We start from the raw sequence: 114500 nt of genomic DNA on the forward strand, positions 1-114500 counted from the left end.
CAGCTTGGCGTAGCGCGGCTCGTTGAGGCGCAGGTCAGTGGTGACGATGGCCGGGAGTGTCAGCGCGACGGTTTGCAGGCCGCCGTCGATTTCACGCGTGACATTAACCTTGTCACCATCTACCACGACTTCTGAGGCGAAGGTGCCTTGCGGCAGATTGGTCAGCGCGGCGAGCATCTGGCCGGTCTGGTTGTTGTCGGTGTCGATGGCCTGCTTGCCGAGGATGACGAGGCCGGGCTGCTCTTCGTCCACCACTTTGGCCAGCAGTTTGGCCACCGCCAGCGATTCGGCGCGCTCGTCGGTTTCAATGTGGATAGCGCGGTCGGCCCCCAGCGCCAGTGCGGTGCGCAGCTGCTCTTGGGCGGCCTTGGGGCCCACGGTCACGGCCACGACTTCGGTGGCTACGCCCTTCTCTTTCAGGCGCACCGCCTCTTCCACGGCAATTTCGCAGAAGGGGTTCATGGCCATTTTGACGTTAGTAAGGTCCACATCAGAATGATCCGCTTTGACGCGGATTTTGACGTTGTAGTCGATGACGCGTTTCACCGCGACGAGTACTTTCATAGGTTCCTCGCTTGGCTCGTGATAGAAGCCGTTAACCTGACTAGGCGCCGCCACCTAGTGGCCGCGCTCAAAATTCATGCAAGCGTTTGATAGGCTAGTAAATGAAAAACCCTATCAATTTGCCACAGCCTACCCACCAGCAACAACTTTCTCTTCGTGCGGCCTTGGTCGTAGCTCGCTGGTATCGCTGCTCGCACCGACACTTATAAAGTGTGCTTTTGCCATCGTAGGGGTGACCTGACACGGGTATTATGCCTATCATGGGAGATAACCAGAAGCAAACGACCGTTTTAAATTAAGGCCATCTTTTCATAAGCTAGTGCCCATTCGCTAGCCCGATACAGATGGCGCTTATGAGAATAAGGAGAAACCGGGTGGAAAACGTTGAACGCGATGTAATGGACTTTGACGTTGTCATCGTCGGCGCAGGCCCATCAGGGCTTGCCGCCGCCTGCCGCTTAATGCAGCAAGCCAACGAGGCCGAGCAAGAACTCACCGTCTGTGTCGTGGAAAAAGGCTCAGAGGTCGGCGCCCACATTCTCTCTGGGGCCGTCTTTGAACCTCGCGCACTGGCGGAGCTGTTTCCCGACTGGGAAGAGCGTGGTGCGCCTCTCACGACCCCTGCCGTTCGCGACGATGTATACCTGCTCAAAGATGCCGACAAAGCGCAGAAGATTCCCAATGCGCTCGTGCCGAAAAGCATGCACAACACCGGCGGCGATTTGACGCGCTACGTGATCAGTGCGGGCAACCTGTGCCGCTGGCTTGCGGAGCAGGCAGAATCGTTGGGCGTCGAGATTTTCCCAGGGTTCGCCGCTCAGGAAGTGATCGTCGAAGAGGGTGTCGTTCGCGGTATCTTGATTGGCGACATGGGCGTCGGTGCCAATGGCACTCCTAAAGATGGCCACATGCCCGGTATGGAGCTGCGCGCCAAGTACACGCTATTTGCCGAGGGTGCGCGCGGCCACTTGGGCAAGCGGCTGATCAATGACTTCTCTTTGAATGCAGGCCGTGACCCACAGCACTACGGCATCGGCTTGAAAGAACTATGGGATGTGCCCGCCGACAAGCACGAGCCCGGCTTGGTCGTCCACGGCTCTGGTTGGCCGCTGGATAGCAATACCCACGGCGGCTGGTTCCTTTACCATGCAGAGAATCAGCAGGTCGTCGTTGGGCTGATCATGGATCTTGGCTACCAGAACCCGTGGCTATCACCGTTCGATGAATTTCAGCGCATGAAGCACCACCCGGTGCTAAGCCAATACCTGGAAGGTGGTAAACGCGTGGCCTATGGCGCGCGGGCCATTGCCAAAGGCGGGTACAACTGCCTGCCGAAAATGACGTTCCCTGGCGGCCTGCTCATTGGCTGTGATGCGGGTACGCTCAACTTTGCCAAGATCAAAGGCCTACATACCGCCATGAAATCAGGCATGGTCGCAGCCGAGAGCGTCTTCGAGGCCATCCAGGGGGGTGATGAAGGTGGGCAAGAGCTCGCCAGCTTCACCCGCAAATGGGAAGCCAGCTGGGCCTATCAGGAGCTCAAAGAGAGTGCGAGCTTCGGCCCGGCCATACATAAATACGGCACGGTCGGCGGCGGCGCCTACAACTTCGTGAACCAACTGCTCGGCAATAAACTCCCCAACGTTCATGACACCACCACTGACCATGGGGCACTAAAGCCAGCCGCCGAATTCGAGAAAATCGACTATCCGAAGCCGGACGGCAAGCTATCGTTCGATAAATCCACCTCGGTGTTTTTATCGAATACGAACCACGAAGAGGATCAGCCTTGCCACCTGCGCCTTGCAGACCCCGATCTACCGATTCGTGAGAACTTGCCCAAATACGCCGAGCCCGCACAGCGCTACTGCCCGGCCGGGGTGTATGAAGTCGTCGAAGATGATCAAGGCCAGCCGCGCTTTCAGATCAACTTCCAGAACTGCGTGCACTGCAAGACCTGCGATATCAAAGATCCAGCCCAGAACATTACCTGGGTAGCTCCTGAAGGGGGCGGTGGTCCCAACTACCCCAACATGTAACTGCGTCTCGCCGTTGGCAGCCCAAACGAGGGCAGCCAACGGTGCTCCCTTCTGCATTCGCGCCTTTAGCGCGACGGCTCTTCATGAAACGCGGTATTCTTTCCCGCCTGCTTGGCGCGATACATGGCGGAATCGGCACGCTTCATCAGCGTTTGCTCATCGGCTCCATCGTCTGGAAACAGCGCCACTCCAATACTGACCGAAATCAAACACGTCTGTCCCTGCAACGAGAAAGGCTCTTGAATCGCAGCCACCAACTGCTCGGTGACACGCGTCACGGGCTCCCGCTGGGTGATGTGTCTTAGCAGAATGACGAATTCATCGCCTCCCAGCCGGGCGACAACGTCGTGTTCACGCACGGAAGATAGCAGCCGTTTAGCCACCAGCTTGAGCAGCTTATCCCCCGCCTCATGGCCCAACGTATCATTGACGCTCTTGAAGCGATCTAAGTCCAAGAATAGAAGCGCAAAGCCTCCCTCCGTCCCCCGGTACCGCCCAATCGCGTGATCCACCAAATAGCTAAGATATGCCCGGTTCGGCAACTGGGTCAGCGTATCGTGAAACGCAAGATGTTCGATATAGTGCGCGTGACGCAGCCGCTCATCCGTTACCCGCTGACGCTCGCGGTGAAGCTGGTGGCTAAGCCGCGCCAGAAGCCCGAGGATCATCAGTGCCGCAAGACTCACGAAGAGCGCGCGCAGCCAGTAGCGACGTTCCATCGGGTAAGCGCGCGCCAACTGCTCCTCCACAGAGATACCGACCACGATGGACAAAGGGAAATGGAACAGTGGGCGTACCAGCGTTAGCCGCTCGACATCCTGCCAACGGGTAATGAAGGGCGTGTCGTCACTACTCATGATTTCATCATACGTCGGTAGCGCCATGGCGATGCTGGAGTACAGCCGAGTACCGCTTCGACCAATGCGGGTGACGTTACTCGCATCCACTAGCGCAAGTAGCCCCTGCTCTCCCAAGGCATTCTCGTTATAACCGCTAACGAAGTAGTCAGCGCCGACGGTTAGCGTCACCCACTCGGGCGCATCACGACCATGGCTCAGCATTCTGGCAAACAGCAGCTGCTGTCGCCCCGCCGACGAAAACGCCTCGACCAGCAGCCCGGGGGCCTCTGGCAGCGCAGGCACACTGTCACGCTGCGTGGCCGGCTCCCAAGCGCCCGTACGCTCTTTGACCCGTCCCTGTCCGTCTACGATGCTGACCGAAAAAATCACCTCAGGGGGCAACAGGTTACGCTCCGCCAGCGTTGCTAAAATGTCTGAGCGCTGCTGACTGGCGACGAAGTCGACGAGCTTCAACGTCGCATCGATCTCCCGCAGCGATCTCAACACCCTGGCTTCGTAGGTGTCCGCCATGTCACCAATCGAGAGTTCGATTTGGCGCTTGATCGCGGCCTGCTCACGGCTGACCAGATAGTGGGTGCTACTCAGAATGACCAGCACGATCAACACCCCGGCCGCGCCAAAGAGCGTCAGCGGCTCAGCTAGCCGATGTCGCCATGAGCGCGCGGCATGTTGCGCGTCCAGGCGCAGTACTGGACCTCGGATGTTATTCAACGGTGACCACCTTCAACCGCTCGTCCAAAAATCGAGCGTCAATGTAGCCGAGCGCGTTGGGATCGCGAACGAGCCGCTCTACCACCGCCTGACTATCCGCAAAGGTTTGTGGCGGTTGACCGCGTCCCGTAAAAATCAGCCTTGCCCAGTGAGCGCGCAACTGGGCCGGTGTTTTTCCAATGTAGCGACGATAAAACTCGCCGCGCTCCCGTGACCGCTCGGATTGGTCGATAGGCGTGACCACCGTTCGCCCCTGTCGCAGCGTTCGGCTCTCCAAATAGAGGTCCTTGAGCTCTTGCCGCTGAATCCGGGTCAATTCTGCCTCGGCGGATACCACCACGAGCAGATCCGCAACGCCTGTACAAGGAAGTAGAGCGAACAGTAAACAGCAGCACCATCGGGGTAATCGCTTAGCCATCGTCACTCTCCCTAAAACACAAAGTCGAGCGCAAGGCTGAACAAATTCATGTCGCCACCTGGCTGAAAGCTGGGCTGCTGATTGATCAGCCCACCAGGCGATCCAGAACGAAAATCGATATGGTCATACTGTACCGTCAACGCCATTCCGGGTCGAAAATCCCATCGCAAACCAAGAGTGCTGCTGTCCTGAGACAGACTGGACGACAAGAGCCCATTGAGCGTGCCATTGAGCAATACGGCCGCATCGGACAACGGAGGCGGATAAAGCGCCGAGGGCAGGCCCGGCTCGAACCGATTGCTGAGCACGCGGGCTCGGCCCACCCCTGCATAGGGGGTCCATTGCCCAATGCGGTATCCCGCCGTCATGTGGGCGCTTTCGATAGTACCCAACAACGTTGACGATGAGAGCCGCGCCCACTCCCCCTCTACGAACCATGAACCCGGGTCGTAGTTTACGCCAACGCTCAAAATACGCACCGGTTTGCCATCCACTTCGTAGCGGTCGGCCAGCGCCTCCCCAGGCGGTCCAAACAGTCGATACACATCAAAAAACTGGGTCAACTCCTGCGCTCTGACATTGACCTCGCCATAGCTGACAAAGAGCGTCGTATCGCCCCATCGGGTGTGCTGAGAGACTCCCCACGAGTCAGAAGACTCGATATCCCCCGTTTCATATTCAAGGCTACCGCCACCGTAGCTAAGACGCAGATCGTTAATCGACTCTCCCAGATAGTAGCGATAGCGTAGATCGACGCCATCGAAGTTGGCGACGGGAACCAGACGGTAAATTTCCGCAGGCGGTCTGACCCAAGGCGTCGCAAAACTCACTTTGCGGTATTCGGAGTTCATAAAGCTGCCTTGCACCATTCGCCCAGCACGGAGGCTGAGCGTCGGCGTGGCGTCATACTGCAGATACGCCCACTCGATGTCTGGGGAGAAAGAACCATCGAAGCGCTTTTCGCTGACGACCTGTACGGTCGCGGAGAGTGAAGAGGTGGCGGCCAGCGTCGTTTGAAGTCCCAACCGGCTATCGACTTCAGCACTCCACTCCCCGCTGTAGCCAGCGCCGGAGGACGCCAGTGGGTCGGCGACGAAATCGGCATTGGTCACATCGGAATGCACCACGCCCAGCGTGCCAAACCCATTCAGGGTAACGCTAGGCAGTGAGGTGTCGGCCATGGTAGCGCCGCTGTATACCGCGAGAGAGATGGCGCAAGACCAGACGAACTGCCTTCGCATGCCGATTACCTGTTGGGTAAATAGTTAACTGCAAAGCATTTAATCGGCCAGATTAGGTGAAGTCAAACACCATGTGCGCGCGGAGCGTCAACGTCAGCTCACGGCGCTGTTCGCAGGCTCCATGATTTCGATAGGCGCGCGGCGCGCTATCAAACGTCGCCGCCCCGCCTGGGCAAAACGTACGTCGATGACCGGGTCCGAGGGGTTTCCTTCGACGGCCGCGACTTCGCCCTCGCCAAAGACCGCATGCAGCAGTCGCTGGCCAGGGTAGAAGTGACTATTGGCTTGGTAGCCGGCAGCGGGTTCTTTCACCTGGGGTGCCGCCAAGGGAATGTCCTCACGCCCTACTTTTGTCAGATAGCGCCCCACCAGACTGGGAGAGTTCACCTCAATGGGCTCGCTAGGCGGCCGCGAGTGCGCGAGGCACTCGGCAATGCGCATACCGTCCTGCCAGGCGCTTTCCGCGATGAAGCGACTCGGCTTATGAGCTCCGCCATCGTGCAGCACGAGCAGTTGCTCCTTGGCACGAGTGATGGCGACATAGAATAGCCGCCGCTCCTCTTCTAGCCGCTCATCGCTGAGGGGATTGTCGCGGCTGTAGTGAGGAAAGTCTTCTTCATTGACGCCCGCCACCGCGACCAAGGGCCACTCCAATCCTTTGGCACCGTGCACCGTGCTGATCAGCACGCCACCTGCCTGATTCTCTACGGGACGCTCGAGCAGTTCGATAAACGCATCGGGATCTTGCACGCTCTGGGCCTGCTCGATCAGCACGTCCAGCAGGCGCACGTCCTCCTCCCCCTTATCGCGTCTCGCCGCGGCGCGCTTCAACGTCTTTTCCGCATCGATAGCTTCGACCACGTGGCTAAGCAGTTTTGCCGGTGGCCAAGCACTCAGCGTTGGCAACTCACACAGCAATTCCCAGCGTTTTTTGAGAGTGCGCCGCTGGAGCGGTTTCAATGAAGCCAGCACGGGTTCATGGCGCTCCGGCCACTGCTGAGTGCTCGCTAGCTGGTGGGCCAAGCGCTGCAAACGCTCTCTGGCAACGAACGGGGTCGGCTGGGCTAATAGCAGCAGCAGTTGTTCGGGATCGTGTAGCAGTTCAGAACGCCTGGAGAGCTTCAAATAGCCAGCCAGCGCTTGCACCAAAGGCAAGCGAAATACGAAGCGGTCTTCCCGCAATAGCCGAAAGGGAATGCCCGCCTGAAGCAGCGCGAGCTGGAACGGTACCGACAGTGCCCAACTACGCACGAGCAGGCTGGCATCGCTCAATGCCCGCCCCTGGGCCTGCCAATCCACGAGTGCATCCAACAGCAAGCGGCTGCCTTGGCCCACAAAGACACGGGTATTGGGATTTTGGGCGTCCGCCAAACAGAGCTGATCCGGCCGACGCTGATTGGCCATGATGGCGTGATTGGCCGTGAGCGCTAGCGCGTGACCATGACGAAAGGTCATCGACAGGGGATAGTCGGTGGCGTCGCCGAAGGTAGCGGTAAAGTTCTCCAGCATCGTATCGGGACGCGCCCCCCGCCACTCATAAATGCACTGATTGGCATCGCCAACCGCCATGACGTTCGCCGTGGGGCCAGCCAACACGGCAAGCAGCCGCTGCTGAACCGTATTGATGTCTTGATACTCATCGACGATCACATGATCCAAAAACCCTTCGACACGCTGGCGAAGTGAGGCATCGGCTTCCAGGGCCTGCAAGGGGCGGTAGAGCAGATCCGCATAGCTCATCACTCCCTCCGCCTCCAGAAGGCGTTCGGCCTCGACGAAGGCGGCAGGAAAGTAGTCCGTGTCTGGCTCGAACTGAAGCCGCTCGTAGAGCGTCTCAGCGGGCAACATTTCCGCCTTTACCAACCCGCAAAAATGCGCCAGCGCTTCCAACCGGTCGCCCTCTAGCGCAGCGTCGCGGCGCTCCACTTGGTCGGCCAGCACGTTCAAACTGGCCTGACGCAGCAAGCGCTCCATCTGCCACTCGGCGGAGAGTAACCGTCGAGGCGCCAGCGCCCCCCAACGACACAAGCTCTGCGTGAGACGATGTCCTAAAGAGTGAAACGTGCGCACATCAGGCAGCGGCTGCCCCGCAGGCGCCATACTGGCCAAGCGTCGCTGAAAATCCTCTTTTGCGGAGCGGTTGAACATCAGCACCAGCATCCGCTTGGGAGCAACGCCGCTCGACAGCAGATGCAGTACTCGCGCGGCCATGGTCGTGGTCTTACCCGCCCCTGCCACGGCGGCAACACGAGCATGCCCTTCGCCATGGTGAACCACCGCTTGCTGTTCGGCCGTTAGCTTCACGGCGCCTCACTTGGCATGCTATCGCTCCATTGGCCAAGCGGGTGCCAGTGTCCTGCACTGTAGAGCAGGCAAGCCGTGTGCCCTTCGGCGGTTTCGTCGACGCGGGCTTGCTCTACCAAGCGATAGAACACGTTACGATGCAGCCGAGCCGCCAAGCCAAAACGAATGGCACACTCGGGTGCTAACTCGCCGTCGGGTGTCATCGACAGCGATAGGGGGTGATCACCGTCAAGGCGCACCACATCCTCGAACTGGGTCGTCAGCCACCAGGCATCGTCGCGAAAATCGGCCTCGACGATCATTAAAGGGCGATCGTCAACGGTCACTCGCCAGCGCTCCGCAGGAGTCACTAGGCAATACCCGTCCGCATCCCGCCGTAAAAGGCTGGCAAGCAGTTTAGCAATCGCCGGGCGCGCGAAGGGCCTGCCTTCATGCAGCCAAGTGCCATCCGCCTGGATACGAATGTCTATATCGCCCGATAGCGCGGGCTGCCAAGTGTCGACAGGGGGAATGGTCGCCGAGCCGCCGGATTGCTGAAGTAGCCGATCAATGTTCATTGCCATACTCCCCAAAAGACCGCGCGTTACACTACCAGTCCAGATTGTGCCAGCGCCTCTTTTACATGGGCAGGCGCATCGGGCGCGGCAGCACGGAAAAGATGGTAGAAGTTCACCGTCGTCTGCATGGCGACTTCGTCGACGCTGATGCCTCGTTCACGGGCAATGCACTCAGCCACCTCGACGACCCACGCGGGTTCGTTGGGCTTACCGCGGTGGGGAACGGGTGCCAAGTAAGGGCTGTCGGTTTCGATGAGCAGCCGATCCAATGGAAGCTGGCGTGCCAGCGTGCGTAACGACGCGGCATTGCGAAAGGTGATAATACCGGAGAGCGAAATGTAAAACCCCAGTCGCACGGCTTCTCGGGCCATCTCCAGGTCTTCGGTGAAGCAGTGGATCACACCTCCCACCTGCGGATTGCTATGCTCCCGCAGTAGCGCCAACGTATCTTCTTTCGCCTCACGGGTATGAATGATCACCGGTAGCTCTAGCTCGCTCGCGGCCATCAGGTGCCGTTTGAAGCGCTCATGCTGGACGCTTAGCGGTACGCTCTCCTGGTAGTGATAATCCAGCCCGGTTTCGCCAATGGCCACCGCGCCATACTGCTCGGCAGCGTCGACGATCTCGTCGACGCTGGGTTCGTGCGCCGCCTGATACAGCGGATGCAGACCGGCGGAGATCGCAACGTCATGGTGCTCTCTGGCAATGGCGGCCAGCCCAGGCAGCTCCTCCAGCGTCGTCGAAATCGCGAGAAACTGGCTAACGTTCGCTTGACGCGCAGCGTCCAGGGTGGCCGCCACATCGCCACCGTGGGTATGTTCCGATAAACGGTCGAGATGACAGTGAGAGTCGACAAACATGCAGGGCTCTTTGGGTGTAAAGAAAAAAGTGCTGAATTAGAGCGTAAATGAAGGAGGCGCTTTATCGAGCTGGCCCGCCAGCAGCGTCTCGATACGATCGCGAACGGAGTAATCCTGCTGGCTGAAGTGCACGCCAATGCCCGGCATACGCCGACCGCTCACGCCTTCGGGAGATATCCAAATCACCTGCCCTGTCACCGAAAGACGCTCACTCTCCCCTGGCAGGGTCAGCAGCAGCATGACCGACTGCCCAAGGCCGTAGAGTGTTTTCGTCGGTACGAAAATACCTCCACGGTCCAAAAAGGGCATATAGGCGGAAAGCAGCGTCGGCACATTCGGTATCGTCAAAGAGAGCGCTTTTTGGGCAGCCATCACGACCTCGTTACAACAAGTGGTTAGGAGCGCAGCAGCGCAGACCAGCGAACTAGCCACGCTTCCAAAACGAGCTGGGGATTTGGGTTGGCACCTACGGCGAACAGGCGGCGCTGCTCTCGGGCGTAATCCAGCAGCCGGAACCAGTCTTGAACGCGGCCATTTTTGACCGCCTGTCGATAGAGCGGCACCAAATCGGGATTGTGCAACACGCTCTGCTCGCCGGAAAGCCCCAGACGAATCAAGTCCTCAAGCCATGCGATACCGTACCACAAGATGGCATCGATGGCTTGGCGATCCAGCCTCGCGGCTTCCGATACCGGCTCTGCACCGCGTACCAACTGCTCGAAACAGTCGTGAATTTGATGCCGTAGGGCACGCTCATCGGGGGCAGCAAGTTCCACTGCCAAGAGCGGTAACCCGCCGGAGACGCGCCACCAAAAGTGTGCCTCATCATCTCCCAGGTGCTGCGTCAGCCAGCCTTTACATGCCTCGAACGGTACGCTGGCCAGTGGCCACTGCTGACAGCGTGAGCGAATGGTCGGCAGCGTGCGAGACGGCACGTCCGATAGCAGGATAAAGAGCGTTTTGTCGCCAGGCTCTTCCAAGCTTTTCAACAGCGCATTGGCAGCGGCAACGTTCATCGCTTCCGCCGGGGAAATGACAATAACGCGATAACCGCCCTGCTGGGCCGTTTGCGACACGAACCGGTTCACATCGCGGATCGGGTCGATACGAATTTGACGCTTCCCCTCTTCCGGCGACACCCGCAACAAGTCAGGGTGATAGCCCGAGGCCAGCATGGCGCAGCTATGGCACTGTCCGCAGGCCTGATCACCTGGCGCTGCACACAGCATTCTGGCGATCAGCGCCTCCGCCAACTGCTGCTTGCCGACGCCATGGGCACCGCTGATCAGCAGCGCGTGGGGGAGTCGTCCGCTATCGGCCAGACGCACCAACTGCTGCCAGGTCGAATGGTGCCAGGGCAAAACGCCGGTTACCGCCATTGCGCAACCCGCTCTTCCAGCACACGACTCAGCGCTACTTGAACGTCTTGCAGCGGCTGGGCCGCGTCAATGAGTGCAAAACGCTCTGGCGCAGACGCGGCTCTTTCTAGATAAGCGCGGCGCACGGCCATGAAGAACTCCACACGTTCTTTCTCGAACCGATCACGCTGCGTATTGAGATCGCGCAAACGGCCCTCAAGGCGCTCCTTGGCAGCCTCTGGGGACATATCGAGCAGTAGCGTCACATCCGGGGCAAGCCCCCGCTGCACGAACTGCTCCAACTGTGCGATACGCTGTGCATCGATACCACGTCCACCGCCCTGGTAGGCAAAGGTCGCGTCGGTGAAGCGATCACACACCACCCACGCGCCCCGCGCCAGCGCGGGCAAAATTTTCTCCGTTAGGTGCTGCGCACGGGCGGCAAAGACGAGTAGCAGTTCAGCGTCCACGCTCAGTGGCTCATTGGGCGACGGGTCGAGCAGCAGCTCGCGGATGGCCTCTGCACGTGCCGTACCACCGGGCTCCCGTGTGCGCACCACCTCGATCCCCCGCTCCTTTAGCCACGCTTCGACAAACGCTACATTGGTCGACTTACCGACTCCCTCACCGCCTTCCAGAGTGATGAAGCGCCCACGCTTGCTCATTGCTGCCCCTTACTCAATTGAGACACCATCTATGGCCGATGGCGGCGATTTAACGATTACGAATATAGCGATTGACGGCATTATTATGCTCGCGCAAGGTACGCGAAAAGTGGTGCGTGCCATCGCCTCGGGAGACGAAATAGAGCGTGTCGCCAGGCAGAGGGTTCACCGCGGCCTCCAGCGCAGCACGCCCCGGCATGGCAATCGGGGTGGGCGGCATACCGTCGATCACGTACGTGTTGTAGGGCGTCGCTTCCCGCAGGTCTGCACGGGTGATTCGGCCATCATACCGCTCCCCCATCCCATAAATGACCGTTGGATCCGTCTGTAGGCGCATGCCACGCTCCATACGCCGCTTGAAAACACCGGCAATTTCGCGACGCTCTTCCGGCGCACCGGTTTCCCGTTCGATCAACGAGGCCATAATGAGCGCTTCGTAAGGGGAATCGATCGTGAGATCCTCATCCCGTTCTGCCCACACCTCCTCCAGAATACGCTCCATCCGCTCCAGCGACTGACGCAAGATGTCCACATCGCTCATGCCCAAGTGATAGCGATAGGTGTCGGGAAAGAACCAGCCTTCTGGATATGTACCATCACGGCCCAAGAGCGACATGATCTCTTCATCGCTCATGTCGGCCGTGCGGTGCTCAAGCTTGGGAGCCGTATCGAGCAGGGCGCGCATTTGGCGAAACGTCCAGCCCTCAGGCACAGTCAGCGAGTAGGTCACGACATTGTTACTGCCAAGTAGAGCAATGACCTCCAATCCGCTCATCCCAGGCATGAGACGATACTCACCCACTCGCAGCTGCGGCACTTGCTCTGGGTCGATGCGAGCCAGCAGCCGATACGCCCAGGCATCCTCTAGCACGCCTTGCGAAGCCAAATCACGTACGACCTGATGAAATCCAGCACCTGCAGGTACTTGGTAAAGGGTGGGCTCCTCAAGGGCAATGGGTGCCGCAAGGCGCTGCTGCCAATAGGCATAGCCACCCAGCACGGCGGCCATGGCCAGCACCACCAATACCCCTAAGACGGCAAATAACCGTTTCACGTTGATACCTCGATCATGTTATGGAAACACGCTTGGATAGCCCAGCAGCCGATGCGCTTCGGTTTGTAACGGGTCCACTGCAAAACGCGGCCAGGTTGCCAGCTCGCAACCGTGCGCCTCTCTCAATTCACGCACGGGCCAAACCCCTTGCACTGAATTGCCTACCCAGAGTCGCTCGACGCTGGGTAGGTCGTCGACGGCCAGCGGCGCCTCATGGATGATGCCAGCGTCAAGCAGAGCCGCGCGCAAGGTCCCCGCAACACCGCACTGATCGACGCGCGGGGTATACAGGCGTCCCCGTGACGACCAAAAGAGATTCATGCTGGTGGCTTCCACGACGTTACCTGCTTGGTCGACGAGAAGCCCTTCGGCGACATGGGGCTCGTGCCACTCCTGACGCGCCAGCACGTTCTCCAGACGATTGAGATGCTTGATGCCTGCGAGTAGCGGCTGGTGCCCCAACCGAAGGTGGCATAGACGCACACACACACCATGCTGCCAACGCGATTGATTGGCCGTAAAGGGCGTACGTCGAGCTAACAGTCGTGGTGCTACCTGATCAGGTAACGCATACCCTCGACCGCCGCTTCCACGGGTCAAGATCAGTTTGAGAACTTCCAGCGCTGCCTCAGGTGGCGATTGCCACGCCTGAGACAGCTGCCAAGCAGACGGCAATGGAATATTCAAACGTTGGCAGCCCTTTGCCAATCGGGCGTGATGGTACTCCCACAGCACGGGCTGCCCATCGCGTAGTAAGACGGTTTCGAATAGACCATCGCCATACGCCAGCCCGCGGTCATCGAAGGGCACCTGGGGCATCGGCATCAAGGCTTATACCTTCTTGAACAACAGCGAGCCGTTCGTGCCACCAAAACCAAACGAGTTCGACAGCGTTACATCGATACGCATGTCACGAGCAGTATGGGGGACGTAATCGAGATTGCAGCCCTCTTGGGGGTTGTCCAGGTTGATGGTGGGCGGCGCCACCTGATCGCGAATGGCAAGAATGCTAAAGACGGCTTCGACAGCGCCAGCCGCTCCCAGCAGGTGACCGATCATCGACTTGGTGGAGCTTACGGCCACGTGCTGCGCCGCACTGCCCAGCACTTTCTCGATCGCACGACTCTCCGCCAAATCCCCCGCTGCCGTCGACGTGCCGTGAGCATTGATATAATGCACGGCCGACGGATCGATGGCGGCATCTTTGATGGCATTGCTCATGGAGAGGGCAGCGCCACGACCATCCTCCGGCGGTGCCGTCATGTGATAGGCGTCATCGCTCATACCGAAGCCAGCCAGCTCTGCATAGATATGCGCACCGCGTGCTTTCGCATGCTCATACTCTTCCAGTACTAGCACCCCCGCACCATCCGAGAGCACAAAGCCATCTCGGTCCGCATCCCAAGGACGGCTGGCCGCCTGCGGATCGTCATTACGCGTCGATAGCGCTCGCGCCGCCGAGAAACCGCCCAGGCCAAGCGGTGTGGTAGCCATCTCCGCGCCGCCACAAATCATCACGTCCGCATCGCCGTACGCAATGGTGCGAGCGCTATAACCAATGTTGTGAGTGCCGGTGGTACAAGCAGTCGTAATGGCGATGTTCGGCCCTTTGAAGCCGTGCTGGATCGCCATGTTGCCCGAGATCATGTTGATAATGGAGCCCGGTACGAAGAACGGCGACACGCGACGTGCACCGCCTTTGTTGAGCGCATTGTGGTTATGTTCAATCATTGGCAAACCACCAATGCCTGAACCGATAGCCACACCGATGCGCTCGGCGTTCTCATCGGTGCACTCGATGCCTGAATCCTGAATGGCCTGCGCACCAGCGGCCATGCCGTACTGAATGAACAGATCCATCTTGCGTGCATCTTTGGGGTTCAGGTAGGGACTAATATCAAAATTCTTTACCGAACCGCCAAACCGCGTATTGAAGCCACTGGTATCGAAGTGCTCAATCGGCGCAATGCCGCTTTTACCTGCGACGATGTTCGCCCACGACTCATTGACACTATTACCCACTGGGGTCACCAGGCCTAACCCAGTTACCACTACCCTTCTTCGCGCCATCAGCTTTCCTCCAGGCATCCATGGTGACACGACCCATCTGGGTCATTTGCTGCTGAAATTTGGTGACTAGTATAACGGAGTTTGAACGTTATATTCATTGTGAGCGTAAAGCAAAAAAGCCGTCCCCAATCAGGACGGCTTTTTTAATACGGGCGGGCAACACCCCACCCTGGTTCTTTGCGATAACCGCGCCCTTACTGGTGGGCGTTGACGTAGTCGATCGCTTCTTGAACCGTAGTGATTTTCTCAGCTTCTTCATCAGGAATTTCGGTGTCGAATTCCTCTTCCAACGCCATCACCAATTCAACGGTGTCCAGAGAGTCGGCACCCAGGTCTTCAGTGAAAGAAGAGCTGTTCTGGATGTCTTCTTCTTTAACGTTCAGGCGCTCTGCCACTACTTTCTTTACGCGCTCTTCAATAGTACTCATCAACGTACTCCAGTCGTTCACATTAGCCGTTATAGATAACCAGCTATTTGGAAACCGCAAGCCAAAAGCTGCGGGGTAGTTTATAGACGCCCTTAGGTTGACGCAACCGCCAAACCCAAGGCCATCAACGCATATTCATACCGCCGTTCACATGCAGCGTTTCACCGGTGATATACCCTGCGGCATCACTCGTCAAAAAGCCCACGGCGGCGGCGATTTCTTCTGGCCCACCCAAGCGTGCCAGAGGAATCTGTTTGAGCAACATTTCATGCTGCGCTTCAGGCAGTGCCTCGGTCATATCGGTAGCGATAAAACCGGGCGCAACGGCGTTGACCGTGATGGCACGAGACGCCACTTCACGCGCCAGTGCGCGACTAAAGCCTTCCATACCGGCCTTGGCCGCCGCGTAGTTCGCCTGCCCCAGGTTCCCCATGGTCGCCACGACAGAGCTGATCGACACGATCCGCCCAAAACGCGCCTTGGTCATTCCCCGTAAACAGGCCTTGCTGACACGATAGACGGATTTGAGGTTGGTATCCATGACGGAATCCCACTCTTCCTCTTTCATCCGCATCAGGAGGTTATCACGGGTAATCCCCGCGTTGTTAACCAAAATCGTTGGCGCACCAAAGCGCTCGCCAATCGTCTTGAGCACCTCATCGATGCTCGCCTGGTCGGTGACGTTCAGGCACATGCCCGCGCCTTCGATGCCGTTGGCCTTCAAATCGGCATCGATGTTCTCGGCGCCAGCAGGGCTGGTGGCCGTTCCAATGACGATGCGTCCCTGGCGACCAAGCTCATGGGCAATGGCGCGACCAATACCGCGGCTCGCTCCCGTCACTAGGGCGACACGTTTCTCTTGTGTCATAACACGTTTCCTTCCACTGAACTAAGCAAGGGTAGCTGATATTCGCCGTTTATCACGCATTACCCGCTAATGTTTCGCGCGCAAGCTCGAGTGCTGCATCCAAACTGTCGGGGTCGTTGACCGCTAACCCCTTGGCACCGCGTACGATACGCTTATTGAGGCCAGTTAGCACCTTGCCCGGACCACACTCAATGAAGACATTAGCACCTTGCTCCGCCATGGCTTCAACGCAGGAGGACCACCGCACGGGTTGGTAGAGCTGCTCGATCAAACGAGTACGAAGCGTGTCGACATCCGCATGGGCTTGGGCGTCGACGTTTTGAATCACCGTGTAACGGGGGGCACGCAGTTCGATCGACTGCATCGCCTCGGCAAGACGCTCGGCTGCCGGGCGCATTAACGCGCAGTGGGAAGGCACCGAGACGGGCAAGGCCAGAGCACGCTTAGCGCCTGCCTCTTGGCAAGCCGTTATCGCGCGCTCGACGGCGGCCTTGCTGCCTGCAATCACGACCTGCCCAGGGGAGTTATAGTTCACGGCGGACACGACATCACCTTGCGCAGCGCTGGCACAGGCGGCCTCTACGGCGGCATCGTCCAAGCCGAGGATGGCGGCCATACCGCCTTGACCGGCGGGCACGGCTTCCTGCATCGCTTCGCCGCGCAGGCGAACGAGTTGCACACCTTCGGCAAACCCCATCACGCCGGCACAGACCATCGCACTGTACTCGCCAAGGCTATGACCTGCCATCACGCTGGGACGGGGGCCTTCCAGCTCTTGCCACACACGCCAGATAGCCACACTGGACGTGAGTAGCGCAGGCTGGGTGCAAGCCGTGGCATTCAGCGCGTCTTCGGGACCTTCCTGGACGACCTTCCACAGGTCATAGCCCAGCGCGTCGGACGCTTCCTCAAATGTCGTTCCCACCACACTGTAGCGCTCGGCCAGCTCTCGCAGCATTCCAAGCTGCTGAGAGCCTTGCCCGGGAAAAATGAGGGCAAGGGGTTGAGACATGTCGTTCACCTTTGCTCTTGTAGGCATTTGCTCAGTTGAGCGATAGGCGTGGTCATCGGCAACGCTGACGAGCAGCGCAAGGTATCTCCTACTGCCGCCGATCACCCGCAAAAGTCATACAACGTCATGTGGCACCTTCTCACTTACCGCGGGCTTACGCCCAACGCTTGGCAAGCTGCATCGGCAGGTCGTGCTCGACCTCTTGCAAGGCTCGCTGAATAGCATAGTAGAACCCATCTGCCCGGGTACCACCATGACTCTTCACCACAATCCGTTTTAGCCCAAGTAGGCTTGCGCCGTTATATCGAACGGGATCAAGCTCTTGCTTGAGCCGTTTCAGCACAGGTTTGGCCAGTACACTTGCCAAGCGCCCGCATAGGCGTGACTCGAACGCCATCTGCACACGCTCTACCAACATACGGGTCAAACCTTCGCTCGCCTTCAACGTCACGTTACCGACAAAGCCATCGCACACCATGACATCAATCTCGCCCTGAAAGATGTCGCCGCCTTCCGCATAGCCTTGATAGGCAAAGGGCAGTGATGATGCCCTCTCCTGAAGCAGGCGATTTGCTTCACGCACCACGACACTGCCTTTTGTCGCCTCGGCACCAACGTTCAACAGCGCCACCCGTGGATGCACGACTCCATCCACACAGTGCGCCATAGCGGCTCCCAGCACGGCAAAATCGACGAGCCGAGAAGCAGGCGAATCCACATTGGCCCCTAAGTCCAACAAATAACAGCGTCGACCGCCTCGCGTTGGAATCGCAGTGCTGATAGCGGGCCGGGAAAACCCTGCAATCATGCCTAACTCGCGTCGAGCCAGTGCGACTAGCGCCGCTGTATTACCAGCGCTAACTCCCGCCATGGCACGGCCGTCCGAGACATCTCGCAGCATGTGCGCCATGCTCGTATCGTGACCATGGCGGAGCGCCCAGGCCGCCGAGGCGTGTTGCGATACCACGCTAGGCGCATCGTAGGCGACTAAACGTGACGCTGCCGCAGCCAAAGGCTGCGGCAAGCGCAAAAGCTCAGCGGTAATCCGCTGGCGGGGGCCGAACAGAGCGAGCTCAAGGTCAGGACGTTCGATCACTGCCTTTGCAGAGCCTTCGATAATGGCACGGGGGCCTTGGTCACCCCCCATGACATCAATCGCTAGGCGCATTGCACCCACGCTGTTCCGCCACTCGTTAGGATGTTAAGGATTAAACCTCAACGACCTTACGACCACGGTAGAAACCGTCCGGAGAGACGTGGTGACGCAGGTGAGTCGTACCGGTTTCTTTGTCCTGAGACAGAGTCGGTGCGCTCAGCGCATCGTGGCTACGACGCATACCGCGCTTGGAACGAGTTTTACGGTTCTGTTGAACTGCCATGGGTGTTTACTCCAAGGTATGTAGGGTAAGTGATGCTTACTTTTTGCCTTTCAAAGCGCCACTGCTTTTCAAAGCATTGAGCACCGCGAAAGGGTTCTTGGCTGAAGCGGACTCGTCCGCCGCGCCTTCGGTCTTGCTGACCAGCTGCTCCGCCGAGACATGGCATTCGGTCTCATCGTGATAGACCACTTGAGGCAAGCTGAGAATGAGCTCATCCTCAACCACCGTTAGCAAGTCCAGCTGTTCATTTTCCACCAGCACCGGCTCATGACTGGCAGGCAGCTCGGCGGCCAAGGCTTCGTCGGTAATCATTCCAAGCAGGAAGTCACTAGCAACGTCTTGGCTAAGCGGCACCATACAGCGGCGACAAGGCAGCGCCAGGGTCGCTTGCAAATGGCCACGAATTTCGCGACGGCCTTGGGCATCCACACCAAACTCGAGCACGACATGACAGTCGCCGGTTTGGTCACCTGCTTCTTCAGCAAGGCGGGGCAGCTTATTCAGCGCCACTGAGCCTTCGAGTCGTTCGCGGCGGGCTGCAAGCTTATAAGGCTCAACCCGGCTGGGGAGTTGTGAGGTCAACATAGGCGCGCAATGATAGGCACTCGCCCCCCTGGTGTCAAAGCTCATGGCATAATTCTTCTCGGTTTATCGATGACCATAGCACCATTAGGCATGTCACTACGCTTTCGCTACACTCACTACCGGTGCTTATTGCACCCTTCAGGCCACAAGGAGACGACAGTGCCGCAAACGCAAAACGCCCCCCTCGTGCTCGCTTCTAGCTCCCGCTTTCGCCAAGCGCTACTAGACCGACTGCACTTGCCCTACCAGTGCCATTCACCCGACATCGATGAAACGCCCCTCGATGGCGAGTCTCCCCAGGCATTAGTGCATCGTCTCGCATTGAGCAAAGCCAACGCGGTGGCGGAACGTTTTCCACAGCACTGCATCATAGGCTCCGACCAAATTGCGCTGTTCGAGGGTGACATTCTCGGCAAACCGCACACGGCAGAGCGCGCTCGCGCCAACCTGGTGCGCTTTTCAGGACACAAGGTAACGTTTTTGACGGGCCTCGCTTTGGTCGACACACGCCATCAGCGCCACCACGTGCACATCGAACCGTTCGAGGTCGTGTTCCGCACCTTGAGCGAACAGGAAATCGAGCGTTACGTCACACTGGAAAAACCCCTCGATAGCGCTGGCAGCTTTCGCATGGAAGGGCTAGGCATCGCGCTCTTCGAGCGCCTCGAGGGGCGCGACCCCAACGCGCTGATCGGGCTACCGCTCATTGCACTCTGCGACATGCTTCGCCAAGTGGGCATGAACCCCCTTGGCGATGCCTGACGCTACTGAACTTGAAACTTTATTGGCGCATGACGGGTGTGAACACCCAGCACCTCGGCCGCCGCCTGAGTAAAGCGACGCGTTAGACGCTCGAAGGGATCCAAGCGCGGCGTGTAGTTCTCCCAGGACGCCTCGCCCACCTGGGCACGAGCAACCTGCTCCAGGCTCGCCAACTCGTCGACCAACCCTAAGCCCAACGCCTGCTCGCCGCTCCAGATCAGCCCGGAAAAAATATCCGGGCTGTCACTCAAACGCGCCCCTCGCCCTGCTTGCACATCGTCGATGAACTGCTCATGGGTTTGGGTGAGCACGCTTTGCCAGAAGCGCGCCACGTCCTCATCCAACGGCTGAAACGGGTCCAGAAACGCTTTGTTTTCGCCCGCCGTCATGACACGACGCTCCACCCCCAACTCGGCAATGGCCTCTTGAAAACCGAATCCGGCATAAATGACTCCAATCGACCCTACCAAGCTGGCGGGAGACGCCACGATCTCATCAGCCGCTGCCGCGATGTAATACGCACCGCTGGCACCAATGTCTTCGATCACCGCAATGATCGGCTTATCACCCTGCTCACGCAGGCGCATGATTTCGGTGTAGATACGTTGCGACTGAACAGGGCTCCCCCCCGGGCTGTCGATGTGCAGCACGACGGCGGCGGCACCGGGATTTTCCCACGCTCGGTTCAAACCTTGAATGATGCGCTCCGCATTGGCTGGGGCATCACTGGCGATGACTCCATGGATTTCCACCAGCGCCAAATGCTGCTGGGCGGGCACGGCGGCGGTCGGCTCCGCCAAGAACACGCGATAGAGCGTCGTCGTCAGCGAGATCAATACCAGCAAGAGCAGCATGAGCCTGAAGAACAGTTTCCAGCGGCGACTTCGGCGCTGTTCGGTCAGCACACCACCGATCCAGCGATCCATCATCTCGAGCTGAGCCAGCCGCTGTCGCTCTCGCAGCGTCTCGGCGTCGTCCCCTTGCGCACCTACCGGTGCTGACGCCCCCTCTTGAGCAGGTACTTCGGGCCCTTGCGTCCAGCGATCATGGTCACTCGGCGACGCACGGTCTCCAGGCGCCTGCCCATGACGCTCATCGCGCCGCTGATCATCACTCATCGTCGATTCCTACGTTGCGTTTCTTGAAGTCTTGATCTGCCCATCCTGAGACTCGCCGTAAAGCCACTGGAATAGCGACGGTATGTCGTCAGCCACCCATATGGGCTGACTGGCCGCTAAACGGGCGGGCGTGTGCACCCCGTATGTCACGCCCACTCGATCCATTCCCAAGGCGCGAGCCATCTCCAAATCGTACTCCGTATCCCCCACCATGACCGCCCGTTCTACCGGCACCTGCAGCTCGACCAATATCTCATGCAGCATTTGTGGGTGCGGCTTCGAGCGAGTTTCATCGGCAGTGCGGCTCGCGTGAAAAAACTGGCCGCTCCCCGTCTCGCGAAAGATGCGATCGAGCCCGCGACGGCTTTTACCCGTCGCGACCGCAAGCCGTTGCTGAGGGCGTTCTCGCAATTTAGCCAAGTGCGCCTCCACTCCGTCGAAAAAGGGCATCGGCGTCGTGTTCCCCTCCACGAAGTGGTGAGAGTAACGCTGGCGCAGCCGCTCAGCCTGCTCCGGAGAAATGCCCGGACACAGTTTAGCGATCGCTTCGGGTAGCCCCAGCCCAATAATGTCTTCGATGGCCTTCACGTCCAATTCGCCCCACTCGGCATCTGCCGCTGCGGCCTGCATGCAGGCAACGATTTTGGGCACGGAATTCATCAACGTGCCGTCCCAATCGAAGATAATCAGCTCGTAACGCATACCCTTCCCCTTATTGACGTGCGCGATTGAGCGTCTCTTCGAGCGCTTCTGGAAGCGGCGCTTTTACCGTCACCGGCCTGCCATTACCGGGCTCTGGAAACGTCAGCGAACGTGCGTGGAGGAATAGACGACCCAACCCTAACTGCTTGGTCAACAAACCGCTGTCACGGGTCGCGTATTTATCGTCGCCTAACAGCGCGTGCCCGGCATGCGCGGCGTGCACACGAATCTGATGGGTGCGCCCGGTCACGGGCTCCGCTTCGATCAGCGTGACTTTCTCGAACGTCTCCACCACCGAGAAGTGAGTACGCGACACCTTGCCATTGGGGTCTACCCGTACGCGTCGCTCACCGTTGCCCGCGTCGAAACGGTCTAACCGGGCGCTTTCGTATGTTTTGCGGGCAGGCCAGCGCCCGGCGACCAGCGCCAAATAGCGCTTGTCCATGCCGTGCTTTTTCAACGCATCGTTGAGGGTAACCAGCGCATCGCGGGACTTGGCGAGTAGCAAACAGCCAGAGGTATCACGATCGAGACGATGCACTAGCTCCAGGAACGTCAGATCGTCACGCACTTGGCGCAACGCCTCGATCAAGCCAATCTTGACACCGCTTCCTCCATGGACGGCCAGCCCGGACGGCTTGTTCAGCACCATCCAATCGGGGCCTTCCATGATCACGCTCCCCACCAGTAGGTCGCGCAGGTTGTCGCTGACCTCTTTTACCGCCTCCTTAGGCGCTAGGCGCAGCGGCGGCACTCGTACCAAGTCGCCAGACTGAAGGCGATAATCGACCTTGACCCGTTTTTTATTGACGCGAACTTCCCCTTTACGAACGATGCGATAAATCAGTGCGCGGGGAGCGCCTTTCAATCGCGTCATCAAAAAATTATCGATTCGCTGACCTGCTTGTTCCGGGGCGATTTCCACCCACTGTACTTCACGCCCTTCGGACATTGCCGCGTACTCCTGGTGACATTCTTTAACGTCAGGCTAAAAACGGCATTCTAACGTAGACCTAGCGGCATTGCGTCAATTGCTGGTGGTTGTCTTTACTGTTATATTCCAAAGCGCTCATCGGCCAACGTGGCCGGGCCGAACGTGGCCCGCTTTTATCACTTATGTATAGCGAAAGATGGCCCACGTTTTGCCTTCGCACCTGCCCGACAAACACGCAGGTCAGAGCGAACCAAGTAGCGAAGTGTACGCACTGCCTACTGACAACGTATTGAAATGTAGTAACTCTGTCGTTCAACCATCGTTCGACGACAGAGAACGTCAGGCCCTACCAGCAACGGCGGGCCCGTCATTAAATAAACGTTACGCCCCTGCCAACAGCCCCTGTTCGTCACAAGGCGCTGCGACGCTGGGGCGCTAAGATCAACGCTGTGCCGATACCGGCGTTGGCGAATCGATGAATGCCAGGTGTGGGCGGTGTCAGCAGAGCCGGATGGACGTGACAGCCACCGAAACACGTTCTGCCGCCGCCACGTACTCAACGCCCTTTCGGCCGGGTTGGCACGACTGCCTTCCCGGCTTAATGCGTCAGCATAACCATGCGCCGAGCACAAGCACGCAGCACCCAGCGATTCGCCGACGCTCGCTTTCAAAGCACGTCGGCACGCCATGCTACGTGAGACAACATGAAACGGATGCTAATTAACGCGACCCAGCCTGAAGAGCTGCGGGTCGCACTGGTAGATGGACAGCGCCTGTACGATTTGGATATCGAGTCCGGCGCTAGGGAACAGAAAAAAGCCAATATTTATCGGGGTAAGATCACCCGCGTAGAGCCCTCTCTCGAAGCTGCGTTCGTGGACTTTGGCGCTGAACGCCATGGCTTCCTTCCTTTGAAAGAAATTTCCCGCGAATACTTCATCAAGGACGTGTCTGGTCGCCCTAGCATCAAAGAGGTGCTCAAAGAGGGCCAGGAAGTCATCGTTCAGGTCGATAAAGAAGAGCGCGGCAACAAAGGCGCAGCGCTGACCACCTTCATCAGCCTTGCGGGTCGCTTTTTGGTATTGATGCCTAATAACCCGCGTGCAGGCGGTATTTCACGCCGTATCGAAGGCGATGATCGCAGCCAGCTCAAAGACGCGATGGGTCAGCTAACCGTTCCTGACAAAATGGGGCTGATCGTTCGTACTGCCGGCATCGGCCGCAGTTCCGAAGAGCTGCAGTGGGACCTGGATTACCTCGTGCAGGTGTGGGAATCCATCACGACGGAAGCAGGCAAACGCTCCGCTCCGTTCCTGATCTATCGCGAATCCAACGTCATCATTCGCGCCATGCGTGACTACTTGCGCCAGGATATCGGCGAGGTATTGATCGATAGTCCCGAGATTCACGCCGAAGCGCTGGCGTTCATTCGCCAGGTCATGCCCTCGTACCAGCAGAAGATCAAGCTGTACGCGGATGAAGTCCCCCTCTTCTCCCGCTTCCAGATCGAGTCACAAATCGAAACCGCCTACCAGCGGGAAGTGAAGCTGCCGTCGGGTGGTTCGATCGTGATCGACCACACCGAAGCCCTGGTCTCCATCGACATCAACTCTGCACGCGCCACGCGGGGCAGTGATATCGAGGAAACCGCGCTGCAAACCAACTCTGAGGCCGCCGACGAGATCGCCCGTCAGCTGCGCCTTCGGGATATTGGCGGCTTGGTCGTGATCGACTTCATCGACATGGGGCCTGCACGCAATCAGCGTGAAGTCGAAAACCGCATGCGCGACGCGCTGAAGCTAGACCGCGCACGCGTTCAAATCGGACGCATTTCACGCTTCGGCCTGATGGAAATGTCGCGGCAGCGCCTGCGTCCCTCCTTGGGCGAAACCAGCGGCGTGGTGTGCCCGCGCTGTAACGGTCAGGGCACCATTCGTGACGTGCGCTCGCTATCGCTCTCCATCATGCGCCTGATCGAAGAAGAGGCCATGAAAGAGCGCAGCGCCCAGATTCGCGCCATCCTGCCGGTCCCGGTTGCCACGTATCTGTTGAACGAAAAGCGCAGCGTGCTGGCGGATATCGAGTCGCGTCAAGGCGTTCGGGTCGTCCTGCTTCCCAGCCCTGACATGGACACGCCCCATTACGATGTCCAGCGCCTGCGGGATGATCATTTAGACGAAGATGACAGCCACTCGCTCTCCAGCTTCGAGCTGTCGACCGACACCGACGTCGGCAAAGAGCCAGACCCAAGCTTTGCGCCGCCGGCGCAGCGTGCCGAAGCTGCCGTGAAGAGCGTCGTGCATAACGCCCCGGCGCCTGCATCACTGCAAACCGAAGAAGCGCCTGCTAAAGCCGCTGCCCCAGCGCCCGCCGCCGAACAGCCTAGCGTGCTCGGCCGCTTCATCCGTGGCTTTGCCAAGCTATTGGGCGGTGATGACAGCGCTCACCAGACGGCCAACGAGGCGGAAGCGCCACGTAAGGCATCTGAGCAGCCAAGCCGCCCGCCCCGCAACGAGCGACGCAGCAAACCGGCTCAGGAGCGTAACGACAGCACGCCCAAGCAGGAACAGCGCAGCGATAACGCCAAGAGCGATCAGCGCGGCAACGCGGCGGGGAACACCGGATCACGTAACGAAGATGCCAGCGACAAGCGCAGCGGCCCAAGCCGTACGCGTAATCGCCGCCGCCACCCCCAACAAGACGATAGCAAAGGCCAAGAGAACGCGAAAAACACGCGTCAACAGAGCCCTAAAGAGAGCGTAAAAGAGAGCCCGAAAGAGACCTCCAAGGAGGAGTCTGGTAAACCTCAGGAGCCTCGTCGCGACAAGCCACGGGAGAACAAGCCCAAGCAGGACAAGCAGGAGGAGCGCGCACCTGCAGCGCAGGCCGACGACAGCCAGCAGGATGACGGCAAGCCGAAGCGCACCCGCAACAACCCGCGCAACCGCTCGCGTAAACAGGCGCTCAACCCGCAGGCCGAAGCCGAGCAGTTGAAGCTGCAAGCGGACGCTGCAAAGGCGCCCCAAGCCACTGATGACTCCGCCAGCACAGCCCCCGCGGACGCGGCTCCTAGCGCTGATGCCTCCTCCCAGGCAGCCGAAGCCCCTCAGGCCACGGCCACCGAGGCGCCGACTGACGCCGAGACGATGCAACGCGAACAGGCCGCCCAACCTGCGGAAGCGAGTCCTGAAGTGAGCTCTGGAGAAAGCAGTGGAGAAAGCACTGAAGAGAGCACTACCGCAGAGCGTGCAGCCAACAGTGGCGACAAAGCTCGCAAATCGACGCGCCAGCGCCGTCAATCCAAGCCGGAAGCCGACGCTAAAGACGCAGCGGCACCGGTCACGCCGCAGCCCGAGCCCGCCTCCACGGAAGCGGCTAGCCCTGCGGAGCCTGACGACGTTACTGCAGCGCGCAAGCCCACCGCTGATAGGCAGGAACCGCGTGTAGAGGCGTCAGCGACAGAGGCACCCAAAACCGACGCGCCCGATACACGCGTTGCCGAAGCAAGCGATGACCAGGCCCAGCCAGCCGATCATGCCACGGCGCCGCAGGCCACGGATGCGTCTCAAACGCCTGAGACCACCCCGGCAGAGGCCGAGGCAAGCAGCACTGCGCCTGACCAAGCACACGCCGAAGCAGCGGAAAACAACGCACAGGCAGCGCCGGTAGCAGACGTCGACACCCAGTCCAAAGCGGAAACGGCGGAAACGGCGGAAACGGCGGAAACGGCGGAAACGGCGGAAACGGCGGAAACGGCGGAAACGGCGGAAACGGCGGAGCAGGATAACGTTGACACAGCGCCCTCTGCAAAGCCTGAAGACGCACCGACCTCCGAGGCTACCTCTCCGGCAAGCGAACGAACTGCCGAGAAGACGCCCAGCGATGCCGTCGCCGACGAAGCGACATCCGCGACGCCCCCTACGACCGAGCAGGAGCCTGCGGCGACGGCTACGACCGACGAGGTGTCTGCGCCAGCGCCTGCTAGCGTTGCCACCGACGAGGAAGCGCCTAAACCGCGCCGTCGTCGCCGTCGTGCCCATAACGATCCGCGTGAGCTGCGCAAGCAGCAGAACGCTCAAGGCCAGAACTCGCAAGAGTAACAGCCAGACACGAAAAACCCCGCTCCGGCGGGGTTTTTTATAGCAGCAATAGGCGCGATTTAAACCACACGAGGCTCCGGCTCTAGCGTCACGGCAAACCGCTCGTGTACGGCGTTTGCCACGCTCTCTGCAAAACGCAGCAGCCCAGGACGGTCGCCTCCCCCAAAGTGCACGAGCACTAGCGCTTGTCGCTCATGCACGCCAAATGCGCCGTCACGATGACCCTTCAACCCACACTGATCGATCAGCCATCCTGCCGCCAGCTTGGTGTGCTGATGGGCTTGAGGAAAGTGCGGCATCTGCGGATATGCTTGCAGAAGTCGCTGCGCGTGTGCATCACTTACCACTGGATTCTTGAAGAAACTACCCGCATTGGCGAGCACGGCCGGATCCGGCAACTTCTCTTGACGAATGGCGCAGACCGCCTGAGCGACCGCCAGTGGCGTGGGCGAAGCCGATATGCGGGACGCCAAATCGCCATAGCCCAGCACGGGACGTGGGTGCTCGGAAAGCCGAAGAGCCAATTGAGTAATCACCACTCGACCCGCCAGTGCCCGTTTGAAGATACTATCGCGATAGCCGAACTGACAGTCCTTGACGCTCAACCAGCGCGCCCCCCCCGTAGCCAGCTCGACCACCTGGACACCTTCCAGCACATCGCTCAGCTCGACGCCGTAGGCCCCGATGTTCTGTACCGGCGCCGCACCGCAATCACCTGGAATGAGCGCCAGATTCTCCGTTCCCCAAAGCCCTCTGGCCGCCAAGGCCATGACCAGCGAGTGCCAGTTGACGCCAGCGCCGACGAAGGCCACAACGCCCTCTTCCCGGCGCTCCAACCACCAGTGGTTAAGCGCCGGTCGCAGCGCCATGCCCATGAGAGTAGGCGGCAACAGTACGTTGCTGCCACCGCCGAGCAGAGTGATGGGCCACTGCTGGGCATGGGCATGGTGAAGCGCCGCCTGTAGGTTCGATAGCGTGGTGGGCGCGGTATAGTGCTCTACCCGACAGGGTAGGCGCAGCGTATTGGCAGCAGACAAATCCACCCAGGCGGCTGATTGGTTCACAGCGTCAGCGACCACGGGTTAGCTCGTCGATCAATCCAGCACTGGCCTGCTCGATCATGTCCAACACCTGCTCGAACCCCTCCTCGCCGCCATAGTAGGGGTCGGGCACATCGGTATTGGGCAACCCGGCATACTCCAACAGCAACCCTGTTTTGGCCTGACTATCGGCGGGCTGTAACGCCCGAATGGCCGCCAAGTTGTCGCGATCCATGCCCAGCACGTAATCGAACGCATGGAAGTCGTTCACCGTTAGCTGTCGAGCACGCAAGTGGCTGATGTCGACGCCACGCCGACGTGCGGCCGCCTGGGCGCGCGGGTCAGGGGCTTTACCCACGTGCCAATCGCCCACGCCGCAGGAGTCGATGTCGATACGTTGAGTGAGCCCTGCCCGCGCCAACGCCTGCTGAAAAACGCCTTCCGCCGTGGGTGAACGGCAGATGTTGCCCAAGCAAACAAACAGTACGCGCGTCATGACTGCCCCCCTTCTACCGCCAACAGCGCTCTGACGCGAGCTAGATCCTCTTCCGTATCCACACCGGCGGGGTTCACCGCGCTGGCCAACGCTACCTGAATCGCGTAGCCATGCTGAAGGGCGCGCAGCTGCTCTAACTGCTCCAACTGCTCCAGCGTGGAGGTCGGCAGATCCTGATAGGCTGCCAAAAAGCTTGCCCGATAAGCGTAGATACCGATATGGCGTAGCCATGCGTCGGTGTCCAATAAGTTGGGGGGATGTTTGAAATGCTCCCGATCCCACGGGATCGGCGCACGCGAGAAATACAGCGCCCGCCCTTGAAGCGAACGCACGACTTTCACCACGTTAGGATTGAAGAGCGTGTCCACATCCGTGATCGGTTCCGCCAAAGTGGCCATCGCGGCATCGGGATCGTCGGCCAAACGGAGCGCCACCTGATCGATGAGCACGGGAGGGATAAGCGGCTCATCTCCCTGGACATTGACTACCAGCGTCTCGTCGCTAAGGCCGAGCGTCTCGGCGACTTCGGCCAACCGGTCCGTGCCTGACGGATGGTCGTCGCGCGTCATAATGACGTCTGCCCCGTAGGGCAACATGGCCTCACGAATACGCTCGTCGTCGGTGGCAATGACTACGCGGCTTGCCTGGCTTTGGCTGGCCCGCCGCCACACATGCGCCACCATAGGCTCTCCCGCAATGTCCAGCAGCGGTTTACCCGGCAGCCGCGAGGAGCCAAACCGGGCGGGCACTACGGCGATAAACGGCGTCGACGTATCTGCCATCACGCCTCCCCGGTACGGCCAGGTGACGTGGACAGCTTCTCGTCGGCATCCATCTGCCGCGCCTCTTCGGGCAGCATGACAGGAATGCCGTCCTTAATTGGGTAAGCCAACCCGTCGTAATGGCAGCAAAGCTCCTGAGCTTCGCGGTCGTACTTCAGCTTGCCGTTACACAGTGGGCAAACCAGCATTGCCAGCAGTTCCTTATCCATCGGTGCTTCCCCTTTGAGTCAAGTCGGACAGCCTGTCGCGCAGCCAGTCCTCAAATGCACGTGGAAGCTGGGCTTCCACCTCCAGTACCCAGCTATCAGGCGGTGCGAACGCCTGACACTTCACGGCGTCTTTCGCCGTCATGATGATGGGGCGCTTCGATGCAAACCGAAACGTATTGGCATCGAAAGGCTGGTGATCGGCCAACGGATGCATCTCTCCGCTGACACCTAACGTCCGCAGCGTATCGAAAAAGCGCTGTGGATGACCAATGCCCGCCAATCCGTGAACCGGTAACGAGAAAGGCAGCGGTGCCAGAGGGCGCTGCTCTCCGGAGCTCAGGTGGCGCCAGCGCGTGGGTACCAGCGTCATGGGCACGCTGTCGATCTTCAACGGGCGCTGCAAAGCTCCATTGACGATCACCGCATCCACGCTCGCTAGCCTAGCCGCCGATTCTCTCAACGGCCCCGCCGGAAGACAGCGCTGATTACCCAGCCCCCGGGTGCCATCGATCACCACAAATTCAATATCGCGCCCCAGGGCCAAATGCTGCAAGCCATCGTCGCTAATAACTATGTCGCAGCCCTGCTGCACTAGCATAGCGGCCCCCCGGGCGCGCTGTGGATCAGCCACGACCGGCACGCCGGTCTGCTGCGCCAGCATGAGCGGCTCATCACCACTGTGCTGCGGGTCCGTTGCCGAGGTTACCAGCAAGGGATAGAGCGGCGCTTTGCCTCCATAGCCCCGGGTGACGATACCCGGCGAAAACCCTTGGGCCTGCAGCCAGCGGCTGAGCCATGCCACCAGCGGAGATTTGCCGGTGCCGCCTAGCGTGATGTTGCCGACCACGATCACGGGCACCGGCACTCGCCGTACCATTTGTTGACCAAGCGCATAGCGCATTGCACGCCGCTTCATAAGATAACGGTATAAATTACCCAGAGGGTAGAGCGGGGTCAGCCAAGCGCTACCGTCATAGGCAGCTTTCAACCAACGCTCGGCCAAGCTCATTCGTTCTCCTGGAACTGCAGTTGATGGAGCGCAGCGTACGCCCCACCTTTTTCCAGCAGCACCTGATGGGTGCCCTGCTCCACAATTCGCCCTTGATCCATCACCAAAATGCGATCGGCGCGCTCAATGGTAGAGAGGCGATGGGCAATCACGAGCGTGGTGCGCCCTTGGCATACATGCTCCAGCGCTTTCTGAATATAGCGCTCGGATTCCGTGTCGAGGGCGGAGGTCGCTTCGTCCAAAATCAAAATCGGGGCGTCTTTGAAGATTGCTCGTGCAATGGCAAGCCGCTGACGCTGCCCGCCTGAGAGCATGACGCCGTTCTCCCCGACTACCGTCGCATACCCTTCAGGCAGCTTTTCGATGAACTCGCTGGCATAGGCAGCTTCGGCCGCTGCCTTGATGGCTGCCGGATCGGGGTCTGTCACCCCATAGGCAATATTGTCGGCAATCGACGCATTGAACAGCGTGACCTGTTGGGAGACCAGCGCAATGTTCTGACGCAGCGGACCTAGGGCGTACTCATCGGCATTCACGCCATCGATCAAGATACGCCCCTCGCTGGGACGGTAGAAACGCGGCAGCAGGCTCACCAGGGTGGACTTACCGCTTCCCGAGCGGCCCACAATGGCAACCAGCTCGCCTGGGGCAACGTCCAGATTCACGTGATGCAACACATTTGGCTGGTCGTCCCCATAGCGGAAGCTGACATCCTCGATCATCACATGGCCGGTCAGCTTGCTGGGGAGTCGGGTGCCTTCGTCTCGTTCCGGCGCAAGGTCAAGTAGGCCAAACAGCTCAGACGCCGCTGCAATCCCTTTTTGAATCTCACCGTTGATTTCGGTGAGCTGACGTACCGGTTTGATCATCAGCGCAGCAGCCGTAATGAAGGCAACGAACTCGCCCGGCGTCATGTTTTCCATGAGCGAAGGCGCCATGGCCAGCCACACCAGTAGCGCCATGGATATCGCTACCAGCATCAGCACGACAGGCGAGCTGACCGCGCGAGTCATGGCTTCTTTCATACTTTGCCGACGATTCTCTTCACTGACCCGTTCGAAGCGCTGCTTCTCGTAAGCCTCTGCGCCATGGGTTCGCACCACGCGATACCCCGACAGTGCCTCCGACGCCACGTGCGTCACATCGCCCATGGAGTGCTGAATGCGCTTGGAAATACGCCGAAACCGCTTGCTCACGTAGCTCACCACACCGGCAATGATCGGGGTAACCCCCAAAAACAGCAGCGTCAGCATCCAATTGGTCCAAAACAGATAGCCAATCAGACCAATCACGAACAGCCCTTCTCGCAGGATGATCGTAACGGCATTGGTCGCGGCTCCCGCCACCTGTTCGACATGATAGGTCACTCGAGACACCAAATGGCCGCTGGAGTGATGGTCGAAAAAGCGCCCCGGTAGGTGCAACAAGTGCGCGAACACGTCACAGCGCAGGGTGTGGATTACATAGCGCCCAACGTATGCCATGAAATAAGTGCTCAAAAACGTTCCCAGACCGCGGGAAGCAAACATGAGCACCACGAACAGCGGCAGAAAAAAACGGAAAGCGGCATCGGGGTTTTGAATCCCATCGATCAGCCGCTTCATCATCTCCGCCAGCGCGGTGCTCGACGCTGCGTAAATCACGAAACCTACCACCGCTAGCGCAAACGCGCGCCAGTGTGGCTTCACGTAACCCAATAACCGCTTATATAACATCCAACCTGAATCAGTCACACGCGCTCCCGGCAGTAGTGTGCAGTGGGGCGATTCTACCTGATGGTGGCCCGCTTCAACACCGCTGATGCCCTCCTGCCAGGGCGCGCATGGGCCGCACCGAGATGGGTTGCCCAGGCGTGAGCAAAAAACGCAGCGCTCCGTCATGGGCGGTACTCCACAAACAGCTCTGCTGCTGCCGAAAACGCCGCACCACGTCGTCGGCAGGATGCCCGAACGCATTGTCTCTCCCTGCACTGAACACTACGTGCTGTGGCGTGGTATGACGGACGAATTGAACGCCCGAACTCGTTGCGCTGCCGTGGTGCCCTGCCACTAAAACGCTGACTGGACCATCGAGCTGCGTGAGAAGCTGGCGCTCCACTTGCCGGCCTACGTCCCCCGTCAGCAGCAGCTGGTGCTCACCGACCTTCACTGCCAAGACGCAGGAGCGATCGTTCGAGGAAAGCGCGTTCTTACCCCTCGGTGGCCACAGAACGCGATAGCGAATGCCATCCATTTGCCAGTGCTGCCCTTGACGACAGGGCCGGCCCGCGACCGGTAACGCCTCACCCTCGGGTGCCCACCACTGACCCACCTGATGATCGGCCAATAGCGCGTCGACGCCTCCAGCATGGTCAGTATCCGCATGGCTGACGATCACTTGATCGATGACTTGACCGGGAGGCCACAGACTTTGCAGCGGCATGAAGCCACTGCGAAAACGCGGCCCCGTGTCATAGAGAAAACGACGGTTGGCGCTGCGCAGCTCGACCAGTTGGCCTTGCCCCACGTCATGTACGGTCACACGAAGCTGCCCATCGGCCAGCGCCGACTCTCGGGGCCACCCGGGTAGCGTCGCGACGAGCGCCAGTGACGCGATCCCAAGCCAGCGCGGCATGGCAGGCAATCCCCAGCACAGTGACACCAGCACCAGGCTTCCAGCGAGTGGATAGACCAACGGGGCAGGCGGCTGCCAGAGAGGAGCCGCGTCGACCGCGACACGCAACAGCCAGTGAAAAGCTGCCAACGCCTGCTCGAAGACCCACCAAGGCAGCATTTCAAGGCCGGGCAGCGGCGAGAACAGCCAGCCAAGCAGCGCGCTCGGCACCATGATGGAGCTGACCCAAGGCACGGCTAGCAAATTGATCAAAGGTGCAACGGGGGCCACACGCCCAAACGCCAACAGCACGGCTGCCGCCATCAATGGGGCAAGTAACAGTTGGGAGCGCAACAATGCCCAGCACCAGCCCTTGATACCGCGAGGCCGAGCGCGTCCCTGCCAAATGATGATCAACCACCCCACTGCCAAGAACGATAGCCACAGCCCTGGTCGCCACAAGGCAAGGGGGTCGACTATCAGTACCAGCGCAAGCGCGAGCCACCACGCCTGCCAGGGTCCGGGAGCATGACGACCGCTCAACACCCAAAGGCCTAGTAGCGTCATAATCATCGCACGCATGGCCGGGGGCGCTAATCCTGCCAGTCCGGCATAGGCGACGGCCGCCGCACCGGCTAGCCACCAGGGCCACGTCCGCAGCCGCCAATGGGTGGGAGAGCTCAAGCGAGCGCTATAGCGCCCTAGCAACAGCACGAAAGAGGCCACCAACCCCACGTGCAATCCGGAGATCACCACTAGGTGCGTCGTCCCGGTGGCATTCAGCAGCGCCCAGTCCTCCTGGGTAAGCTGCTCGCTATCTCCTAGCGTGAGCGCCGCTAACCAGCGTTGAGTACGGGGTGCAAGTGGACGCTGTGCCAACCACGCTGAGGCCCACGGGCGTAACCGAGGAGCGGCAGCGGCCAGCTTTTGCGGCGCAGGGTCCGTACGCACGTAGCCGGTAGCGTGTATCCCTTCGCGCCAAAGCCACTGCTCGTAGTCGAATGCATGAGGATTGAGAAAGCCAGAAGGCGGCCGCAGTCGTAAGATCATCCGCCAGCGCTCGCCTGCTTGGAACGTATGACCGTAGGCACTTACCCGAACGCTGCCTAAGCGCTCGCAGTTGGGTACGTGTGCAGGCGCCGTACAGCGCTCGATGTGCAAGCGCAGCCGCTGTGCCCCGGGCTGTGCTTGTACATCGACGACTTTGGCGTCAACCTCGAGATCTTGCCCGCTCAACCCAACGGGCAACCTGCGTGACCACTCCTGCTGAACGCTTAGCGCCACGACTCCCGCGATGAGCAGCCACGGCAGTGCGCTCGGCCGCGATGCCAGGCTCAGCAGGCCGCCCACGCTTAGCGCCAGCGGCAGTAACCACGTACCGCTCTGGGCACCGGTGAATCCTACGACAAGCCCGCCCACCAACGCCGCCAAGGCGGCAGGGATTGCCACCCCCCGTCCCATGCGCCCCTCCCTGGTGCTTCACCATTCCTGTGCACGCCATAGCCGAAGCCCTGCGCTATATGGATAATAGAAACCACTTATCGCAAGAGTACCTGACATGCCGCGCCGTTTCCTGCAGCGCTACATGCCAAAACCCGACACGCTAAAGCGCCAGCGCTCCCTGCGCTTCATGGCACCGCTGATTGCGGACCCGGGTTTATGGCTACTGACTCGACGCAGCGTGGCCAACGCGTTTAGCGTTGGGCTGTTCTGCGCGATGCTGCCCATCCCCTTTCAGATGGTGGTGGCAGCGTTGGGCGCGCGGCTGAGTCGCTGTAATTTGGCGCTGTCGGTGGGGTTGGTGTGGGTCACTAACCCGCTCACCATGCCGCTGATTTTTTATGCTAATTATCGCATCGGTACGTTTTTGTTGGACGCCCCTGCACGGGAGGCGCCTTCACGTATCTCGACACGCTGGGTTGCCGAACAGATGCACGACATTCTGCCGCCCTTACTGCTCGGGTCGTTGATCACGGCCATCGTCCTTGCCGCAGTTGCAAACGTCGGCATTCGTCTTATCTGGCGCTGGCACGTCTCTCATAACTGGAAGCGCCGCCGCCTGAAGAGGCGGCGGCGCAGGGCTCGCATCGAATCAGAGTTTGACGACTAAATCACCCCGCCTGTGCTACCAGGCGTCCTCCATCCAGCTTCATCACGCGATCCTGATGGGCCGCAAGACCCACATCGTGCGTAACGATGACGAAGGCGCAGGCGCTCTCTTTGGCCAGCTCATCCATCAGGCCCAGAATGGTAGCGGCAGTCGTCTGGTCCAGGTTGCCCGTTGGTTCATCCATTAAAACGAGACTAGGATCCGTGACGAGCGCGCGGGCAATCGCGACGCGCTGGCGCTCGCCCCCTGACAGCTCACCCGGCTTGTGGTCGGCACGGGCTTTCATGCCCACCCGCTCCAGTAACTGCATGGCCCGCTGTTCGGCGGCTTTTTTCGACTGACCACGAATGATCAGCGGTAGCGCCGCGTTCTCAACGGCGGTGAACTCCGCTAGCAGATGGTGGAATTGATAGACAAAGCCAATATATTGATTACGAAAGCGGCCTAGCGCCGCTTCGTTCAGCCCTGACAGCGGCTCACCGCCGATCACCACGCTGCCCGCACTGGGTCGATCCAACCCACCCAACAGGTTCAGCAGGGTCGTTTTTCCCGATCCAGAGCTACCCACGATCGCGACGCGCTCACCGGCATGCACGGTGAGTTCGAGCTGGTCCAGTACGGTCAGATCCTGAGGGCCTTCGCTGTAAATGCGAGTCAGCTCACGGCATTCCAGCATGACGGCGTTTGCGTTGGTTGACGTCATCGGAGCATCCTTATTCATAGCGAAGTACATCGGCAGGCTGAACCCGAGCGGCTCGCCATGCAGGGTAAAGCGTCGAGAGGAAGGTCAGGCCGAAGGCAGCCAACACGATGCCACGCACATCGCTCCACTCCAGCCGTGACGGCAGGTCGCTGATGAAGTAAACCCCGGCATCCAGGAACTGAATACCAAAGGCGCTCTCGAACCAGCTAATGAGGTCGGAAATGGTGAGCGCCAACAAAATGCCCACGGCGACCCCAACGGCAATCCCAATCAGCCCGATGGCTAGGCCCTGTACGATGAAAATGCCCATGATCGAGCGCGGCGTGGCGCCAATCGTGCGAAGAATGGCGATATCGGCACGCTTGTCCGTGACGACCATGACCAGCGTGGAGACGATATTAAAGGCGGCAACGGCGATGATCACCGTGAGCAGCAGCGCGATCATGCGCTTTTCCATTTGAATCGCCTGGAAAAGATTACCGTGGGAAAAGGTCCAATCCGTGCCGCGATAGCCCGGGCCCAGCTCGTTCACGATGGCTTGGGTTTCACTCCCAGCAATGAACAAGTCATCGAGTTCCAGTCGCAGCCCGCCCACCGCATCGCCCAAGCGAGCCAGCGTTTGCATATCCTCAATATTGGCATACGCAAGACTTGCATCGAGATCGGCACCGACGCTGAAAATACCGCTCACAGTAAATCGCTTGAGCCTGGGGAACACGCCCGCTGGCGTAATGGATGCCTCAGGCACGAGCAGAGTTACGCGGTCACCCACCCCGACGCCTAATCGACGCGCAAGCATCGACCCCAGCACGACGTTCCACTCTCCCGGCACCAGATCGGACAGTTCACCCTCGCGCATGTGCTCACCAATGATGGAAACGCGATCTTCCCAATCCGGGTGAATGCCGTTGACCATCGCCCCTTGGTTTCGGCCACCGGCAGAGAACATGCCCTGCTGCTCCACGTAAGGTGCGGCGCCGATCACTCGCTCGCGCTGCATCAACTGCTCTGCCAGCGACTCCCACTCCACCAACCCTTCCTGGGATTCGATTTTGGTGTGGGGCACCATGCCCAAAATGCGTGTGCGCAGCTCGTGATCGAACCCATTCATCACCGACAGCACCAGAATCAGTACCGCGACGCCCAACATCAAGCCCAACATCGACGTCAGGGAAATGAACGAAATAAAGTGGTTCCGGCGTTTAGCGCGCACATAGCGCAGCCCCACCAGAAAAGGCAAACGATCAAGCATGGCGACATTCCTTAATAATGGGCGTCCATGGTACGGTTTTTTTAGCATGGCTGCATGTGCAAACGCAGCCTTAGAGTCGCGGCTGCGAACACCGTTCCCTTGATGACGGTATCGCTTGCAACTTGTGAGGCAACCCCCTAAATTGCGCCCGTTCCTCTTGCCCGCTGGGTAAGCTTATTCTGACTAGAGAGAGCACCGTTGACGTTGGCTACCAAGACCCACCGCCTACTGCCCGAGTGGCACCCTCAAGATGGCCTGCAGCTCACCTGGCCCCGCCCTGACGGCGACTGGGCACCGATGCTGGCGCGTATCGAGGCCACGCTCGAGCGCATCGTACTGGCCGCCGCGCGCTACCAACGCGTCATCATTAGCGTGCCCGACGAGGCGACTTACCAGCGCCTAACCGCCAGCTTCGAAGCGTACGGCATCCCCAAACAGCAGCTGCTGCTCATTGTCGCACCCACCGATGATACCTGGGCGCGGGATCACGGGCCGATCACGGTGTTGGACGAAGATGACCAGCCGTTGCTGCTGGATTACACCTTCACTGGCTGGGGCGGCAAGTTTCCTGCCGAACGGGATAACCAGCTAACGCAGTGGCTGGCAGATGCAGGCGTATGGGCCTGCCCGGTGGCTTCTCGTGACATGGTACTGGAAGGCGGCGCCATCGAAACCGACGGCGAAGGCACACTGCTCACCACCGACGCTTGCTTGCTGAATCCCAACCGCAACCCGTCACTCTCCCGTGCCGATGTCGAAGCGAGATTGGCAGACGACTTTGGTGTCGACCGAGTACTGTGGCTTACGCATGGGAACTTAGAAGGTGACGACACCGACAGCCACGTGGATACGCTGGCACGTTTTTGTAGTCCCACCACCATTGCCTACGTGCGCTGCGATGACCCCACCGATCCCCACTATGCGGCCCTTCAGGCCATGGAGCAGGAACTGAAAGCGTTTCGTCAGCGTAATGGCGATCCCTACCGGCTCGTTCCGCTTCCCTGGCCCCAGGCCTGCTTTGATCCTGAAGATGGGCATCGCCTACCGGCCACCTACGCCAACTTTTTGATCATTAACGATGCCGTGCTGGTCCCTACCTACGGGGATCCTGCGGATGTCACGGCCCTCCAGGCGCTGGCTACGGCCTTTCCCGAGCATACGCTGATTCCCATCGAGTGCGTCAGCGTGATTCGACAGCACGGTAGCCTGCACTGCTTAACCATGCAGCTACCCAAAGGTACGCTTGTGCCTGCGACCACTCACTCTTAAGGAGGGCAGCATGTCCCAGACACTCAACGTGGCGGTTGTTCAACAAGCCGCATGGCCAGACAAAGCACGCAGCTTAGCCGAAAGCGAAGCAGGCATTCGCACGGCAGCGAGCCAAGGGGCACAGCTCGTGCTATTGCAAGAGCTGCATGCCACCCACTACTTCTGCCAATACGAAGACCCGGCGCTGTTCGATCTTGCTGAATCCCTGGATGGCCCCACCGGCCAGCGGCTAGCAGCACTGGCAAAAGAGTTGGATATCGTGCTGGTAGGCTCGCTGTTCGAGAAACGCGCGGCGGGGCTTTACCACAACACGGCCGTGGTCTACGACCGCGCTCAGGGGCGGGTGGGTCAGTACCGTAAGATGCACATTCCCGACGACCCTGGGTTCTACGAGAAGTTTTACTTCACCCCTGGCGACGCCGACGACACTCGCAAAGAGGGCTTTACCCCAATCGATACGTCCGTGGGGCGGTTAGGGATTTTGGTGTGCTGGGACCAGTGGTATCCAGAAGCTGCGCGCCTGATGGCGCTGGCGGGTGCCGAGCTGCTGCTCTACCCCACCGCCATTGGCTGGGATCCTAACGACGACGACGCCGAAAAGACGCGGCAAAAAGATGCCTGGACGCTGATTCAGCGTGCCCATGGCGTTGCCAACGGACTGCCTGTTCTGGTGGCTAACCGCGTCGGCTTTGAAGCGGACCACTCCGGCGTGGGCGACGGTATCGCGTTTTGGGGCGGTAGCTTTATTTGCGGCCCACAAGGCGAGCTGTTAGCACATGCGGGTGAAGAGACCGAGCAGTTAGTCGTAAGCCTGGATATGGCGCGTAGCGAAAACACCCGCCGCATTTGGCCCTACCTGCGCGACCGTCGGGTCGACGCGTATGGCGACCTGACCCGCCGCTATCGCGACTAAGCCTAGACACTCGCCCTGAAAACTCAAAACGCCTGCCCTGTTACCAGAGCAGGCGTTTTGCTATCGGCGATCAGGTAAAAGCGCTTACTTCCAGAAATCGCGAATCGAGGCAATCCCTTGAGCGCCCACTGCGCGCGCGTGGTTGGCATCGAAGCGGGTCATTCCACCTAGCGCGAACACTGGCATACCGGCACGCTCCACCAGCTGCTGGAAGTCATGCCAGCCCATGGGGGCCACTTCCGGGTGCGACGGCGTCGTACGCAGCGGCGATAGGGTGACGAAATCACACCCTAACACGGCCGCCTGGGAGAGCTGTTTCTGGTCGTGGGTAGAAGCTGACAGCCACTTGTTTTCGGCAATCGGGCGGCGATCTAGCTGCATCAACCGGGCGCTGGTCAGGTGAATGCCATCGGCGTCGACCTGGTCCAGCAGGGTTGGCTCACCGTTGAGCAGCAGTTTCGCGCCGTATTCGCGACACAGCGTGAGGGCGCGTTCGGCACGCGCGACGTACGCCGCATCATCCAAGCTTTTCGCACGCAATTGAACAAGACGGACGTTGTCTTCGCGCAGTGCGCGCTCCAGCAGCGCTGCGAAACGCTCGTCATCAGGCTCTTCACCGGTGATCAGGTACTCGGTGGGTAGCATGACGGCTCGGAGGATCGGCAGGTTTGCCGCCGGGAACGGATAGTTCACCAGCTCGTTCATCGGCACCCAGCGCACCGCCTGACCTTCACGACCAAATGGCTCACCCGCAAACTCGTGTACCTGCCATACATCAAGCAGGATATGTTTGTCAGGGTATTCATGGTGAACACGAATGAGCGGCTGGGCACGAACGATCTCTACCCCCAACTCTTCATGCAGCTCACGTTTGAGGCCCTCTAGTCCCGTTTCGTAAGGGGCCAGTTTGCCACCAGGAAACTCCCAAAGGCCGCCGTGATCGACGTTGGAAGGCCGGCGCGCGATCAGCACGTGCTTTTGATCGGCGCTGATCATCGCAGCCGCCGCAACATGAACCCGTCGTTTTACCATTACACTCATTACGTCTTATCCACTTTGTGCGCGCCGCCTTGCTTGCACGGCGCTATCTCGCTGCGTTAGCACGTTGCCGCAGCCTTAGCTGCGGTAATCCGCGTTGATGGACACATAGTCATGGGAGAGATCCGAGGTCCACACAGTGGCCGCCTCGTCACCACGTCCCAAATTAATGCGAATTGTGATCTCTTCCTCAGCCATGACGGCACTGCCCGCCGCCTCGGTATAGCTGTTCGCACGGCCACCGTTTTCCACCAAACGCACATCGCCCAAATCGATGACGACACGGCTGACATCGAACGACGCCACCGGCGCGCGCCCCACCGCCGCCAAGATACGTCCCCAGTTGGCGTCGGAAGCGTACAGTGCGGTTTTGACCAGCGGCGAGTGAGCCACGGTGAAGGCGACGTCCAATGCCTCTTGGCGCGTACAGGCCTCGTTCACCTGCAGCGTGATGAACTTGGTCGCCCCCTCGCCATCGCGGATGATCGATTGGGCCAGCTCGGTCATCACCCGCTGCAGGGCATTACGGAAAACGGCGACGTGTTCGTCGCTTTCGATACGCGCTCCAGTGCCCGTTGCCGCCAGCATGCAGGCATCGTTGGTCGAGGTATCGCTATCCACCGTGATGCAGTTGAACGAACGATCCACCGTTTCTCGCAGCAGCGTGGCGAGTAACGGCTGCGCGATGGCCGCATCGGTCATCACGAACCCCAGCATGGTGGCCATGTTGGGCTTGATCATACCCGAGCCTTTGGTAATGCCGTTGATCGTGACCTGCTGGTCGCCAATCATCACGGTGACCGTGGCCCCTTTCGCGCGGGTGTCGGTGGTGAGAATGCCTTCTCCTGCCTGCTGCCACGCCTGGCTCGAGTCGGCCAGCGTTGCCAACGCGTCAGGCAAGCCTGCCAGCAGACGAGCCATGGGCAGCGGCTCGCCAATCACGCCGGTGGAGAACGGCAGTACCTGGGTGGTGTCCACCCCGGCTTGCTCGGCCACCGCGGCACAGCTGGCATAGGCATCCTGCAGTCCTGCCTCACCCGTTCCCGCATTGGCGTTGCCGGTATTGATGAGCCAGTACCGGGGCGCAAGGCCGCTCTCTGCGCACGCCTCAAGGTGTGACTTGGCCACCACCACGGGAGCGGCACAGAACGCATTGCGCGTGAACACGCCCGCCACGGTGGCCGTCTCGGGCAGTTCGATCACGACCATGTCGCGGCGGTCCGGCTTCTTGATGCCCGCCTTTGCAGTCCCTAGACGCACCCCGTCAAGGGGTGGCAATTCCGGAAAGGGAAGATGTCCCACCGCCATGTTTCTCTCCTTTACGCACACTGACGTATGCGCGTGATTAGCTCAATTTGCCGCAGCACTGCTTGTACTTCTTACCGGAGCCACATACGCAGGGGTCGTTGCGGCCCACTTTCGGGTTTTCACGACGCAGCGGACGACCATCGGCGCCGGGAGCGGCTTCGCTCGGCTCGGTATCGGGTGCCTCATGACGGCTAGCAGCCGTCGCCTTCTCACGGGCCAGTTCTTCACGGCGCTTCTGCTCCAGAGCATCGACCTCTTCTGGCTGACGCACCTGAACGTGGCTGAGAATACGCGTGACATCGGCTTTGATGTTGGTCAACAGATGCTGGAACAGCTCGAAGGACTCGCGCTTGTACTCCTGTTTGGGGTTTTTCTGTGCATAGCCACGCAGGTGGATACCGCGACGCAAATGATCCATGGACTGCAGGTGCTCTTTCCAGCGGGTATCCAGCACTTGCAGCATCACCTGTTTCTCGAAGCGACGAATCAGCGCTTCACCAGCGGACTCGATCTTCGCTTGGTAGGCGTCTCGATGCATGGTTTGCAGACGCTCGCGCAACTTCTCTTCACTGAAGCGCTCGTCCTCGTCCGCCCACTTAACGACCGGAGCATCGAGATTGAACTCCGTTTTCAGATGCGCTTCCAGACCAGGCAGATCCCACTGCTCGGCCAGACTTTGAGGGGGCACGTAATCGCTAATCGCGTCTTCCATCACCTCCTCTCGAATACCCACCACCGCAGCGGAGACGTCATCAGAGGCGAGGATTTCATTACGCTGCTCGTAAATCACGCGGCGCTGATCGTTGGCAACGTCATCGTACTCCAGCAGCTGCTTACGAATATCGAAGTTACGCCCTTCTACTTTCTTCTGCGCGCGCTCGACCGCATTGGAAACCATCTTGTGCTCGATGGCTTCGCCACGCTCAAGCCCCAGCGCCTGCATCAAGCGCTTCACCCGGTCGGAGCCAAATAGGCGCATGAGGCTGTCTTCCAGCGAGAGGAAGAAGCGTGTAGAGCCTGGATCGCCCTGACGACCGGCACGACCACGGAGCTGGTTATCGATACGGCGAGATTCATGGCGCTCAGAGCCCACCACGTGCAAGCCACCGGCTTCCAGTACCGCATCATGGCGCTTTTGCCACTCGGCTTTGAGCGCATCGATTTGAGCTTGCGAGGGGTTGTGCAACTTAGCGGCCTCAGCTTCCCAGTTACCGCCTAGCATGATATCGGTACCGCGACCCGCCATGTTGGTAGCGATAGTGATCGCGCCGGGACGGCCAGCCTGGGCAATAATTTCCGCTTCGCTTTGGTGCTGCTTGGCGTTCAAAACGTTAAATTTCAGCCCAGCCTCACGCATTAGGCGCGCCAAATACTCAGACGTTTCAATGGAGGCGGTACCCACCAACACCGGGCGGCCGGCGTCGGTTTCTGCCTTCACGTCTTTGATGATGGCTTCGTACTTCTCTTCCGCACTGAGGTACACCAGATCGTTGAGATCCTTACGCGCCAGCGGGCGGTTGGTGGGAATGACGATGACATCCAGGCCGTAAATCTGACGGAATTCGAACGCTTCGGTATCTGCCGTGCCCGTCATGCCCGACAACTTTTCATACAGACGGAAGTAGTTCTGGAACGTGGTAGACGCCAACGTCTGACTTTCTCGCTGAACCGTTACTCCCTCTTTGGCTTCGACGGCTTGGTGCAACCCCTCGGACCAACGACGGCCAGGCATCGTACGGCCAGTGTGCTCGTCGACGATCACTACCTGACCTTCGGCGACGATGTAATCCACATCCAGGTGATAGAGATGGCGTGCGCGCAGCGCGGAGTGCATGTGCTGTAACAGGTTGAGGTTTTGCGCGGCGTAGAGCGACTCGCCTTCGCCCAACAGCCCTTCGGCTCGCATGAGCTCTTCGACTTTGTTGTGCCCCTGTTCGGTCAACTCTACCTGCTTCTGCTTCTCGTCGAGCACGAAATCGCCGCTTACCGGCGCGTCCTCATCTTCGGAGACTTCTCCCTGCTCGAGCTGCTGGGCAAGGCGGTTGACGATGCCATAGAGGTCGGTATTTTCATCTACCGCGCCGGAGATGATCAGCGGCGTGCGCGCTTCATCGATCAGGATGGAGTCCACTTCGTCGACAATCGCGTAGTGCAAACCGCGCTGAACTTTGTCTTCCAGCGAGAACGCCATGTTGTCGCGCAGGTAGTCGAAGCCAAACTCGTTGTTGGTGCCGTAGGTAATGTCACACTGGTACGCGTGACGTTTCTCTTCCCCCGTCTGTCCGGCGAAAATAACGCCCACCGTGAGCCCCAGGAATTCATACAGGGGGCGCATCCACTCCGCATCGCGACGGGCAAGGTAGTCGTTCACGGTCACGACATGCACGCCTTTACGGGTCAGCGCGTTCAAATAGACCGCGAGCGTGGCAACCAGCGTTTTACCTTCCCCGGTTTTCATTTCCGCGATTCGACCACGATGCAAGGTCATACCACCGACCATTTGCACGTCAAAGTGTCGCATTCCCATGACTCGCTTGCTGGCTTCACGCACCACGGCAAACGCATCGGGCAGTAGGCTATCCAGCGCTGCCCCGTCGTCTAGGCGCTGGCGCAGTTCTGGAGTTTTCGCTTGAAGCTCGGCATCGCTCAGGCCCGCCAGGGTCTCTTCCAGCGCATTGATGCTCTGCACGCTTTTCTGCATGCGCTTGACTTCACGGTCGTTCTTGGAACCGACTACTTTACGTAACAAGTTGTTAATCATGAAATTTCCAAATCATCGTGAGCGCCCCATCCAGGTACGCTCAGGTATCAAGCAAAGAGGGTGATATGAAGCGATGCGTTATCGAGCAGGCGGGCCACGGGGCGTCACGACATCGCGGGCAGCGACGAGCGGGAGCGCGAACGGCAGAAAAGACAAAGGGCGACGGGGGGCCTGGGGCGCTCGCCGCGTTTGACGGTGAAACCAGCGGCGAAGCGCGCGCCGTTTCTTCGCGATCCAGTGAGATTGGGCGCGAAGCATAGCAGGCATCCAAAAGCAGATGCAGACGCCACGGTCGCTACTTCTCAGTGCGTCGGATGGGTGTAGACTAGCGGGTAATAAACAGCTCACCAGTAAGCCAGCCAACCACCAACGCGCTAGGCCATAGCGTCGAGGACGCCTTGGCGAAGCAGATTCGATCTGTAACGTTGATGACATGCTGTGGACTGGCTCCCGAGCGTGTTAGGCTCTGTCTATTGGCGGTCAAACACAGGTGCTGCTCGTAGTTGCCAGTACGACGCCACTCGCAACACCCTAGGAATCAAGTTGATGAGTATAAAGGTTAAGCGTTCTCGCGCACAGCCCATTGCCCAACTGCTGACCAAGTCAGGCGGCGTTGGCCAGCTCATGCGGCAATCACGCTTGATTGATCAAGCGCAGCGCCATCTTCGCGCTCATTTACCCGACGAAATGCGCGAACACATTTTCGTGGGCGGCTTCAGCAGCGGGCGCCTGACTCTCATCAGCGGACAAGCAAGCTGGCTGACGTGGCTACGCTACGAGCAATCGCGACTATTATCGCTACTTCATCAGCTCCCTGGCTTTGAAGGAGTAACAGGATTTACCCTCAAAGTGCGTCCCGTACGCCCCATCGAATCGCCTAAACGCTTCACGCGAACGCTTTCCGACGACGCAGGCAAAACCTTGGCCGAATGCGCCAAAGACACCGACAGCCCTAGCCTGAGACATGCCTTAGAGCGCTTAGCCTCTCACGCGCGTTCGGAAGATACCAAAACGTCACGCTAGAAGCGCTTACCCAAAACAAACAAAGCACCGCCGAAGCAGTGCTTTGTAGATGGGGGACCCTTTCACGATTTCAACTCGTCCCCAACATTTTGTTTTTCGGCAAATTACGCCATCGCCGGTGCCGCATAGGAGATAGGGGCCACGGCCTTCTCTTCTTCAAACGTCACGATCTCGTAAGCATCCGGCTGAGCCATCAGCTCACGGCACAGCTGATTATTCAGGGCATGACCCGACTTCACGCCACGGAATTCGCCAATCAAGCTGTATCCCAGCTGGTACAAATCGCCAATGGCATCTAGTACCTTGTGTTTGACGAACTCGTCTTCGTAGCGCAGACCACCCTCGTTGACGATACGGTAATCGTCGACCACGATCGCGTTTTCCAGGCTGCCCCCCAAGGCTAAATTGTTGGAGCGCAGGTACTCTAGATCGCGCATGAACCCAAAGGTGCGCGCCCGGGAGACTTCTTTGACAAACGACGTGGTCGAAAAATCGATCAGCGCAGTTTGTTTCTGCTGTTCGAAAACCGGATGGTCGAAATCGATGGCAAACGAAACCTTGAAACCTTGATGGGGCAAAAAGGTGGCTTCTTTATCGCCATCGGTCACGCCAATACGGCGCTTGATGCGAATGAATTTTTTCGCCGCGTCCTGCTCCAGGATACCGGCCGATTGAATCAGAAAAACGAACGGACTAGCGCTACCATCCATGATAGGCACTTCGGGGGCGCTGATATCGACGTAGGCATTGTCGATGCCCAAACCCGCAAAGGCGGACATGAGGTGCTCGACGGTCGCCACTTTGACGCCTTCATGAGAGAGTGCCGTACACAACGTGGTGTCTTCGACTAGCTCGGCACGGGCAGGTACATGTACCACGGGGTCCAGATCGGTTCTGACAAACACAATGCCGGTGTTGGCCGGCGCCGGACGCAAAGCCATATGGACTTTTTTGCCAGAGTGCAGACCCACTCCAGTGGCGCGAATGACGTTTTGTAATGTGCGTTGTCTGATCATGGGTAGTGGTCAAGCTCTAATGACGGCGGCTTGCGGCGAATTGCCACAGGATCCGCAGGGGAAGAAAGTTATCAAACAGTGTTCACTTTAACAGCAAACGAGCGTTTTAACCAATAAAACTCTCGTTTGCTGCTGCAATGAACCTGATAGCGAGCGTTAATCCGCCTGACGGCGTAGAAACGCGGGGATATCCAGGTAGTCGTCAGCATCCGCTGCGCGACGTTTCTCAGCGCGCGGTTTTGGCGCTGCATCGGGGGCTTCCGCGCGTGCCGTGGCCTGCTGACGCATCACGGTGGGTTGCTGAAGTTTTCGGTAGTCAGAGCCACCGGCCTCTGCCGCTGAACGACGAGCGGGCTCGCGCGCTGCCGAAGCTTTGGCTTTACTGCCATCGAGACCCGCCGCAACGACCGTCACACGCAGCTCATCGGACATTTCCATGTCGATGGACGTACCGACCACGATCGTCGCCTCTTGGGACGCAAACTCCTGAACCGTGGCACCGACATCGTTGAATTCGCCAATCGAGAGGTCGGGACCTGCAGTGATGTTGACCAAAATGCCGCGCGCGCCGTGTAGATCGATATCTTCCAGTAGCGGGCTGCGAATGGCTTTTTCAGCCGCTTCGCGGGCACGGTTTTCACCCGTGGCTCCGCCAGTGCCCATCATCGCCATGCCCATTTCCGACATAACGGTGCGCACATCGGCAAAGTCGACGTTGATGATGCCAGGGCTGGTGATCAGCTCCGCGATACCCTGGACCGCGCCCAGTAGTACATCGTTGGCAGCACTGAAGGCCGTCAGCAGCGTGGCATTCTTGCCAAGCACCGACAGCAGCTTTTCATTAGGAATGGTGATCAATGAATCGACGTGCTCGGAGAGCTCTTTCATGCCCTCTTCAGCAGCGCGCATCCGCTTAGGCCCTTCGAAGGGGAAGGGGCGTGTCACGACCGCTACCGTCAAAATACCCAGCTCTTTGGCTACCTGCGCTACCACGGGCGCACCGCCGGTACCGGTGCCCCCCCCCATGCCAGCGGTAATGAAGACCATGTCGGCACCGCTGAGCAGTTCGGCAATGCGCTCACGATCCTCCATGGCAGCCTGACGGCCCACTTCGGGATTCGCGCCAGCACCAAGGCCTTTGGTGATCTCGCTACCTAGCTGCAGCACCGTCTTTGCCGATACGCGCTTGAGGGCCTGAGCATCGGTATTGGCGCAAATGAATTCGACGCCTTCGATGTTGCTCTCGACCATGTGGTTGACCGCGTTACCGCCACCGCCGCCAACGCCCACTACTTTGATGACCGCACTGCTCGAGGGTGCGTTATCTACCAATTCGAACATAAGCCCCGTCTCCTGAACCGCGCTTGCGGCCCTATCAGAAATTTCCTTTGAACCAGCCTTTGATTCTTGCCAGCGCCGAATGGCCATCCTTGATATCACGCCGGGCTAATTCGTTACGTCCTTTGTGGGCCGCAACGACTCCCCCGTGGCTTTCTAGGCCTTGCCCATGACGCGTTTCCTGCAGTGCATAATGCAGTAAACCAACGCCCGTCGCATAGATAGGATTGCGAACCACATCTGCCAAGCCTCTGACATTTTGCGGGCAGGCAATACGAACCGGCATGTGAAAAATCTCTTCTGCCAATTCGCTTACACCTTCCATGCGCGAGGTGCCGCCGGTGAGCACCACCCCCGCAGCGACCATATCTTCATAGCCGCTGCGACGTAATTCGTCTCTTACCAAGGTAAACAGCTCTTCGTAACGTGGCTCGACCACTTCTGCCAGCGCTTGGCGCGATAGGTCTCTGGCTGGACGGTCACCGACACTGGGAACCTTGATCATCTCATCGCTTGCTGCCAATTGTGTTAACGCGCAAGCGTATTTCACTTTAATCTCTTCGGCGTGCTGAGTCGGCGTGCGCAGCGCCATGGCGATATCGTTGGTAACCTGATCGCCAGCAATGGGAATGACCGCCGTGTGGCGAATCGCTCCCTCGGTAAAGATCGCCATATCGGTGGTGCCACCGCCGATATCGACCATACAAACACCCAGCTCACGCTCGTCCTCAGTCAGCACGGCCATGCTCGACGCAAGCTGTTCGAGAATGATCGCGTCGACATCCAACCCACAGCGGCGCACGCACTTCTCGATATTCTGAACGGCATTGAGGGCCGCCGTCACCAGATGCACTTGGGCTTCCAGCCGCACGCCGGACATCCCCAACGGCTCGCGAATGCCGCCTTGGGCATCGATCGAGAACTCCTGCGGCAGCACGTGCAGCACACGCTGGCCTTCGGAAATCGCACGAGCGCGCGCAGAGTCGATCACTCGGTCGATATCGGAAGGCGTGACTTCACGCTCTTTAATTGCCACGACACCGTCTGAGTTCATCGAGCTAATATGACTGCCGGCCACACCCACGTACACCGAGTGAATATCGCACCCTGCCATCAACTCCGCTTCTTCTACGGCGCGCTGAATCGACTGAACCGTCGATTCGATATTGATGACGACGCCGCGCTTCATGCCGCGCGACGGATGTGAACCGATACCGGCAATTTCAATCCCACCATCATCGGTGGGTTGACCGACTATCGCGACGACCTTGGACGTTCCAATGTCCAGCCCGACAACCATATTGGATGCGTTGGGTGAGCCTGCCATGAGTCGGGGAATCTCCTTGCCGTCATTTTAAATAATACGGAAGATACTTTAATTGCCTTAGCAAAAAGAGCAGCTGCCAAATTGAAATTAGTAACGTTAAACTTAATACGCGATGAACCGTGCTAACCGCTGATAGGATAATAAAAACCCACCCACAGCACCGCTAGGGACATAGTATAGAAACAATAGTCGCAATACGACTAGCCCACGCCCACGATAATTGGCTTGAACGGCAATTTAAACCCCATTGACGGGTTTTTCGGCGTTGGCAACCACTCACCTTTACCTACTTTTTGCACATTGTCATCGACGGTTACTCTGCATTTGTCGATGGTTCACTCTCTTGAAACTCTGTTTCTCCGTGCCAAGCGACCGCGACACCATTAGGGTAGCGCAAATCGATGTAGCGAATATGATCGCTGACATTGGCAAGTTCGCGTTGCCAAGAAGCTGACAGTCTCGCCAATCGCTCGCCGTGCTGACGACGGCCCAACATTACCCAAGCACCGCTGGATAGCTGTAAACGCCAGGCGCCACGCGGCTCCAATCGTAGCTGAGCGAGCGACAGGGATAACCCAGCGAAGTGCGGCAGCAAACGCTGATAGTAGGCCAACACTTCTTCACTGCTCCCCCCAGGGCCTGCCAAGTCGGGCAAGCCTTCAGGAACGGCAAGGGGAGCAAAAGCAAACGGCTCCCCTTCGGGGTTCAAGAGAAACTCGTCGTTCCAGCGTGCCACCGGCGTTTGCTCGACGAGTTCGAAGACCAGCGCGTTGGGCCACTCACGGGAGATGCGCACCTCGTTTAGCCACCCAATGGTGAGTGCGCGACGGCGAAGTTCGCCCAAATCAGCCGATAACCAGGTCGCTTCCTGCACCAGCGGCGCTAACTGGGTACGTAAATAGTCGGCGCTGACGTACTCCCACTCACCGCGGATCGACACTCGCTCGATGGGGCGGTCCAGCCATAACCACAGCGCTCGCCCCCCGGCACCCAGCAGTAGCGCCAACAGCACAACGCCTAGCCATGCGTTGCGTTTTTTCATAACACGCCTTTTACCCAGTCCATCATGACGCAACGCTCGGCGCGATCGCCGTCTGCAAAATCCGCATGACCAGGGTGTCGAAGTCGATACCCGCATGGGCAGCCGCTTGCGGAACGAGGCTATGATCGGTCATGCCCGGCACCGTATTCACTTCGATGAGCCAAAACTGCCCTGCTTTGTCCCGCATGACGTCGATGCGTCCCCAGCCCCGACCGCCTACCGCGACAAACGCTTCTTTACAGAGCGCTGCCAAAGACTGCTCCTCCTCATCGGACAAGCCGCAGGGCAAGTGGTATTGGGTGGTATTGGCGATGTATTTGGCTTCATAGTCATAGAAACCGCCCGGCACCTCGACGCGAATGGCAGGCAAGACGTCATCTCCCAGCAGCGCCACGGTGTACTCATCACCGACGACGAATCGCTCTGCCATGACACGCGCATCGAACTTGGCCGCTGCCGTATACGCCGATCGCAGCTCCTCTTGGCTTTTGACGATACTGATGCCCAAGGTAGAGCCTTCATGCACCGGTTTGACCATCATTGGCAGGCCGAGCTGCTCAACCACGGCGGCCCAGTCGGCGTGCTCGCTGAGCATGATGCATTCCGGCGTGGGCAAGCCCACGGCCTGCCACACTTGCTTGGTACGCTGCTTGTCCATCCCCAACGCGGAGGCCAGTACGCCGCTGCCGGTATAGGGCAGGCCTAGCAGCTCGAGTGCCCCTTGCAAGGTTCCGTCTTCGCCGCCGCGACCGTGTAGCGCAACGAACACTGCGCTGGGTGCCAAACGCTCGAGTCCAGCGAGGCCACCCTCTTTAGGGTCGTAGCCGATCGCATCCACACCCTGACGCTTTAGGGCAGCCAAAATCGCTGCGCCGCTTTTGAGAGACACCTCTCGCTCGGCAGAGGTGCCGCCATACACGACGACGACACGGTCCAAGGAACCGACTTGCCCCCTGTTCATAGCGCCACCTCGTCTAGCGCCAGCTTGGCCTGAGCCAAACGTAGCGAAATACCGCCCACATCCCCAGCGCCCTGAGTAATCAAGATATCACCCGGCCGCAGCACGTTAGTCAGCAAGGCGGGCAGTTCATGCTTGTGCTCGACAAAGAGCGGGTCGACTTCCCCGCGCTGTCGGATGGAGCCTGCCAACGTGCGCCCTTCTGCCCCAGGCAGTACGGCCTCGCCCGCGCTGTACACATCCAGCAGCACCAGCGTATCCACCTGAGAGAGCACGCGTACGAAATCCTCGTATAGATCCCGAGTGCGGCTATAGCGGTGAGGCTGGTAGAGCATTACCAGACGGCGGTCGGGCCAGCCGGCTCGCACTGCCTGAATCACCATGTCGACTTCACGGGGATGGTGGCCATAGTCGTCCACCAGCATGATCTCGCCGCTCCCCGACGGTGCTGGAAAGTGGCCGTGTACCTGAAAACGGCGCCCCACGCCTGCAAATCCGGTCAGTCCCCGTTGAATCGCCTCATCGCTGACGCCTGCGTCCGTCGCCACCACGATCGCCGCCATGGCGTTGAGCGCATTGTGTCGTCCTGGCATGGCCAAGCGAATAGCCAGCGGCGCGGCATCGCCGGGGCGCAGCGCGGTGAACGAGACCTCTCCCCCCTGCTGCGAAAAGTCGACGATGCGATAGTCGGCATCTTCGTCGAAGCCATAGGTGACGAACTGTCGCTTCACCTGCTCACACAGGCCACGCACGTGGGGGTCGTCGATACACAGCACCGCCAGCCCGTAGAACGGCAGATTGTGCAAGAATTCGATGAACGTGCTTTTTAGCCGCTCGAAGTCACCGCCATAGGTCGCCATGTGGTCGGCATCGATGTTCGTCACGATCGAAACCATGGGCTGCAGGTGCAGGAACGACGCGTCGGATTCATCGGCCTCGGCCACCAGGTAGTCGCCCTCACCCAAGCGGGCGTTGGCACCGGCACTAGTGAGCTTACCCCCAATCACGAACGTCGGATCCAACCCCCCTTCCGCTAGCAGCGTGGCCGTCAAGCTGGTGGTGGTGGTTTTGCCATGGGTGCCCGCCACGGCAATGCCATGGCGAAAGCGCATCAGCTCTGCCAGCATTTCAGCACGACGCACCACCGGCACGCGGTGCTCATGGGCCCAGCGTATTTCAGGGTTGGCATCGTCAATCGCACTGGACACCACGACCACGTCGGCTCCCTGGACATGCGCTTCCGCATGACCGATCGCCACGTTGACACCGCACTGGCGCAGACGCTCTACCACGGCGGACGCTTTCATATCGCTACCGCTGACTTGGTAACCCTGGTTCGCCAATACCTCGGCGATACCGCACATGCCTGCACCACCGATACCCACGAAATGCAGCCGCTGAATACGACGCATGCCGGGGCCGGCAGGGCGTGCGCCCCGCGGCGACAGGTTAGTCACTGAATCGGTCACGCAGTTTCTCCTTGCTTTACCAAACCCAAACAGCCGTCGGCAAGACGCTCGGTGGCATCTAAATGAGCAGCCTGGCGCGCCTTCGACGCCATGGTCGCGAGCCTGTCAGGGTCCAATAATTCATCTAGTAATTGGGTTAAACGCTCAGGCGTCAGCGCGGACTGAACCACACACTGCGCCGCTCCCGCCTTGACCAACACATCGGCATTGACTCGCTGATGGTCATCGACGGCAAAGGGAAAAGGCACCAACAGCGCCGGTTTGGCGGCAGCCGCCAACTCTGCCACCGTTAATGCCCCCGCACGGCATACCACCAAATCCGCCCAGGCATAGGCCGCTGCCATATCATCAATGAACGGGCTGACATCGGCGACGATGCCATGTTCCGTGTAAGCTTGCGCCGTCGCGACATCGCGCTCTTTACCGGCTTGGTGGCGAACGTCAGGACGCCGCTCTGGCGGTAGCGCGGCCAGTGCCGGGGGCAACCGCTCGTTGAGAGCAACCGCTCCCAAGGAGCCACCCACTACCAGCAGCCTGAGCGGCCGCCCCACCAGATCCGACACCTGCTTGGGATGCTCCCCTAGCGCCGTGATCTCATCACGCACGGGGTTACCAATGACGACAGCCCGCTGGCCGAACGCATCGTCGAAGGCGGCGTAGGTACGCGTCGCCAGGCGCGACAGCACTTTGTTGGTCAGACCCGCCACGGCGTTCTGTTCGTGAATCACGAGCGGCACCCGCGACAGCCACGCCGCTAGCCCGCCAGGGCCGCTGGCGAAACCGCCAAGCCCCACGACGACGTCCGGCTTGAAACGCTGAATGATACGCCGCGCCTGCAATACCGCCTTGGAAAGATTCATGGGCGCTTTGCACCAGCCAACGAGCCCTTTACCTCTTAGCCCTTGAATGGCGATGGTGTGCAGCGGAATACCGGCTTTGGGCACCAACTGATTTTCGATACCGCGCGGGCTCCCGAGCCATTCCACGTCGACACCCTTGGCTTGTAACGCATGCGCTAACGAAAGCGCAGGAATGACGTGCCCACCGGTCCCCCCGGCCATGATCAATATCCGTCGACGTGAGTTGGTCGCCACAAACGGCTCCTTGAGTGATTACGATAAACGTGGTTCTCGACGCGCACGATAAGGGGTCGGCGTACGTCGCGGGCGGTGGCGAGTTTCCGCATCGACCCGTAGCAGCAGCCCGATCATCATACCGGTCACCAAGAGGCTAGAACCGCCGTAACTGATGAGTGGCAATGTGAGGCCTTTGGTCGGCAACAGACCAGAGCTCACCGCCATATTGATGAACGCTTGAGCAGCGACGATAAAACCAATCCCATAGCTGACGTAGGCACCGAACAGATGACCTGCCAGCTCTGCCCGACGGCCTACCCACATCGCGCGTACGATGAACAGGGTAAACAGCAGCACCATGGCAATGGCGCCAATCATGCCCAGCTCTTCGGCCACCACGGCAAAAATGAAATCCGTATGCGCTTCCGGTAAATAGTGAAGTTTTTGGACGCTGTTGCCCAACCCCGTGCCGGTGACGTGGCCACGGCCAAACGCAATCAGCGCCTGGGTCAACTGATAGCCAGTGGCAAACTGATCCGCCCAAGGGTCGAGGAAGCTGGTCCAGCGCGCCAAGCGGTAAGGCTCCATCACGACCATCATGACCGCGCCAAACCCTAACACGCCACCGCTGCCAACCAGCAGCGTCAGCGACGCACCGCTCATCATCAGCATGCCAATGACACAAACGGTGTAGACCACCATGCCGCCGAAGTCTGGAGCAAGAAATAGCAGACTCGCAGGCACCGCCAGAACGGCCAGGGGCCGCCACATGGTAAACGCCCGCTGACGCAACTCGTAGGTAAAACGCGACATAAATGCCGCCATGTAGAAGATCAAACCGATTTTCGCCAACTCCGAGACCTGCAAACTCGGTAGCGGTCCCGGCAGTGAAATCCAGCGCTTACTGCCGTTCACTTCCTGACCGATGATCAGCACCACTACCAGCATGAAAATACTGACGAGCAGAATGAGCGCCGCATTCTGGCGCCAAAGCTCCAGAGGCACGCACAGCATGAACAGGCAAGCCGCCATCGCCAAGACCAAAAAAATGCCGTGCTGCCGGGAGTAGTGGTAGCTATTCTCCAGAAGTCCTATCGAGGCAGAGCTGACCATGACCCAGCCCAACCCCGCCAGCGCCACGACGGCCAAGACCAGCCAGATATCACAGGGCAGATGCTGAGTCGTCAAGGCAGCGCGCAAGCGCTGAATACGGCTAACGGACGCATCGCTCATATCGTCAACTCATTACGTTTGCGCGCCACCCACTGACGAAAGACATCGCCACGGGCTTGGTAATTCGCGAATTGATCCAGGCTGGCACAAGCGGGAGACAGCAGCACACAATCACCGGGCTCGGCCATGGCAAAGGCAACTTCCATGGCCTGCGTCAAGTGCTCGACCCGCTCCACGGGCAGTGCCCCTGCCAGCGTTTCCATCAAACGAGGCGCATCGGTGCCAAATACGATCGCCGCACGGGCACACTCAGCAAGTGGAGCCGTTAGGGGCGTAAAGTCAGCGCCCTTGCCCACGCCCCCCGCCAGCAGGATGAGCTTTCCATCGAGAGTGGGACCAATACCGTTGATGGCCGCCAGCGTGGCCCCAACGTTGGTTCCTTTGGAATCATTGACCCAACGGACCCCGTTAATATCGGCGATCCATTCGCTTCGATGGGGCAAACCCGCGAATGCTCGCAGGGCACGACACATGTCCTCGCGACCGAAGCCTAACGCGTTTCCCATCGCCAGTGCAGCCAACGCATTGGCATAATTATGCCGACCCGCCATCTGAAGCTCGTCAGCCGCCAACCAAGGCGTCTGCCCCTGCATCAACCACCAGCGTCCCTGGCGCTCGTCGAGCCCCCAGGACTGGCCGGTGGGTGGTTCACTGCGGAAGTAGTCGACGTGGTCGAGCATCGGCTCTGGCCACGTCTGGGCATCGTCTGCGTTCACCACGGCGTGCGCGGCGCCCAGGAAGATGCGCTGTTTGGCCTGACGGTAACCCGCCAAGTCGCCGTGCCGATCCAGATGGTCGTCGCAAAGATTCAAAAACGCCACCGATGCAGCGCCTAGCCACGGGGTCGTTTCTAGCTGAAAACTGGATAGCTCCAGAATGTAGAGGTCAGCGTCAGGCTGCTGCGCCAACAGATCGAGCGCAGGTGTCCCTAAATTGCCCCCCACCGCGGCCTTGATTCCCGATGCAGCGGCCATCTCGCCGAGCAGCGTGGTGACGGTGGATTTGGCATTCGACCCGGTAATCGCGGCAATGGGTGCCTTGACGGCACGCTTGAACAGGGCAATTTCACCCACGAGCATCGGGTCACCGGTGGCCGGATTGTGACGATCCAGCAACCCCTCCAAACCTGCCGTCCGAGGGTCGACCCCCGGACTGATGACGACCTCGTAAGCCTCGCGCATATCCAGCAGCGTCAAGGCACCACAATGTACGTGGACACCAGGGTGCGCTTGCTGAAAGACTTCGAGTCCCGGCGGGGTCTCGCGGGTATCCGCCACCATGAACGGCCTACCCAACTGGGTAAGATGACGGCAAATGGCCTGACCAGAAACTCCTAGTCCGACGACCACCGTAAATCCGTTGGGTACCTGCACCATGTGGCTCCTTCTGCCTTGTGCTAAAGGCGGGCTTACCGCCTATCGGGTCTCGACTTATCGCAATTTCAAAGTGGCGAGGCCAAGTAGGACTAGCACCACCGTGATGATCCAGAAGCGTACGATGACCCGAGGTTCTGGCCACCCCTTTAGCTCGTAGTGGTGGTGCAGTGGGGCCATACGGAAGATACGGCGTCCGGTGAGCTTATAGGAGCCCACCTGCAGGATCACGGAGACAGTTTCCAGCACGAAAATACCGCCCATGATGAACAGTACGATCTCTTGACGAACGATGACTGCCACCACGCCAAGCGCCGCGCCCAGCGCCAGGGCACCGACATCCCCCATGAACACTTGGGCGGGATAGGTGTTGAACCACAGAAAGCCAAGACCGGCGCCAGCGATGGTGGCGCAAAAGACCGCCAGCTCACCGGTGCCGTGAATGAAAGGAATATGCAGATAGTTCGCAAACACCGCGTTGCCGCTAGCGTAGGCAAAGACCGACAGCCCCATGGCCACGAGCACGGTCGGCATGATCGCCAAGCCATCCAAGCCATCGGTGAGATTGACGGCATTCGAGCTGCCTACGATCACGAAGTAGCTCAGCACGATATAAAACACGCCCAGCGGAAGCGCGACGTCCTTGAACATGGGAATGAGCAGGCTGGTTTCTGCAGGCGTGGCGGCCGTTACGTAGAGCACCACGGCCGCTCCAATCCCCACGACCGACTGCCAGAAGTATTTCCAACGTGCCGGCAGGCCACGGGGATTCTTCTCGACCACTTTACGGTAATCATCGACCCAGCCAATCGCACCAAATCCGAGCGTCACCAGCAGCACGACCCACACGTAGTGGTTGGTCAAGTCGCCCCAGACCAGTGTACTAATGGCAATTGCCAACAGAATCATGGCCCCGCCCATCGTCGGGGTACCCGCTTTGGAGAGATGCGACTGGGGGCCGTCATCCCGCACTGCTTGCCCAATTTGGCCTTCCACCAACCGGCGAATTACCCACGGGCCCAACCAGAGGCAGAGCATGAGTGCGGTGAGCGCGGCCAAAATAACGCGCAGTGTCAAATAGTTAAAAACTTGAAACGTTGACTGGTATTGGGCTAAGAAATTCGCCAAATGAAGTAACATGAACGGCGTTTACCTTGTGTCATCCGCGCGCAGTGCAGCGATGACCGTTTCCATGCCAGCACTACGCGACCCTTTCACCAGCAGTGTGGTGTGGGGTGGAAGAGTATTAATAACATGACGCACCAGCGTCTCGTGATCGTCAAAATGCTGCCCGCGACCAAAGGCATCCGAGGCCGCCCGGGCTGCCTCGCCGTATGTCAATAGCGCATCGATGCCCAGCGACACCGCGTAGCGGCCAATCTCGGCATGGAGGGCTTGCGATTCGTCCCCCAACTCCCCCATCGCTCCTAACGCGCACCAGCGCGGCGCTGGAAAGCTGGCCAGCGCATCCAGTGCGGCTTTCACCGCGCCAGGATTGGCATTGTACGTGTCATCCAACAGCGTGGTATGCCGTAACCCGGCGACCACGCTCAGACGCCCGGACAGCGAGGTCAAACCGCTCAACCCGGTTACCACGTTCTGCGGTGACACGCCCAGCGCCAGTGCCGCTGCAGAGGCAGCCAGGGCATTGCTGACGTTATGCCTGCCAATGAGCGGCAGTTGAACGTCGCCGAGAGGCTGACCATGGGCAATAAGCGTGAAAGCATACCGCCCCTGAGAGTCGCAGGAAAGTGCCCGAGCGTGAACGTCCGCATCCTCGTGTAAGCCGTAACTTACACAGCGCCGCGGAGCGGCGCAGGCCGACCAAAAAGCGTAGTAATGATCGTCTCGGTTGATGATGGCCGTGCCATGGGCGTCGAGGCCCGATAAAATCTCGCTTTTGGCCTGTGCAATCTGCCCCATGCCACCAAATTCCCCTACGTGTGCACCGGTCACATTCGTCAGGATGGTTACTTGCGGGGCGGTGAGCTGGCTCGTCCAGGCAATTTCGCCAAGATGATTCGCTCCCAACTCGATCACGCCCGCCTGATGCTCTTCGGAGAGACGCAGCAGCGTTAGCGGAGCGCCGATATCGTTGTTGAAATTACCCGTTGTCGCCAGCACCTTCCCTAACGGTGCCAGCAGGGCAGCGGTCATCTCTTTCACCGTGGTCTTGCCGCTGTTACCGGTGACCGCCACGAGCGGCAGGCTAAACCGTCTGCGCCATGCTTTGGCCAATAGCCCTAGCCCCAAGCGGGTATCCGAGCACACCAGTTGCGGCATGGCGCTATCCACACGCCTCTCTACGAGCGCGGCGGCGGCTCCTTGCGCTCTTGCCTGTTCCACGAACGCATGACCATCGAAGCGCGGCCCTTTCAAGGCGATGAACAAGCAACCCGGAACGATGTTGCGCGTATCGGTCACGATGGCTGACACCCGCTGCTCTGCAAGTTCTGGCGGCACAGGGCTCGCCAGCGCGGTAGCCATTTCTGCCAACGTCCACATCACGCGGCTCCTCGCGTAGCAAGCGCGTCGCGCACCTGCTCGTCGTCTTGGAAGGCATGACGTACGCCATCGATCTCTTGATATGCTTCGTGCCCTTTGCCGGCCACGAGAATGACATCCTCTGGCGCGGCCTGATGTACCGCGTGGCGGATGGCTTGGCGGCGGTCACCGACTTCATCGACCGTGGCACGCCCGGTAAAGCCGGTGAGAATCTGTTGGCGAATGTGCGCCGCCGACTCACCGCGCGGATTGTCATCGGTCACCACGACCCGGTCTGCCAGCTGCTCTGCCACGCTGGCCATTTCGGCGCGCTTGCCGGTATCGCGCTCGCCTCCACAGCCAAACAAGCACCATAGCTTACCTTGACTGCCCAAATGGGCACGCAACGCACCCAATGCACTTTGTAGTGCATCTGGGGTATGGGCATAATCCACCACCACACTGGGCGCGTGTTCACCACCGAAGCACGCCATACGCCCCGGCACCGGCGAAAGCGTTGTCGCAGCCTCGAACAGAGCGTCCAACGACTCCCCCAACCCGTACAGCACGGCGATGGCCAGCAGCACATTGTCCAGATTGAAGCGGCCCATGAGTCCTAGCTGCAGCGCTTTCTCACCGTCTGGAGTCGCAATCAACGCCTGCTGCCCGAGAGCATGCGGCTGCCAATCCAACACCCGTAGCGTGACGGCTTCATCACTGCCGGTCGCCAACACGCGCACGCGCTGATCGCACCCGGCCAGCATCAAGCGGGCCAGGGGGTCGTCACCGTTCACAACGGCCAGGGTCAACTCTGTCCGACGAAAGAGCTTGGCCTTCGCCGCCGCATAAGCGGCCATGCTGCCGTGGTAATCCAAGTGATCCCGAGTCAGGTTGGTAAACACGCCAACGTTCACGTCCACCGCATCCAAGCGCTGCTGATCCAACGCGTGGGAAGAGGCCTCCAGCGCAACCCGTTTGACGCCCTGGCGTGCCAGTTCACCTAGCGTCGATTGCAGCGCCAGCGGTCCTGGTGTCGTCAACCCGCTCTCCGACAGCTTCCCTGGACGTCCCACGCCTAAGGTGCCGATCACACCGGCGGGCGTTCCCAAGCGTTCGCTGAGCTCAGCAACGTAGTGGGTCACCGAGCTCTTACCGTTGGTTCCCGTGACCGCAATGATCTCAAGCCCGCTCGGCACGTCAAATAACGTACGCCCCAGCTCCCCCAGGCGTAGCGACAAATGCGGCAAAAACAGCACGCGCCCGTCCAGGCTCACGTCGCTCTCTTTGGTATGCGCCAGCACCAGGGTAGCCCCACTGGCCAACGCCTGCTCGATATACGCTCGGCCATCACTCTGACTGCCGGGCACGGCAACGAACACATCGCCTGCCTGGAGCTTGCGAGAATCGGTGATCAGATGAAGCTGCCGAGGTAGGTCAGGCAGGGCCGGCAGTTCGGCGCTCGGCCATACGTGGTGCAACGCTTTCCGTAACTGATCTGGGCATATGGTCATGCCATCTCCTTAAACACTATTCGACCTCGTAGTCTGGCGGCACATCCAGCAAGCGCAGAGCGTTACCGGTGACGCTCGAAAACACCGGAGCTGCCACGGCTCCCCCATAAAACTCACCTGCTTTGGGGTGGTCAATCATTACTACCGTCACGATACGCGGGTCCGAAATCGGGGCGATACCGGCAAACACGCTGCGGTAAGCATCGGTGGCGTATCCCTGCTGGCCGGTTTTGCGCACAGTGCCGGTTTTACCGCCTACGCGATACCCTTCTACCCGTGCCCGTCGCCCCCCGGTGTAAGCCCCTACCGATGTCTCCAAGATGTCGAGCAAGTCGTTCGCAACGCTAGGCTCAATGGCGGGAATGCCCTGCGGGGGTTCTGACAACCTTAGCAGCGAAGGAGGGAGGCGCTCACCGTCATTGGCTAACGCTGTGTACGCGCTGGCCAATTGGACAGCGGTGACAGATAGGCCATAGCCATAGGAAAGCGCCGCGCGTTCACTTCGAGACCATTGCACACGGGCGGGTAAATTACCCGTCGATTCGCCCGGAAATCCAGTGCCTGGACTCTGCCCAAGGCCCAGTTGGTTGTACTTTTCCCAAATCGCCGTATCGCTCAACTGCAATGCCAAACGGGACATACCGATGTTGGACGACTTTTCGAGAATCCCCGCGAGGTCCAACTCACCATAATTACGAAAATCGCGGATCGTGAACTCATCCAGACGCATCCACCCCGGCGAGGTGTCGACGACCGCATCACGACCAACGATGCCACTTTCAAGAACGGCCGCCATCGCGAGCGGTTTCATCACCGACCCCGGCTCGAATACATCGACCAGCGCCTGGTTACGCAACCCGCGAGGATCCAACCCGGCCCGATTATTGGGGTTGTAGGAGGGAAAATTGGCCATTGCCAGCACTTCACCGGTGCGTGCATCCATCATCACGAGCACGCCCCCATCGGCTTGATGCTCGGCCACGGCGGCGCGTAACTCACGATAGGCCATGTACTGAATACGCTGGTCGATCGCCAATGTTAGCTCTCCGCCGGGCTGCGCCTCGCGAATGACTCCCAGCTCTCGTACCAGCCGGCCGCGTCGGTCCTTGATGACGCGCCGCTGACCGGGGTGGCCTGCTAGATAAGGCTGATACGCCAACTCCAAGCCTTCCTGGCCAACGTCGTCCACATTGGTGACCCCGAGTATTTGAGCCGCGACTTCACCAGCAGGGTAGTAGCGTTTGTACTCACGCTGGGGGTAAACACCTGGCGTGCGCAAATCGAGGATGCGTTGTGCCGCCTCGGGCGTCATCTGCCGCCGCAGGTACATGAACTCACGGCTGCTGTAGCGAGCCACGCGAGATTCGAAATCCTCCAGCGTCATGCCTAACGCCTGGGCAAGCATGACGCGCTGGATGGCGTCCGTCGGCAACTCTTGCGGATTCGCCCACAGCGTCACGACCGGGGTAGAAATGGCTAACGGCTCACCGTTTCGGTCGGTGATCATGCCACGGTGGGCGGGAATGGTTTCATGGCGCAGCGTGCGGGCATCGCCCTGGCTCTGCAAGAAGGGGCGATCGATGACCTGGAGCAGCGTAATTCGCCCAATCAAAATCGCCGATGCCAAGCCAACGGCCAATAAGATAAAGAAAAAACGCCCACCGGCAAGCGGCGGCGCAATGGGGTATTGGCGGGACTTCCCTCCCCGACCGTCACGCCTCATGGCCGAATCACCTCGACATCATTTACGTCAGGAATACGCATTTCTAGCCGTTCCGTGGCAATTTGCTCAATGCGGGCGGGTGTAGACCACGCCCCCTCCTCCAACAACAGCTGGCCCCACTCGGTCTGCAGCTGGTTTTTCTCCTGCTCCAACCGCTGCAGCTCGGCATACTGCATCCGCGTCATGTGCGTTGTCGTCACTACGGCCAAACCGGTCAGCAAACAAGCCATGAAAAGCACGATCATCGTGATGGGCCACCAACGTAGGCGCAGTTTAAACGGCCACTCTGCCCTCAATGTGGACGCCCAGTGCCCTAACCGCTCCATGTTCATGATTAGCCTCGCTTACGAGCCGCCCGCATGACGGCACTACGCGCGCGGGGGTTAGCATCGACTTCCTCGTCGCTCGGACGACTCCCCTTGCCCAACGCCTCCAGACGGCGATTCAACTGATCGTCCCGAATGGGTACCCCGCGGGGTAAGTGAGTATCTCCCCGCACGTGATGACGAATGAACCGCTTCACGCGACGGTCTTCCAAAGAGTGGAAGCTGATCACCACGAGGTGCCCACCCGGTGCCAGCGCCTCTAACGCTGCCTCTAAGGCGGCGTCTAATTGCTCGAGTTCCCCGTTGAGGTAAATTCGTAGCCCCTGGAACGCTTTGGTCGCCGGATGGCGCCCCTTTTCCCACGCCGGATGGGCAGCCTTCAGCACCTCGGCCAGATCCACCGTATGGGTGAAAGGCTGCTCCACACGACGCTTCACGACGGCATTCGCCAATCGCTTGGCGTAGCGCTCTTCACCATAGGTTTTGAAGACGTTGGCGATATCGGCTTCGCTGGCGCGGGCTAAAAACTCGGCGGCGCTCTCCCCCTGGGTAGGGTCCATGCGCATGTCCAGCGGGCCGTTACGCATGAAGCTGAAACCGCGCTCCGGGTCGTCGAGCTGTGGGGAAGAGACGCCGACGTCTAGCAGCACGCCAGAGAGCTTGCCGTAGAGCCCTTGCTCCTTGGCAAATTCCGCCAAATGGGCGAACTCACGCTGAGTAATGTGGAAACGGGCGTCATCTATTTCAGCCGCGGCAGCAATGGCCTGCGGGTCGCGGTCCATGGCCAACAATCGGCCCTGGTCGCTCAAGCGCGAAAGAATCAATCGGGAGTGACCGCCACGACCAAAGGTACCGTCCAGATAGACTCCTTCAGGGTCATGGACCAGGGCATCTACCGCTCCTTCCAATAAAACGCTGGTATGACGAAAGCGGGCGACCTGATCAGCGTCAGCAGAAGGCATGTTACTCTCACACAAAATTTGGGAAGGCGCGCCGGGCGCGCCTTTCATGGAAATGGGGAGTCGGCCGATAAGCCGGGTTCTGTCGTGGACAGTCATTCCTCTAGGCGCTGCGTCACCACAGCGCTCAAGCAACCTACCCGGACCCAGCGCGGGCCACGCCGTTGGGTCCCTATTTGGTCTTGCTCCGAGTGGGGTTTACCATGCCACGCACTGTTGCCAGGCGCGCGGTGCGCTCTTACCGCACCCTTTCACCCTTACCGGCCCCGAAAGGCTTAGGCGGTCTACTCTCTGCTGCACTTTCCGTCGGCTTACGCCGCCCAGGCGTTACCTGGCACTCTGCCCTATGGAGCCCGGACTTTCCTCCCCTGGCGGCTCTTGCGAACGCGCCAGCGACGACTGTCTGGCCAACTCCGGCGGCAAGCATACCAGCGCCCTGCGTTCGCCTCAATGCTGACCTTTCATTGCCTGCAACCGGGCGTACCACTCCTGCTTGCGCCCGCCCAACATTCGCGCCGCAACCGAGGCCCCCTGCTTGACGCCAACACCCTCGGCCAGCAAAGCAGCCAGCAACTCCTCAGCGGCGATGGACTGCTCGTCCTCTCGTACCGCCGGGGGCGCCCCAGAAATCATGACAACGAACTCCCCGCGACTCTGGTTGGGGTCCTCCGCGAGCTGATCCCGCAGCGCGGCCGGAGCGCCCTGCAAAAACGTTTCGAAGGTTTTGGTCAGCTCCCGTGCCAGCACCACCGTTCGCTCGGGCATCTGTTCGCAAAGCGCTTCCAGCGTATGGACAATACGATGGGGCGATTCGTAAAACACCAGCGTTTCTTCACGACTCTGCCACTTCTCCAGCGCTTGTCGGCGGGCACTAGGCTTGGAAGGCAAGAAGCCGCCGAACGTAAAGCGGTCAGTGGGCAGGCCCGCGCCGGACAACGCGGTGACTAGCGCACAGGGGCCGGGTAGCGGCACGATATGCCGCCCTCTGGCGCGCAACTCCCGCACCAAGACAAACCCCGGATCGCATATCAGCGGCGTACCCGCATCGCTGATCAGCGCGATGCTCTCGCCCGCCAGCAAGTAGCGATCCAGCGTATCGACCCGCTGGGCTTCGTTGTGTTCATGTAGCGACATCATGGGCGTGTTGACGCCTAAATGAGCGAGTAGGCGCGCGCTGTGACGGGTATCTTCCGCCGCAATGCGCGACACATCGGCTAAAACCCGAGCGGCACGCGGCGTTAAGTCGTCCAAATTCCCAATTGGCGTAGCAACCACGTACAATGTGCCCGGATGTTGGTGTGTCATCGTGACTCCCGATTTGTTAATGGCTTGCCCTGACGGTGCGCTATGCTTGTGGAAAGCCACGCTTACCAGCTGATAGACCGCGACAGCGCAAATGGAAACTAAGGAAGGATACATGAAACAGTCACTTCGTGGCCTATTGGCCACTGCCTTCATGGCACTGCTCATCACCGGGTGCGCCATGCAGCCTCCCAGCGTGGTTGATCGCGTGCCTGACCAGGACGCAGGGCGCTTGCTCGATCAAGCCGAACAGCAAGCCCCGGAGCAAGCGGCACGCACGCGCTTGGAAGCGGCCAACATTTTGGCCCGCCAAGGTCAGCGTGAAAACGCCTTCGATGCCGCCAACAGCATCGACGAGGCGCAGCTCAACGACACCGACCGCGTTCGCTGGGCCATGCTGTTTTCCGAACTTGCCCGTGGCTTGAACGACCCACGCGCGGTACTCCGCGCCACCCAGGTCTTGGACGACGAACTGCCCATGCAAGCCAATCAGCAGCAGACCTTAGCCGAACGGCGTCAGTGGGCTCAGCAGGCCATGAATCAGCAGCCGGATCAGGTGCAAGTCACGCTTCCCGAGCTGGATGGCACCGACGTGCGCCGCATCGTCGTTGCGCTGCCGGAGTCTGGCCCTCTGAGCAGCGTGGCCAACACCATTGCCAGCGCCATGCGCCGTCATAACGACATCAGCGATGACGGCGTTCAGTTAAGCTTCATCGACGCCGCACAGTACTCGCTAGACGAACTCTATAGCCGCGCGCAGCAGATGAACGCGCAGCTCATGATTGGACCGCTGGACAAAGATCAAGTGACCCAGCTCGAACAGCGCGATAGCGTTCCGCTGCCTACGCTAGCCCTCAACTACGGCAGCAGCGCCAACAATCAAGCACAGCGCCTGCTGCAGTATGGCCTGTCTGCGGAAGACGAAGCCCGCCAAGCCGCGCGACGTGCTTATCAAGACGGTCAGCGCCAAATGTCGTTGATGGTGCCCGATAACGATTGGGGCCGCCGAGTTGGTGAAGCCTTCTGGAACGAGTTTCAGCGCCTGGGTGGCGAGGTGACGAATGCCGTGCGCTACAACCCGAGCAGCCCGGTATCGAATGCGGTGCAAACGGCGCTCAACGTCAGCGGCGAACGGGCGCGTCTTGGCAACATCGATGCCCTCTTCCTGCTGGCACTCCCGGATTACGCACGCCAAGTGCCGCCTACGCTGGATTACTACTACGCGCCGGATCTGCCCATTTACGCCACGTCTCACCTGCACGAAGGGCGCCTACAAACGCGCTTGGATCAGGATCTCAATGACGTGATGTTCATGGACATCCCCTGGCAAATCCCGGACGCCGCAGTAGGCGGCGAAGAAGTGCTGCCCTTCTACCCCACGTATCAAGCGCTGCGCGATGAAGCGGATGCCTCCATGTTCCGTCTAATGGCCATGGGCGTGGACGCCTACGAACTCGCTAAACGCATGTCGGACCTTTCTGGACTGAATGGCCTGAGCGGCAGTACCGGCACCCTATCGCTCTCCAACGACGGGCGCATTCATCGCGAACTGCCTTGGGCCAAATTCCAGAACGGCACGCCGTCGCCCATCTTGATTCCTGGCTTACTGGATGACGAGCAGTAGACCACAGACAGCTCGCTCACGAGGCGTAGCCATTGAGCAATTAGCCGCTCAATGGCTGCAGCAGCGTGGTCTTCGGTGGGTGGCCAGCAACCACCATGTTAAAGGCGGCGAACTAGATCTCGTCATGTACGACCGGGATACGCTGGTCTTCGTCGAGGTCAAACACCGCGCCACGACGCGCCACGGGCACCCACTCGAAATGGTCAACGCACAAAAGCGTCGCCGCTTGATTCGCGCCGCGTCGCTCTATCTTGCGCGACATGACCTCTCATGCCCCTGTCGCTTTGATATCCTAGCCATTACAGGCAGACCGCCCGCTCTCGAGTTCCATTGGGAGCAAGCGGCTTTCGACGCGTATTAATACTCTTAACTAGGAAGCCCTGATGGACTTTCAATCTCGTATACTCAGCCATTTTAATGCCAGCATCGATACCAAAACCTACGCCAGTGAAGTGCTACCTCCGTTCATCGAGGTCGCCAGTCAAATGATGGTGCAGTGCTTGGTCAACGAAGGAAAAATTCTCGCGTGTGGCAACGGTGGTAGTGCCGGTGACAGCCAGCACTTTTCGTCTGAGCTACTGAATCGTTTCGAGCGCGAGCGCCCCAGTCTCCCTGCCTTGGCTCTGACGACCGATACATCGACACTCACCTCCATTGCGAACGATTACAGCTACAACGAAGTCTTTTCCAAGCAGATCCGCGCACTGGGCCAGCCTGGCGATGTCTTGCTGGCAATCTCCACCAGCGGCAACTCGGCCAACGTCGTTCAAGCCATCCAGGCTGCCCACGACCGTGACATGACCGTGGTAGCCCTCACCGGACGTGACGGTGGCAATATGGCCTCGCTGCTGGGCCAAGATGACTGCGAAATTCGCGTACCTGCCACTTCCACCGCGCGCATCCAAGAGGTGCATTTGCTCGTCATTCACTGTCTTTGTGATTTAATTGACGAACAACTGTTTGGCGGCGCTGACTAATAACGCGCGTTTTGTGAATCCCTACTGATCAAGGAGTCATCCCCATGGCCCTGCGCTTCTCCTCCAAAACCCTACTGGCTGCAACGCTTTGTGGCGCGATCGCCCTCAGCGGCTGCGCCAACAATAGCGCCTCGAATCCGTCCAACTACGGCCAGCGCAGCAACGACGTAGAAGCGGTCGATGCCACCATCGAGCGCGAAGTAGAGCGCGCCCTGGCCCGCGCAGACGCCCGCCTTGGCGATGCCCGCATCCGCGCCCACAGCTATAATGGTGCCCTGCTACTCGTCGGACAAGTGCCTAGCGAAGAGCTAAAGAACATGGCCGGTAGCGTGGCTTCCAACCTGCGTGGCGTGGAAAAAGTCCATAACGAACTGACCGTGGCAGCCAATCTACCCGCGACTCAGCGACTGACGGATACGTGGCTCACTACCAATGTGATCAGCCACTTGGCCACCAATGACCGCATCGACTCCTCCAAGCTGAAGGTCACCACGGAAAATGCCAGCGTCTACCTGATGGGCATGGTGACGCGTGAAGAGGCTGACCGCATCGTCAACGCCGCTTCATCGGTAGGAGGCGTTCAGCGAATCGTGAAGGTGTTCGATTACCTCGACTAGCCTCCATGAACGACAAAACCTCGCCAGATATCTGGCGAGGTTTTGTATACAGGCGAGCCACTCAGCGAATTACTTCACGACACGCAACGTAGGCTTCTTCTTGGGCTTGTCATCGCTGGCACCGGCTTCGGAAGAACCGTTGGACGCCGTATCCGACGTTGGCTCCGTCAGAGTCAACTCCGGCTTCGAAGCCTCCGACGCCGCATCTTCCACATCATCCGACGTCTCATCATGCTCGTCGAAGCCTGCCGCATCCAGCTCAGGCTCATGACCAAACACCATACCCGCCCCATTCTCACGGGCATAAATAGCAATCAGCGCAGGCGTTGGGATCATCACCTGCATGGGCTGACCGCCGAAACGCGCATTGAAACCAATCGCCTGATTTTCCATGAATAGATCGCGAACAGCCGTCGGCGCCACGTTGAGTACGATTTGTCCGTTTTGTACGAACTGCCTCGGCACCTCGACACCAGGCTGAGTAGCGTCCACCACGAGGTACGGTGTCAGCTCATTATCCAACAGCCACTCGTAAAGGGCTCGGGCGAGATAGGGACGACTCGACTTCATAAGGCTCCCTCCTCCTAACGTGAATGGCCTCTAACAGGAAGAGGCCGAATGAATTCAAGCGCGCATCTCTTTTTCACGCTCGTTCAGAGATGCTTTAAACGCTTCACGCTCGAATACCCGAGACATGTAACCCAGCAACGGTTTGACCTGTTTTTCGGGCAGTTCGATGTTCAGCTCCGGTAAACGCCATAAAATCGGCGCCAAACAGCAATCCACCAGCGTGAATTCTTCGCTCATGAAGTAAGGCATGTCTTCGAAGATCGGTGAAATACCGATCAGACTTTCACGCAGCTCTTTACGTGCCTTATCGGCCTCTTTCTTACCACCGGTGCGAATCTGCTCTAACATCGGGCACCATTCGCGCTCAATGCGATGCATCCACAGACGGCTTTGAGCACGCGCTACAGGATAGACCGGTAGCAAGGGCGGATGAGGAAAACGCTCATCCAGATACTCCATCATTACCTTGGATTCATAAAGCACCAAGTCACGATCCAGCAGCGTCGGAACGCTGTTGTACGGATTGAGGTCTGCTAACTCTTCAGGCGGCTGCTCCTCAGCGACATCGACGATGTCGACCGCTACTCCTTTTTCAGCCAGAACAATGCGCACTCGATGACTGAAATGATCATCACTACCCGAGTAAAAGATCATTGACGACCGCTTGGCCACAACACCCATGAAAGCATCCTCGCATCAAAACAATTCTCGATAATAACATGCCAGCACCCTCTTATGGGAAGGTAGCCAACGATACATAATGACGCCGTAAACAAAAGGCGCACGGCTTTCGCCGTGCGCCTGAACCGCCTATCCTACTTTACTGATTAGTGGACGTCTCGCCAGTACTCACGCTTGAGTAGGTAAGCAATCACACCAAAAATAAAGATAAAGATAAGTACTTTAGGTGCCAGGGCTTGCGCCTGCAGCTTGGAAGGCTCACCCACGTAGGCCAGGAAGTTGGTCAGGTCATATACCGCTTCCTCGAACTCGGCTGGCTCCATCGCCCCTGGCTGAGTCACTTGCAGCACATCACAAGACTGATACTTACCTGATAGCGGGTCGGGAGACTGTCCCGCCACCGGCTGATCGGTTTCGGCACACACCAATTCCTGAACGCCTTGGAGAGGCTCCAGCACGTTAGGCATCGCCACCAAATCGAACACGGTGTTATTCACACCAGTGGGACGACTCGGGTCTTTGTAAAAGCCCAACAGGTAGGAGTAGATCCAGTCGGTGCCACGTAGACGTGCTTCCAGCGTCAGGTCGGGCGGCGGAGCGCCAAACCAAGACTCTGCATCGCCACGATCCATCGCAATGTGCATCTGGTCGTTGAACGCCAAGTCTGAGGAGAAGATTAAGTTCTCTTCTACCAGATCCTGAGGGATACCCAGATCATCAGCCGCGCGCGCAAAGCGCTGGTACTCAAGCGAGTGACAGCCCATGCAGTAATTAACATAGAGCTTCATGCCATTTTGCAAAGACGCCTGATCCTGTAGGTCAGGCTCCATGCTGTGAGGCACACTTGCGCCACCAGCCGCCATCGCGGTTACCGGCACGATTGCGAAGAGCAGTGCTAATAGTTGCTTTTTCATTAGCCAGTCACCCTTTCCGGAACGGGTTTAGTCTTCTCCAGCTTGGTGTAGAGCGGCATCAGCAGGAAGAAGGCGAAGTAAATGGCTGTACACACTTGCGCCAAGATGGTGCGACCTGTTGTGGACGGCAGCACACCTAGAATACCAAGAATCACAAAGCTGATGCAGAACAGCAGCAGCATAACTTTGGACATCCAGCCTTTGTAGCGCATCGAGCGCACCGGGCTACGGTCGAGCCACGGCAGCACGAACAACACCGCGATGGCCGCACCCATGCAGACGACACCCAAGAACTTAGCGTCAAGACCAAACAGCGAGAAGGTAATCGCACGCAGAATGGCATAGAACGGCGTGAAGTACCAAACCGGTGCAATGTAGTCAGGCGTTTTCAGCGGGTTAGCCGGTTCAAAGTTCGGCCGCTCGATGAAGTAGCCCCCCCCTTCCGGGAAGTAGAACACCACGACACTGAAGACAAACAAGAACACCGCAATACCCACCAAGTCCTTCACGGTGTAGTACGGGTGGAAAGCGATGCCGTCGAGCGGCTTGCCGGTCTCGTCTTTCTTCTGCTTGATTTCGATACCATCAGGGTTGTTAGAACCCACTTCATGCAGAGCAATGATGTGAAGCACGACTAATGCCAAAATCACGATGGGCAACGCAACGACGTGAAGCGCAAAGAAACGGTTCAACGTGATGCCTGAAATTAGGAAATCACCGCGCACCCACTGCGCTAGATCAGGGCCAATACCCGGGATGGCCGAGAACAGCGAGATAATGACCTGCGCCCCCCAGTAAGACATCTGCCCCCATGGAAGCAGATAGCCCATGAAGGCTTCGGCCATCAGCAGAAGATAGATGGCCATACCAAAAATCCACACCAGCTCACGTGGCGCTTTGTAGGAACCATAAAGCAATCCGCGGAACATATGCAGATAGATGACCACGAAGAAGGCGGATGCCCCCGTCGTATGCATGTAGCGAATCAACCAGCCCCACTCGACATCACGCATGATGTACTCGACGGAGGCAAATGCACCTTCGGCAGAGGGGTTGAAACTCATGGTCAACCAAACGCCGGTCAGGATTTGGTTGACCAGCACCAGCAGCGCCAACACGCCAAATATATAGAAGAAGTTGAAGTTCTTCGGCGCGTAGTACTTCGTCAGATGGTCTTGCATCATTTGCGTGGCGGGGAATCGGTCGTCCACCCAGCGCATGATGCCACTCTCGGCCTTCGCCTTATTTGGATTAGCCATTAGGCACTCTCCTCATCTTCGCCGACCACGATGATGTCATCGCTTTCAAAGCGGTAGGGCGGCACTTCAAGGTTCGTCGGCGCAGGAACGTTGCTAAAGACGCGACCGGCCAAGTCAAAACGAGAGCCGTGGCATGGGCAGAAGAAACCACCCGGCCAGTTATCGACACCCACCCCTTCCGCATCCGGCTCAGGCCGATACAAGGGAGAACAGCCCAAATGGGTACAGATGCCGATCAAGACACCAATCTCAGGCTTGATCGAGCGCAGACCACCCTGGATATAGGCAGGCTGCTGTGGCACTTCGGACTCTGGATCCGCCAAGCTGTCAGCCCCTAGCGCTTCGGTCCGTTCGATCATCTCAGGCGTACGATTAATGATCCAAATCGGGCGACCACGCCACTCGACGGTCATACGCTGACCTGGCTCAAGCTTGGAAATATCCGCTTGAACCGGCGCGCCTGCCGCTCTTGCCTTGGCACTAGGCTGCCAAGATGCCACAAAGGGGACCGCAACCCCGACAGCGCCCACCGCCCCCACAACGGAGGTGGCGCCTACGAGGAAACGGCGCCGGCCTTTGTTTACGCCGTTATCTGCCATTTCTGGTTTCTCCCATCAGCTTACCCGTTCCGTCGCAAAGGCGTCTTGCGACGACGAATATCAAATACAGTCTATGTTAAAAAAACAAAGCGCTCTGCACAAGAACAACCGCCCCGGACCATGGTGGTACGAGCGTTATAATTTTTTGATATTCCAATAAAAAACGCCCAGGTCTTTGACCTGGGCGTGTTTGCCGCATAGCGTAAAATTAACGCTTGGAGAACTGCGGACGACGACGTGCTTTACGCAGACCGACTTTCTTACGCTCGACCTGACGAGCATCACGGGTGACATAACCCGCTGCGCGCAGCGTAGGACGCAAGTCCTCGTTGTAATCCATCAGGGCACGCGTGATGCCGTGACGAATAGCGCCAGCCTGTGAAGAGCCGCCGCCGCCTTCAACGGTAACGTAGACGTCGAACTGGTTTAGGGTTTCAGTCAGCTCTAACGGCTGACGAACAACCATGCGACCGGTAACACGACCGAAGTACTGGTCAAGCTCACGGTTGTTGACGGTAATTTTGCCGGAACCCGGCTTCAGGAACACACGAGCGGTGGAAGTCTTGCGGCGCCCGGTACCGTAATACTGCTGTGTCATGGCGAAGATTTCCTCAGATGTTCAGTTCAAGCGGCTGCTGGGCAGCATGCGGATGCTCGGCACCGGCGTACACTTTTAACTTGGAGTACATGGCGCGACCCAACGGACCTTTCGGCAGCATGCCTTTAACGGCAGACTCGATGATACGCTCGGGAGCGTGGTCGAGCATTTTGTCGAATGTCATGGAGCGCAGACCGCCCGGGTAACCTGTGTGGCGGTAGTAGGTTTTAGCCTTAGCCTTGTTACCGGTTACTTGGACTTTCTCTGCATTGATCACGACGATGTAGTCGCCGGTATCAACGTGAGGGGTAAATTCGGGCTTATGCTTGCCACGCAGGCGGCGAGCAATCTCGGTTGCCAGACGACCGAGCGTTTTGTCCGTAGCGTCGACAATGTACCAGTCGCGCTGGACGGACTGCGGCTTAGCACTGAACGTCTTCATGGATGAAATCACCAGATTAAGTGTGTTGGGTAACTCACACCGCCAAGCGGTGAAGCACCATCCCTATTTTTTTTGGTTGCGGGCAAATGCCAGCAACGTGTAGCGAGGCGGCATTCTACAGTAAGCATCCGCTCAAGTTAAGGGCTCTATGACTTTTTTTGCGTGCCACCACCCTAAGGCTTGTGCGCCAGCGCCAGATACTCGCGAGACTGCATCTCTTGCAATCGCGACAAGGTCCGCTGAAACTCGAACGTCAGCTTACCGTCGCTGTAAAGCGACTCCACCGGCACTTCCGCAGACATCAGCAGCTTCACGCCGCGATCATAGAATTCGTCCACCATGTTGATGAAACGCCGCGCTTGATCGTCCATCTTGCCATCCATCCGCGGCACATTGGCCACCAGAACGGTATGAAATTCGCGGGCCAGCTCGATATAGTCGTTTTGGCTGCGCGGGCCGTCACACAGTTCGGCAAACTCGAACCACACCACATCTTCATGCAGGCGACGCGTTTTGAGCACCCGGTGATTAACTTCCAGCGGTGCACCCTCCTCCCCAGGCTGACCGGCAATTTCTCGGAAGCTGCGCGCTAGCTCTTTCTCGGCCGCAGCGTCGAGAGGCGCATGGAAAATTTCAGCACGCTCCAGTGCCCGCAGACGATAGTCGATACCCGAATCGACGTTGACCACCTCGCAATGTCGATTTACCAATTCAATGGCAGGCACGAACCGCGCACGCTGCAGCCCATCCTTGTAAAGATCGTCCGGGACGATATTCGATGTCGCCACCAATACCACGCCGCGCTGGAAGAGCGCTTCCAGTAAGTTAGCGAGAATCATGGCGTCGGTAATATCTTTGACGAAAAACTCATCGAAGCAGATAACGCGTGCCTCGGCGGCAAATTTACCCGCGATGAGAGTGAGCGGGTTTTTCTCGCCTTTATAATGAGTTAGCTCATTATGAACCCGCTGCATGAACCGGTGAAAATGGGTGCGCATTTTTTCGGGAAACGGCAGCGCCTCATAAAAGGTATCGACCAAGTAGGTCTTACCACGCCCCACGCCTCCCCAGAAGTAGAGCCCTTTTACTTGGGGCAACGGCGGTTTGGCAGGCGCATGCTTCTTACCCAGCAAACCTGCCATTTTGGCTTTGATTCCTTTGCTGGCCACCACGGCCTTGGGCACCGTCGTTGGCGTCGCCAACAGCTCATCATAGAGCCGCTGGAGATGCTTGACCGCCTGCTCTTGGGCCGGGTCATACTGAAAATCGCTGCGCTTGAGATCGGCTTGATAGCGCTCAAGCGGCGTGGGGCGACGAGTGGAATCGGACGCCTGACGCTCAGACACTGATGGCATGAAGATGGTGCTCCCGCAACACTTGAGCCTGAGTGCGTGCCCGCCGCCTTAAAGCGCCAGACAACACGAGCTCAACAAAAATGAGGGCAATTATACGCCGCTTGAACGCTAAGCGCATGAGCGGATTGACCCAACCGACTGAGACGCGCCTATAATGGGGCGGTTTTTAAAGTCACGCCCTGTACACAGCGGCGCGCATTACTTAGGGAGAAGGACTGTGGAAGCAAGCTCGCCATTCACTTTTGCAATCATTGGCTTGGCCGTGGGATTCATCATTGGCCTTGGGTGCTATCGGCTTTTCAGCAAAGGTGCGCGAGACGTCGCTTCGCTCAAGCAGACGCTGCTTGAGCGTGAACACCAAATTGCCGATTTAAAGAAAGGGATGAACCATCACCTCACCGGCATTCAGCAGCGCCTGGAGAATATTCGCCATGAGGCGGACCAGCTAGAGCAGCAAGTAGAGAGCGAAGCCGCCCAATGGAAACTCACGAGCATCAAACCGTCCTCTCAGCCGACCGCCACCCCTGACGGCGACCAAAGCGTTGCCATGCCTCGGGACTACGCCGCTGGCAAAAACGGGACGCTATCGGAAGACTTTGGCCTCAAAGAGAACAGAGCCACAGATAATACCGCTGCCCAGCCGCCACGCTACTAAACGCGTGACGCTATCACCGCGTGCCAGGGCCCACCCTGTTGTGGCCCTGGTCAGCAACCTGCTCCCCACCCTCGGCTAGGCCGGATTATCGATATCGACGAAACGGTGTTCAACGCCAAACTCGCTGGCCAGCCATTCGCCCATGGCCTGAACACCGTAACGCTCGGTCGCGTGGTGTCCCGCTGCTAGATAGTGAATGCCCATTTCACGGGCCAAGTGGGTCGTTCGCTCAGAGATCTCGCCCGATATAAACACCTGGGCACCGGCCTCGTAGGCCGCCGTAATCATGTCTTGTGCCCCACCGGTGCACCAGGCAATCCGCTCGATGGGCTCACGGCTTGGCGCCTCGACGACGAGCGGCTCGCGTTCGAGGATAACGCCAACTTGCTGCGCCAACGCTGACACACTCTGTGGCGTCACCAGCCGTCCCGACCAGAGCAGCCCTTCACCCAACTCTCCGTCTAGACATCCCTCGACTTTCCAACCCAAGCGCTTGGCCAACTGCGCATTATTCCCCATCTCCGCATGGGCATCTAGCGGCAAATGGTAAGCCAACAAGCTGATATCATTGGCCAACAACGTTTTGATTCGACGCTGCTTCATGCCCGTGATGGGGACAGGCTCGTTCTTCCAGAAATAGCCATGGTGCACGAGCACCATGTCGGCCTGCCATGCCACGGCTTCTTCCAGTAACGCTTGGCAAGCCGTCACTCCTGTCATGACCCGACGCACCTGCTCACGCCCCTCGACCTGAAGGCCGTTGACCGTAAAATCTTTGAATTGAGTGGCGCGTAACTGGTGGTCGCAGGCAGCGACTAACTGATCACGGTGATTCACGCTCTCTCCTTCTTGCAATTAAACCAGCCCCCGTGAGGCACAGCGGCATTCGGTGTTACCATAGCGCCATTGTAAGACTCGCTTTACGTTATCGCGAACCTCGCGACCGTTTAGACTGCCACACGCTGAGGAACTTTCGCATGCACCGCTTCGTGCTGCCTTATTTATGGCCCATTTTGACCGGGCTTCTGCTTGCGGCCGTGGTGCTGCTCGCCTTTCCCGAGCAGCTGCCCAACCCATTCCGTCAAACGCCCCCGGTAACGGAGGAGGCTCCCACCGCCTTCGAATCCCCCCCTGCACTGGTCCCAACGACCAGCAGCGAACCCAGTGCAAATCGTCCGGCGCCGGATATCAAACAAGCAGCTCCGCTTTCCCGGCAGCAAGGCCCTGCTAGCTACTCCAACGCCGTCAATCAAGCCGCCCCTGCGGTGGTGAACATCTACTCATCTCGAATCGTCGAGCGCGACCAGCACCCGCTGATGTCCGATCCCTTCTTCAACCAATTTTTCAGCGGTGACGATGCCACGACCCACCAGCGCATGCTGTCGAGCCTGGGGTCTGGCGTCATCGTCAGCAACGACGGCTACGTATTGACCAACCATCATGTGATCAACGGCGCCGACCAAATACAGGTCGCGCTTCGCGACGGGCGTGAAACCCTCGCGGAAGTCATCGGCACCGATCCAGAAAGCGATCTGGCAGTGCTCCGGATTGACCTAGACGACTTACCGGTCATTGAGCTTGCCGACTCAGAAGAGGTCGCGGTGGGCGATGTGGCGCTGGCCATTGGCAACCCCTTTGGCGTTGGCCAAACCGTTACCATGGGTATTATCAGCGCCACCGGGCGCAGCCACCTGGGATTGAATGCTTACGAAGACTTCATTCAGACCGACGCCGCCATTAACCCCGGTAACTCAGGCGGCGCGCTGGTCAACCCAGACGGCGCATTGGTGGGAATCAATACGGCGATCTTCTCTCGCTCCGGCGGCTCCCAGGGGATTGGTTTCGCGATTCCTGCCAATCTCGCGCACAGCATTTTGGACGAGCTGGTCACCCGCGGACGGGTCATTCGAGGGTGGCTGGGCATCGAAGCCCAGGCTCTTTCAAGGGAGCTGGCCGCATCGTTTGGATTACGGACGCCGCAGGGAGTCATCGTCGCAGGCGTCGTGAGCGGCGGCCCTGCCGCCCAGGCAGGCTTGCAGCCAGGTGACGTACTGCTCTCCATCGACGGACAAGTCATCTTGGATGCCCGAGCGACCATGAGCGATATCGCTTCGATCCCGCCCGGTACGTCGCTACCGCTGACGATTGTCCGCGGCGGCGAACGCATGGAAATGACGCTGGAGGTAGGCGAGCGCCCCGTACCGACCAACGCTACGTCAGCCGATCGGCAGAGCGGCTCTTGAGCCGCCCTGCCGGGGCGTTCTTACTGCCTATCAGTCGCGGATACGATACTCCGCCGAGCGCGCATGGGCAGTAAGATACTCCCCGCGCGCCAGCACGGAAGCCACTTTACCCAGCTCGGAGGCGCCCTCTGGAGAGCAATGGATGATGGAAGAGCGTTTTTGAAAATCGTACACACCTAGCGGCGAGGAGAAGCGCGCCGTGCCGGACGTCGGCAGGACATGGTTCGGGCCTGCACAGTAATCTCCCAGCGCTTCCGACGTGTGGCGACCCATGAAGATCGCGCCCGCATGGCGGATATCGTCTAGCCATGCCTCAGGCTCTGCGACCGATAATTCAAGATGCTCTGGCGCAATGCGATTGATCATCTCGATCGCTTCAGCCTGATCGTGACACAGAATCAGCGCGCCGCGGCGGTTCAGCGAGGCGCGGGCAATCTCTTCGCGCTCTAGCGTTGGCAGCAACCGCTCGATGGAAGCCGCCACAGCGTCCAAATGCGCGGCGTCCCAGCTCACTAAAATCGCTTGCGCGTCTTCGTCATGCTCGGCTTGGGAGAAGAGGTCCATAGCGATCCAATCCGGATCGGTTTGCCCATCCGACACCACCATGATTTCGGAAGGCCCGGCAATCATATCGATACCCACCTGACCGAACACGGCTCGCTTGGCCGTGGCGACGTAGATATTGCCTGGGCCCACGATTTTATCGACGCGAGGAACACTTTGCGTGCCGTAGGCCAGCGCAGCGACGGCTTGAGCGCCACCAATGGTGAACACGTAGTCCACGCCCGCCAGATGCGCTGCCGCCAGCACCAGATCATTCAGCACACCATCCGGCGTGGGCACCACCATGACGATTTCACGCACGCCCGCTACGTGGGCAGGAATCGCATTCATCAACACCGAGGACGGATAGGCCGCTTTGCCACCCGGCACATAAATACCGGCCCGATCGAGCGGGGTGACTTTCTGGCCGAGTACCGTCCCGTCAGCCTCTTCGTACTGCCAAGAGGTCGGTTTCTGCCGCTCATGGTAGCGCTTGATGCGCTCGGCGGCCGTGGCCAACGCCTCTCGCTGGGCCTCTGGCAAACCGTCGTACGCTTTTTTCAACTGCTCGGGGGAGAGACACAGTTGATCCATGGACGCGACCGACAGACGGTCAAAGCGGTTCGTGGCGTCGATGACGGCCTGATCACCGCGCTGCTTGACGTCTGCCAAGATCTCTTCAACACGAGCCTGGACCGCTTTATCAGACACGCCCTCCCAATCCAGCAGCGCATTGAGGCGCTGGTGGAAGGCCGCGTCACGGGTCGAGAGGCGGGCAATAGTGGCTGTGGTTGTATCGCTCATGATGAACCTCGTGTCATTCGATAGGCTGCGTCTGACGCTTTTTCACGGCACTTTCCAGGCGCGCTAGCAGCGGCTTGATGCGGTCGTGCTTCATGGTCATGGCCGCTTTATTGACCACCAAACGCGTGCTGATATGGGCGATGAGTTCTCGGGGCTCCATGCCGTTAGCGCGAAGCGTATTGCCAGTGTCGACGATATCGACGATCTCATCGGCCAAGTTCATGAGCGGAGCCAGCTCCATCGCTCCGTAGAGCTTGATGACCTCTGCCTGAATCCCCTGCTCGGCGTAGTAGCGACGCGCGACGTTGACGAACTTAGTGGCCACACGGCGGCGCGCTTTGGCAGGCGGCTGCCCGGTCACGCCTGCCGTCATCAGCTTGCATCGAGCAATGTCCAGATCGAGCGGCTCGTAAAGACCTTCCGCGCCGTGCTCCAACAGCACGTCTTTACCGGCGATACCCACATCTGCCGCGCCTAACTGTACGTAGGTGGGCACGTCGGTGGCGCGAATGATCACCAGCTTGACATCGGGCAAGTTGGTATCGAACAGCAACTTGCGGCTTTTGCTCAAGTCTTCGGCGGGCGTAATGCCCGCATCTGCCAGCAAGGGCAGCGTTTCATCCAAAATACGCCCTTTGGAAAGGGCCAAAATCAGTTGCTTACTCATGGTCTAAGGCCAGTGTTGTCCGCGTGGCTTAGCCGGGAATACGGCGAATCTTCGCCCCCAGCAGCTGTAATTTTTCCTCGATACACTCGTAGCCACGATCAATATGGTAGATACGATCGACCAGCGTCTCCCCTTCGGCCATCATGGCCGCAATGACCAGCGATGCGGAAGCACGAAGGTCCGTGGCCATGACCGGAGCGCCAGAAAGCTTATCAACGCCCTTGATCAACGCAGCATTACCCTCTAGTACGATGTTCGCGCCCATACGGTTCAGCTCTTGCACGTGCATGAAGCGGTTTTCGAAGATCGTCTCAACGACTCGTGAGTGTCCTTCGGCAACAGCGTTCATGGCGACGAACTGCGCCTGCATGTCAGTGGGGAACGCGGGGTAAGGCGCCGTGCGGATATTGACCGCTTTAGGGCGTTTGCCGTGCATGTCCAGCGAAATCCAATCGTCACCGCTGTCGATATCGGCGCCCGCCTCTTCCAGCTTGGCGAGCACCGCTTCCAAAATATCGGCCCGCGTGCGCTTTACTTTCACTCGCCCACCTGTCATAGCGGCGGCCACCAAGAAGGTGCCCGTCTCGATACGGTCGGGCATGACATCGTGCTCACAGCCGTGCAGTGAGGCGACGCCATCGATGACGATGGTGTCTGTTCCGTGACCACGGATCTTCGCGCCCATCTTGATCAGGCACTCGGCCAGATCGACGACCTCAGGCTCACGGGCGGCGTTTTCGAGAATGGTACGCCCCTCTGCCAACGTTGCAGCCATCAGCAGGTTTTCCGTACCGGTCACGGTCACAGTGTCGAAAAAGATCGTCGCACCTTTCAAGCGACCGTCGACACGGGCACGAATGTAGCCCGACTCGACATGAATCTCCGCGCCCATGGCCTCCAGACCACGCAGGTGAAGGTCCACGGGGCGAGAGCCGATGGCGCAGCCGCCTGGCAGCGAGACATCCGCCTTGCCAAAGTGAGCCAACAGCGGGCCGAGCACCAGAATGGAAGCGCGCATTTTCTTCACGAGCTCGTAGGGTGCATGACACTGGGTCACCTGAGAACCATCCAACTGGATGCTCATCTTCTCGCCCATCACCGGCTCGACGCCCATCCGCCCGAGCAGCTCTAGCGTGGTGGTAATATCCTGCAAATGCGGCAAATTACCGATGACCACCGGACCATCTGCCAATAGGCTCGCACACAAAATGGGAAGCGCCGCATTTTTTGCGCCGCTTGCCCACACTTCGCCATCGACCGAGCCATTGCCCGTAATAATGAGTTTATCCATGGAGCGGCCGTTACTGAGCGTTTTCCGCCGCAGTTTGCCACTGCGTCGGAGTAAACGTTTTGATACTGATAGCGTGCAGTGCGCCCGACGCGATCTCTTCGCTGAGCGCGGCGTAAACGAGCTGCTGACGCTTCACTGGAGAAAGACCTTCAAAGGCTTCACCAACCGCAATCACCTGAAAATTGCAGCCTTCACCCTGGATGTGGAACTCACACCCATCGATGCGGGATTCAAGCAGTGCTTTTACCTCGTTGGGTTGCATGAGACAGGAAACTCCTTTGGGGTCGTTGAAATGGTAAGCAATAGGGAGACATGATAAAGAAAAGCAGCTCACTTGGCGATGCTGAGCCACGCCGCCAATGAAGAGAGCAGCCGTAGGCTGCTCTTGGGGTTGCGCATATCAGGCAGAGACGTCTCGAGCGGTCAGTGCGTCCAGCTCTGCCAGAGACGCCAACCGCTGCAGTGGCGGCGACAATACGATGGACCGCACCGTGATCTGAAGCGCTTGGCAAGCACGCAGCCACTCGAACAGAACGCTAAGCGCCACGCTGCTTGCTTTGCTGATTTGCGCAAAATCCAAACGCACTGATGAACGCTCGAATTCACGCAGCCACTGAACGCCCCGAGCGGCCACGTCGGCGGCGGCACTCATGACCAAATCGCCCGCGACCAGCAGCGTATCGTCCTGCACGGACAGCGTCACCTCTGAGCGAGAGAGGAGCGATGTCACGCGTCGCCTCCCTGCTCCAGCTCATCGACGCCGATTTCGGGTGCCCAACCGCGGATGACCGCATCGTAGTCACGGTTATTGTCACGCATGGCCTGATCGAACTGGTTGCGGAAGGTCAGCCCCAGATTGATGCCGTTGACGATCACGTTCACCACGCGCCACTGGCCATCAGACAGACGCAGGCTGTAGCTCACCGGATACACTTGACCATTGCTCGCCACGATTTCCATATCCACACTGGCTTGATCGTCATAGCGTTGTCCGCGCTGCTCGCTCAATACGCGCAGCTCATCATAATCAAACGTCACCAAACCACGGGTGTACGTGTCGATGAGCGTTTGACGAAACACGGTGGCAAACTGACTCCGCTGTTCCGGCGTTGCGTTGCGGAAATAGCTCCCCATCACACTGGCACCGATATAGCGAAAATCTGCTACGTCATCGAGACTCTCGTTCACCAGCGCCTTCAGTTCATCCAGGTTGTTGGCGTAATACTCCTTCTTGCCATCGATTTGACTCATGAAGGATTCGATGTTGTCACGAATCATCTCTTCGGGAGATTGGGTTTGCGCCTGAGCCAGCAGCGGTGCCAGCATGAGCAGAGCGGCCAACGCAACGCGCTGAACGAAAGCAAAATAAACGTTGAACATCATCTCGACCTCTTGAATGAAGATAACGGATGGCAGCTAGTTGCTGACCATATTGGATACGAATTGCTGAATAAGTTCTTCCAACACCAGTGCGGACTGGGTATCGCGGATGACGTCACCCTCCTCCAGCACCTCTGGCGCACCGCCAACGCTGAGCCCTATGTACTGCTCTCCCAGCAGGCCGGCCGTCAAAATGGCGGCGGTGGTATCTTGGGAAAGCTGACCCTCCAGCTCACTATCCAGGCTGAGGATGACGCGCGCGTCGTACCACTCCGTATCCAGCTCGATGGCCTCTACCCGGCCTACCGTAACGCCTGCCATGGTGACCCGTGCGCGCGGCTTCAAACCGCCGATGTTGGCAAAATTGGCCTCCAGGCGAAACGTGTCGGAGGGCGCCGATAGCGTCAAACCGCTGACACGCAGGCCAAGAAACACTAGCCCAACGATGCCGGCCAACATAAAGAGACCAACGCCAAACTCTACGGTTTTGCTGCGTTTCATGAGACTACTCCACCCTTAAAGGCCGCCGAACATGACGGCGGTTAAAACGAAATCCAGCCCGAGCACGGCCAGCGAGGAGTACACCACCGTGCGTGTGGTGGCGCGGGAAACCCCCTCCGAGGTCGGCACTAGGTCATATCCTTGAAACACGGCAATCCAGGTCACGACGAGGGCAAAGACCACGCTTTTGATCATGCCGTTACCGATGTCATCGAAAAACGACACGCTGGCTTGCATGTTGCTCCAGTACGAGCCTTCGAAAACGCCCAGCCACTCGACGCCCACCAAGTAGCCGCCCCAAATACCCACAACGCTAAAACCGACGGTCAGAATGGGCAGCGCGACGAAGCCCGCCCAAAGCCTGGGAGCCACAACACGCCGCAGCGGGTCGACACCAATCATTTCCATACTGGTGAGCTGCTCGGTGGCTTTCATCAAGCCAATTTCGGCGGTCAAGGCAGACCCTGCCCGTCCAGCAAAGAGCAGCGCCGCAACCACTGGAGCAAGTTCACGCAGCAGTGAGAGGGCGACCATTTGGCCCAATGCCTCCTCAGCACCGAAATCCACCAAAATGGTATACCCCTGCAGCGCCAGCACCATGCCAATGAAAAGCCCCGACACCAACACGATGGCCAGCGACAAGACGCCCACGAAGTGCATTTGGCGTAGCCAAAGCGACCATCCCTCCCGCGACGGCACCCCTACGGCCGACTGCACTAGAAACACCGTGGCGCGTCCTAGCGCTTCGACCACGTCGCACCCTTTGCGCCCCAGGCGGGTCACTCGCGCCGCGTAGTGAGAAAATTTGGACTGCATCTACCCTGCCTTTATTGCTAAATCGTGGCCGAGGATATCCCGATAGAGCGTCTCTGCGGGATAGTGAAACGGTACCGGGCCATCTGGTTCGCCGTGCATGAACTGGCTGACCCGAGGGTCCTGATTCGTCTCCAGCGTGCTTGGGGAGCCGTGAGCCACCACCTGCCCATCGGCGATCAAGTAGAGGTAATCCGCGATACTCAACGTCTCTTTGATATCGTGAGAGACCACTACCGATGTCAGCGACAGCGCCTGATTGAGCCGCTTGATCAACTGCACCAGCACGCCCATGGAAATGGGGTCCTGGCCGACGAACGGCTCGTCGTAAAGAATCAGTTCGGGGTCCAGCGCTACGGCACGCGCTAGCGCTACCCGACGCGCCATCCCTCCAGACAGTTCGGCAGGCGTTAAGTGCCTCGCGCCCCGCAGTCCTACCGCTTGGAGTTTTAGTAGCACCAGGTCGCGAATCATCGCGTCTGGCAAATCCGTATGAACACGTAGCGGAAAGGCCACGTTTTCGAAAACGTCCAGATCCGAAAACAGGGCCCCGCTTTGAAACAGCATGCCCATGCGCTTGCGCAGTGCGAACAGCGCTTTACGTGACAGCCGGTGTACATCCTGCCCATCGATCAAGATCCGACCACGATCGGGCGTCAGCTGGCCACCGATGAGCTTCAAGAGTGTCGTTTTACCCGTACCGCTTGGCCCCATGATGGCCGTTACTTGACCGCGAGGGATGGTCATACTCACACCGCGAAAGATCTCGCTTTCACCGCGAGAAAAGTAGACGTCTTCGACCTGTATGAAGGGAACATCCGTCATGTGCTGATTGACCTTCATCGTTGATGCCAGAACGCGTCAGTATAAACCGACAAGTCACGGGGCAGTTTAAAAAACAGTGTTTTCGAAATATTATCGAACATCGTATCTTAACGCTACTCTCAGTAACAGCGGCGCAAATGATTACTACGCCAACCTTTTTTACGGCGTATGCATCGCCACGGGGCTGGTGAGTTTGCCACGCTTTAGCTAAATAGCGCCGCAAGATGTTATTCTTACTTGCTACCTATTCACTTTATGAAAACGAGACATGCCATGGGCCAGCCACTCTCTACACCCAGCCAACTGCGTGAAAGTGCGCTGCGAACGCTGCAAATTGAGCAAGCGGCCATCGGCGGCCTTCAGGCCAAACTGGACGAACAGTTCGATCACGCCTGCCAGCTCATCCTCGCCTGTCAAGGCCGGGTGGTCGTCACCGGCATGGGCAAGTCAGGACACATCGCGGGCAAACTTGCTGCGACGCTGGCGAGTACCGGCACGCCCGCCTTTTTCGTACACCCAGGTGAAGCCAGTCACGGCGACTTGGGCATGATTACCCGTACCGATGTAGTACTCGCGCTCTCCAACTCCGGCGAAACCGCCGAAGTGACGGCGCTCCTACCACTTCTTAAAAGGCTTGGCACCCCGCTGGTCAGCATGACCGGGCGCCCAGGCTCTACCCTTGCCCGCCACGCCGATGCCCATTTAGACAGCGGCGTGGAACGCGAGGCGTGCCCACTGGACCTCGCGCCTACTAGCTCAACCACGGCGGCACTGGCTCTTGGCGACGCTCTGGCCGTTGCCCTACTCGAAGCACGCGGCTTTACCGCCGAGGATTTTGCGCTGTCCCATCCGGGTGGCAGTCTGGGTAAGCGCCTGCTGTTGCGGGTGCGTGACCTAATGCACGATGGCTCAAGGCTTCCCCAGGTCGCTTTGGGAAGCCCGCTACGCGATGCACTATTGGAGATCACGCGCCAAGGGCTGGGGTTCACTTGCGTCATCGACAGCGAAGGCCGTTTGGCGGGCGTCTATACCGATGGCGACCTTCGGCGCACATTAGATCAATTTCATGACCTGCGCGACGTGCGCGTCGACGATGTCATGACGCGCCCAGGCAAACGTATCGGCCCTGACGTACTGGCTGCCGAGGCCGTTCGTATTATGGAAGATAGCCGGATAACCGCGCTCGCTGTCGTCGACGAGCAGCAGCGCCCCATCGGCGCGCTACATATGCACGATCTGCTAGCCAGCGGTGTGATTTAACTGCGTGATAACGCTTTTCGCCATGGATGTTAAGGAGGCTATATGGCCCTACCCGATGCACTACTCGACCGACTTCGCCGTGTAAAACTCCTCGCGCTAGACGTAGATGGCGTCTTGACGGATGGCCGCCTCTACTTTCAGGCGGACGGCATCGAAATCAAAGCGTTTCACACCCAAGACGGGCATGGTTTGAAACTGCTCAAGCGGGTCGGCATTCACGTGGCACTGATTACCGGACGCGATTCGCCCATGGTCAGCCAGCGCGCGGCGGCGCTCGGCATTAGCCACGTTCACCAAGGCTGCGAAGATAAGCTCACGACGCTTCGCGCGCTTTGCCAACGACTGGATATCACCCTCGAGCAGGTGGCCTACTGCGGTGATGACCTGCCTGACCTCGCTCCCATCAAGCGCTGCGGCGTCGGCATCACGGTCCCCAATGCGCCTGATTACATGCACACCCATGCCGATTGGATCACGGAACGGCTAGGCGGCCACGGCGCGGTACGTGAAATTTGCGATACGCTGCTCACTTCGCAAGGGCACTGGGATGCCGTGCTCGACACGTATCTTCACAGGCACTCGTGATGGGTCTCAGAGTCAGAAAACGGGTGTGGATCACGGCGATGGTCGTGGCCCTGGGCGGACTGCTGGTCTGGCTGGACCCGCGCGGCCCGCAAGAGGGTGAGATCGATCAGGAGGCCCGTGCCCAGGAGCCTGGGCATGTGTTGGAGAACGCCGAAATTACCCTGTTTGGCGAGACAGGCGCTATCCAGCAGTCGCTGGTCACGCCTCGACTGGTCCATACGCCTCAAACGGCCATGACCGATGTCATGTCGCCGCGCGCGACGCTGTTCGACAGCGAACAGCGGGAGTGGCTGGCCACGGCAGACACCGGCACCTTGAATACCGATTCCCAGGCCCTGACGCTAAGAGGGTCTGCCCGGCTACTGGCTCCCGAAGAGGGCTGGCAGCTCGACACGCAGCAATTAAACTACGATGGCGTGACGCGCCATGCCTGGAGCGATACGCCCGTGCTGTTGCAGCAGCCGCCGCAGCGCATGGAAGCCTCCCGCATGGACGTTTGGCTCGATGACAGCCAAGTCCGCCTGACCAATAACGTGCGCGGCGTCCACCCGCCTGCCACTCGTAACCCTGAGGAGTCGCGATGAACGCCTCTCTCCGCACTGCACTCTTTGCGTTAACCCTACCCCTCGCCACGGCGGCCATGGCACAAAGCCAAGCCCCCATCGAGGTCGAAGCCGACCGCCTGGACCTCGACCAGCGCGCTGGCACCGCTGTTTACTCAGGCAACGTGGACATTCGCCAGGGCGAGATGCAACTGCGCGGCGAACGCGTCGAAATTCAGCGCAACGACTCAGGCGAGCTGTCACGCGCCATTGCCACGGGTGAGCGCGCCTACCTGCGCAATCAGCTCGAAGATCAAGAAACCCCCATGGAGGGCTGGGCGCGTCGTATCGTTTACCATGTCGCCGAACGCCGTGTAGAGCTGATCGACCAAGCCGAACTGACACAGCAAGGCGACCGTTTCCAAGGGGGGCGTTTGGAGTACTTCATCGACCAGGAAGTGGTGCAAGCACGCTCCGACGTGAGCGGTAGCGACAACCAGCGCATTCGCATGACTCTTCAGCCCGAACAATAGGGAGCGGCCACGTGGCAGCATCAACCTCTGCAGATTCCGCACCTGTCAAAACGCTCTACGCCCATCACCTAGCGAAGAGCTACAAACGCCGTCGGGTCGTGAAAGATATCAACCTGGAAATCGCTCAGGGTAGCGTCGTCGGCCTGCTGGGGCCCAACGGGGCGGGTAAAACCACGTCGTTTTACATGATCGTTGGACTGGTCAAATCCGATGCCGGTAGCGTCGGTATCGACGACGTCGACCTGACCCATGCGCCCATGCACGAGCGCGCCATGGCCGGGATTGGCTACCTTCCCCAGGAAGCCTCCATTTTCCGCAAGCTCTCGGTGGCCGATAACATCATGGCGATTCTCGAGACGCGCAAAGCGCTGGACCGCAGCGCTCGGGAAGCACGCCTCGAGTCACTGCTCGAAGATTTCCATATTACCCACATTCGCGACAACCTGGGCATGAGCCTCTCAGGGGGCGAGCGCCGCCGAGTGGAGATCGCTCGCTCACTCGCTACCGAGCCCGCATTCATTCTGCTCGACGAGCCGTTTGCCGGGGTCGACCCTATTTCAGTGGGTGAAATCAAAACCATCATTCGCGCACTGAAAAAACGCCACATCGGCGTCTTGATCACTGACCATAACGTGCGCGAAACCCTGGATATTTGTGACATTGCCTACATCGTTGGCGACGGCCATATCATCGCCAGTGGAAACGCCCAGGAGATCCTCAATAACCAGAAGGTTCGTGATGTCTATCTAGGCGCAGACTTCCGCCTCTAAACTCTGGCCTGACCAAACTTTTCTTTTAGTGGCATGCTTATTGCACTTGCACAGAGTCATAACTCGCTCTAGGGTGGAGCTTTCTGATTAACGAGTGGTTCTCAGATGGTCATGAAAGCTTCTCTCCAATTGCGTATCGGCACACAGCTGACCATGACACCTCAGCTGCAGCAGGCCATTGCCCTGCTACAGCTCTCCACGCTGGACCTCCGTCAAGAAATTCAGCTAGCGCTGGACGCTAACCCCATGCTCGAACAAGAGGATGAGTTTGGCGAACAGGCTGTTAGCGAGCCTCAAGAGACCGAGTGGTCGGACAGCATTCCCAACGAACTCTCCGTAGACAGCGACTGGTCGGACACCTACCAAGACATGGGCAGCTTGGGCGGTAGCAGCGAAGGACCCGACTTCGAGCGCCAAGCAGCAGGCCAAAGCCTTCATGGCCATCTGTTATGGCAATTGGCCATGACTGACTTCTCTCCCCGCGACTATGCCATTGCCGAAAGCCTGATCGATGCACTGGATGCCAACGGCTATCTCACTCAACCGCTCAACGACATCCGCGAAGGCCTCAAGGCGCAAGGCCACGACAGCCTGAGCCAGCGTGAAGTAGAAAACACCCTGTTGCGCTTACAACAGTTCGAGCCCACCGGCGTGTTTGCCCGCGACCTGCGCGAGTGCCTGATGCTTCAGCTGGCCGCGCTGCCTGAAGACACCCCGCTATTGATGCCCGCAAAACGCTTGGTGCGTCAGTTTCTCGAAGCGTTGGGCAAAGACGATTTACGGCTACTCAAGCGCCGCCTGAGCCTGGATGACGAGCAGTTGGACGACGTCATCCGTTTAATTCGCAGCCTTGACCCACGCCCAGGCAGCGCCTACGGCGTGACCGACGACAGCTATATTACGCCCGATTTGGTCGTGCGCCATGACAACGAGGGCTGGCACTTAGAGCTCAACCCGGAGGCGCTGCCGCGCCTGCGTATCCAGCCCGATTACGCCAGTTTGATCAAACGTGCCGACAAGAGCCAAGACAACCAGTTCTTGAAAGAGCACCTCCAAGAAGCTCGCTGGCTGATCAAAAGCCTTTCCAGCCGTAATGACACGCTTCTGCGAGTAGGTCGTGAAATCATCGCCCGCCAGATCGGCTTTCTAGAGCACGGCGAAGAGGCCATGAAACCGCTGATCCTGGCCGACATCGCCGAGGCCGTGGAGATGCACGAGTCCACGATCTCCCGTGTGACGACGCAGAAATTCATACATACGCCACGAGGCGTGTTCGAGTTGAAGTACTTCTTCTCGAGCCAAGTCAGCAGCCACGATGGCGGCGATAGCCACTCCAGCACCGCCATTCGTGCACGGATCAAAAAACTGATACAAGAGGAGCCGTCGGGTAAACCGCTCTCCGATAGTCGCCTGGTGACCCTCCTTGAGGAGGGAGGCATCAGCGTTGCCCGGCGTACGGTAGCGAAATATCGCGAGTCAATGGGTATTCCCTCGTCCAGTGAGCGCCGCCGTTTACGTTAGTTAAACGGTAGGGCATGACAAACTCGACGCAGGGGCTTTGCAATAGCGCAAAAAGGGTTACAATCGAAGTACAGCCCGATGGATAAGGAGCACGTCAATGCAAGTAAACATCACTGGTCATCACGTTGAACTGACTGACGCCTTGCGTGACTACGTTAACGAAAAGCTGGAACGCGTCGAACGCCACTACGACAACATCACCACGGTGCAAGTGACCTTATCTGTCGAGAAGGAACGCCAGCAGGCAGCCTGTACGCTGCATGCCGCCGGTGCCGACCTTCATGCCGAAGCCCTCGATAACGATATGTATGCCGCTATCGATGCGCTCGCAGACAAAATCGATCGTCAACTCGTTAAACACAAGGAAAAAGCACAAGCTCGCGCCCAGGGCGCAGGCGTGCGTTAACTCAATGACGTTGGAAACCATCCTCCCCCCGGAGCGCGTGCTCTACGACGTGCCCGGGGGCAGCAAAAAACGGGTGCTGGAGTTTTTCAGCACCTTCATCGCCCAAAACACACCCAGCCTCGATAGCCAAGAAGTGTTTAGCCGCCTGATTGGACGCGAGCGTCTCGGCAGCACGGGAATTGGCAACGGCGTTGCCATCCCCCACGCACGCAGCCCGCACTGTAGCTCGCCCATCGCTGGCTTTTTGAAACTTGCCGAGCCGGTCGATTTCGATGCCATCGATGGCGATCCCGTCGATCTAGTGTTCGTGTTGCTCGTACCCGAAGAGGCGGACGACACGCATCTCGCTCTGCTTGGGCAAGTCGCGACGATCATGAACGATGCGAATACCCGTCAACAGCTACGCAAAGCCAGCAGTCAAAAAGAGCTATTGACCCTGATGACGGCCAAGATACGCGAACAGGCCGCGTAAGATACTCACACGTCCATCACTGTTTATTTCCTACGCTCATACGCCAAGAGAGACGCTATGCAACTGGTGATCATTAGCGGCCGTTCGGGGTCCGGTAAATCTATCGCCTTACAAGCGCTGGAGGATCTTGGCTATTATGCGATCGATAACTTACCTGCCATGCTGCTGGGCTCGCTGATCGATGAGCTGCGCGCTCAAGGAGAACGCACTCGTATTGCCGTTAGCATCGATGCGCGCAACCTCCCCATCGCGCTGGAGCGTCTGCCAGCGCTGTTGGAAGAGCTACGCCAGCGAGACATTCGTTTTCAGGTGATCTATCTAACCACGGACGCACGCATTCTGCTGGAGCGCTACTCCGCCACTCGTCGTCGCCACCCCCTCACTCGCGACAGCGAAATGACGCTGGAAGAGGCGATCAACAAAGAGGAGGAGACGCTACATGAAATACGCGATCTCGCCGATTTATTGATCGATACGTCTCGGCTCTCCGTCCACGATTTGCGCCGCCGCATTACCGATCAAGTGGCCCACCAGCGCCAGCATCAGCTCACGCTCACCTTTGAGTCCTTCGGCTATAAACGCGGCGTTCCGCTGGATGCGGATTTGGTCTTCGACGTACGCTGTCTGCCCAACCCATACTGGGACCCTACCCTTCGGCAATATACTGGCCGCGATGCCAATATCGTCGCTTTCTTGAGCGGTTACCCGGTAGTGGAAGCCATGGCCAGCGATATTCAGGCTTGGCTGGAGAAGTGGTTACCGGCCTACCAAAACAGCCAACGTAGCTACATGACCGTAGCTATCGGCTGCACGGGCGGCCAGCACCGCTCCGTCTACATGGTGGAGCAGCTCGCCCAGCGGCTCGTTAAGCAGACCGGAGAAGTGCAGTTGAGACATCGCGAACTGGGGCTGCAGTACACGCTGAGCGAAGAGCCCGTGGCGCCAAGCCCCACCACCGCGACCACCCGTACGCCCTAAGCCTTTTTATTCAAAGACCCACTCGGCAAAAAGGAACCAGAGTGCCCGAAAGAACGTTAACCCTTACCAACCAGCGCGGCCTCCATGCCCGCGCGGCCACCAAATTGGTTCAGTGTGGCCAGCAGTTTTCTGCCAGCATCCACGTATACAAGCAGCAGCAAAAAGCCGATGCCGCTAATATCATGTCGCTGCTGATGCTCGCGGCGCCCTGCGGCACCGAGCTCACTGTAGCTGCGGAAGGGGAAGACGCCGAACAAGCGCTCGATGCCATCGAAGCGCTGTTCGACGCGCGGTTTGACGAAGACCAGTAACCGACTCCGCGTCAACGATTAGCTGCCAGCGACGGTCATCGCATCCACAAGCCAACTACCCGTGTGAATGCTGCCACGGGTATCCGTGTCATCGCCCACAGCGCTTAGTCCTGCAAACATCTTGTTCAGGTTACCGGCGATCGTGAACTCCTCGATTGGGTACTGAACCTCACCGTTTTCGATCCAAAAACCCGCCGCGCCTCGCGAGTAATCACCGGTCACCCCATTCACCCCCTGGCCCATGAGTTCGGTGACCCAGATACCGCGCCCCATCTGTTTCAAGAGCTCGGCACGCGGTGTCAAAGGAGCCAGCAAGCGTAGGTTACGTGCGCCGCCTGCATTGCCTGTCGAGTGCATGCCTAAACGCCGTGCGCTGTAGGCAGAGAGCATGTAGCTGGCGACCTGCCCCTGATCGATGAAACGATTATTGCGGGTTTGCACCCCCTCGGCATCGAATGGCGAACTCGCCGTCGCCCCCACTTCCATGGGTCGCTCTTCCAATCCAAACCACTCGGGAAAAAGCGGTGTCCCCAGGCGGTCGCATAGAAAGGAGGCTTCGCGGTAAAGCGCTCCGCCTGCCAAAGCACCCATAAGATGACCGATCAGGCCGCTGGCCAGCGTCGGGTCGAACAGCACCGGAAAGGTACCGGTCGGCGGTCGACGCGCGCCCAGTCGCCGTAGCGTACGCGCTGCGGCCTCTTGCCCCACGTCCTCTGGCTGGCGTAAATGGAGCGGATTCCGTGCCGCCGTGTAGTCATAATCACGCTGCATGCCTTGGTCATCCTGAGCGATCAGCATGCAGGAGAGCGAGTGATTGCTGCCTTTCTGAGTCCCCAGAAAGCCGTGGCTATTGGCATAAACGCGCACGCCCTCGCCACTTGAAAGCGATGCCCCTTCCGACTGATGGATCCCCTCGACGCGGCGACCTGCCTGCTCACAGCGCAGCGCCAAATCGATGGCCTCCTCCGTCGAGAGCGCCCAAGGGTGATGCACTTTCAAATCGGGCAGATCGGTGGCCATTAACGCTGCCTCTGCCAGACCGGCGGCGGGGTCTTCGCCCGTATAGCGGGCAATCGCCAGTGCCTTTTCTACCGTGGCACGAATCGAGGCGCTGCTGGCATCGGTAGAAGACGCACTTCCCTTCCGTTTGCCCACGTAAAGCGTCACCGCAATGCCTTGATCCCGAGATAGTTCAACGGTTTCCACCTCGCCCAAACGAACGCTGACACCCATGCCCTGGTCAACGCTGGCGCCCACTTCGGCGGCATCTGCTCCTAGCTGCTTTGCCAGGGCAAGCGCTTCCTCAGCGCGCTGTGTCAGCAGTGCCTGCTGCGCCGATGCATCAAATGCCTGTGCCATTTGGCCTCCTTTTCGCCTGAATCGCGTTGGCGAATCAATGTTGTGGTCGCAGCCTGATATAATGCTGCAAACGAATCTAATCAGTGAGTTCTTATATGCCCAAGCAACGCCCCGAGCCAATCGACATCGACGAACAGGAAGAGCGTCCCAGTAAATCGCAGCTAAAGCGTGAGATGCATGCTTTGCAGGCGCTAGGCGAAACGCTGATTGCCATGAACCCTGCCGAGCGCGCCCGTTTCCCCCTGTCGGACGACATGCTGCGTGCCATCGATGAAACCGCCCGCATCCGCTCGCATGAGGGCCGCCGCCGTCATATGCAATACGTTGGCAAGCTCATCCGCAAAGAGGATCTAACGGCCATCCAGGGCGTGTTCGATGCCATCGAGCAGGAAAAAGAGCAGCGCGACCATGCGTTTCATCGCCTCGAGAAGTGGCGGGATCGCATGGTCGACGAGGGCGATGACGCCGTCGATCTGTTCATGGCCGATTACCCCAATGCGGATCGACAAGCGCTGCGCCAACTCGTGCGCAACGCCCGCAAAGAGCGCGAGCAGGGCAAGCCACCCACCAGCTCGCGCAAGCTGTTCAAGCACCTGCGCGAGACACTAGCGCTTTAACAGGCCGCTCAAGAAGACTGCGTGCCGCCGACAGTCAGTTCATCCAGTTTCAGGGTGGGCTGACCCACACCGACCGGCACGCCCTGCCCCTCTTTACCGCACACGCCAATCCCGGTGTCCATCGCCATGTCATGGCCGATCATCGACACCCGCCCCATGGCCTCAGGCCCGTTGCCGATCAGCGTCGCGCCCTTCACCGGTGCGGTGATCTTGCCATCTTCGATCATGTAAGCTTCGCTGGCCGAAAAGACGAACTTGCCCGACGTGATATCCACCTGGCCGCCACCGAAGCTCACCGCGTAGATGCCCCGCTTGACGCTTTTGATGATATCGGCGGGGTCATCCTGTCCGGCCAGCATCACCGTGTTGGTCATACGCGGCATCGGCAGGTGTGCAAACGACTCGCGACGAGCGTTGCCGGTCGGCGCCATCTTCATCAGGCGTGCGTTCAGCTTATCCTGCATGTAACCCGTCAAAATACCGTCTTCGATCAATGGCGTGTACTGACCGGGCGTGCCCTCGTCGTCCACACTGAGCGCACCACGGCTATCCGGTACCGTCGCATCGTCGACCACCGTGACACCCTTGGCGGCGACCTGTTGCCCCATCCGGCCAGCAAAGGCCGAGCTGCCTTTGCGGTTGAAATCGCCTTCCAAGCCATGGCCAACGGCTTCGTGTAGCAGAATGCCCGGCCAGCCTGCGCCTAACACGACCGGCATCTGCCCGGCCGGTGCATCGATGGCTTCGAGGTTGACCAGCGCTTGACGCACGGCCTCTTTGGCGTAGCGCTCGGCCACGCCTTCGTCGCGCAGGCGCGCCATGGAGTAGCGACCACCGCCCCCCGCGCCACCGCGCTCGCGGCGGCCGTTCTTGGCCGCGATCACACTGACGTTAAAGCGCACTAGGGGGCGAATGTCCGCGGCGAGAGTGCCGTCGCTGGCACGCACCAGCACGACTTCGTAAGTCCCCGACAGGGATGCGCTCACCTGACTGATACTCGGGTCGGCAGCTCGGGCTACTCGGTCGGCCTCTTTCAACATCGCGACCTTCTCTTCGGCCGATAGCCCGGCAAGTGGGTCGATGCCCGCATAGCGCGCGGCGGCACTGACCGGCGTTACTTTCTGGCCGGGCAACTGCTTACCACTGCGAACGATGCCCGCCGCCGTGCGTCCGGTATCCATCAATGCATCGGCGGTGATTTGGTTGGAGTAGGCAAACCCCGTTTTTTCGCCCGCCAGTGAACGTACGCCCACACCGCCGTCGATGTTATAGCTGGCCTCTTTGACTTCACCATCTTCCAGAACCCAACCCTCTTGCCAGGTTCGCTGAAAATAGAGATCGGCATAATCGATGCCTGCTCCCATGGCATAGCCCAGGCCCGTATCCAGAGCGTTCAGATCGAGGCCACCTGGGGTAAGCAAAATGGAAACAGCAGACTCTATATCGCTTTTGTGTGCGGTCATTGGGGGCCTTCTAAAGTCACTTGCGGCGAGGTCCAGGGACCTTGCACGCGGTAATAGATAGTGGTTGCTTGATCCAGCGCATCACCGAACAGCTGATCGGCAATGAAGAGCGCGCCGCCGACGATGGGCGCACCGACCGCAATGGCGGCAATGGGTAAACTTTGGCTGACGGGCAGTGTGACGCCGAGACGCTGATCAAGTTCACGCTGTAAGAGGTTAACACTTCCCGTCAGTGACAGCGTGGTGGCGGGTGCATCAATTTGTAGGGGGCCACGCAACAGTAACTGCCCTTGGGCAACGTCGGCAGTGCCGTGAACACGATCAAAGGCCGTGCCTTGGCCGGTCAAATCAGAGAAGTCGAACCGCAGGCGGCGCAAAATATTATCAAAATTGAGCAGGCCCACTAAGCGCGCTGGCGTCGATTCGAGCGTCACGAAGCGGCCGTCGCGAATATCTGCGCTCATCTCGCCACCAGCGCGGCTCAAATCTACTTGCCAGGGTGCACCGGGCCAAGTGAGGTTGGCAGACAAATCCGTCGTTCGGCTGCGCATAGCCACCGGCTGTTCCAGGCGCTCCAGCGCCGTGCCCACGTCCCCGCCTTGAATAGAGATATCGGCGCGGGTTCGGCTATTCACCGCATTGCCTTCCCATACCAACTCGCCCCGGGCAGAGAGCTGCCCAAGGGTCACCCCCACCGGCGATAGCGAAAAACGGCGATCATCGGTTTGCCAGAAGGCCGTGAGCGGCCCAAAGCGCCGATTGCCCACGCTGAGCTCCGCTAGCCGCAACCTGCCGTTGGGTAGGTCCGCCAGTCCGTCGGGAATGGCCACCGGATCGACGTGCTGGGTGTCGACCGCCTCGACCCAAGAGTCAGGCGCGGCTGCACTGGCATCGTGCGGCTTGGAGGGTAACTCGAAAAGCGGATCCAGCACTAGGGAGGAAATGGCGATATCCAGCGGGCGCGCACTGGCTGGCTGATAATCAATTCGGCCTGTCAACATATCACCGCTGAGCGTCAGCGCCGTTCGCTCTGCACTGAGCGTACCGGAGGCATCAATCGTACCCAGGCAGGTGTCTCGAAACATCAGACAGTCGGTGTGCAACCGCACGTCGAACGGTGGGTGATCGCCCTGGGCGGATGCGCTGTCGGCCGACATCAGCGGTGCAAGTGCCGCCTGCCATACCATGGGATCCAGCACGTCAAAACCCGCGTCAAAACGCCAGCCGGGGTCTTGGGGCCAGCCGGGGCGCTGAACCGCGCTACCCAGGGTCACATCAGCCGCCAGCTCTCCACTTGCCAGTGTTTGCGCCCTGACCGCAGCCTTATCGGCTAGCTGCATGGCGACTTGCCCAGACGCCAGCTCCGCGCGCAGTCGCAGCGGCCAAGGCTCCTCACTGCGTTTGGCAAAAGGCGCCGGCAGCGCGCTGGTCATACCGATCAAACGGCTCTGCAACGTCACTACGGGGCTGGGCGACAGCGCAATCTCTGCTTGCCACTGGGCGCTACCATCGACGACTTGACGAGCCTGTTCGGCGGGCACCCCAGCCAGCGCCCACAGCGCCGAGGAAGCCACGCGCCCGTCTAGCGTTACACGCTCATCGGCCGTTAACGTCGCTTGCAGATCCCCCCCCTGCCACCGGCTGCTCAGCGCGCCGGTCAACGCGTGCTCGGGCCCCACTTGCTGCCAGTGAAGCTCACCATCGATATCCCGCAGTGTGATGGATGGGGAGACGACATCTATCACCGCGAGTGCCGGCCGCACATTGAGCTCTAACTGAAGTGTCTCAGGAGCTTCTAGTGGAAGTACCAGCGCGATGTCGCCATCGAGCTGCCCCTCTGCCACAAAATCGCCCAGCGGTAGCGGGCCCGTATCGGGCATGGCTTGGAGGAATCTCAACAAGGCATCGCCGTCACTGTTCAGATCTGCCGACAGCGTAAGCGGCTGCTTCTCTTCCATGCGTACCAGGCCGTTCGTGACGTCGACTCCCTGACTCTGGGCACGCGCCACGTCAGCTTGTAGCACCCCGCCTTGCCAGAGCAGGCGCCCTTCGATCTCTTCTAGCGTGGGCCAACCGGGGGCCATTGGCAAACGCCCCTGTTCGACCGCTAGCGCCAGCGTCGCCGAAAGCTGCTCGGATGACGCATTGGGCCCCAGAGGCTGGCTCAGCTTCAGCGAGCCTTGCGGCACGCGACCACCGATATCGTTTGCTAACCAATCACGCAGGGCAGGGTCGAACGCTTTCATCGGCAGCCATTGCGAGAGCGGACGAGTGCGCGCATCCACGTCGGCAAAGGCGATATCGAGGCCAAACTGACCGTTCTGCTGCCCGGTAATCAGGCCAAATCCACCGCTGACCTTGGCACCATCCCAGTCAACGTTCAGGTCACGGCCGCTGATCATGGTATTAGGACCGTCGTACACCCACTCGACGATGCCCTCCGCATGGCGAAGCTGCATCGGCACGTCAAACAGTTTGGGGAAGTAGAGCGTACTGTCGCCTGCGCTGTTGAATGTCACGCGACCACGAAGGTCGCGGGCTTGCACCCAGGCATCCAACGGCCCTCCGCCCGGCGCCTGTTGCCAGGGCAGCACGGCAACGTTGGTGAGCGCCGCATCGACGCCCCAGCGCCCGTCTCGCTGTCCCAGACGCAACCCCTGCACCTGCCCCCGGGGTGAGAGCGTTTGCAGCACCCGCGTCAGGGATTCTGGCAGCAGTGCATACTCACGCCACGCCGCCAGAGAGGAGAGTTCGAACGCACTGGTTCGCAACTCCCACTGCCCTGGCTGGTGGGATACATACCAGTGGCGCGGCAGCGCTGGACCATCGCTGATGCCCTCGGGTTGTGCCCACTCGACGGTCTCGGCATTGCCGCTAAGCCATGCCTCGCCACCGTCACCATCCCGCAGCCACTGCCCCGTCGCCTGGATGTTACGCAGCACGGCGTATTCGACGTCTTTGCGCAACGTCAGCTCGGGAATATCCAGCGCCAGCCGCGCATCCGCCAGCGAGCCTTCTTGCCAGTGCCCCCACAGCTGCACTTGGCCGCCTACCTGTTCGAGAAAAGGCATGCGATCTGGTCGGAACAGCGCCGCTAGCACCACCAGATGGTCGAGCTGCATATCGAGCTGCAGCGTCGCCGAAAAATCACGCAACCCCCGCTGCCCCGGCTGCATCTCTGCGCGCATGGTCATGGCCGGAAGTTCGGCGTCGGGGGCATCGACGATCGTCAGCGCCCCTTCTAGCCGAGTGCGGTGTCGGTCGCCGTTGAGCAAAAGCGAAGGGGCGTGAAGCATCACGGTCTGCTCCTGACCGTGCAGAGTGATGCGACTATTGTCGACCCAAACGCGTTGCCGTAAAAGAAGCTCCGCCCAGGCATCCAAGGAGGCAAGATCGACGTCGGGCTCGGGGGTAACGCCGAGAGGCAACTTGGCTGGGGAGGGCCAGCTCCACTCACGATCCGGCTGCTGGTAAAGATGAAAGCCAAGCCCAAACATACGCGCATCGCTGAAAATGGGCGCGAACCGACGCAGACTTTCCCACACATCAAGGCGCAGCGAGAGGCGGTCAACTTCCACCAAGGCTTCGTCTGCGGGCGTTTGCGACCGAAGCCCCTCGAGTTCTACATGCAGGTCGTTGCGCTCTAACGAGAGCGCAAGCCGATCGATATGCACCGGCACCCCAATACGCGCTTCGAGCAGGGCTTCGAGGCGTGGGGTCAAGGCATCCGCCTGGCTAGCCAAAATACGCAGCGCCAGCAGCAGTACGGCCAGCGTCGCCAATACAGCCGCAACGCTGACCAGACCGACGCGAACGAGCGAGCGAGGTGACATCATTACATCAGTACGATGTCGTACTGCTCTTGAGAGTAGTGCTGCTCTACCTGGAAGCGAATCGTTTTATTGATGAAGGTCTCCAGGTCCGCAACGGCCGCAGACTCTTCATCCAGCAGACGATCCACCACCGGCTGAGACGCCAGCACCATATAGGTCTCTGCGCTGTAAGCTCGCTCCTCGCGAAGAATCTCCCGAAAGATTTCATAACAGATGGTTTCTGGGGTTTTGAGCGTACCGCGACCGCTACAGGTAGGACACGCTTCGCAGAGCGTCTGCTCTAGACTTTCCCGGGTACGCTTGCGCGTCAACTGCACCAAGCCAAGCTCGGTGACGCCGGTACATTTGGTCTTCGCATGATCACGCTCCAGCGCCTTTTCCAATACCCGCAGCACCTGGCGCTGGTGCTCTACGTCCACCATATCGATGAAGTCGATAATGATGATACCGCCCAAATTACGCAGCCGAAGCTGGCGCGCAATGGCAGTGGCCGCTTCCAAATTTGTCTTGAAGATGGTCTCTTCGAGGTTGCGATGCCCCACATAGCCACCGGTGTTCACATCGATGGTGGTCATGGCCTCGGTGGGGTCGATGACCAAGTACCCTCCCGATTTCAGCTGCACCTTGCGACCTAGCGCTTTCTGGATCTCGTCTTCGACACTATAGAGATCGAAAATCGGCCGCTCGCCCGGGTAATACTCGATACGATCCACCGCATCGGGCATGAACTCTTCGGCAAACTCGACCAGCTTGACGAAGTTTTCCCGGGAGTCGATGCGGACTTTCTCAATGTCATCGCGCATCACGTCTCGCAGCGTGCGCATGAACAGCGGCAAGTCATCGTAGATGACACTGGGCGGCGCAGCGGTGATCTTGCGCTCGCTGACCTTCCGCCAGATACGCAGCAAGAAATACATGTCGCTGGCCAACTCTTCATCGCCCACGCCCTCTGCGGCCGTGCGCACGATGAAACCGCCCGTCACCTCGAGGGTTTGTTCGTCGATGCTCTTATCCAACAGCGTCTTCAAACGCTCGCGCTCGCGTTCATCCTCAATGCGCTGCGACACCCCGTGATGAGGCGAGTCGGGCATATAGACGAGGTAGCGTGAAGGGATCGATAGGTGCGTGGTCAACCGCGCCCCTTTGGTGCCGATGGGGTCTTTGGTGACCTGTACGACCAGCGCCTGGCCTTCATGGAGCAGTTGCCCGATGGTTTGCTGTTCGTCGTTGGGCGTGCCCGGCGGCATGACCTCGTGGGCATGGATAAAGGCTGCGCGCTCCAAGCCAATATCAACAAAGGCAGCCTGCATGCCAGGCAGTACGCGCACCACTTTGCCTTTGTAGATATTGCCTACGATACCGCGCCTGCGAGAGCGCTCGATCAGCGCCTCTTGCAATACGCCGTTTTCTACCAGCGCAACGCGGGTCTCCATGGGCGTTAAATTGATGAGGACTTCACCGCTCATGCAAAATTCCTTATTGGATGTCCTATTCCTTGCCAGCGCAGCGGGCGATGAGTCGGTGGTTACGAGGGATAACGGCCCGCCCAAACGGGAACCCCTTGCTGGCGAAGCAAGCGCGTGGTTTCAAAGAGTGGCAGCCCCACGACGGCGGAATGACTGCCCTGTATGCGTTCGATAAAGATAGCCGCCAGCCCCTGAATGGCATACCCGCCGGCTTTGTCGGCCGGCTCCCCGGTCTGCCAGTAGCACGCGATCTCCTCTGCCGTTAACGCGCGCATGGTGACCTCGGTGGTCACACAGCAGGAGAGTATACCCTGAGGCCCGCTGACCGCTACTGCCGTCAGCACGTGATGGGTGCGACCTGACAGTTGGGACAGCATGTTGGCTGCGTGCTGCTGATCGACCGGCTTGCCTAAAATTGCCCCGTCGACGACGACGGCTGTATCCGACCCTAGCACGGGTAGCGTGGTTTTCCCCATTGCAGCCTGGGCTTTGGCCACCGCCAACCGCTCTACGTAAGCTGCCGGCGTCTCCCCTTTCCAGGGCGTTTCGTCGATATTACTGGGCATGACGCTGACAGATACGCCAATCGATGCCAACAGCGATTGGCGCCGCGGAGAGGCAGAGGCCAAACAGAGGACGGGAGGCGAGGCTACGTCACGCATTGGCGATTCGCCGTTCGATGGCTTTGAACATCGTAGAGAGCCACGGCCAGAGCAGCGCACTCACCAATGACGGGATCAAGAACGAGAGATGAATCGAAAAGTCGCCGGTCAATGTACGCAGCCACTGCTCGATGAGCTGCACCAACCCTAACAGCACCAGCACCAACACCGACTGCTGAACGAGCGAGTACGCACGAAATCGGGGATAGACCAGTGCTGCCAAAAAGGCCAGCAACGACAAAATGAGCGCGTGTTGGCCAAGCGCGGTGCCTTCGATGAGATCCATCAACAGCCCCAACACGAAGCCATGAAAGACCCCGACTCTATCCGGGGCACGCATGCACCAGTAGATGAGCATCAGCCCAATCCACTCGGGACGGAACACCTGCCATCCATCGGCTAGCGGCATGACCTGCAAACACAAGGCCAACACCAAACTCATCCATACCACCACCAGCGGTACTATCGGCGCACGCGCCATCAGCGCTCCTCCTCTACCAGTAGGGTCGCTGGCTGGCCAAGCCGCTGAGCGGCATGGAGGGCGTCGGCTGAAATATCCATGGACTCATCCCAAATAGACGCATCCAGTTCTTCACGGGGGGGCGGAAAAAGCAGCAAAAAGTGGCGTGACCGCTGGAGCTGGGCCGAAGGTTCGGCCACCACGCGGGCAAACGGCTGACCGGGGTCGTGGTACACCTCGGTCACACGCGCCACCGGATAGCCCGGCGGAAAACGCCCCGCCAGGCCAGATGTCGTCAGCAGGTCGCCGACGCGGATATCGGCCGTATCCGGCACGTGAAGGACGTTCACACTGCCGTAGCGCCCGGTCCCTTGTACGATGAAACGCAGCCCATTGCGATTGACCTGAACCGGTAAGGCATGGCTGGCATCGGCAAGCAGCAGGATACGGCTGGAGTATGCCGACACGGCCGTCACTTGCCCCACGAGGCCCGATGCATCGATCACGGGCTGCCCCACATAGACACCGTTGCGGTGTCCACGATCGACCACCATTTGATGGCTAAAGGGGTCATTGTCCAGCGACAAGAGCTCCGCCGTGATATAGGGGATGTCGCGACGCTCGGCAGCGCCAAGCAACTGGCGCAGCTCCGCATTTTCGGCGGTCAAGTTCGCCAAGCGCTGACCACGATGAGAGAGCGTCAATAGTTGCTCGCGCAAGCGACGGTTTTCATCCACTAGCGCCTGCTGATCAGAGAGGGCTAGCGCCCCCCAGTTCAGCAGGTCGCTGGGCACGCTAACCACCCACTGAATGGGCGCAACGATCGTGGTCATTTGGGCGCGCACATCTTCCATACGTGTAAAGCGGTGGCCGACAAACATCAACGCGCTTGCCGCCAGCACACAGAAGAATAGCCGGTAACCGGGTAGCGGCCCGTGTGAAAACAGCGGTTTAATAGGCAATCCCCCGCGATAAACCGCTGCGATCAGTCGCTCGACAGCAACTCAAAGGTGTGCTGATCGATCATTTCCAGCGCCTTACCGCCCCCACGCGCAACACAGGTCAGCGGATCTTCTGCCACGATCACCGGCAGGCCGGTCTCTTCAGCGATCAGCTTGTCCAGGTCACGCAGCAGCGCGCCGCCGCCGGTCAGTACCAAGCCACGCTCGGCGATATCCGATGCCAGTTCAGGCGGTGACTGTTCGAGAGCACTCTTCACGGCGGCCACGATGGAGCCAAGCGTCTCTTGCAGTGCTTCGAGAATTTCATGGGAGTTCAGCGTGAAGCTGCGCGGAATGCCTTCGGCGAGGTTGCGACCACGCACGTCAATCTCGCGCAGCTCGCCGCCTGGGTAGGCGCAGCCAATCTCTTCTTTGATGCGCTCGGCGGTGGCTTCACCAATCAGGCTGCCGTAGTGACGGCGCACGTACGCGGTGATCGCCTCATCAAAACGGTCACCGCCTACGCGGATCGATTCTGAGTACACGACGCCATTGAGCGAAATGATCGCGATTTCCGTGGTACCACCACCGATGTCTACGACCATCGAGCCCTGTGCCTCTTCCACCGGCAGCCCGGCACCGATCGCGGCCGCCATCGGCTCCTCGATCAGGAAGACTTCGCGGGCACCTGCCCCCTCTGCCGATTCACGGATAGCACGACGCTCTACCTGGGTCGACATGCACGGCACACACACCAAAACGCGAGGGCTGGGCGTGAGGAACGTGCTCTGGTGCACCTTACGGATGAAGTGCTGCAGCATCTGCTCGGTAACGGTGAAGTCGGCAATGACGCCGTCTTTCATCGGGCGAATAGCCGTAATGTTGCCAGGCGTGCGGCCAAGCATACGTTTCGCATCGGCACCGACCGACGCGACGCTACGCATGTTGCCAGACTGGCGGATGGCGACTACGGACGGTTCATCAAGCACGATGCCACGACCGCGTACATAAATCAGTGTGTTGGCCGTACCCAAGTCGATCGATAGATCGCTGGAAAACAGCCCCCTCAAACGTTTGAACATGGATGTTGTTACCTAGTGCAGACCGGGAACCCTGTGCGGATGCAAACGGTATCACCGCAACCCCTTGGCAGCAAGCACGAGTCGTGCCGAACACTGCCCGTCAGGGCCATTATGTGGTACCTTTTGCGGCTATTTTCCACGTCTGCTCCGTCAGACGAATTTAAGATGACCGTATGTATACCGCTTAAAGCGAAATATGTTCCATCACGATTGCGAGGAAACCTCGATCATGGCGCTTGAAGAATCTCATGTGCGCCGGGCCGCACACTTGGCCCGACTCGCCGTTAGCGATGACCAAGCCAGTGGCTTTGTCGACGATCTCAGCCGCATTCTGGACATGGTCGACCAGCTCCAGAGCCTGGACACCGAGGGCGTCGCGCCGCTGTCTCACCCCTTGGATGCGACGCAGCGCCTGCGCGCCGACGAAGTCACGGAAACCAACCAGCGCGACACGTTCCAGCGCTGCGCCCCGGCAGTGGAAAACGGCCTCTATTTGGTCCCGCGTGTGGTCGAGTAACCCACCCACGTCGCTCGTTTCCGCTTATTTTATTCGCCCCTGAACGGAGCTTCCGGGTCATGCATGATAAAACCGTAACGCAGCTTGCCGCCGCCCTCGCCAGCGGCGAACTCTCCAGCCGCGAGCTGACTTCGCACTTTTTACAGCGTATTGAGCGAGCCGACGGCCAGCTCAATAGCTTCATCACCGTCACTGCCGAGCAGGCACTCCGCCACGCCGACGCCGCCGACAAAGCGCGCGCTAGTGGCACAGCGGGCAAACTGACCGGCATCCCACTGGCACTCAAGGACATTTTCTGCACCCAAGGCGTGAAAACCAGCTGTGGCTCCAAGATGCTCGATAATTTCATCGCGCCTTACGATGCCACCGTGGTAGAGAAACTGAGCGCTGCGGGCATCATCAGCCTGGGCAAAACCAATATGGATGAGTTCGCCATGGGCTCTTCCAATGAAAACAGCCACTACGGTGCGGTCAAAAACCCCTGGGACCTGTCTGCAGTGCCTGGCGGCAGCTCCGGCGGCAGCGCAGCAGCCGTGGCCGCGGGCCTTGCACCGGCAGCCATGGGCACCGACACCGGTGGCTCCATCCGCCAACCGGCGGCGTTCTGCGGCATTACCGGCCTGAAGCCCACCTACGGGCGCGTGTCCCGTTACGGCATGATCGCCTATGCCTCCAGTCTCGACCAAGCAGGCCCCATGGCGCGCACCGCTGAAGACTGCGCGCACCTGATGAACGTGATTGCCGGTCACGATGTCCGTGACTCCACCAGCGTCGCCCGTGGCGTGCCGGACTACACCGAGTCTCTGAACGCGCCGCTGTCTGGCCTTAAAATCGGCCTGCCGACAGAGTACTTTGGCGACGGTTTGGACCCCGAGGTCGAGAAAGCCGTTCGTGACGCGGTGAAAGTGTATGAGTCGCTGGGTGCCACGGTGCGCGAAGTCAGCCTGCCGCATACGCACTACGCGATTCCGGCTTACTACGTCATCGCCCCTGCCGAAGCGTCCTCGAACCTGTCGCGCTTCGACGGCGTACGTTTTGGTCATCGTTGCGATGCGCCTGCGGACTTGGTCGATCTCTACACCCGTTCGCGGGCAGAAGGGTTTGGTGAAGAGGTGAAACGCCGCATTCTGATCGGCACCCACACGCTATCGGAAGGCTTCTTCGACGCTTATTACACCAAAGCGCAGAAAGTGCGCCGCCTGATTCGTCAAGATTTCCTCGACGCCTTTGAAGATGTCGATGTACTGATGGGCCCCGCCTCTCCCACGCCGGCCTTTGACCTCGGCGCGAAAAAAGACCCGGTCTCCATGTATTTGCAAGACATCTACACCATCGCCGTCAACCTGGCAGGCATCCCTGGCATCAGCGTTCCCGCTGGCTTTGCCGGTGGCCGCCCGGTAGGCCTGCAGATTCTGGGCACCCACTTTGCCGAAGCGCAGCTGCTCAACGTGGCCCACCAGTTCCAACAAGCGACCGACTGGCACCTTCAACTGCCCGCCTTTGCCGAGGAGAACGCCTAATGCAATGGGAAACCGTGATCGGGCTGGAAGTCCACGTTCAGCTCGCAACGCGCTCTAAGATTTTTTCCAGCGCCTCCACCGCATTTGGCGCCGAGCCGAACACCCAGGCCTGCGCCGTCGACTTGGGCCTGCCGGGGGTTCTGCCGGTGCTCAATGAGCAGGCCGTGGCCATGGCCGTACAGTTTGGTCTCGCCGTGCACGCCGAGATCCCCGAGGTCTCGGTGTTCGATCGCAAAAACTACTTCTACCCGGATTTGCCCAAGGGCTATCAAACCAGCCAGATGTACCACCCCATTGTCGGCGCGGGTGAAGTAGAGATCACTCTGGATGACGATACCACCAAGCGGATTCGCATCCACCACGCCCACCTGGAAGAGGACGCCGGCAAGTCGCTGCACGAAGACTTCCACGGCATGACGGGCATCGACCTGAACCGGGCCGGCACGCCGCTGCTGGAGATCGTCTCCGAGCCGGACATGCGCAGCGCCAAAGAAGCCGCCGCCTACCTCAAAGCGATCCACTCCATCGTGACCTACCTGGGCATTTCCGACGGGAACATGGCCGAAGGCTCGATGCGCTGCGACGTCAACGTGTCGGTGCGCCCCAAAGGGCAAGAGGCGTTCGGGACCCGTGCAGAAATTAAAAACGTTAACTCGTTCCGTTTTGTGGAGCGCGCCATTGCGTTCGAAGTCGAACGACAGATCGAGCTGATCGAAGATGGCGGCCACGTAGTGCAAGAGACTCGTCTATTCGACCCCGAGCGCGACGAAACCCGCAGCATGCGCACCAAGGAAGAAGCCAACGACTACCGCTACTTCCCCTGCCCCGACCTGCTACCGGTGGTGTTGGATCAAGCCTACTTGGATCACCTGCGCAGCCAACTGCCGGAACTGCCCGCCGATAAACGCGCCCGCTTCCAGAACGAACTGGGCCTATCGGCGTACGACGCCAACGTACTCTCGGCCAGCCGCGAAATGGCGGAATTTTTCGAAGAAGTACATCGCGTCTGCGGCGACGCCAAGCAGGCGGCCAACTGGGTTCAGGGCGAGCTTTCCGGCGCGCTGAACCGGGAAAATCTGAGCATTCAAAACAGTCCGGTATCCGCCCAGCAGCTGGGTGAGCTGATTGGCCGTATGCTGGACGACACCATCAACGGCAAAGCCGCCAAGCAGGTCTTCCAAGCGCTGTGGAACGGCCAGGGCAAGAGCGCAGATGCCGTCATCGAGGCCAAAGGCCTAAAACAGGTGACCGACACCGGCGCGATTGAAGCGATGATCGATCAGGTCATTGCCGAAAGCCCGGCACAGGTCGCGCAGTATCGTGACTCCGAGCCGGAGAAACGCGGCAAGATGATTGGCTACTTCGTGGGCCAAGTGATGAAAGCCTCACGCGGCACCGCCAACCCCCAGCAGGTCAACGGCTTACTGAAAGAGAAATTGGATGCGCTGCTCTAAATGACACGGCCATCGTCCAACAGCGGCTGCTTCGGCAGCCGCTTTTTTTGGCTCACACTAGGTGAGCTGACTGGGCTGCGTAAAACGCTTGAGCTGAGCGCAACCAGCCGCCCAAACGTCCGCCTCCAACTCGGCGATGGCTGCGGTGGGAAAACCGATGCCTTGGCTCGGCGCTCCTTCGACCAATAGGCCAGCCAAGTCGCCTACCAACGGCATGTGGCTGACCAGCATGATCGGCGTGTCGAAAGGATGATTGAGCAGCCACTCGCTCACATCGCCGGGCGGGTCTTCCGGAGTAATGAAGGGCAGCGTATTGAGCGGCGCCCCCAGAGCATCGCTGATGCGCTGGGCGGTTTGCTGTGCTCGCACATAGGGGCTGGCGTAAAGTGTCGGCCGCGCCAGCGCGCCCTGCTCGATGCGCGATGCCAGCCAGCGTGCCATCGTCTCCGCCTCGCGTTCGCCGCGCGGCGTGAGTGGGCGGGCGTGATCAGGGAAGCCTTGAGCGGCTTCACCATGCCGCATGATCAGTACGCTATTGAAAGAATCCTGCATGCCGCTATTCATGGCGACCTCCGCTGTCTTGCTGATCCTGATGAGCCTGCTCACGATGCGCCTGCTGAACCGCTTCTCGGGGCAGGATAAACTCCACGTCGCTGCTCTGCTCTCCCAGCATGAGCGTACCCGCCATCTCCGGCGCAGGCACGCCATCGAAAAGCACGCGATTTAAACCTTCCGCCAACGGCATATAAACACCCAGTTCCCGGGCTTTGGCGCAAACCAGCTTGACGGTATTGACCCCCTCGGCCACCTGCCCCAACGCGGCTACCGCCTGCTCTAGCGCAAGCCCCGTGCCCAGCGCATGGCCGACGCGGTAGTTGCGCGATAGGTTAGACGAACAGGTCACGATCAGATCGCCAACGCCCGCCAACCCCAAAAAGGTCATGGGATTGGCCCCCTGGGCAACGGCGAAGCGGCTCATCTCGGCCAGGGCACGGGTCATCAGCATACTACGGGTGTTTTCCCCCATCCCCAACGCCGCCGCCATGCCTGCCGCAATGGCATAAATATTCTTTAGCGCACCGCCCAGCTCGACCCCATGGCGATCATTGCTGGCGTAGACCCGGAAGTAGCGGCAACCCAACGCTTGCTGCACCCGCGTGCGCGTCAGCGCATCGGCACTGGCAATCACCGTGGCGGTCAGCTGCTTGTCGGCGATCTCAGAGGCCAGATTAGGGCCGGCGATGACGCCGATGTGAGGAAAGCCTGTCTCTTGCTCCAGCACCTGGCTCATCAGTAAAAAGCTATCCTGCTCGATCCCTTTGGTGGTACTGACCAGAATTTGCTCGGGCGTCAGCCAGGCTTTGGCCGCTTGCACCACGGCGCGAAACGCTTTCGACGGGATGGCAATCAGCACTAGTTCAGCGCCCGTCAGCACCGTTTTCAAATCGGTCGATGCCGTTACGGCTGGATTGATCGCATAGTCGGGCAGGTAGCGCCCGTTGCGATGCTCCTGATTGATCTGCGCGACCAGCGCGTCATCGCGCATCCATTGACGCACGTTAGCGCCGTTGTCGGCAGCGATACTGGCCAGCGCGGTGCCAAAACTCCCGCCCCCCAGCACCGCGACATTACTTTGCTGCTCTGCCATAGCCATGTCCTGAAGTTCTTCTACGTAATGGTGGGCCTGCTCACCACCCATTTTGATAAGCACGACCTTAACAAAACAAGCGGCCCGCTTGGTAAACCAAGCGGGCCGCCATTGACGAGCTTAAGGCATTAGGCCGTCAACACGCTATTGAGGCGCTTCACGTAGGCCGCCGGGTCGTCCAGATGGCCGCCCTCGGCGATGATCGCCTGATCCAGCAAAATATGGGCTAGCTGGCCGAACAGATCACCTTGCGCATTTTCCAAACGCGCCACCAGGGCATGGTTAGGGTTGAGCTCAAGAATGGGCTTCACGTCCGGCAATTTCTGACCGGCCGCTTCCATGATACGACGCATCTGATAGCCCATTTCGTGCTCGGGCAGCACCACGCAAGCAGGGGAATCGGTGAGACGATGAGTGATTTTCACCTCTTGAACACCGTCGCTTAGCGCTTCTTTGACGCGCTTCACGAGATCCTCCTTCGCCTTGGCCGTCTCTTCCTGCGCTTTTTTCTCGGCTTCGTCTTCGACATCCCCGAGATCCAGCTCACCTTTCGCCACATCGGCAAACGACTTACCGTCAAATTCCGTCAAATGGCTCATCAGCCACTCGTCGATGCGGTCAGAGAGCAGCAGCACCTCAATGCCTTTCTTGCGGAAGATCTCCAGATGCGGGCTGTTCTTCGCAGCGTTGAAGCTATCCGCCACCACGTAGTAGATCTTCTTCTGCCCCTCTTTCATACGCTCGACGTAATCGGCCAGCGAGTGCTCTTGCGTGGCGGTATCGGTATGGGTAGAGGCAAAACGCAGAAGGCCGGCGACTTTCTCGCGGTTAGCGAAGTCTTCACCCGGCCCCTCTTTCAGCACGCTGCCAAAGGTGTTCCAGAACGTTTGATACTGCTCGCTATCCTTGGACAGCTTCTTGAGCATGTCCAGCGCGCGCTTGGTGAGCGCCCCTTTGATCTTGTCGACCTTGGGATCTTGCTGCAGCAGCTCCCGGGAGACGTTCAACGACAAATCACGCGTATCCAGCACCCCTTTGATGAAGCGCAGGTAGAGCGGCAGGAACTGCTCGGCATCGTCCATGATGAAGACGCGCTGCACGTAGAGCTTGACGCCACGAGAGCCGTCACGGTCGAACATATCGAACGGCGCACGGCCCGGCACGTAAAGCAGGCTGGTGTACTCGAGCTTGCCCTCGACCTTGTTGTGACTCCAGGTGAGCGGGTCGCTGAAGTCGTGGGCAACGTGCTTGTAGAACGCCTTGTATTCGTCCTCGGTGACCTCGATCTTGGGGCGAGCCCACAGCGCGGTGGCCTCGTTGACGGTTTCCCACGTCGTCACTTCGCTACCTTCGATCTCGTTACCGTCGTCATCCTTGGCGGTTTCGACTTTGGGCATGCGCACCGGCACTTCGATGTGGTCAGAGTACTTGCGTACCAAGCTTTGCAGGCGGTAGTCGTCGGCGAACTCTTTTGCATCGTCTTTCAAATGCAGGGTGATTTCCGTGCCATGAACGTCACGCTCGATATCGGCAACGGTAAACTCGCCTTCGCCTTTGGAGCGCCACTCGACGCCTTCCGATGCGGCCGTGCCCGCTTTACGGGTACGTACGGCCACTTCGTCGGCCACGATGAAACCGGAATAGAAACCAACCCCGAACTGACCGATCAGCTTGGCGTCTTTTTGCTGCTCGCCGGAGAGCTGCTTCAGGAATTCTGCCGTGCCTGAACGCGCAATGGTGCCCAAGTTGGCAATGACGTCTTCGCGGTTCATGCCAATGCCATTATCACGCAGCGTAATGGTGTTGGCGTCGCGGTCGTGCTCGATCTCGATACGCAGCTCGCTGTCGCCCTCGTAGAGCGCGTCGTTGTCGAGCGCGGCGTAGCGTAGCTTGTCGCAGGCGTCTGCGGCGTTGGAAATCAACTCACGCAGGAAAATCTCCCGGTTGGAGTACAGGGAGTGGATCATCAGGTTTAGGAGCTGCTTAACTTCCGTTTGAAAGCCAAGAGTTTCTTCGTGGGTCGCCGTGGTCATGCGCTTAGCCCTCATTGATCACATGTTGCTTAACGCCCCTGCCTATCGGCAGGAGCAGAGAAGATGGTGAGATCAATATGGGGATAAGCGAAGGGATTTCAAGAAGGTGTATGCGAAGAAGCGCCGGCGGCTGCGGTTTCAGACTTCCAGGCGCGGTAGTCGGCCAAGTGCATATCGACGCGGTTCAGTAACCAGCCCACGATCAAGACATCGTCGACCACGCCCAGCAGCACCAAGAAGTCGGGAATCAAATCGAACGGCATGACCAAATACGCCAGCGCCAATGCCATGGTGCCAAACGCAGACCAAGGAATCGGCCTGAAGTCGCCCTTCAGCACATCGCGAGTCATCGGCAAAAAGAGTGTTAGCGCGCGGGCAATACGCTTCACCGCCCAAACACGCGTTTTTAGTCGACGAAACAGTCCCCAAGCGGATAATCGTGCCATCGTATCGAATCCTCCAAGTGTCACGATTGTCAGAACACCATCTGTCCGTATAGTTCACTTGTCCGTATAGTTCACAATTGCGCCTTTTACCCCAACAGCGAGCAAGAGGGAGTGCCATGCCGGCTACGCCATTTCGTTCTACCCTTCGCACTCTGTGCGCAGCGGTCATCATCGGCTTGCCCACCGGTGCCTGGGCGGCGTCCGATGAGGCCATGCGCGATGCGCTGAACGCCGCTCGCCAGCAGCAGTGGCAACACATCGATGAGCGCGCCATCGAAGGGCACGTTCTCAGCGGCTACGTGGCGTATCACCGGTTACGTAACCAGTTGCCCAACGTGGCCGCCAGCCAAGTACTGCAATTCATCGATCAGCATGCGGACTCCCCCCTATCGGAGTGGATGCGCGGCCAGGCAATTGCCAATTATGGTCATGCGGGACGCTACGGCGATCTACTCACCGTCGCCAATGGCGAGCCCGCCGGAACGGCGCGCCAGTGTTACTACTACACCGCGCTACTCGACCGCGAGCCAGAGCGCTCACGCCAGGCGGGCTTGGCCCTGTGGCGGGTGGGCAGTTCGCAACCGGACGCCTGTGATCCACTGTTCGACCGTTTACGGGCCGATGGCACGATCGATGCGACGGCCATCTGGGAGCGTAAGATGCTGGCCTGGCAAGCGGGCGAAACACGGCTGAGCAACTATTTGGGTGGACTGCTTAGCAACCAGTGGCAAACGGCCCTCGACACAGTGGAGACGGTGAGCAACACTCCCAGCGCCATCACGAGCGCCCCCACCTGCCTAGGCCCAGAGTGCAGAGCCACGGCAGCGTTTTACCAGGCCGCCATGCAGCGCCTGACCCGGGACGACACGCCTGCTGCTTTCGCCGCCTGGCAACAGCTCTCGCCTCGCTTGAAACTGACGCCGTCAGAGCGCCAAGTCATCGATGAAGAGCTCGCGTTTTACGCCCTCGTGCGCGACGTACCTGGCACGCTGGCGTGGGTGGATAGCGTCTTGCCCTCGCTCGACAGCGAGCGTGTGTTGGAGCTACGGGTGCGGCGCGCCCTGGCGGACCGTCAGTGGACCGACGTCATGCACTGGATTGCTGAAATGCCCGAGAGCCAGCAAACGAGCAGCCGCTGGCAGTATTGGCTGGGCCGTGCCAACGAGCAGCTCGGCAATCGCGACGCAGCCGCAGCGCGTTATCAGCAAGCGGCCACTGATCGCAGTTTCTATGGCTTCGCCGCCGCCGATAAAATCGGTCAGCCGTATCGGCTCAACCACGAGCGCCATCACTTCGATGACACTACCCGGGAGCAGACGGCACGGCTACCGGTCGTGCAGCGGACCGAGGCATTGCTGCGAATCGGTGAAGAGGGACTGGCCAATAGCGAGTGGCTCTATGCCGTTCAACAGGGCACGCCCCAGCAAGCCCGCGCCCTGGCCGACTACGCCGCCCATCAGCAGTGGTACGCCCGCTTGGTGCAAACCACCATTGCAGGCGAGATGTGGGACACACTGGAGTGGCGCTTCCCCCCGCCTATCGGGAGAGCTTCATGCAGTGGGGCCAGCAGACCGGTGTGGACCCCTACCTACTCATGGCCATTACGCGTCGTGAAAGCGCTTACAACCCGGTGGCGCTATCGCCTGCCGGAGCACGTGGCTTGATGCAATTGATGCCTGGCACGGCCACACAGGTGAGCCGCCAATTAGGGCTGAACGACCCTGGCCCATACGGCGTGCTGGAACCAGAACTCAACATTCGCCTAGGAAGCACCTATTTGCGCGACAAGCTCAACCGCTACCGGGGCAACCGTCTCGCCGCCACGGCAGCTTATAACGCAGGCCCTGGCCGAGTCGACCAGTGGCTGGGCACCCACAGCATGGAGTCGTTCGACCTTTTCGTGGAGAGCATTCCGTTTCGCGAAACACGCGATTACGTCCAGGCGGTGCTGAGCTATCGCGTCATTTTTGAGAGCTTAGCCAATGGCGGCAGCAGCGAAGGAGTGTCGCTACTCAACGAAACTGAGCAGGCCGTGCGCTACGACCGGGCCCTCGTACAGCGCTAACCTTTACCTACCCGTTTTGCTACCCCCCACAACGCCCGGTTATACCGGGCGTTGTTCTAGGGCGAGTCGCACGCCAAAAACCACCAACACCGCGCCGGTGGCCGCATTCAAGGTTTGCGCAAAGCGTGCGCTGGCCAGCCATTTACTCGCCCCACCGACCATGAGCACGACGCTGATTTGCCAAATATTGGCAATCACGAAGTGCACGCCTGCCAACCAAAGCGACTTGATCAGCGCAGGGTCACTGGGCGCGATGAACTGTGGCAAAAACGCCATGTAGAACACCACGGTTTTGGGGTTCAGCACATTCGACAGTAGCCCCTCTTTGATCGGTTGCCAGAGCGGTACCGACACCGCCTCATTCATTACGCCCTTCACCGGAAGCGGCGTTCCTCGGCGGGCTGCCAATAGGCTCGTGACCCCTAGCCAAATCAAATACGCCGCCCCTGCCAACTTCAGCATGTTGAACGCCCAGGCCGACTGCAACAAAATGAAGGAGATACCCAATGCCGAGACGGTGGCATGAACGAACAAACCACAGCAAATGGCCACGCTCGTCGCAATACCGTCGCGAATGCCGCCCCGTGCGGTATTACGAATCACTAAAAGCGTATCGACGCCGGGACTTATCGAGAGCAGCGTGATCGCCACCACGAAGGAAATGAACTGCGCGTCGATCAGGTTGAGTTCCATCATGAACTTGGCTCTCTGAGTGATAAAGAATCTTAACCACGTCACTGGACGTGCTGATTATTTGCTTCTAAAGTGGATTTGGCAGGTCGGCACTGAGTCGCCTGCTCAATCATTAAGCACGTTAAGGATATGAACGATGGCAACTGGCACTGTCAAGTGGTTCAACGACACCAAAGGTTACGGCTTCATCTCTCCCGATGACGGCGGTGACGATCTCTTTGCCCACTTCTCCGAAATTCAAGCTGAAGGTTTTAAGACCCTGCAAGATGGTCAGAAAGTCAGCTTCGAGGTGACTCAGGGTAAAAAAGGCCTTCAGGCTTCCAACATTCGCGTTGCGTAACTCGCACCGAATGGATAAAGGCCCGCCGATGCGGGCCTTTTTTATTGTTGAGATGTTAGTGCTTAGGACGATGTATCTCTCGTGACGTCCGTAGGACTTTCGGCCTCTTGTTCGTCGCTATCGCCCTCGTCAGAACGCTCTTCCAGGCGCTGATCGTCGCCGAGATCGCGATGTTGTCGCTCGTCCGTTTCCAGCGTCGCGCCATTCAGGGGTTCCTCGTTCTCCAGTGCCTGGAACTGCTCCTCTAAACGCTGCTGGGCTTCTTCGAACTGACGCTCGGTATCTTCGATGAGTGCATCCACATCCCGAGCTTCCAATTCACCTTCTAGTGAGGAGCTCTCGGGCAGGTTACTATCGCGCTCCCAGCTTGGCTCGATTGGATCGCTCTCCATGGGGGTCAGCTCAGGAGACTGCTGTTCGATTTCTTGGAACTGCTGCTCCAACTGGCGCTGCGCCTCTTCGAAACGACGTTCGGTCTCAGCGATCACGTCGTCTACGTCTGAACGGGTCGTTTCACCGGGCATCGCGCTGGCTTCGTCCAGAGCTTCATCAGGATCGGCGGCGAGGGTCTCTTCGTCTGCCTGTAAAGCCTCCGATGTCGATGCATTGACGTCGGACGGCGCGTCGTCTCCGTCATCGGCTTGTTCTGGTGCGTCAGACGCTGGTTGCGCTTCGCTTTCGTCGTCCGCCTGCGTGGGGGAAGGCGTTACGCTATCGCCACTCTCATCAGGCTCGCTGGCCGATGGCTCGCTGGTCTGCTCGGCAGCGTTCTCCTCAGGCAGGACGTTAGCCTCCTCTTGGCTATCGCCACAGGCGCTCAATAAAAGCGCCAAACTGGCCAATAGCGGCATCCATACACGGTACGTCATCGAGTGATGCTCCTTAACGAGTCAAATTCATTAGTGGCGGTCGTGGGCGGAGAGCAGCGTGCAGT

111 protein-coding genes, 1 other RNA gene and 1 pseudogene (1 of these 113 running past the window's edge) are annotated in these 114500 nt (G+C 59.3%); 29 read left to right on the top strand and 84 right to left on the bottom strand.

Annotation, left to right across the window (positions count from 1 at the left end; translation table 11 throughout):
* Positions 1 to 564 (bottom strand): electron transfer flavoprotein subunit beta/FixA family protein (locus QIT27_RS07510; protein ID WP_285263370.1); only part of this gene is annotated, 564 nt, incomplete at its 3' end.
* Between the two features lie 374 nt (positions 565 to 938).
* On the opposite strand from QIT27_RS07510, the gene QIT27_RS07515 reads away from it, so the two are divergent.
* The gene (locus tag QIT27_RS07515; RefSeq protein ID WP_285263371.1) at positions 939 to 2603 is read left to right on the top strand and encodes an electron transfer flavoprotein-ubiquinone oxidoreductase; all 1665 of its coding nucleotides are present in this window, start codon (positions 939 to 941) and stop codon (positions 2601 to 2603) included.
* A gap of 65 nt (positions 2604 to 2668) precedes the next feature.
* Here the strand turns inward: QIT27_RS07515 and QIT27_RS07520 are convergent, their stop codons facing one another.
* The 18 genes from QIT27_RS07520 to QIT27_RS07605 all read right to left on the bottom strand — a co-directional run bounded on the left by QIT27_RS07520 (position 2669) and on the right by QIT27_RS07605 (position 18973).
* On the bottom strand, positions 2669 to 4174 hold the full coding sequence (locus QIT27_RS07520) for a diguanylate cyclase domain-containing protein (RefSeq protein ID WP_285263372.1): 1506 nt from the start codon (positions 4172 to 4174) through the stop codon (positions 2669 to 2671).
* A complete protein-coding gene (locus QIT27_RS07525) occupies positions 4167 to 4592 on the bottom strand; it encodes a type 2 periplasmic-binding domain-containing protein (RefSeq protein ID WP_253016041.1) in 426 nt (141 codons plus the stop codon). The genes QIT27_RS07520 and QIT27_RS07525 overlap by 8 nt, the downstream gene beginning before the upstream one ends.
* An 11-nt stretch (positions 4593 to 4603) precedes the next feature.
* Complete coding sequence (locus tag QIT27_RS07530) at positions 4604 to 5773, bottom strand: porin (RefSeq protein ID WP_285263373.1); 1170 nt, start codon at positions 5771 to 5773, stop codon at positions 4604 to 4606.
* 153 nt (positions 5774 to 5926) lie between these two features.
* Positions 5927 to 8137 carry an ATP-dependent helicase gene (locus QIT27_RS07535; protein ID WP_159342504.1) on the bottom strand — a complete coding sequence of 737 codons (2211 nt, stop codon included), beginning with the start codon at positions 8135 to 8137 and terminating at the stop codon, positions 5927 to 5929.
* Positions 8134 to 8694, bottom strand: coding sequence for a DUF1285 domain-containing protein (locus QIT27_RS07540; RefSeq protein WP_285263374.1), 561 nt, complete (start codon positions 8692 to 8694; stop codon positions 8134 to 8136). Before QIT27_RS07540 ends, QIT27_RS07535 begins: the two co-directional genes overlap by 4 nt.
* Before the next feature lie 26 nt (positions 8695 to 8720).
* A complete protein-coding gene (locus QIT27_RS07545; protein ID WP_285263375.1) occupies positions 8721 to 9554 on the bottom strand; it encodes a TatD family hydrolase in 834 nt (277 codons plus the stop codon).
* 36 nt (positions 9555 to 9590) lie between these two features.
* Complete coding sequence (locus QIT27_RS07550; RefSeq protein ID WP_285263376.1) at positions 9591 to 9926, bottom strand: PilZ domain-containing protein; 336 nt, start codon at positions 9924 to 9926, stop codon at positions 9591 to 9593.
* 23 nt (positions 9927 to 9949) lie between these two features.
* Positions 9950 to 10933, bottom strand: a complete 984-nt coding sequence (locus QIT27_RS07555; protein ID WP_285263377.1) for a DNA polymerase III subunit delta' — start codon at positions 10931 to 10933, stop codon at positions 9950 to 9952.
* Entirely contained in the window at positions 10924 to 11577 is a 654-nt protein-coding gene (gene tmk / locus QIT27_RS07560; RefSeq protein WP_285263378.1) for a dTMP kinase, read from the bottom strand. The genes QIT27_RS07555 and tmk overlap by 10 nt, the downstream gene beginning before the upstream one ends.
* 49 nt (positions 11578 to 11626) lie before the next feature.
* Positions 11627 to 12631 (bottom strand): endolytic transglycosylase MltG, encoded by a 1005-nt coding sequence (gene mltG, locus QIT27_RS07565; protein WP_285263379.1) that lies wholly within the window; start codon positions 12629 to 12631, stop codon positions 11627 to 11629.
* 18 nt (positions 12632 to 12649) lie between these two features.
* A complete protein-coding gene (gene pabC, locus QIT27_RS07570) occupies positions 12650 to 13456 on the bottom strand; it encodes an aminodeoxychorismate lyase (RefSeq protein WP_285263380.1) in 807 nt (268 codons plus the stop codon).
* A 6-nt stretch (positions 13457 to 13462) separates the two neighbouring features.
* Positions 13463 to 14701: a beta-ketoacyl-ACP synthase II gene (gene fabF / locus QIT27_RS07575; RefSeq protein ID WP_159342512.1), complete on the bottom strand. Its 1239-nt coding sequence runs from the start codon at positions 14699 to 14701 to the stop codon at positions 13463 to 13465.
* Positions 14702 to 14895: 194 nt separating this feature from the next.
* Positions 14896 to 15129: an acyl carrier protein gene (gene acpP, locus QIT27_RS07580; protein WP_008956801.1), complete on the bottom strand. Its 234-nt coding sequence runs from the start codon at positions 15127 to 15129 to the stop codon at positions 14896 to 14898.
* A 124-nt stretch (positions 15130 to 15253) separates the two neighbouring features.
* On the bottom strand, positions 15254 to 15997 hold the full coding sequence (gene fabG / locus QIT27_RS07585) for a 3-oxoacyl-ACP reductase FabG (protein WP_159342513.1): 744 nt from the start codon (positions 15995 to 15997) through the stop codon (positions 15254 to 15256).
* A gap of 52 nt (positions 15998 to 16049) precedes the next feature.
* Positions 16050 to 17009, bottom strand: a complete 960-nt coding sequence (gene fabD, locus QIT27_RS07590; RefSeq protein WP_159342514.1) for an ACP S-malonyltransferase — start codon at positions 17007 to 17009, stop codon at positions 16050 to 16052.
* A gap of 154 nt (positions 17010 to 17163) precedes the next feature.
* Entirely contained in the window at positions 17164 to 18177 is a 1014-nt protein-coding gene (gene plsX / locus QIT27_RS07595; protein ID WP_159342515.1) for a phosphate acyltransferase PlsX, read from the bottom strand.
* A gap of 40 nt (positions 18178 to 18217) precedes the next feature.
* On the bottom strand, positions 18218 to 18388 hold the full coding sequence (rpmF, locus tag QIT27_RS07600) for a 50S ribosomal protein L32 (protein WP_009099300.1): 171 nt from the start codon (positions 18386 to 18388) through the stop codon (positions 18218 to 18220).
* Between the two features lie 36 nt (positions 18389 to 18424).
* Entirely contained in the window at positions 18425 to 18973 is a 549-nt protein-coding gene (locus QIT27_RS07605; RefSeq protein ID WP_159342516.1) for a YceD family protein, read from the bottom strand.
* Between the two features lie 159 nt (positions 18974 to 19132).
* On the opposite strand from QIT27_RS07605, the gene QIT27_RS07610 reads away from it, so the two are divergent.
* Positions 19133 to 19735, top strand: coding sequence for a Maf family protein (locus QIT27_RS07610; protein WP_285263381.1), 603 nt, complete (start codon positions 19133 to 19135; stop codon positions 19733 to 19735).
* A gap of 2 nt (positions 19736 to 19737) precedes the next feature.
* On the opposite strand, the gene sppA is transcribed toward QIT27_RS07610, so the two are convergent.
* From sppA to QIT27_RS07625, 3 genes are read right to left on the bottom strand one after another with little or no spacing between them, the layout of a single operon-like run.
* Positions 19738 to 20853, bottom strand: a complete 1116-nt coding sequence (gene sppA / locus QIT27_RS07615; RefSeq protein WP_285263382.1) for a signal peptide peptidase SppA — start codon at positions 20851 to 20853, stop codon at positions 19738 to 19740.
* A 9-nt stretch (positions 20854 to 20862) separates the two neighbouring features.
* Positions 20863 to 21555: an HAD family hydrolase gene (locus QIT27_RS07620; protein WP_285263383.1), complete on the bottom strand. Its 693-nt coding sequence runs from the start codon at positions 21553 to 21555 to the stop codon at positions 20863 to 20865.
* A 10-nt stretch (positions 21556 to 21565) separates the two neighbouring features.
* A complete protein-coding gene (locus tag QIT27_RS07625) occupies positions 21566 to 22507 on the bottom strand; it encodes an RluA family pseudouridine synthase (RefSeq protein ID WP_159342519.1) in 942 nt (313 codons plus the stop codon).
* A gap of 686 nt (positions 22508 to 23193) precedes the next feature.
* Here QIT27_RS07625 and rne point away from each other — a divergent pair.
* Entirely contained in the window at positions 23194 to 26589 is a 3396-nt protein-coding gene (gene rne, locus QIT27_RS07630; protein ID WP_285263384.1) for a ribonuclease E, read from the top strand.
* A 59-nt stretch (positions 26590 to 26648) separates the two neighbouring features.
* On the opposite strand, the gene murB is transcribed toward rne, so the two are convergent.
* The 7 genes from murB to QIT27_RS07665 are packed head-to-tail and all read right to left on the bottom strand — an operon-like array spanning position 26649 to position 34178.
* Complete coding sequence (murB, locus tag QIT27_RS07635) at positions 26649 to 27668, bottom strand: UDP-N-acetylmuramate dehydrogenase (RefSeq protein ID WP_285263385.1); 1020 nt, start codon at positions 27666 to 27668, stop codon at positions 26649 to 26651.
* Positions 27658 to 28125, bottom strand: coding sequence for a low molecular weight protein-tyrosine-phosphatase (locus QIT27_RS07640; protein ID WP_159342521.1), 468 nt, complete (start codon positions 28123 to 28125; stop codon positions 27658 to 27660). The genes murB and QIT27_RS07640 overlap by 11 nt, the downstream gene beginning before the upstream one ends.
* Positions 28122 to 28907, bottom strand: coding sequence for a 3-deoxy-manno-octulosonate cytidylyltransferase (gene kdsB / locus QIT27_RS07645; protein WP_285263386.1), 786 nt, complete (start codon positions 28905 to 28907; stop codon positions 28122 to 28124). Before kdsB ends, QIT27_RS07640 begins: the two co-directional genes overlap by 4 nt.
* Entirely contained in the window at positions 28907 to 29116 is a 210-nt protein-coding gene (locus QIT27_RS07650; protein ID WP_159342523.1) for a Trm112 family protein, read from the bottom strand. Before QIT27_RS07650 ends, kdsB begins: the two co-directional genes overlap by 1 nt.
* Positions 29109 to 30125: a tetraacyldisaccharide 4'-kinase gene (gene lpxK / locus QIT27_RS07655; RefSeq protein WP_285263387.1), complete on the bottom strand. Its 1017-nt coding sequence runs from the start codon at positions 30123 to 30125 to the stop codon at positions 29109 to 29111. The genes QIT27_RS07650 and lpxK overlap by 8 nt, the downstream gene beginning before the upstream one ends.
* Positions 30122 to 31858, bottom strand: a complete 1737-nt coding sequence (msbA, locus tag QIT27_RS07660) for a lipid A export permease/ATP-binding protein MsbA (RefSeq protein ID WP_159342525.1) — start codon at positions 31856 to 31858, stop codon at positions 30122 to 30124. The genes lpxK and msbA overlap by 4 nt, the downstream gene beginning before the upstream one ends.
* A gap of 55 nt (positions 31859 to 31913) precedes the next feature.
* A complete protein-coding gene (locus tag QIT27_RS07665) occupies positions 31914 to 34178 on the bottom strand; it encodes a DNA internalization-related competence protein ComEC/Rec2 (protein ID WP_285263388.1) in 2265 nt (754 codons plus the stop codon).
* A gap of 97 nt (positions 34179 to 34275) precedes the next feature.
* Here QIT27_RS07665 and QIT27_RS07670 point away from each other — a divergent pair, with 97 nt between their 5' ends.
* Entirely contained in the window at positions 34276 to 34827 is a 552-nt protein-coding gene (locus QIT27_RS07670; RefSeq protein ID WP_159342527.1) for a DUF2062 domain-containing protein, read from the top strand.
* 1 nt (position 34828) lies between these two features.
* Here the strand turns inward: QIT27_RS07670 and QIT27_RS07675 are convergent, their stop codons facing one another.
* Together QIT27_RS07675 and QIT27_RS07680 are read right to left on the bottom strand one after the other, a co-directional pair.
* Positions 34829 to 35530 (bottom strand): ABC transporter ATP-binding protein, encoded by a 702-nt coding sequence (locus tag QIT27_RS07675; protein WP_253016002.1) that lies wholly within the window; start codon positions 35528 to 35530, stop codon positions 34829 to 34831.
* Positions 35531 to 35540: 10 nt separating this feature from the next.
* Positions 35541 to 36782 (bottom strand): lipoprotein-releasing ABC transporter permease subunit, encoded by a 1242-nt coding sequence (locus tag QIT27_RS07680; RefSeq protein ID WP_285263389.1) that lies wholly within the window; start codon positions 36780 to 36782, stop codon positions 35541 to 35543.
* A 198-nt stretch (positions 36783 to 36980) separates the two neighbouring features.
* On the opposite strand from QIT27_RS07680, the gene QIT27_RS07685 reads away from it, so the two are divergent.
* Entirely contained in the window at positions 36981 to 38051 is a 1071-nt protein-coding gene (locus tag QIT27_RS07685) for an agmatine deiminase family protein (RefSeq protein ID WP_285263390.1), read from the top strand.
* 10 nt (positions 38052 to 38061) lie between these two features.
* A complete protein-coding gene (locus QIT27_RS07690; RefSeq protein ID WP_285263391.1) occupies positions 38062 to 38964 on the top strand; it encodes a carbon-nitrogen hydrolase in 903 nt (300 codons plus the stop codon).
* An 84-nt stretch (positions 38965 to 39048) separates the two neighbouring features.
* Here the strand turns inward: QIT27_RS07690 and QIT27_RS07695 are convergent, their stop codons facing one another.
* From QIT27_RS07695 to secA, 3 genes are all read right to left on the bottom strand, one after another.
* On the bottom strand, positions 39049 to 40005 hold the full coding sequence (locus QIT27_RS07695) for a Nudix family hydrolase (protein ID WP_285263392.1): 957 nt from the start codon (positions 40003 to 40005) through the stop codon (positions 39049 to 39051).
* Between the two features lie 75 nt (positions 40006 to 40080).
* The gene (gene argJ / locus QIT27_RS07700; protein ID WP_285263393.1) at positions 40081 to 41310 is read right to left on the bottom strand and encodes a bifunctional glutamate N-acetyltransferase/amino-acid acetyltransferase ArgJ; all 1230 of its coding nucleotides are present in this window, start codon (positions 41308 to 41310) and stop codon (positions 40081 to 40083) included.
* Between the two features lie 37 nt (positions 41311 to 41347).
* Positions 41348 to 44071: a preprotein translocase subunit SecA gene (gene secA, locus QIT27_RS07705; protein ID WP_285263394.1), complete on the bottom strand. Its 2724-nt coding sequence runs from the start codon at positions 44069 to 44071 to the stop codon at positions 41348 to 41350.
* Between the two features lie 546 nt (positions 44072 to 44617).
* On the opposite strand from secA, the gene QIT27_RS07710 reads away from it, so the two are divergent.
* Positions 44618 to 45094 carry a DUF721 domain-containing protein gene (locus QIT27_RS07710; protein ID WP_285263395.1) on the top strand — a complete coding sequence of 159 codons (477 nt, stop codon included), beginning with the start codon at positions 44618 to 44620 and terminating at the stop codon, positions 45092 to 45094.
* Positions 45095 to 45198: 104 nt separating this feature from the next.
* Here the strand turns inward: QIT27_RS07710 and lpxC are convergent, their stop codons facing one another.
* From lpxC to rsmI, 17 genes are all read right to left on the bottom strand, one after another.
* Positions 45199 to 46110, bottom strand: coding sequence for a UDP-3-O-acyl-N-acetylglucosamine deacetylase (gene lpxC / locus QIT27_RS07715; protein WP_159342535.1), 912 nt, complete (start codon positions 46108 to 46110; stop codon positions 45199 to 45201).
* Between the two features lie 156 nt (positions 46111 to 46266).
* Positions 46267 to 47451, bottom strand: coding sequence for a cell division protein FtsZ (gene ftsZ / locus QIT27_RS07720; protein WP_285263396.1), 1185 nt, complete (start codon positions 47449 to 47451; stop codon positions 46267 to 46269).
* 34 nt (positions 47452 to 47485) lie between these two features.
* On the bottom strand, positions 47486 to 48775 hold the full coding sequence (ftsA, locus tag QIT27_RS07725) for a cell division protein FtsA (protein ID WP_159342536.1): 1290 nt from the start codon (positions 48773 to 48775) through the stop codon (positions 47486 to 47488).
* 313 nt (positions 48776 to 49088) lie between these two features.
* A complete protein-coding gene (locus QIT27_RS07730; RefSeq protein ID WP_285263397.1) occupies positions 49089 to 49817 on the bottom strand; it encodes a cell division protein FtsQ/DivIB in 729 nt (242 codons plus the stop codon).
* Positions 49818 to 49839: 22 nt separating this feature from the next.
* Positions 49840 to 50778: a D-alanine--D-alanine ligase gene (locus QIT27_RS07735; RefSeq protein WP_285263398.1), complete on the bottom strand. Its 939-nt coding sequence runs from the start codon at positions 50776 to 50778 to the stop codon at positions 49840 to 49842.
* On the bottom strand, positions 50775 to 52187 hold the full coding sequence (gene murC, locus QIT27_RS07740) for a UDP-N-acetylmuramate--L-alanine ligase (protein ID WP_159343771.1): 1413 nt from the start codon (positions 52185 to 52187) through the stop codon (positions 50775 to 50777). The genes QIT27_RS07735 and murC overlap by 4 nt, the downstream gene beginning before the upstream one ends.
* A gap of 53 nt (positions 52188 to 52240) precedes the next feature.
* Positions 52241 to 53338 carry an undecaprenyldiphospho-muramoylpentapeptide beta-N-acetylglucosaminyltransferase gene (gene murG / locus QIT27_RS07745; RefSeq protein ID WP_285263399.1) on the bottom strand — a complete coding sequence of 366 codons (1098 nt, stop codon included), beginning with the start codon at positions 53336 to 53338 and terminating at the stop codon, positions 52241 to 52243.
* 18 nt (positions 53339 to 53356) lie between these two features.
* Complete coding sequence (gene ftsW, locus QIT27_RS07750; protein WP_159342540.1) at positions 53357 to 54553, bottom strand: putative lipid II flippase FtsW; 1197 nt, start codon at positions 54551 to 54553, stop codon at positions 53357 to 53359.
* Entirely contained in the window at positions 54550 to 55929 is a 1380-nt protein-coding gene (gene murD, locus QIT27_RS07755; RefSeq protein ID WP_285263400.1) for a UDP-N-acetylmuramoyl-L-alanine--D-glutamate ligase, read from the bottom strand. The genes ftsW and murD overlap by 4 nt, the downstream gene beginning before the upstream one ends.
* Positions 55930 to 55983: 54 nt before the next feature.
* Positions 55984 to 57066 (bottom strand): phospho-N-acetylmuramoyl-pentapeptide-transferase, encoded by a 1083-nt coding sequence (mraY, locus tag QIT27_RS07760; RefSeq protein WP_159342542.1) that lies wholly within the window; start codon positions 57064 to 57066, stop codon positions 55984 to 55986.
* Positions 57067 to 57075: 9 nt separating this feature from the next.
* Entirely contained in the window at positions 57076 to 58434 is a 1359-nt protein-coding gene (locus tag QIT27_RS07765) for a UDP-N-acetylmuramoyl-tripeptide--D-alanyl-D-alanine ligase (RefSeq protein ID WP_285263401.1), read from the bottom strand.
* A complete protein-coding gene (locus QIT27_RS07770; protein ID WP_253015989.1) occupies positions 58431 to 59921 on the bottom strand; it encodes a UDP-N-acetylmuramoyl-L-alanyl-D-glutamate--2,6-diaminopimelate ligase in 1491 nt (496 codons plus the stop codon). Before QIT27_RS07770 ends, QIT27_RS07765 begins: the two co-directional genes overlap by 4 nt.
* Positions 59922 to 59937: 16 nt before the next feature.
* A complete protein-coding gene (locus QIT27_RS07775) occupies positions 59938 to 61644 on the bottom strand; it encodes a peptidoglycan D,D-transpeptidase FtsI family protein (RefSeq protein ID WP_253015988.1) in 1707 nt (568 codons plus the stop codon).
* Positions 61641 to 61976, bottom strand: coding sequence for a cell division protein FtsL (gene ftsL, locus QIT27_RS07780; RefSeq protein WP_159342546.1), 336 nt, complete (start codon positions 61974 to 61976; stop codon positions 61641 to 61643). Before ftsL ends, QIT27_RS07775 begins: the two co-directional genes overlap by 4 nt.
* 2 nt (positions 61977 to 61978) lie before the next feature.
* The gene (rsmH, locus tag QIT27_RS07785; protein WP_253015984.1) at positions 61979 to 62932 is read right to left on the bottom strand and encodes a 16S rRNA (cytosine(1402)-N(4))-methyltransferase RsmH; all 954 of its coding nucleotides are present in this window, start codon (positions 62930 to 62932) and stop codon (positions 61979 to 61981) included.
* A 52-nt stretch (positions 62933 to 62984) separates the two neighbouring features.
* Positions 62985 to 63344, bottom strand: an RNA gene (gene rnpB / locus QIT27_RS07790) — RNase P RNA component class A.
* 32 nt (positions 63345 to 63376) lie between these two features.
* A complete protein-coding gene (gene rsmI / locus QIT27_RS07795) occupies positions 63377 to 64234 on the bottom strand; it encodes a 16S rRNA (cytidine(1402)-2'-O)-methyltransferase (RefSeq protein WP_159342548.1) in 858 nt (285 codons plus the stop codon).
* A gap of 112 nt (positions 64235 to 64346) precedes the next feature.
* Between rsmI and QIT27_RS07800 the strand changes: the two genes are divergently transcribed.
* The 4 genes from QIT27_RS07800 to QIT27_RS07815 are packed head-to-tail and all read left to right on the top strand — an operon-like array spanning position 64347 to position 67449.
* A complete protein-coding gene (locus QIT27_RS07800) occupies positions 64347 to 65855 on the top strand; it encodes a penicillin-binding protein activator (protein ID WP_159342549.1) in 1509 nt (502 codons plus the stop codon).
* The gene (locus QIT27_RS07805) at positions 65842 to 66216 is read left to right on the top strand and encodes a YraN family protein (protein WP_285263402.1); all 375 of its coding nucleotides are present in this window, start codon (positions 65842 to 65844) and stop codon (positions 66214 to 66216) included. Before QIT27_RS07800 ends, QIT27_RS07805 begins: the two co-directional genes overlap by 14 nt.
* Before the next feature lie 22 nt (positions 66217 to 66238).
* On the top strand, positions 66239 to 66832 hold the full coding sequence (locus QIT27_RS07810) for a phosphoheptose isomerase (protein WP_139527185.1): 594 nt from the start codon (positions 66239 to 66241) through the stop codon (positions 66830 to 66832).
* Between the two features lie 44 nt (positions 66833 to 66876).
* Positions 66877 to 67449 carry a BON domain-containing protein gene (locus tag QIT27_RS07815; protein ID WP_253015980.1) on the top strand — a complete coding sequence of 191 codons (573 nt, stop codon included), beginning with the start codon at positions 66877 to 66879 and terminating at the stop codon, positions 67447 to 67449.
* Positions 67450 to 67518: 69 nt separating this feature from the next.
* Here QIT27_RS07815 and QIT27_RS07820 read toward each other — a convergent pair whose 3' ends face one another.
* The 8 genes from QIT27_RS07820 to zapE all read right to left on the bottom strand — a co-directional run bounded on the left by QIT27_RS07820 (position 67519) and on the right by zapE (position 73867).
* The gene (locus tag QIT27_RS07820) at positions 67519 to 68019 is read right to left on the bottom strand and encodes a ClpXP protease specificity-enhancing factor (protein ID WP_253015978.1); all 501 of its coding nucleotides are present in this window, start codon (positions 68017 to 68019) and stop codon (positions 67519 to 67521) included.
* 54 nt (positions 68020 to 68073) lie between these two features.
* Positions 68074 to 68700, bottom strand: coding sequence for a stringent starvation protein SspA (gene sspA / locus QIT27_RS07825; protein ID WP_253501747.1), 627 nt, complete (start codon positions 68698 to 68700; stop codon positions 68074 to 68076).
* Between the two features lie 146 nt (positions 68701 to 68846).
* Positions 68847 to 69614, bottom strand: coding sequence for a cytochrome c1 (locus tag QIT27_RS07830; RefSeq protein WP_285263403.1), 768 nt, complete (start codon positions 69612 to 69614; stop codon positions 68847 to 68849).
* Positions 69614 to 70873: a cytochrome b gene (locus QIT27_RS07835; RefSeq protein ID WP_213261909.1), complete on the bottom strand. Its 1260-nt coding sequence runs from the start codon at positions 70871 to 70873 to the stop codon at positions 69614 to 69616. Before QIT27_RS07835 ends, QIT27_RS07830 begins: the two co-directional genes overlap by 1 nt.
* Positions 70873 to 71472 carry a ubiquinol-cytochrome c reductase iron-sulfur subunit gene (petA, locus tag QIT27_RS07840; RefSeq protein ID WP_044629967.1) on the bottom strand — a complete coding sequence of 200 codons (600 nt, stop codon included), beginning with the start codon at positions 71470 to 71472 and terminating at the stop codon, positions 70873 to 70875. The genes QIT27_RS07835 and petA overlap by 1 nt, the downstream gene beginning before the upstream one ends.
* A 208-nt stretch (positions 71473 to 71680) precedes the next feature.
* On the bottom strand, positions 71681 to 72070 hold the full coding sequence (gene rpsI, locus QIT27_RS07845; protein WP_139527179.1) for a 30S ribosomal protein S9: 390 nt from the start codon (positions 72068 to 72070) through the stop codon (positions 71681 to 71683).
* A 13-nt stretch (positions 72071 to 72083) separates the two neighbouring features.
* Positions 72084 to 72512 (bottom strand): 50S ribosomal protein L13, encoded by a 429-nt coding sequence (gene rplM, locus QIT27_RS07850; protein ID WP_044629965.1) that lies wholly within the window; start codon positions 72510 to 72512, stop codon positions 72084 to 72086.
* 173 nt (positions 72513 to 72685) lie between these two features.
* Positions 72686 to 73867, bottom strand: a complete 1182-nt coding sequence (gene zapE / locus QIT27_RS07855) for a cell division protein ZapE (protein WP_253015976.1) — start codon at positions 73865 to 73867, stop codon at positions 72686 to 72688.
* Positions 73868 to 74084: 217 nt separating this feature from the next.
* Here zapE and QIT27_RS07860 point away from each other — a divergent pair, with 217 nt between their 5' ends.
* Positions 74085 to 74522: a ZapG family protein gene (locus tag QIT27_RS07860; protein ID WP_285263404.1), complete on the top strand. Its 438-nt coding sequence runs from the start codon at positions 74085 to 74087 to the stop codon at positions 74520 to 74522.
* 75 nt (positions 74523 to 74597) lie between these two features.
* Here the strand turns inward: QIT27_RS07860 and QIT27_RS07865 are convergent, their stop codons facing one another.
* Positions 74598 to 75359 carry a Nif3-like dinuclear metal center hexameric protein gene (locus QIT27_RS07865; protein ID WP_285263405.1) on the bottom strand — a complete coding sequence of 254 codons (762 nt, stop codon included), beginning with the start codon at positions 75357 to 75359 and terminating at the stop codon, positions 74598 to 74600.
* A gap of 140 nt (positions 75360 to 75499) precedes the next feature.
* Between QIT27_RS07865 and QIT27_RS07870 the strand changes: the two genes are divergently transcribed.
* The gene (locus tag QIT27_RS07870) at positions 75500 to 76765 is read left to right on the top strand and encodes a S1C family serine protease (RefSeq protein WP_253015972.1); all 1266 of its coding nucleotides are present in this window, start codon (positions 75500 to 75502) and stop codon (positions 76763 to 76765) included.
* A gap of 30 nt (positions 76766 to 76795) precedes the next feature.
* On the opposite strand, the gene hisD is transcribed toward QIT27_RS07870, so the two are convergent.
* From hisD to QIT27_RS07915, 9 genes are all read right to left on the bottom strand, one after another.
* Positions 76796 to 78112: a histidinol dehydrogenase gene (gene hisD, locus QIT27_RS07875; RefSeq protein ID WP_285263406.1), complete on the bottom strand. Its 1317-nt coding sequence runs from the start codon at positions 78110 to 78112 to the stop codon at positions 76796 to 76798.
* 13 nt (positions 78113 to 78125) lie between these two features.
* Positions 78126 to 78779, bottom strand: coding sequence for an ATP phosphoribosyltransferase (gene hisG, locus QIT27_RS07880; RefSeq protein WP_159342563.1), 654 nt, complete (start codon positions 78777 to 78779; stop codon positions 78126 to 78128).
* Positions 78780 to 78807: 28 nt separating this feature from the next.
* A complete protein-coding gene (gene murA, locus QIT27_RS07885) occupies positions 78808 to 80070 on the bottom strand; it encodes a UDP-N-acetylglucosamine 1-carboxyvinyltransferase (RefSeq protein WP_159342564.1) in 1263 nt (420 codons plus the stop codon).
* Between the two features lie 10 nt (positions 80071 to 80080).
* Positions 80081 to 80332, bottom strand: a complete 252-nt coding sequence (locus QIT27_RS07890; protein WP_044629957.1) for a BolA family protein — start codon at positions 80330 to 80332, stop codon at positions 80081 to 80083.
* A gap of 138 nt (positions 80333 to 80470) precedes the next feature.
* Entirely contained in the window at positions 80471 to 80800 is a 330-nt protein-coding gene (locus tag QIT27_RS07895) for an STAS domain-containing protein (RefSeq protein WP_159342565.1), read from the bottom strand.
* Positions 80797 to 81396 (bottom strand): MlaC/ttg2D family ABC transporter substrate-binding protein, encoded by a 600-nt coding sequence (locus tag QIT27_RS07900; RefSeq protein ID WP_285263550.1) that lies wholly within the window; start codon positions 81394 to 81396, stop codon positions 80797 to 80799. The genes QIT27_RS07895 and QIT27_RS07900 overlap by 4 nt, the downstream gene beginning before the upstream one ends.
* Positions 81397 to 81486: 90 nt before the next feature.
* A complete protein-coding gene (gene mlaD / locus QIT27_RS07905) occupies positions 81487 to 81951 on the bottom strand; it encodes an outer membrane lipid asymmetry maintenance protein MlaD (protein WP_159342566.1) in 465 nt (154 codons plus the stop codon).
* A gap of 15 nt (positions 81952 to 81966) precedes the next feature.
* Positions 81967 to 82767, bottom strand: a complete 801-nt coding sequence (gene mlaE, locus QIT27_RS07910; protein ID WP_285263407.1) for a lipid asymmetry maintenance ABC transporter permease subunit MlaE — start codon at positions 82765 to 82767, stop codon at positions 81967 to 81969.
* The gene (locus QIT27_RS07915; protein WP_159342568.1) at positions 82768 to 83589 is read right to left on the bottom strand and encodes an ATP-binding cassette domain-containing protein; all 822 of its coding nucleotides are present in this window, start codon (positions 83587 to 83589) and stop codon (positions 82768 to 82770) included. It abuts the gene before it with no gap.
* A gap of 273 nt (positions 83590 to 83862) precedes the next feature.
* Here QIT27_RS07915 and QIT27_RS07920 point away from each other — a divergent pair, with 273 nt between their 5' ends.
* From QIT27_RS07920 to QIT27_RS07965, 10 genes are all read left to right on the top strand, one after another.
* Positions 83863 to 84849 (top strand): KpsF/GutQ family sugar-phosphate isomerase, encoded by a 987-nt coding sequence (locus QIT27_RS07920; protein ID WP_159342569.1) that lies wholly within the window; start codon positions 83863 to 83865, stop codon positions 84847 to 84849.
* 42 nt (positions 84850 to 84891) lie between these two features.
* Positions 84892 to 85434 carry a KdsC family phosphatase gene (locus QIT27_RS07925; protein WP_159342570.1) on the top strand — a complete coding sequence of 181 codons (543 nt, stop codon included), beginning with the start codon at positions 84892 to 84894 and terminating at the stop codon, positions 85432 to 85434.
* A complete protein-coding gene (gene lptC / locus QIT27_RS07930) occupies positions 85434 to 86018 on the top strand; it encodes an LPS export ABC transporter periplasmic protein LptC (RefSeq protein ID WP_159342571.1) in 585 nt (194 codons plus the stop codon). The genes QIT27_RS07925 and lptC overlap by 1 nt, the downstream gene beginning before the upstream one ends.
* Positions 86015 to 86509, top strand: coding sequence for a lipopolysaccharide transport periplasmic protein LptA (gene lptA / locus QIT27_RS07935; RefSeq protein WP_285263408.1), 495 nt, complete (start codon positions 86015 to 86017; stop codon positions 86507 to 86509). The genes lptC and lptA overlap by 4 nt, the downstream gene beginning before the upstream one ends.
* 11 nt (positions 86510 to 86520) lie before the next feature.
* Positions 86521 to 87279, top strand: a complete 759-nt coding sequence (gene lptB / locus QIT27_RS07940; RefSeq protein ID WP_159342573.1) for an LPS export ABC transporter ATP-binding protein — start codon at positions 86521 to 86523, stop codon at positions 87277 to 87279.
* Positions 87280 to 87384: 105 nt separating this feature from the next.
* Complete coding sequence (locus QIT27_RS07945) at positions 87385 to 88800, top strand: RNA polymerase factor sigma-54 (RefSeq protein ID WP_285263409.1); 1416 nt, start codon at positions 87385 to 87387, stop codon at positions 88798 to 88800.
* Between the two features lie 97 nt (positions 88801 to 88897).
* A complete protein-coding gene (hpf, locus tag QIT27_RS07950) occupies positions 88898 to 89206 on the top strand; it encodes a ribosome hibernation-promoting factor, HPF/YfiA family (protein ID WP_027335376.1) in 309 nt (102 codons plus the stop codon).
* Between the two features lie 4 nt (positions 89207 to 89210).
* Positions 89211 to 89678, top strand: a complete 468-nt coding sequence (gene ptsN, locus QIT27_RS07955; RefSeq protein ID WP_253015958.1) for a PTS IIA-like nitrogen regulatory protein PtsN — start codon at positions 89211 to 89213, stop codon at positions 89676 to 89678.
* A 57-nt stretch (positions 89679 to 89735) separates the two neighbouring features.
* Positions 89736 to 90656: an RNase adapter RapZ gene (gene rapZ / locus QIT27_RS07960; RefSeq protein ID WP_159342575.1), complete on the top strand. Its 921-nt coding sequence runs from the start codon at positions 89736 to 89738 to the stop codon at positions 90654 to 90656.
* A gap of 41 nt (positions 90657 to 90697) precedes the next feature.
* Complete coding sequence (locus QIT27_RS07965) at positions 90698 to 90967, top strand: HPr family phosphocarrier protein (RefSeq protein ID WP_159342576.1); 270 nt, start codon at positions 90698 to 90700, stop codon at positions 90965 to 90967.
* An 18-nt stretch (positions 90968 to 90985) separates the two neighbouring features.
* On the opposite strand, the gene pmbA is transcribed toward QIT27_RS07965, so the two are convergent.
* Positions 90986 to 92326 carry a metalloprotease PmbA gene (gene pmbA, locus QIT27_RS07970; protein WP_159342577.1) on the bottom strand — a complete coding sequence of 447 codons (1341 nt, stop codon included), beginning with the start codon at positions 92324 to 92326 and terminating at the stop codon, positions 90986 to 90988.
* 95 nt (positions 92327 to 92421) lie between these two features.
* Here pmbA and yjgA point away from each other — a divergent pair, with 95 nt between their 5' ends.
* Positions 92422 to 92943, top strand: a complete 522-nt coding sequence (gene yjgA / locus QIT27_RS07975; protein ID WP_159342578.1) for a ribosome biogenesis factor YjgA — start codon at positions 92422 to 92424, stop codon at positions 92941 to 92943.
* A gap of 8 nt (positions 92944 to 92951) precedes the next feature.
* On the opposite strand, the gene tldD is transcribed toward yjgA, so the two are convergent.
* Genes tldD through QIT27_RS08010 form a run of 7 tightly spaced genes read right to left on the bottom strand, consistent with a single transcriptional unit; the run spans position 92952 to position 102850 of the window.
* Positions 92952 to 94406 (bottom strand): metalloprotease TldD, encoded by a 1455-nt coding sequence (gene tldD, locus QIT27_RS07980; RefSeq protein ID WP_159342579.1) that lies wholly within the window; start codon positions 94404 to 94406, stop codon positions 92952 to 92954.
* Positions 94403 to 98242 carry a YhdP family phospholipid transporter gene (locus QIT27_RS07985; RefSeq protein WP_350338765.1) on the bottom strand — a complete coding sequence of 1280 codons (3840 nt, stop codon included), beginning with the start codon at positions 98240 to 98242 and terminating at the stop codon, positions 94403 to 94405. The genes tldD and QIT27_RS07985 overlap by 4 nt, the downstream gene beginning before the upstream one ends.
* Positions 98242 to 99705: a ribonuclease G gene (gene rng, locus QIT27_RS07990; protein ID WP_159342580.1), complete on the bottom strand. Its 1464-nt coding sequence runs from the start codon at positions 99703 to 99705 to the stop codon at positions 98242 to 98244. Before rng ends, QIT27_RS07985 begins: the two co-directional genes overlap by 1 nt.
* A gap of 59 nt (positions 99706 to 99764) precedes the next feature.
* Positions 99765 to 100367: a Maf family protein gene (locus QIT27_RS07995; RefSeq protein WP_285263410.1), complete on the bottom strand. Its 603-nt coding sequence runs from the start codon at positions 100365 to 100367 to the stop codon at positions 99765 to 99767.
* Positions 100360 to 100848, bottom strand: coding sequence for a rod shape-determining protein MreD (gene mreD, locus QIT27_RS08000; RefSeq protein WP_159342582.1), 489 nt, complete (start codon positions 100846 to 100848; stop codon positions 100360 to 100362). Before mreD ends, QIT27_RS07995 begins: the two co-directional genes overlap by 8 nt.
* Positions 100848 to 101789: a rod shape-determining protein MreC gene (gene mreC, locus QIT27_RS08005; RefSeq protein ID WP_285263411.1), complete on the bottom strand. Its 942-nt coding sequence runs from the start codon at positions 101787 to 101789 to the stop codon at positions 100848 to 100850. Before mreC ends, mreD begins: the two co-directional genes overlap by 1 nt.
* A 23-nt stretch (positions 101790 to 101812) precedes the next feature.
* Positions 101813 to 102850 (bottom strand): rod shape-determining protein, encoded by a 1038-nt coding sequence (locus tag QIT27_RS08010; RefSeq protein WP_018915723.1) that lies wholly within the window; start codon positions 102848 to 102850, stop codon positions 101813 to 101815.
* 229 nt (positions 102851 to 103079) lie between these two features.
* Between QIT27_RS08010 and gatC the strand changes: the two genes are divergently transcribed.
* Genes gatC through gatB form a run of 3 tightly spaced genes read left to right on the top strand, consistent with a single transcriptional unit; the run spans position 103080 to position 106341 of the window.
* Positions 103080 to 103367 carry an Asp-tRNA(Asn)/Glu-tRNA(Gln) amidotransferase subunit GatC gene (gene gatC / locus QIT27_RS08015; protein WP_054641298.1) on the top strand — a complete coding sequence of 96 codons (288 nt, stop codon included), beginning with the start codon at positions 103080 to 103082 and terminating at the stop codon, positions 103365 to 103367.
* Between the two features lie 59 nt (positions 103368 to 103426).
* Complete coding sequence (gatA, locus tag QIT27_RS08020) at positions 103427 to 104887, top strand: Asp-tRNA(Asn)/Glu-tRNA(Gln) amidotransferase subunit GatA (RefSeq protein ID WP_159342584.1); 1461 nt, start codon at positions 103427 to 103429, stop codon at positions 104885 to 104887.
* A complete protein-coding gene (gatB, locus tag QIT27_RS08025; protein WP_285263412.1) occupies positions 104887 to 106341 on the top strand; it encodes an Asp-tRNA(Asn)/Glu-tRNA(Gln) amidotransferase subunit GatB in 1455 nt (484 codons plus the stop codon). Before gatA ends, gatB begins: the two co-directional genes overlap by 1 nt.
* Positions 106342 to 106398: 57 nt before the next feature.
* Here gatB and sixA read toward each other — a convergent pair whose 3' ends face one another.
* The 4 genes from sixA to QIT27_RS08045 all read right to left on the bottom strand — a co-directional run bounded on the left by sixA (position 106399) and on the right by QIT27_RS08045 (position 110468).
* Positions 106399 to 106893, bottom strand: a complete 495-nt coding sequence (gene sixA / locus QIT27_RS08030) for a phosphohistidine phosphatase SixA (protein ID WP_285263413.1) — start codon at positions 106891 to 106893, stop codon at positions 106399 to 106401.
* Between the two features lie 4 nt (positions 106894 to 106897).
* Positions 106898 to 107989, bottom strand: a complete 1092-nt coding sequence (locus QIT27_RS08035; RefSeq protein WP_285263414.1) for an NAD(P)H-dependent glycerol-3-phosphate dehydrogenase — start codon at positions 107987 to 107989, stop codon at positions 106898 to 106900.
* Positions 107990 to 108117: 128 nt separating this feature from the next.
* Positions 108118 to 110022, bottom strand: a complete 1905-nt coding sequence (htpG, locus tag QIT27_RS08040) for a molecular chaperone HtpG (RefSeq protein ID WP_285263415.1) — start codon at positions 110020 to 110022, stop codon at positions 108118 to 108120.
* Between the two features lie 98 nt (positions 110023 to 110120).
* Positions 110121 to 110468 (bottom strand): YkvA family protein, encoded by a 348-nt coding sequence (locus tag QIT27_RS08045; RefSeq protein WP_159342588.1) that lies wholly within the window; start codon positions 110466 to 110468, stop codon positions 110121 to 110123.
* A gap of 116 nt (positions 110469 to 110584) precedes the next feature.
* Here QIT27_RS08045 and QIT27_RS08050 point away from each other — a divergent pair.
* Positions 110585 to 112533: pseudogene (locus QIT27_RS08050) on the top strand (transglycosylase SLT domain-containing protein).
* A gap of 39 nt (positions 112534 to 112572) precedes the next feature.
* Here the strand turns inward: QIT27_RS08050 and QIT27_RS08055 are convergent.
* Positions 112573 to 113229 (bottom strand): LysE family translocator, encoded by a 657-nt coding sequence (locus tag QIT27_RS08055; protein ID WP_159342590.1) that lies wholly within the window; start codon positions 113227 to 113229, stop codon positions 112573 to 112575.
* 133 nt (positions 113230 to 113362) lie between these two features.
* Between QIT27_RS08055 and QIT27_RS08060 the strand changes: the two genes are divergently transcribed.
* Complete coding sequence (locus tag QIT27_RS08060; RefSeq protein ID WP_044630763.1) at positions 113363 to 113566, top strand: cold-shock protein; 204 nt, start codon at positions 113363 to 113365, stop codon at positions 113564 to 113566.
* A 62-nt stretch (positions 113567 to 113628) separates the two neighbouring features.
* Here QIT27_RS08060 and QIT27_RS08065 read toward each other — a convergent pair whose 3' ends face one another.
* The gene (locus QIT27_RS08065) at positions 113629 to 114435 is read right to left on the bottom strand and encodes a prolipoprotein diacylglyceryl transferase (RefSeq protein WP_285263416.1); all 807 of its coding nucleotides are present in this window, start codon (positions 114433 to 114435) and stop codon (positions 113629 to 113631) included.
* A gap of 30 nt (positions 114436 to 114465) precedes the next feature.
* Positions 114466 to 114500, bottom strand: partial view of a lipid kinase YegS gene (gene yegS / locus QIT27_RS08070; protein WP_253015945.1) — the final stretch only. It continues 925 nt past the right edge of the window; the window shows 35 of its 960 coding nt (coding positions 926–960); its start codon lies beyond the right edge, outside the window; the stop codon is at positions 114466 to 114468.

Source organism: Halomonas sp. LC1 (genome assembly GCF_030247125.1).
Classification (GTDB): domain Bacteria; phylum Pseudomonadota; class Gammaproteobacteria; order Pseudomonadales; family Halomonadaceae; genus Vreelandella.

What these genes read in the sequence shown, in the direction of transcription:
- QIT27_RS07945 (WP_285263409.1), top strand. Translation starts at nt 87,385, where the DNA reads ATGGTCATGAAAGCTTCTCTCCAATTGCGTATCGGCACACAGCTGACC.
- kdsB (WP_285263386.1), bottom strand. Translation starts at nt 28,907, where the DNA reads ATGGCAGATACGTCGACGCCGTTTATCGCCGTAGTGCCCGCCCGGTTT.
- QIT27_RS07620 (WP_285263383.1), bottom strand. Translation starts at nt 21,555, where the DNA reads ATGCGTTACGAGCTGATTATCTTCGATTGGGACGGCACGTTGATGAAT.
- rpsI (WP_139527179.1), bottom strand. Translation starts at nt 72,070, where the DNA reads ATGACACAGCAGTATTACGGTACCGGGCGCCGCAAGACTTCCACCGCT.
- QIT27_RS08055 (WP_159342590.1), bottom strand. Translation starts at nt 113,229, where the DNA reads ATGATGGAACTCAACCTGATCGACGCGCAGTTCATTTCCTTCGTGGTG.
- QIT27_RS07985 (WP_350338765.1), bottom strand. Translation starts at nt 98,242, where the DNA reads ATGATGTCACCTCGCTCGCTCGTTCGCGTCGGTCTGGTCAGCGTTGCG.
- ftsA (WP_159342536.1), bottom strand. Translation starts at nt 48,775, where the DNA reads ATGGCAGGCTCACCCAACGCATCCAATATGGTTGTCGGGCTGGACATT.
- ptsN (WP_253015958.1), top strand. Translation starts at nt 89,211, where the DNA reads ATGACGTTGGAAACCATCCTCCCCCCGGAGCGCGTGCTCTACGACGTG.
- mlaE (WP_285263407.1), bottom strand. Translation starts at nt 82,767, where the DNA reads ATGCAGTCCAAATTTTCTCACTACGCGGCGCGAGTGACCCGCCTGGGG.
- rpmF (WP_009099300.1), bottom strand. Translation starts at nt 18,388, where the DNA reads ATGGCAGTTCAACAGAACCGTAAAACTCGTTCCAAGCGCGGTATGCGT.
- mlaD (WP_159342566.1), bottom strand. Translation starts at nt 81,951, where the DNA reads ATGAAACGCAGCAAAACCGTAGAGTTTGGCGTTGGTCTCTTTATGTTG.
- QIT27_RS07805 (WP_285263402.1), top strand. Translation starts at nt 65,842, where the DNA reads ATGACGAGCAGTAGACCACAGACAGCTCGCTCACGAGGCGTAGCCATT.
- htpG (WP_285263415.1), bottom strand. Translation starts at nt 110,022, where the DNA reads ATGACCACGGCGACCCACGAAGAAACTCTTGGCTTTCAAACGGAAGTT.
- QIT27_RS07650 (WP_159342523.1), bottom strand. Translation starts at nt 29,116, where the DNA reads ATGGATAAGGAACTGCTGGCAATGCTGGTTTGCCCACTGTGTAACGGC.
- fabF (WP_159342512.1), bottom strand. Translation starts at nt 14,701, where the DNA reads ATGGCGCGAAGAAGGGTAGTGGTAACTGGGTTAGGCCTGGTGACCCCA.
- sspA (WP_253501747.1), bottom strand. Translation starts at nt 68,700, where the DNA reads ATGGGTGTTGTGGCCAAGCGGTCGTCAATGATCTTTTACTCGGGTAGT.
- gatC (WP_054641298.1), top strand. Translation starts at nt 103,080, where the DNA reads ATGGCGCTTGAAGAATCTCATGTGCGCCGGGCCGCACACTTGGCCCGA.
- ftsZ (WP_285263396.1), bottom strand. Translation starts at nt 47,451, where the DNA reads ATGTTCGAATTGGTAGATAACGCACCCTCGAGCAGTGCGGTCATCAAA.
- petA (WP_044629967.1), bottom strand. Translation starts at nt 71,472, where the DNA reads ATGGCAGATAACGGCGTAAACAAAGGCCGGCGCCGTTTCCTCGTAGGC.
- QIT27_RS08065 (WP_285263416.1), bottom strand. Translation starts at nt 114,435, where the DNA reads ATGACGTACCGTGTATGGATGCCGCTATTGGCCAGTTTGGCGCTTTTA.
- secA (WP_285263394.1), bottom strand. Translation starts at nt 44,071, where the DNA reads ATGATTAACAACTTGTTACGTAAAGTAGTCGGTTCCAAGAACGACCGT.
- QIT27_RS07545 (WP_285263375.1), bottom strand. Translation starts at nt 9,554, where the DNA reads ATGTTTGTCGACTCTCACTGTCATCTCGACCGTTTATCGGAACATACC.
- QIT27_RS07530 (WP_285263373.1), bottom strand. Translation starts at nt 5,773, where the DNA reads ATGGCCGACACCTCACTGCCTAGCGTTACCCTGAATGGGTTTGGCACG.
- QIT27_RS07710 (WP_285263395.1), top strand. Translation starts at nt 44,618, where the DNA reads ATGAGTATAAAGGTTAAGCGTTCTCGCGCACAGCCCATTGCCCAACTG.
- argJ (WP_285263393.1), bottom strand. Translation starts at nt 41,310, where the DNA reads ATGGCGGTGGGACATCTTCCCTTTCCGGAATTGCCACCCCTTGACGGG.
- tldD (WP_159342579.1), bottom strand. Translation starts at nt 94,406, where the DNA reads ATGACCGCACACAAAAGCGATATAGAGTCTGCTGTTTCCATTTTGCTT.
- fabD (WP_159342514.1), bottom strand. Translation starts at nt 17,009, where the DNA reads ATGTCTCAACCCCTTGCCCTCATTTTTCCCGGGCAAGGCTCTCAGCAG.
- murD (WP_285263400.1), bottom strand. Translation starts at nt 55,929, where the DNA reads ATGGTGCAGGTACCCAACGGATTTACGGTGGTCGTCGGACTAGGAGTT.
- QIT27_RS07915 (WP_159342568.1), bottom strand. Translation starts at nt 83,589, where the DNA reads ATGACGGATGTTCCCTTCATACAGGTCGAAGACGTCTACTTTTCTCGC.
- mraY (WP_159342542.1), bottom strand. Translation starts at nt 57,066, where the DNA reads ATGTTACTTCATTTGGCGAATTTCTTAGCCCAATACCAGTCAACGTTT.
- QIT27_RS07730 (WP_285263397.1), bottom strand. Translation starts at nt 49,817, where the DNA reads ATGAAAAAACGCAACGCATGGCTAGGCGTTGTGCTGTTGGCGCTACTG.
- pabC (WP_285263380.1), bottom strand. Translation starts at nt 13,456, where the DNA reads ATGCCGATGCCCCAGGTGCCCTTCGATGACCGCGGGCTGGCGTATGGC.
- QIT27_RS07810 (WP_139527185.1), top strand. Translation starts at nt 66,239, where the DNA reads ATGGACTTTCAATCTCGTATACTCAGCCATTTTAATGCCAGCATCGAT.
- yjgA (WP_159342578.1), top strand. Translation starts at nt 92,422, where the DNA reads ATGCCCAAGCAACGCCCCGAGCCAATCGACATCGACGAACAGGAAGAG.
- QIT27_RS07670 (WP_159342527.1), top strand. Translation starts at nt 34,276, where the DNA reads ATGCCGCGCCGTTTCCTGCAGCGCTACATGCCAAAACCCGACACGCTA.
- QIT27_RS07830 (WP_285263403.1), bottom strand. Translation starts at nt 69,614, where the DNA reads ATGAAAAAGCAACTATTAGCACTGCTCTTCGCAATCGTGCCGGTAACC.
- pmbA (WP_159342577.1), bottom strand. Translation starts at nt 92,326, where the DNA reads ATGGCACAGGCATTTGATGCATCGGCGCAGCAGGCACTGCTGACACAG.
- QIT27_RS07605 (WP_159342516.1), bottom strand. Translation starts at nt 18,973, where the DNA reads ATGTTGACCTCACAACTCCCCAGCCGGGTTGAGCCTTATAAGCTTGCA.
- rng (WP_159342580.1), bottom strand. Translation starts at nt 99,705, where the DNA reads ATGAGCGGTGAAGTCCTCATCAATTTAACGCCCATGGAGACCCGCGTT.
- QIT27_RS07775 (WP_253015988.1), bottom strand. Translation starts at nt 61,644, where the DNA reads ATGAGGCGTGACGGTCGGGGAGGGAAGTCCCGCCAATACCCCATTGCG.
- QIT27_RS08035 (WP_285263414.1), bottom strand. Translation starts at nt 107,989, where the DNA reads ATGGCAGAGCAGCAAAGTAATGTCGCGGTGCTGGGGGGCGGGAGTTTT.
- zapE (WP_253015976.1), bottom strand. Translation starts at nt 73,867, where the DNA reads ATGCCATCAGTGTCTGAGCGTCAGGCGTCCGATTCCACTCGTCGCCCC.
- lptA (WP_285263408.1), top strand. Translation starts at nt 86,015, where the DNA reads ATGAACGCCTCTCTCCGCACTGCACTCTTTGCGTTAACCCTACCCCTC.
- lpxK (WP_285263387.1), bottom strand. Translation starts at nt 30,125, where the DNA reads ATGAGCTTGGCCGAGCGTTGGTTGAAAGCTGCCTATGACGGTAGCGCT.
- gatB (WP_285263412.1), top strand. Translation starts at nt 104,887, where the DNA reads ATGCAATGGGAAACCGTGATCGGGCTGGAAGTCCACGTTCAGCTCGCA.
- murC (WP_159343771.1), bottom strand. Translation starts at nt 52,187, where the DNA reads ATGCGTCGTATTCAGCGGCTGCATTTCGTGGGTATCGGTGGTGCAGGC.
- rapZ (WP_159342575.1), top strand. Translation starts at nt 89,736, where the DNA reads ATGCAACTGGTGATCATTAGCGGCCGTTCGGGGTCCGGTAAATCTATC.
- rplM (WP_044629965.1), bottom strand. Translation starts at nt 72,512, where the DNA reads ATGAAGACGTTCAGTGCTAAGCCGCAGTCCGTCCAGCGCGACTGGTAC.
- murA (WP_159342564.1), bottom strand. Translation starts at nt 80,070, where the DNA reads ATGGATAAACTCATTATTACGGGCAATGGCTCGGTCGATGGCGAAGTG.
- QIT27_RS07920 (WP_159342569.1), top strand. Translation starts at nt 83,863, where the DNA reads ATGGGCCAGCCACTCTCTACACCCAGCCAACTGCGTGAAAGTGCGCTG.
- hpf (WP_027335376.1), top strand. Translation starts at nt 88,898, where the DNA reads ATGCAAGTAAACATCACTGGTCATCACGTTGAACTGACTGACGCCTTG.
- sppA (WP_285263382.1), bottom strand. Translation starts at nt 20,853, where the DNA reads ATGAGTGATGATCAGCGGCGCGATGAGCGTCATGGGCAGGCGCCTGGA.
- rne (WP_285263384.1), top strand. Translation starts at nt 23,194, where the DNA reads ATGAAACGGATGCTAATTAACGCGACCCAGCCTGAAGAGCTGCGGGTC.
- QIT27_RS08045 (WP_159342588.1), bottom strand. Translation starts at nt 110,468, where the DNA reads ATGGCACGATTATCCGCTTGGGGACTGTTTCGTCGACTAAAAACGCGT.
- QIT27_RS07550 (WP_285263376.1), bottom strand. Translation starts at nt 9,926, where the DNA reads ATGGCTGCCCAAAAAGCGCTCTCTTTGACGATACCGAATGTGCCGACG.
- lptC (WP_159342571.1), top strand. Translation starts at nt 85,434, where the DNA reads ATGGGTCTCAGAGTCAGAAAACGGGTGTGGATCACGGCGATGGTCGTG.
- QIT27_RS07525 (WP_253016041.1), bottom strand. Translation starts at nt 4,592, where the DNA reads ATGGCTAAGCGATTACCCCGATGGTGCTGCTGTTTACTGTTCGCTCTA.
- QIT27_RS07640 (WP_159342521.1), bottom strand. Translation starts at nt 28,125, where the DNA reads ATGACGCGCGTACTGTTTGTTTGCTTGGGCAACATCTGCCGTTCACCC.
- ftsW (WP_159342540.1), bottom strand. Translation starts at nt 54,553, where the DNA reads ATGAGCGATGCGTCCGTTAGCCGTATTCAGCGCTTGCGCGCTGCCTTG.
- fabG (WP_159342513.1), bottom strand. Translation starts at nt 15,997, where the DNA reads ATGACACAAGAGAAACGTGTCGCCCTAGTGACGGGAGCGAGCCGCGGT.
- QIT27_RS07800 (WP_159342549.1), top strand. Translation starts at nt 64,347, where the DNA reads ATGAAACAGTCACTTCGTGGCCTATTGGCCACTGCCTTCATGGCACTG.
- QIT27_RS07680 (WP_285263389.1), bottom strand. Translation starts at nt 36,782, where the DNA reads ATGCTTGATCGTTTGCCTTTTCTGGTGGGGCTGCGCTATGTGCGCGCT.
- QIT27_RS07665 (WP_285263388.1), bottom strand. Translation starts at nt 34,178, where the DNA reads ATGGGACGGGGGGTGGCAATCCCTGCCGCCTTGGCGGCGTTGGTGGGC.
- QIT27_RS07870 (WP_253015972.1), top strand. Translation starts at nt 75,500, where the DNA reads ATGCACCGCTTCGTGCTGCCTTATTTATGGCCCATTTTGACCGGGCTT.
- rsmI (WP_159342548.1), bottom strand. Translation starts at nt 64,234, where the DNA reads ATGACACACCAACATCCGGGCACATTGTACGTGGTTGCTACGCCAATT.
- QIT27_RS08060 (WP_044630763.1), top strand. Translation starts at nt 113,363, where the DNA reads ATGGCAACTGGCACTGTCAAGTGGTTCAACGACACCAAAGGTTACGGC.
- QIT27_RS07815 (WP_253015980.1), top strand. Translation starts at nt 66,877, where the DNA reads ATGGCCCTGCGCTTCTCCTCCAAAACCCTACTGGCTGCAACGCTTTGT.
- rsmH (WP_253015984.1), bottom strand. Translation starts at nt 62,932, where the DNA reads ATGCCTTCTGCTGACGCTGATCAGGTCGCCCGCTTTCGTCATACCAGC.
- QIT27_RS07735 (WP_285263398.1), bottom strand. Translation starts at nt 50,778, where the DNA reads ATGAACAGGGGGCAAGTCGGTTCCTTGGACCGTGTCGTCGTCGTGTAT.
- QIT27_RS07625 (WP_159342519.1), bottom strand. Translation starts at nt 22,507, where the DNA reads ATGTCCGAAGGGCGTGAAGTACAGTGGGTGGAAATCGCCCCGGAACAA.
- hisD (WP_285263406.1), bottom strand. Translation starts at nt 78,112, where the DNA reads ATGAGCGATACAACCACAGCCACTATTGCCCGCCTCTCGACCCGTGAC.
- QIT27_RS07900 (WP_285263550.1), bottom strand. Translation starts at nt 81,396, where the DNA reads ATGCTGGCACCGCTGCTGGCTCAGGCGCAAACCCAATCTCCCGAAGAG.
- acpP (WP_008956801.1), bottom strand. Translation starts at nt 15,129, where the DNA reads ATGAGTACTATTGAAGAGCGCGTAAAGAAAGTAGTGGCAGAGCGCCTG.
- QIT27_RS07690 (WP_285263391.1), top strand. Translation starts at nt 38,062, where the DNA reads ATGTCCCAGACACTCAACGTGGCGGTTGTTCAACAAGCCGCATGGCCA.
- QIT27_RS08010 (WP_018915723.1), bottom strand. Translation starts at nt 102,850, where the DNA reads ATGTTCAAACGTTTGAGGGGGCTGTTTTCCAGCGATCTATCGATCGAC.
- plsX (WP_159342515.1), bottom strand. Translation starts at nt 18,177, where the DNA reads ATGCGCCTAGCGATTGATGTCATGGGGGGTGACCAAGGCCCCCGTGCC.
- QIT27_RS07770 (WP_253015989.1), bottom strand. Translation starts at nt 59,921, where the DNA reads ATGACCATATGCCCAGATCAGTTACGGAAAGCGTTGCACCACGTATGG.
- QIT27_RS07820 (WP_253015978.1), bottom strand. Translation starts at nt 68,019, where the DNA reads ATGAAGTCGAGTCGTCCCTATCTCGCCCGAGCCCTTTACGAGTGGCTG.
- gatA (WP_159342584.1), top strand. Translation starts at nt 103,427, where the DNA reads ATGCATGATAAAACCGTAACGCAGCTTGCCGCCGCCCTCGCCAGCGGC.
- sixA (WP_285263413.1), bottom strand. Translation starts at nt 106,893, where the DNA reads ATGCAGGATTCTTTCAATAGCGTACTGATCATGCGGCATGGTGAAGCC.
- QIT27_RS07695 (WP_285263392.1), bottom strand. Translation starts at nt 40,005, where the DNA reads ATGAGTGTAATGGTAAAACGACGGGTTCATGTTGCGGCGGCTGCGATG.
- QIT27_RS07540 (WP_285263374.1), bottom strand. Translation starts at nt 8,694, where the DNA reads ATGAACATTGATCGGCTACTTCAGCAATCCGGCGGCTCGGCGACCATT.
- lpxC (WP_159342535.1), bottom strand. Translation starts at nt 46,110, where the DNA reads ATGATCAGACAACGCACATTACAAAACGTCATTCGCGCCACTGGAGTG.
- QIT27_RS07555 (WP_285263377.1), bottom strand. Translation starts at nt 10,933, where the DNA reads ATGGCGGTAACCGGCGTTTTGCCCTGGCACCATTCGACCTGGCAGCAG.
- hisG (WP_159342563.1), bottom strand. Translation starts at nt 78,779, where the DNA reads ATGAGTAAGCAACTGATTTTGGCCCTTTCCAAAGGGCGTATTTTGGAT.
- ftsL (WP_159342546.1), bottom strand. Translation starts at nt 61,976, where the DNA reads ATGAACATGGAGCGGTTAGGGCACTGGGCGTCCACATTGAGGGCAGAG.
- tmk (WP_285263378.1), bottom strand. Translation starts at nt 11,577, where the DNA reads ATGAGCAAGCGTGGGCGCTTCATCACTCTGGAAGGCGGTGAGGGAGTC.
- QIT27_RS07995 (WP_285263410.1), bottom strand. Translation starts at nt 100,367, where the DNA reads ATGCGTGACGTAGCCTCGCCTCCCGTCCTCTGTTTGGCCTCTGCCTCT.
- QIT27_RS07890 (WP_044629957.1), bottom strand. Translation starts at nt 80,332, where the DNA reads ATGCAACCCAACGAGGTAAAAGCACTGCTTGAATCCCGCATCGATGGG.
- mreD (WP_159342582.1), bottom strand. Translation starts at nt 100,848, where the DNA reads ATGGCGCGTGCGCCGATAGTACCGCTGGTGGTGGTATGGATGAGTTTG.
- QIT27_RS07925 (WP_159342570.1), top strand. Translation starts at nt 84,892, where the DNA reads ATGGCCCTACCCGATGCACTACTCGACCGACTTCGCCGTGTAAAACTC.
- QIT27_RS07835 (WP_213261909.1), bottom strand. Translation starts at nt 70,873, where the DNA reads ATGGCTAATCCAAATAAGGCGAAGGCCGAGAGTGGCATCATGCGCTGG.
- QIT27_RS07675 (WP_253016002.1), bottom strand. Translation starts at nt 35,530, where the DNA reads ATGACGTCAACCAACGCAAACGCCGTCATGCTGGAATGCCGTGAGCTG.